General features: G+C 36.3%; 111 protein-coding genes and 1 pseudogene (2 of these 112 only partly in view). 67 read left to right on the forward strand and 45 right to left on the reverse strand.

Annotation, left to right across the window (positions count from 1 at the left end):
* Both AC3WV0_RS02920 and AC3WV0_RS02925 read right to left on the reverse strand, forming a co-directional pair.
* Positions 1–279, reverse strand: the start of a protein-coding gene (locus AC3WV0_RS02920) for an enoyl-ACP reductase FabI (protein ID WP_488843842.1). 537 nt of this gene lie to the left of the window's left edge; 279 of the gene's 816 nt are visible here — the first part of the coding sequence; its start codon is at positions 277–279; its stop codon lies off the left edge, out of view.
* Between the two features lie 118 nt (positions 280–397).
* The gene (locus tag AC3WV0_RS02925) at positions 398–697 is read right to left on the reverse strand and encodes a hypothetical protein (RefSeq protein WP_488843844.1); all 300 of its coding nucleotides are present in this window, start codon (positions 695–697) and stop codon (positions 398–400) included.
* A 181-nt stretch (positions 698–878) separates the two neighbouring features.
* Between AC3WV0_RS02925 and AC3WV0_RS02930 the strand changes: the two genes are divergently transcribed.
* A complete protein-coding gene (locus AC3WV0_RS02930) occupies positions 879–2,072 on the forward strand; it encodes a hypothetical protein (RefSeq protein ID WP_488843845.1) in 1,194 nt (397 codons plus the stop codon).
* A 99-nt stretch (positions 2,073–2,171) separates the two neighbouring features.
* Here AC3WV0_RS02930 and AC3WV0_RS02935 read toward each other — a convergent pair whose 3' ends face one another.
* Complete coding sequence (locus tag AC3WV0_RS02935; protein WP_488843847.1) at positions 2,172–3,026, reverse strand: nucleoside phosphorylase; 855 nt, start codon at positions 3,024–3,026, stop codon at positions 2,172–2,174.
* Between the two features lie 394 nt (positions 3,027–3,420).
* Here AC3WV0_RS02935 and AC3WV0_RS02940 point away from each other — a divergent pair, with 394 nt between their 5' ends.
* The 3 genes from AC3WV0_RS02940 (at position 3,421) to AC3WV0_RS02950 (ending at position 9,148) form a co-directional block, all read left to right on the forward strand.
* Complete coding sequence (locus AC3WV0_RS02940; protein ID WP_488843849.1) at positions 3,421–5,256, forward strand: cytochrome-c peroxidase; 1,836 nt, start codon at positions 3,421–3,423, stop codon at positions 5,254–5,256.
* Between the two features lie 788 nt (positions 5,257–6,044).
* Positions 6,045–8,189, forward strand: coding sequence for a PhoX family protein (locus AC3WV0_RS02945; RefSeq protein WP_488843850.1), 2,145 nt, complete (start codon positions 6,045–6,047; stop codon positions 8,187–8,189).
* A 59-nt stretch (positions 8,190–8,248) separates the two neighbouring features.
* Positions 8,249–9,148 carry a leucine-rich repeat domain-containing protein gene (locus AC3WV0_RS02950; protein ID WP_488843852.1) on the forward strand — a complete coding sequence of 300 codons (900 nt, stop codon included), beginning with the start codon at positions 8,249–8,251 and terminating at the stop codon, positions 9,146–9,148.
* A gap of 352 nt (positions 9,149–9,500) precedes the next feature.
* Here AC3WV0_RS02950 and AC3WV0_RS02955 read toward each other — a convergent pair whose 3' ends face one another.
* Complete coding sequence (locus AC3WV0_RS02955) at positions 9,501–9,824, reverse strand: translation initiation factor (protein WP_488843854.1); 324 nt, start codon at positions 9,822–9,824, stop codon at positions 9,501–9,503.
* A gap of 138 nt (positions 9,825–9,962) precedes the next feature.
* On the opposite strand from AC3WV0_RS02955, the gene gpmI reads away from it, so the two are divergent.
* The 5 genes from gpmI (at position 9,963) to AC3WV0_RS02980 (ending at position 14,829) form a co-directional block, all read left to right on the forward strand.
* Positions 9,963–11,504, forward strand: a complete 1,542-nt coding sequence (gpmI, locus tag AC3WV0_RS02960) for a 2,3-bisphosphoglycerate-independent phosphoglycerate mutase (protein ID WP_488843855.1) — start codon at positions 9,963–9,965, stop codon at positions 11,502–11,504.
* A gap of 141 nt (positions 11,505–11,645) precedes the next feature.
* Positions 11,646–12,626, forward strand: coding sequence for an acyl-ACP desaturase (locus AC3WV0_RS02965; protein ID WP_488843857.1), 981 nt, complete (start codon positions 11,646–11,648; stop codon positions 12,624–12,626).
* A 92-nt stretch (positions 12,627–12,718) separates the two neighbouring features.
* The gene (locus AC3WV0_RS02970; protein WP_488843859.1) at positions 12,719–13,147 is read left to right on the forward strand and encodes a BT0820 family HAD-type phosphatase; all 429 of its coding nucleotides are present in this window, start codon (positions 12,719–12,721) and stop codon (positions 13,145–13,147) included.
* Positions 13,148–13,252: 105 nt separating this feature from the next.
* Positions 13,253–14,062, forward strand: coding sequence for a type I methionyl aminopeptidase (gene map / locus AC3WV0_RS02975; protein ID WP_312901037.1), 810 nt, complete (start codon positions 13,253–13,255; stop codon positions 14,060–14,062).
* Entirely contained in the window at positions 14,062–14,829 is a 768-nt protein-coding gene (locus AC3WV0_RS02980; protein WP_488843861.1) for a class I SAM-dependent methyltransferase, read from the forward strand. The genes map and AC3WV0_RS02980 overlap by 1 nt, the downstream gene beginning before the upstream one ends.
* Before the next feature lie 27 nt (positions 14,830–14,856).
* On the opposite strand, the gene AC3WV0_RS02985 is transcribed toward AC3WV0_RS02980, so the two are convergent.
* The 3 genes from AC3WV0_RS02985 to AC3WV0_RS02995 form a co-directional block, all read right to left on the reverse strand.
* Positions 14,857–15,561 (reverse strand): T9SS type A sorting domain-containing protein, encoded by a 705-nt coding sequence (locus tag AC3WV0_RS02985; RefSeq protein ID WP_488843863.1) that lies wholly within the window; start codon positions 15,559–15,561, stop codon positions 14,857–14,859.
* 49 nt (positions 15,562–15,610) lie between these two features.
* Entirely contained in the window at positions 15,611–15,940 is a 330-nt protein-coding gene (locus AC3WV0_RS02990) for a DMT family transporter (RefSeq protein ID WP_488843865.1), read from the reverse strand.
* A gap of 73 nt (positions 15,941–16,013) precedes the next feature.
* Complete coding sequence (locus AC3WV0_RS02995; RefSeq protein WP_488843867.1) at positions 16,014–16,610, reverse strand: Crp/Fnr family transcriptional regulator; 597 nt, start codon at positions 16,608–16,610, stop codon at positions 16,014–16,016.
* A 202-nt stretch (positions 16,611–16,812) separates the two neighbouring features.
* Between AC3WV0_RS02995 and AC3WV0_RS03000 the strand changes: the two genes are divergently transcribed.
* The 7 genes from AC3WV0_RS03000 to AC3WV0_RS03030 all read left to right on the forward strand — a co-directional run bounded on the left by AC3WV0_RS03000 (position 16,813) and on the right by AC3WV0_RS03030 (position 24,787).
* Complete coding sequence (locus AC3WV0_RS03000; RefSeq protein WP_488843869.1) at positions 16,813–17,013, forward strand: hypothetical protein; 201 nt, start codon at positions 16,813–16,815, stop codon at positions 17,011–17,013.
* A 485-nt stretch (positions 17,014–17,498) separates the two neighbouring features.
* On the forward strand, positions 17,499–18,974 hold the full coding sequence (locus AC3WV0_RS03005; RefSeq protein WP_488843871.1) for a hybrid sensor histidine kinase/response regulator: 1,476 nt from the start codon (positions 17,499–17,501) through the stop codon (positions 18,972–18,974).
* 6 nt (positions 18,975–18,980) lie between these two features.
* Entirely contained in the window at positions 18,981–22,595 is a 3,615-nt protein-coding gene (locus AC3WV0_RS03010) for a response regulator (protein WP_488843873.1), read from the forward strand.
* A 15-nt stretch (positions 22,596–22,610) separates the two neighbouring features.
* Positions 22,611–22,976: a response regulator gene (locus tag AC3WV0_RS03015; protein WP_488843875.1), complete on the forward strand. Its 366-nt coding sequence runs from the start codon at positions 22,611–22,613 to the stop codon at positions 22,974–22,976.
* Complete coding sequence (locus AC3WV0_RS03020) at positions 22,977–23,807, forward strand: CheR family methyltransferase (RefSeq protein ID WP_488843877.1); 831 nt, start codon at positions 22,977–22,979, stop codon at positions 23,805–23,807. It abuts the gene before it with no gap.
* The gene (locus AC3WV0_RS03025) at positions 23,807–24,385 is read left to right on the forward strand and encodes a chemotaxis protein CheB (RefSeq protein WP_488843879.1); all 579 of its coding nucleotides are present in this window, start codon (positions 23,807–23,809) and stop codon (positions 24,383–24,385) included. Before AC3WV0_RS03020 ends, AC3WV0_RS03025 begins: the two co-directional genes overlap by 1 nt.
* A gap of 39 nt (positions 24,386–24,424) precedes the next feature.
* Positions 24,425–24,787 carry a response regulator gene (locus AC3WV0_RS03030; protein ID WP_042721135.1) on the forward strand — a complete coding sequence of 121 codons (363 nt, stop codon included), beginning with the start codon at positions 24,425–24,427 and terminating at the stop codon, positions 24,785–24,787.
* A 68-nt stretch (positions 24,788–24,855) separates the two neighbouring features.
* Here the strand turns inward: AC3WV0_RS03030 and AC3WV0_RS03035 are convergent, their stop codons facing one another.
* Positions 24,856–25,155 carry a hypothetical protein gene (locus AC3WV0_RS03035; RefSeq protein ID WP_488843880.1) on the reverse strand — a complete coding sequence of 100 codons (300 nt, stop codon included), beginning with the start codon at positions 25,153–25,155 and terminating at the stop codon, positions 24,856–24,858.
* Positions 25,156–25,318: 163 nt separating this feature from the next.
* The gene (locus AC3WV0_RS03040; protein WP_488843882.1) at positions 25,319–27,499 is read right to left on the reverse strand and encodes an outer membrane beta-barrel protein; all 2,181 of its coding nucleotides are present in this window, start codon (positions 27,497–27,499) and stop codon (positions 25,319–25,321) included.
* A 175-nt stretch (positions 27,500–27,674) separates the two neighbouring features.
* Between AC3WV0_RS03040 and AC3WV0_RS03045 the strand changes: the two genes are divergently transcribed.
* Positions 27,675–28,841, forward strand: coding sequence for a cytochrome-c peroxidase (locus tag AC3WV0_RS03045; protein WP_488843884.1), 1,167 nt, complete (start codon positions 27,675–27,677; stop codon positions 28,839–28,841).
* A gap of 307 nt (positions 28,842–29,148) precedes the next feature.
* Positions 29,149–29,610 (forward strand): Lrp/AsnC family transcriptional regulator, encoded by a 462-nt coding sequence (locus tag AC3WV0_RS03050; RefSeq protein WP_488843885.1) that lies wholly within the window; start codon positions 29,149–29,151, stop codon positions 29,608–29,610.
* 105 nt (positions 29,611–29,715) lie between these two features.
* Here AC3WV0_RS03050 and AC3WV0_RS03055 read toward each other — a convergent pair whose 3' ends face one another.
* Together AC3WV0_RS03055 and AC3WV0_RS03060 are read right to left on the reverse strand one after the other, a co-directional pair.
* Positions 29,716–30,309, reverse strand: coding sequence for a Crp/Fnr family transcriptional regulator (locus AC3WV0_RS03055; protein WP_488843887.1), 594 nt, complete (start codon positions 30,307–30,309; stop codon positions 29,716–29,718).
* A 194-nt stretch (positions 30,310–30,503) separates the two neighbouring features.
* Positions 30,504–31,085 (reverse strand): YciE/YciF ferroxidase family protein, encoded by a 582-nt coding sequence (locus tag AC3WV0_RS03060; RefSeq protein WP_488843889.1) that lies wholly within the window; start codon positions 31,083–31,085, stop codon positions 30,504–30,506.
* Between the two features lie 171 nt (positions 31,086–31,256).
* Here AC3WV0_RS03060 and AC3WV0_RS03065 point away from each other — a divergent pair, with 171 nt between their 5' ends.
* Positions 31,257–32,024: a succinate dehydrogenase/fumarate reductase iron-sulfur subunit gene (locus tag AC3WV0_RS03065; RefSeq protein WP_488843891.1), complete on the forward strand. Its 768-nt coding sequence runs from the start codon at positions 31,257–31,259 to the stop codon at positions 32,022–32,024.
* A 17-nt stretch (positions 32,025–32,041) separates the two neighbouring features.
* Here the strand turns inward: AC3WV0_RS03065 and AC3WV0_RS03070 are convergent, their stop codons facing one another.
* The 5 genes from AC3WV0_RS03070 to AC3WV0_RS03090 all read right to left on the reverse strand — a co-directional run bounded on the left by AC3WV0_RS03070 (position 32,042) and on the right by AC3WV0_RS03090 (position 34,499).
* A complete protein-coding gene (locus AC3WV0_RS03070; RefSeq protein WP_488843893.1) occupies positions 32,042–32,419 on the reverse strand; it encodes a hypothetical protein in 378 nt (125 codons plus the stop codon).
* Between the two features lie 14 nt (positions 32,420–32,433).
* A complete protein-coding gene (locus tag AC3WV0_RS03075; protein WP_488843895.1) occupies positions 32,434–32,661 on the reverse strand; it encodes a helix-turn-helix domain-containing protein in 228 nt (75 codons plus the stop codon).
* Positions 32,616–33,029, reverse strand: a complete 414-nt coding sequence (locus tag AC3WV0_RS03080) for a Crp/Fnr family transcriptional regulator (RefSeq protein WP_488843897.1) — start codon at positions 33,027–33,029, stop codon at positions 32,616–32,618. Before AC3WV0_RS03080 ends, AC3WV0_RS03075 begins: the two co-directional genes overlap by 46 nt.
* A gap of 468 nt (positions 33,030–33,497) precedes the next feature.
* Positions 33,498–33,710 carry a hypothetical protein gene (locus AC3WV0_RS03085; protein WP_488843899.1) on the reverse strand — a complete coding sequence of 71 codons (213 nt, stop codon included), beginning with the start codon at positions 33,708–33,710 and terminating at the stop codon, positions 33,498–33,500.
* A gap of 183 nt (positions 33,711–33,893) precedes the next feature.
* Positions 33,894–34,499, reverse strand: a complete 606-nt coding sequence (locus tag AC3WV0_RS03090) for a hypothetical protein (RefSeq protein ID WP_488843900.1) — start codon at positions 34,497–34,499, stop codon at positions 33,894–33,896.
* Between the two features lie 167 nt (positions 34,500–34,666).
* Here AC3WV0_RS03090 and AC3WV0_RS03095 point away from each other — a divergent pair, with 167 nt between their 5' ends.
* Positions 34,667–36,145, forward strand: coding sequence for an alpha-amylase (locus tag AC3WV0_RS03095; RefSeq protein WP_488843902.1), 1,479 nt, complete (start codon positions 34,667–34,669; stop codon positions 36,143–36,145).
* 497 nt (positions 36,146–36,642) lie between these two features.
* Positions 36,643–37,443, forward strand: coding sequence for an HAD family hydrolase (locus AC3WV0_RS03100; RefSeq protein ID WP_488843904.1), 801 nt, complete (start codon positions 36,643–36,645; stop codon positions 37,441–37,443).
* Positions 37,444–37,508: 65 nt separating this feature from the next.
* Here the strand turns inward: AC3WV0_RS03100 and AC3WV0_RS03105 are convergent, their stop codons facing one another.
* Positions 37,509–37,928 (reverse strand): hypothetical protein, encoded by a 420-nt coding sequence (locus tag AC3WV0_RS03105; protein WP_488843906.1) that lies wholly within the window; start codon positions 37,926–37,928, stop codon positions 37,509–37,511.
* Between the two features lie 357 nt (positions 37,929–38,285).
* On the opposite strand from AC3WV0_RS03105, the gene AC3WV0_RS03110 reads away from it, so the two are divergent.
* Positions 38,286–39,869, forward strand: a complete 1,584-nt coding sequence (locus AC3WV0_RS03110; protein ID WP_488843908.1) for a Na+/H+ antiporter — start codon at positions 38,286–38,288, stop codon at positions 39,867–39,869.
* On the opposite strand, the gene AC3WV0_RS03115 is transcribed toward AC3WV0_RS03110, so the two are convergent.
* Positions 39,855–40,184: a hypothetical protein gene (locus AC3WV0_RS03115; protein WP_066440652.1), complete on the reverse strand. Its 330-nt coding sequence runs from the start codon at positions 40,182–40,184 to the stop codon at positions 39,855–39,857. The two genes, AC3WV0_RS03110 and AC3WV0_RS03115, sit on opposite strands and share 15 nt — an antisense overlap.
* A gap of 392 nt (positions 40,185–40,576) precedes the next feature.
* Complete coding sequence (locus AC3WV0_RS03120) at positions 40,577–41,224, reverse strand: DUF1349 domain-containing protein (RefSeq protein WP_488843910.1); 648 nt, start codon at positions 41,222–41,224, stop codon at positions 40,577–40,579.
* Between the two features lie 95 nt (positions 41,225–41,319).
* Here AC3WV0_RS03120 and AC3WV0_RS03125 point away from each other — a divergent pair, with 95 nt between their 5' ends.
* The 8 genes from AC3WV0_RS03125 (at position 41,320) to AC3WV0_RS03160 (ending at position 49,289) form a co-directional block, all read left to right on the forward strand.
* Complete coding sequence (locus AC3WV0_RS03125; protein ID WP_488843912.1) at positions 41,320–42,084, forward strand: response regulator transcription factor; 765 nt, start codon at positions 41,320–41,322, stop codon at positions 42,082–42,084.
* Between the two features lie 208 nt (positions 42,085–42,292).
* Entirely contained in the window at positions 42,293–43,549 is a 1,257-nt protein-coding gene (locus tag AC3WV0_RS03130; protein ID WP_488843914.1) for an aminotransferase class I/II-fold pyridoxal phosphate-dependent enzyme, read from the forward strand.
* Between the two features lie 6 nt (positions 43,550–43,555).
* The gene (locus AC3WV0_RS03135) at positions 43,556–44,185 is read left to right on the forward strand and encodes a TetR/AcrR family transcriptional regulator (RefSeq protein ID WP_488843915.1); all 630 of its coding nucleotides are present in this window, start codon (positions 43,556–43,558) and stop codon (positions 44,183–44,185) included.
* A gap of 99 nt (positions 44,186–44,284) precedes the next feature.
* Positions 44,285–45,370, forward strand: a complete 1,086-nt coding sequence (gene dnaX, locus AC3WV0_RS03140; RefSeq protein ID WP_488843917.1) for a DNA polymerase III subunit gamma/tau — start codon at positions 44,285–44,287, stop codon at positions 45,368–45,370.
* A 278-nt stretch (positions 45,371–45,648) separates the two neighbouring features.
* Entirely contained in the window at positions 45,649–45,990 is a 342-nt protein-coding gene (locus AC3WV0_RS03145) for a hypothetical protein (protein WP_488843919.1), read from the forward strand.
* 420 nt (positions 45,991–46,410) lie between these two features.
* Complete coding sequence (locus tag AC3WV0_RS03150; RefSeq protein ID WP_488843921.1) at positions 46,411–47,490, forward strand: chorismate mutase; 1,080 nt, start codon at positions 46,411–46,413, stop codon at positions 47,488–47,490.
* Positions 47,491–47,611: 121 nt separating this feature from the next.
* Entirely contained in the window at positions 47,612–48,538 is a 927-nt protein-coding gene (rsgA, locus tag AC3WV0_RS03155) for a ribosome small subunit-dependent GTPase A (protein WP_488843923.1), read from the forward strand.
* A 334-nt stretch (positions 48,539–48,872) separates the two neighbouring features.
* Entirely contained in the window at positions 48,873–49,289 is a 417-nt protein-coding gene (locus tag AC3WV0_RS03160; RefSeq protein ID WP_034687444.1) for a nucleoside-diphosphate kinase, read from the forward strand.
* Between the two features lie 306 nt (positions 49,290–49,595).
* Here AC3WV0_RS03160 and rpe read toward each other — a convergent pair whose 3' ends face one another.
* Together rpe and chrP are read right to left on the reverse strand one after the other, a co-directional pair.
* Entirely contained in the window at positions 49,596–50,246 is a 651-nt protein-coding gene (gene rpe, locus AC3WV0_RS03165) for a ribulose-phosphate 3-epimerase (protein WP_488843925.1), read from the reverse strand.
* 315 nt (positions 50,247–50,561) lie between these two features.
* Positions 50,562–51,635: a chryseobasin maturation metalloprotease ChrP gene (chrP, locus tag AC3WV0_RS03170; RefSeq protein ID WP_488843927.1), complete on the reverse strand. Its 1,074-nt coding sequence runs from the start codon at positions 51,633–51,635 to the stop codon at positions 50,562–50,564.
* Between the two features lie 51 nt (positions 51,636–51,686).
* On the opposite strand from chrP, the gene AC3WV0_RS03175 reads away from it, so the two are divergent.
* Complete coding sequence (locus AC3WV0_RS03175; RefSeq protein ID WP_488843929.1) at positions 51,687–52,391, forward strand: DUF4294 domain-containing protein; 705 nt, start codon at positions 51,687–51,689, stop codon at positions 52,389–52,391.
* 35 nt (positions 52,392–52,426) lie between these two features.
* On the opposite strand, the gene AC3WV0_RS03180 is transcribed toward AC3WV0_RS03175, so the two are convergent.
* Entirely contained in the window at positions 52,427–52,843 is a 417-nt protein-coding gene (locus AC3WV0_RS03180; RefSeq protein ID WP_488843931.1) for an NUDIX domain-containing protein, read from the reverse strand.
* Positions 52,844–53,186: 343 nt separating this feature from the next.
* On the opposite strand from AC3WV0_RS03180, the gene AC3WV0_RS03185 reads away from it, so the two are divergent.
* The 5 genes from AC3WV0_RS03185 to AC3WV0_RS03205 all read left to right on the forward strand — a co-directional run bounded on the left by AC3WV0_RS03185 (position 53,187) and on the right by AC3WV0_RS03205 (position 56,542).
* Positions 53,187–54,185, forward strand: coding sequence for a LacI family DNA-binding transcriptional regulator (locus AC3WV0_RS03185; RefSeq protein WP_488843933.1), 999 nt, complete (start codon positions 53,187–53,189; stop codon positions 54,183–54,185).
* Positions 54,186–54,203: 18 nt separating this feature from the next.
* The gene (locus AC3WV0_RS03190) at positions 54,204–55,115 is read left to right on the forward strand and encodes a carbohydrate kinase family protein (protein ID WP_488843935.1); all 912 of its coding nucleotides are present in this window, start codon (positions 54,204–54,206) and stop codon (positions 55,113–55,115) included.
* Between the two features lie 86 nt (positions 55,116–55,201).
* Positions 55,202–55,336: a bacteriocin-like protein gene (locus AC3WV0_RS03195; RefSeq protein ID WP_488843937.1), complete on the forward strand. Its 135-nt coding sequence runs from the start codon at positions 55,202–55,204 to the stop codon at positions 55,334–55,336.
* Positions 55,337–55,714: 378 nt separating this feature from the next.
* Positions 55,715–56,227 carry a DUF421 domain-containing protein gene (locus tag AC3WV0_RS03200; protein ID WP_488843939.1) on the forward strand — a complete coding sequence of 171 codons (513 nt, stop codon included), beginning with the start codon at positions 55,715–55,717 and terminating at the stop codon, positions 56,225–56,227.
* A 123-nt stretch (positions 56,228–56,350) separates the two neighbouring features.
* Positions 56,351–56,542 (forward strand): hypothetical protein, encoded by a 192-nt coding sequence (locus AC3WV0_RS03205; protein WP_488843941.1) that lies wholly within the window; start codon positions 56,351–56,353, stop codon positions 56,540–56,542.
* A 510-nt stretch (positions 56,543–57,052) separates the two neighbouring features.
* On the opposite strand, the gene AC3WV0_RS03210 is transcribed toward AC3WV0_RS03205, so the two are convergent.
* Positions 57,053–57,367, reverse strand: a complete 315-nt coding sequence (locus AC3WV0_RS03210) for a DUF4286 family protein (protein ID WP_488843943.1) — start codon at positions 57,365–57,367, stop codon at positions 57,053–57,055.
* 148 nt (positions 57,368–57,515) lie between these two features.
* Between AC3WV0_RS03210 and gyrA the strand changes: the two genes are divergently transcribed.
* Entirely contained in the window at positions 57,516–60,092 is a 2,577-nt protein-coding gene (gene gyrA / locus AC3WV0_RS03215; RefSeq protein ID WP_488843945.1) for a DNA gyrase subunit A, read from the forward strand.
* Between the two features lie 27 nt (positions 60,093–60,119).
* Complete coding sequence (locus AC3WV0_RS03220; RefSeq protein ID WP_488843946.1) at positions 60,120–61,154, forward strand: tetratricopeptide repeat protein; 1,035 nt, start codon at positions 60,120–60,122, stop codon at positions 61,152–61,154.
* Between the two features lie 67 nt (positions 61,155–61,221).
* On the opposite strand, the gene pncA is transcribed toward AC3WV0_RS03220, so the two are convergent.
* Positions 61,222–61,827, reverse strand: a complete 606-nt coding sequence (gene pncA, locus AC3WV0_RS03225) for a bifunctional nicotinamidase/pyrazinamidase (RefSeq protein ID WP_488843947.1) — start codon at positions 61,825–61,827, stop codon at positions 61,222–61,224.
* Positions 61,828–61,938: 111 nt separating this feature from the next.
* Between pncA and AC3WV0_RS03230 the strand changes: the two genes are divergently transcribed.
* The 16 genes from AC3WV0_RS03230 to AC3WV0_RS03305 all read left to right on the forward strand — a co-directional run bounded on the left by AC3WV0_RS03230 (position 61,939) and on the right by AC3WV0_RS03305 (position 75,355).
* Complete coding sequence (locus AC3WV0_RS03230) at positions 61,939–62,475, forward strand: YfiT family bacillithiol transferase (protein ID WP_488843949.1); 537 nt, start codon at positions 61,939–61,941, stop codon at positions 62,473–62,475.
* A complete protein-coding gene (locus AC3WV0_RS03235; protein ID WP_488843951.1) occupies positions 62,472–62,930 on the forward strand; it encodes a DUF1569 domain-containing protein in 459 nt (152 codons plus the stop codon). Before AC3WV0_RS03230 ends, AC3WV0_RS03235 begins: the two co-directional genes overlap by 4 nt.
* Positions 62,927–63,304 (forward strand): bacillithiol system redox-active protein YtxJ, encoded by a 378-nt coding sequence (gene ytxJ / locus AC3WV0_RS03240; protein WP_488843953.1) that lies wholly within the window; start codon positions 62,927–62,929, stop codon positions 63,302–63,304. The genes AC3WV0_RS03235 and ytxJ overlap by 4 nt, the downstream gene beginning before the upstream one ends.
* Entirely contained in the window at positions 63,304–63,900 is a 597-nt protein-coding gene (locus tag AC3WV0_RS03245; protein WP_089999207.1) for a Crp/Fnr family transcriptional regulator, read from the forward strand. Before ytxJ ends, AC3WV0_RS03245 begins: the two co-directional genes overlap by 1 nt.
* 451 nt (positions 63,901–64,351) lie before the next feature.
* Positions 64,352–64,948, forward strand: a complete 597-nt coding sequence (locus tag AC3WV0_RS03250; RefSeq protein WP_488843955.1) for a Crp/Fnr family transcriptional regulator — start codon at positions 64,352–64,354, stop codon at positions 64,946–64,948.
* Positions 64,949–65,005: 57 nt separating this feature from the next.
* Positions 65,006–65,620 carry a Crp/Fnr family transcriptional regulator gene (locus AC3WV0_RS03255; protein WP_488843957.1) on the forward strand — a complete coding sequence of 205 codons (615 nt, stop codon included), beginning with the start codon at positions 65,006–65,008 and terminating at the stop codon, positions 65,618–65,620.
* A gap of 218 nt (positions 65,621–65,838) precedes the next feature.
* Complete coding sequence (locus AC3WV0_RS03260) at positions 65,839–66,681, forward strand: hypothetical protein (protein WP_488843959.1); 843 nt, start codon at positions 65,839–65,841, stop codon at positions 66,679–66,681.
* A 79-nt stretch (positions 66,682–66,760) separates the two neighbouring features.
* Positions 66,761–67,387 (forward strand): ferritin-like domain-containing protein, encoded by a 627-nt coding sequence (locus AC3WV0_RS03265; protein WP_488843961.1) that lies wholly within the window; start codon positions 66,761–66,763, stop codon positions 67,385–67,387.
* Positions 67,388–67,510: 123 nt separating this feature from the next.
* The gene (locus AC3WV0_RS03270) at positions 67,511–69,652 is read left to right on the forward strand and encodes a catalase (RefSeq protein ID WP_488843963.1); all 2,142 of its coding nucleotides are present in this window, start codon (positions 67,511–67,513) and stop codon (positions 69,650–69,652) included.
* A 35-nt stretch (positions 69,653–69,687) separates the two neighbouring features.
* Complete coding sequence (locus AC3WV0_RS03275; RefSeq protein WP_488843964.1) at positions 69,688–70,866, forward strand: zinc-dependent alcohol dehydrogenase; 1,179 nt, start codon at positions 69,688–69,690, stop codon at positions 70,864–70,866.
* A gap of 34 nt (positions 70,867–70,900) precedes the next feature.
* The gene (locus tag AC3WV0_RS03280; RefSeq protein ID WP_488843966.1) at positions 70,901–71,401 is read left to right on the forward strand and encodes a CinA family protein; all 501 of its coding nucleotides are present in this window, start codon (positions 70,901–70,903) and stop codon (positions 71,399–71,401) included.
* A 1-nt stretch (position 71,402) separates the two neighbouring features.
* A complete protein-coding gene (locus AC3WV0_RS03285) occupies positions 71,403–72,203 on the forward strand; it encodes an SDR family NAD(P)-dependent oxidoreductase (RefSeq protein WP_488843968.1) in 801 nt (266 codons plus the stop codon).
* 6 nt (positions 72,204–72,209) lie between these two features.
* Positions 72,210–72,962, forward strand: a complete 753-nt coding sequence (locus tag AC3WV0_RS03290) for an SDR family oxidoreductase (protein WP_488843970.1) — start codon at positions 72,210–72,212, stop codon at positions 72,960–72,962.
* A gap of 27 nt (positions 72,963–72,989) precedes the next feature.
* Positions 72,990–73,142, forward strand: coding sequence for a hypothetical protein (locus AC3WV0_RS03295; RefSeq protein ID WP_488843972.1), 153 nt, complete (start codon positions 72,990–72,992; stop codon positions 73,140–73,142).
* Positions 73,143–73,163: 21 nt separating this feature from the next.
* Entirely contained in the window at positions 73,164–74,687 is a 1,524-nt protein-coding gene (locus AC3WV0_RS03300) for an FAD-dependent oxidoreductase (protein WP_488843974.1), read from the forward strand.
* An 11-nt stretch (positions 74,688–74,698) separates the two neighbouring features.
* Positions 74,699–75,355, forward strand: a complete 657-nt coding sequence (locus tag AC3WV0_RS03305) for a DUF6766 family protein (RefSeq protein ID WP_488843976.1) — start codon at positions 74,699–74,701, stop codon at positions 75,353–75,355.
* A 625-nt stretch (positions 75,356–75,980) separates the two neighbouring features.
* Here the strand turns inward: AC3WV0_RS03305 and AC3WV0_RS03310 are convergent.
* On the reverse strand, positions 75,981–76,490 hold the full coding sequence (locus tag AC3WV0_RS03310) for a pyridoxamine 5'-phosphate oxidase family protein (RefSeq protein ID WP_089999288.1): 510 nt from the start codon (positions 76,488–76,490) through the stop codon (positions 75,981–75,983).
* 624 nt (positions 76,491–77,114) lie between these two features.
* Here AC3WV0_RS03310 and kdsA point away from each other — a divergent pair.
* The 3 genes from kdsA (at position 77,115) to AC3WV0_RS03325 (ending at position 80,860) form a co-directional block, all read left to right on the forward strand.
* On the forward strand, positions 77,115–77,924 hold the full coding sequence (kdsA, locus tag AC3WV0_RS03315; protein ID WP_488843978.1) for a 3-deoxy-8-phosphooctulonate synthase: 810 nt from the start codon (positions 77,115–77,117) through the stop codon (positions 77,922–77,924).
* 115 nt (positions 77,925–78,039) lie between these two features.
* The gene (locus AC3WV0_RS03320; RefSeq protein WP_488843979.1) at positions 78,040–80,259 is read left to right on the forward strand and encodes a TonB-dependent receptor plug domain-containing protein; all 2,220 of its coding nucleotides are present in this window, start codon (positions 78,040–78,042) and stop codon (positions 80,257–80,259) included.
* A gap of 127 nt (positions 80,260–80,386) precedes the next feature.
* Positions 80,387–80,860: a DUF3347 domain-containing protein gene (locus AC3WV0_RS03325; protein ID WP_488843981.1), complete on the forward strand. Its 474-nt coding sequence runs from the start codon at positions 80,387–80,389 to the stop codon at positions 80,858–80,860.
* A 163-nt stretch (positions 80,861–81,023) separates the two neighbouring features.
* Here AC3WV0_RS03325 and AC3WV0_RS03330 read toward each other — a convergent pair whose 3' ends face one another.
* Complete coding sequence (locus tag AC3WV0_RS03330) at positions 81,024–81,890, reverse strand: sigma-70 family RNA polymerase sigma factor (RefSeq protein WP_002979276.1); 867 nt, start codon at positions 81,888–81,890, stop codon at positions 81,024–81,026.
* Between the two features lie 559 nt (positions 81,891–82,449).
* Positions 82,450–83,241: a S1/P1 nuclease gene (locus tag AC3WV0_RS03335; RefSeq protein ID WP_488843983.1), complete on the reverse strand. Its 792-nt coding sequence runs from the start codon at positions 83,239–83,241 to the stop codon at positions 82,450–82,452.
* A gap of 573 nt (positions 83,242–83,814) precedes the next feature.
* Between AC3WV0_RS03335 and AC3WV0_RS03340 the strand changes: the two genes are divergently transcribed.
* The 4 genes from AC3WV0_RS03340 to AC3WV0_RS03355 all read left to right on the forward strand — a co-directional run bounded on the left by AC3WV0_RS03340 (position 83,815) and on the right by AC3WV0_RS03355 (position 88,568).
* Complete coding sequence (locus tag AC3WV0_RS03340; RefSeq protein WP_488843985.1) at positions 83,815–84,756, forward strand: type VI secretion system baseplate subunit TssG; 942 nt, start codon at positions 83,815–83,817, stop codon at positions 84,754–84,756.
* 56 nt (positions 84,757–84,812) lie between these two features.
* Entirely contained in the window at positions 84,813–85,727 is a 915-nt protein-coding gene (locus AC3WV0_RS03345) for a TssN family type VI secretion system protein (protein ID WP_089999225.1), read from the forward strand.
* An 11-nt stretch (positions 85,728–85,738) separates the two neighbouring features.
* Positions 85,739–86,878, forward strand: a complete 1,140-nt coding sequence (locus AC3WV0_RS03350; RefSeq protein ID WP_488843989.1) for a hypothetical protein — start codon at positions 85,739–85,741, stop codon at positions 86,876–86,878.
* A 511-nt stretch (positions 86,879–87,389) separates the two neighbouring features.
* Positions 87,390–88,568, forward strand: coding sequence for an aminotransferase class V-fold PLP-dependent enzyme (locus tag AC3WV0_RS03355; protein WP_488843991.1), 1,179 nt, complete (start codon positions 87,390–87,392; stop codon positions 88,566–88,568).
* Between the two features lie 990 nt (positions 88,569–89,558).
* On the opposite strand, the gene uvrA is transcribed toward AC3WV0_RS03355, so the two are convergent.
* Positions 89,559–92,351 carry an excinuclease ABC subunit UvrA gene (gene uvrA, locus AC3WV0_RS03360; protein ID WP_488843993.1) on the reverse strand — a complete coding sequence of 931 codons (2,793 nt, stop codon included), beginning with the start codon at positions 92,349–92,351 and terminating at the stop codon, positions 89,559–89,561.
* Positions 92,352–92,671: 320 nt separating this feature from the next.
* Here uvrA and AC3WV0_RS03365 point away from each other — a divergent pair, with 320 nt between their 5' ends.
* Positions 92,672–94,483, forward strand: a complete 1,812-nt coding sequence (locus AC3WV0_RS03365; RefSeq protein WP_488843995.1) for a TonB-dependent receptor plug domain-containing protein — start codon at positions 92,672–92,674, stop codon at positions 94,481–94,483.
* A 73-nt stretch (positions 94,484–94,556) separates the two neighbouring features.
* Positions 94,557–95,279 (forward strand): DUF2490 domain-containing protein, encoded by a 723-nt coding sequence (locus AC3WV0_RS03370; protein WP_488843997.1) that lies wholly within the window; start codon positions 94,557–94,559, stop codon positions 95,277–95,279.
* Here the strand turns inward: AC3WV0_RS03370 and AC3WV0_RS03375 are convergent.
* The 11 genes and pseudogenes from AC3WV0_RS03375 to AC3WV0_RS03425 all read right to left on the reverse strand — a co-directional run bounded on the left by AC3WV0_RS03375 (position 95,276) and on the right by AC3WV0_RS03425 (position 106,033).
* Positions 95,276–95,722: a phosphohydrolase gene (locus AC3WV0_RS03375; RefSeq protein ID WP_488843999.1), complete on the reverse strand. Its 447-nt coding sequence runs from the start codon at positions 95,720–95,722 to the stop codon at positions 95,276–95,278. The genes AC3WV0_RS03370 and AC3WV0_RS03375 overlap by 4 nt on opposite strands.
* A 110-nt stretch (positions 95,723–95,832) precedes the next feature.
* Positions 95,833–96,117 (reverse strand): hypothetical protein, encoded by a 285-nt coding sequence (locus tag AC3WV0_RS03380; protein ID WP_488844001.1) that lies wholly within the window; start codon positions 96,115–96,117, stop codon positions 95,833–95,835.
* Between the two features lie 181 nt (positions 96,118–96,298).
* Positions 96,299–98,077 (reverse strand): acyl-CoA dehydrogenase FadE, encoded by a 1,779-nt coding sequence (locus AC3WV0_RS03385; RefSeq protein ID WP_488844003.1) that lies wholly within the window; start codon positions 98,075–98,077, stop codon positions 96,299–96,301.
* Positions 98,078–98,196: 119 nt separating this feature from the next.
* Positions 98,197–98,565 carry a four helix bundle protein gene (locus tag AC3WV0_RS03390; RefSeq protein ID WP_488844698.1) on the reverse strand — a complete coding sequence of 123 codons (369 nt, stop codon included), beginning with the start codon at positions 98,563–98,565 and terminating at the stop codon, positions 98,197–98,199.
* A 57-nt stretch (positions 98,566–98,622) separates the two neighbouring features.
* The gene (locus AC3WV0_RS03395; RefSeq protein WP_488844005.1) at positions 98,623–99,801 is read right to left on the reverse strand and encodes a thiolase family protein; all 1,179 of its coding nucleotides are present in this window, start codon (positions 99,799–99,801) and stop codon (positions 98,623–98,625) included.
* Positions 99,802–99,900: 99 nt separating this feature from the next.
* Positions 99,901–100,364 (reverse strand): annotated as a pseudogene (gene tnpA / locus AC3WV0_RS03400) (IS200/IS605 family transposase).
* Positions 100,365–100,448: 84 nt separating this feature from the next.
* On the reverse strand, positions 100,449–102,845 hold the full coding sequence (locus AC3WV0_RS03405; RefSeq protein WP_488844007.1) for a 3-hydroxyacyl-CoA dehydrogenase/enoyl-CoA hydratase family protein: 2,397 nt from the start codon (positions 102,843–102,845) through the stop codon (positions 100,449–100,451).
* 22 nt (positions 102,846–102,867) lie between these two features.
* On the reverse strand, positions 102,868–103,317 hold the full coding sequence (locus AC3WV0_RS03410; protein WP_089999290.1) for a MarR family winged helix-turn-helix transcriptional regulator: 450 nt from the start codon (positions 103,315–103,317) through the stop codon (positions 102,868–102,870).
* Between the two features lie 164 nt (positions 103,318–103,481).
* A complete protein-coding gene (locus tag AC3WV0_RS03415) occupies positions 103,482–104,402 on the reverse strand; it encodes an ABC transporter ATP-binding protein (RefSeq protein WP_488844009.1) in 921 nt (306 codons plus the stop codon).
* A 91-nt stretch (positions 104,403–104,493) separates the two neighbouring features.
* A complete protein-coding gene (locus AC3WV0_RS03420) occupies positions 104,494–105,465 on the reverse strand; it encodes an iron chelate uptake ABC transporter family permease subunit (RefSeq protein ID WP_488844011.1) in 972 nt (323 codons plus the stop codon).
* A gap of 13 nt (positions 105,466–105,478) precedes the next feature.
* Entirely contained in the window at positions 105,479–106,033 is a 555-nt protein-coding gene (locus tag AC3WV0_RS03425) for a TlpA family protein disulfide reductase (RefSeq protein ID WP_488844012.1), read from the reverse strand.
* 28 nt (positions 106,034–106,061) lie between these two features.
* Between AC3WV0_RS03425 and AC3WV0_RS03430 the strand changes: the two genes are divergently transcribed.
* Positions 106,062–107,186: a flavin reductase family protein gene (locus tag AC3WV0_RS03430; protein WP_488844014.1), complete on the forward strand. Its 1,125-nt coding sequence runs from the start codon at positions 106,062–106,064 to the stop codon at positions 107,184–107,186.
* On the forward strand, positions 107,183–107,800 hold the full coding sequence (locus AC3WV0_RS03435; protein WP_488844016.1) for a SanA/YdcF family protein: 618 nt from the start codon (positions 107,183–107,185) through the stop codon (positions 107,798–107,800). The genes AC3WV0_RS03430 and AC3WV0_RS03435 overlap by 4 nt, the downstream gene beginning before the upstream one ends.
* Here AC3WV0_RS03435 and tamL read toward each other — a convergent pair.
* Complete coding sequence (gene tamL / locus AC3WV0_RS03440; protein ID WP_488844018.1) at positions 107,797–110,394, reverse strand: translocation and assembly module lipoprotein TamL; 2,598 nt, start codon at positions 110,392–110,394, stop codon at positions 107,797–107,799. The two genes, AC3WV0_RS03435 and tamL, sit on opposite strands and share 4 nt — an antisense overlap.
* Between tamL and AC3WV0_RS03445 the strand changes: the two genes are divergently transcribed.
* On the forward strand, positions 110,380–111,111 hold the full coding sequence (locus AC3WV0_RS03445) for a TrmH family RNA methyltransferase (protein WP_488844020.1): 732 nt from the start codon (positions 110,380–110,382) through the stop codon (positions 111,109–111,111). The genes tamL and AC3WV0_RS03445 overlap by 15 nt on opposite strands.
* Positions 111,112–111,177: 66 nt before the next feature.
* On the opposite strand, the gene AC3WV0_RS03450 is transcribed toward AC3WV0_RS03445, so the two are convergent.
* From AC3WV0_RS03450 to porQ, 5 genes are all read right to left on the reverse strand, one after another.
* Positions 111,178–111,675 carry a phosphoribosyl-ATP pyrophosphatase gene (locus AC3WV0_RS03450; protein ID WP_488844022.1) on the reverse strand — a complete coding sequence of 166 codons (498 nt, stop codon included), beginning with the start codon at positions 111,673–111,675 and terminating at the stop codon, positions 111,178–111,180.
* Positions 111,676–111,678: 3 nt separating this feature from the next.
* Positions 111,679–111,987 (reverse strand): phage holin family protein, encoded by a 309-nt coding sequence (locus AC3WV0_RS03455; RefSeq protein ID WP_488844024.1) that lies wholly within the window; start codon positions 111,985–111,987, stop codon positions 111,679–111,681.
* Between the two features lie 79 nt (positions 111,988–112,066).
* The gene (locus AC3WV0_RS03460; RefSeq protein ID WP_488844025.1) at positions 112,067–112,414 is read right to left on the reverse strand and encodes a YtxH domain-containing protein; all 348 of its coding nucleotides are present in this window, start codon (positions 112,412–112,414) and stop codon (positions 112,067–112,069) included.
* Between the two features lie 95 nt (positions 112,415–112,509).
* Positions 112,510–113,184 (reverse strand): (d)CMP kinase, encoded by a 675-nt coding sequence (gene cmk, locus AC3WV0_RS03465; protein WP_488844027.1) that lies wholly within the window; start codon positions 113,182–113,184, stop codon positions 112,510–112,512.
* A 165-nt stretch (positions 113,185–113,349) separates the two neighbouring features.
* Positions 113,350–114,342 (reverse strand): type IX secretion system protein PorQ, encoded by a 993-nt coding sequence (gene porQ / locus AC3WV0_RS03470; RefSeq protein WP_488844029.1) that lies wholly within the window; start codon positions 114,340–114,342, stop codon positions 113,350–113,352.
* 469 nt (positions 114,343–114,811) lie between these two features.
* Between porQ and pyrH the strand changes: the two genes are divergently transcribed.
* Positions 114,812–115,343: the 5' portion of a UMP kinase gene (gene pyrH / locus AC3WV0_RS03475; RefSeq protein ID WP_089855827.1), read on the forward strand. 176 nt of this gene lie beyond the right edge of the window; the window shows 532 of its 708 coding nt (coding positions 1–532); it begins with the start codon at positions 114,812–114,814; its stop codon lies beyond the right edge, outside the window.

Consider the following 115,343-nt stretch of genomic DNA (forward strand, 5'->3'; position numbering starts at 1 on the left):
AGAATGAAGAATGAAATCGATTTTACCAAATTTTGCAACAGCAGCATCAAAAAGCTTTTCAAGATCTTCTAAAGAAGTTGCATCTGCACCGATTACTTCAGAACCCGTTTTTTCTGCTAATCCGTTTAGTTCTCCCATTCGTAAAGCAATAGGAGCATTAGACAGGATAAATTCAGCGCCTTCTTCGTGACATCTTTCTGCCACTTTCCAAGCGATCGATTGTTCATTAAGGGCTCCAAATATAATTCCCTTTTTGCCTTTAAGTAAACCGTATGACATATTTTTTAATGTTTATTAATGTACAAATGTAGCAATATTTGTGTTTAGTACATAATAAAAAACGGAGCCTTCTTTAAAAAGACCCCGTTTTTCTTGAAAATATTTATATGACTGAAATTTAATTTGTTTTTTTATTCCATTCTGCCTTCACATCTTCTGCCGCATCTTTGGTTTTTTCCCATGCATCATTCGCCTTATCTTTTACATTTTCCCATGCGTCTGATACATTATTTTTTGCTCTGTCCAGCCAGTCTTCATGTCTTGCCTCTTCATCATTAGCTCTTTTTTCGTTGATATAATCTTTTGCTCTGTCCGCAAGTTCTTCAACTTTCCACTTCGTATTATCGGCTGCGTTTTTTAAAGAGTTTTCAGTATGATCTACTGCATTTTCTGCTTTGTTGTATTCTGAATTATTCATAATAAAAATATTTTAGTGATGATAATAATTTAACAATAACTATTCCTAAAATCATGGTACACTGTTAAATTTTTCATAAAAAAATAATCTGTTTTTATCTAATTTTTTTAGTACAGTTAATTTTTATGTGTCAGCAATTCTTATATTTGTGAATCAAACCAAAAATTAAACACGAAAAAAGATGAAAAAACAAACCAAACTTTTGATACTATTAACCGGTACAATGTTTTTATTATTAAATTTAACTAAGGCTCAGGTTGGAATAGGTACTGCAAATCCGGCATCTTCTGCAATGCTGGATATTACTTCAGTAAACAAAGGTCTTCTTATACCGAGAGTAGCACTGACTTCTACAACAGATGTTACCACAATTCCATCACCTGCCAATGGTTTATTAATATGGAATAATGGGCTGGGCGGTGTTTCTGCAACAGGATTTTATTTCTGGAACAACTCCCAATGGAATCAAATGGCTACAGTTACTACGGCACCTCCCAGTTCTGGAAGCTGGAGTACTTCAGGAAATAATGCAGGAACTTATAGTGGGGCAAATACCAATTTATCACTCGGAACATCTACTAATGATGATCTTATTTTTAAAGTAAACACAGCGATTGCCGGAAGACTGGGAGCTAATAATTCCATAGGTTTCGGAAGCCCGTCAAATGCATCGCAAAACGCTGTTGCTATCGGTAATTATTCTAATGCAGTTTATCAGGCAACTGCTATAGGATATACGGCGAAAGCAGATAATAACGAAGCTACAGCTATTGGCAACAATACAACTGCTGGCGGCTACCAGTCTCTTGCGATAGGGCATGGAGCACAGACAACTTCCAATGGCGAAACTGCTGTTGGTTTTCAGTCTAAAACTTCAGGGCAGAATTCTACCGCTTTAGGTTCAGGGGCAACAGCTCAGGGCCAGAACTCTACCGCAATAGGTTATAATGCATCAACCTCTCAATACAATGCAATTGTTATAGGAGATAACAATGCTAATGTTGGTATTGGTACCAGCACACCCAACACTACTGCAAAGCTGGATGTTAATGGACAGTATAAGCTGGGAAATTTAGGAACGGTACAAAAAAATCAGATCAGTTTTGAAGTCTGGCCAGGCGTTTCAATCAACAATCTTCCGGCAGGCAAAACAACAACTTTGAATATTACCATTCCAACAGGATTTATTCCTTCCACGACAAAAGCTACAATTAATGTTACACCTGCGAATGACTTTGCAGGAAATTCTACCTTTTCAATATCAAATCCGAGATTAACGTCAACTTCCAATATCACTATTAATCTGACAAATATAGCCGGTAACGCAGAGAGTTTAAATTCCGCACATTTTTATGTAACAATTAATGAATTTTAGGAGGATTTGTCGATATAATTGTTTTTGTTTTTTTGTTAATGGGAAAAGGATTTCAAATTTGAAATCCTTTTCGTTATTATTTTCTATTAAATATAAAATCTACTTAATGATTCTCTCTAAAACCCATTCAATTAACTTTTTCTCTGAAGTATGATGATCGGCAGAGAATTCTCCGCGTCTTCTGTTAGCAATCACATTGTTTACGGTGATGGCTTTATGACCTAAAAGTTTTGAAAAAGCATAAATAGCGGAAGTTTCCATTTCAAAATTGGTAATACCAAGATCATTTAAGGTCTCCAGGAACTGATCATCTAAAGATTTTAAACGCAATTGTCTTCCCTGTGGAGCATAAAATCCCGGGAAGGTTGCCGTATTTCCGTGATATCTGGCATCTTTATACAGGTTTCCCAGTTCTTCAGACCATTCTGAGAAATAAAGCATCGGCTTAATTGTAGAATATGGAAACTTTTCCAGAAAGTTTTTTGAAAACTCATTTTCAAATTTATAGTCCTGATAAAAATTCATCAATCCATCCAGTCCCACCACATTTTGCGTGACCAGCATATTATCTACCTGAACATCCGGATTTACACTTCCGCATGTCCCCATTCTGAACAGTTGCAGGCTGGAATGTTCGGTTTTAAATTCTTTATGTTTAAGATCGATATTCACCAGAGCATCAAGCTCGTTCATGACAATATCAATATTCTCCGTACCGATTCCGGTAGACATTACCGTGATTCTTTCACCACGTAATTTTCCTGTATGCGTGTAAAATTCTCTTTTGTTTTTACGGATTTCAACCGTGTCAAAATATTTTGAAACCTTCGCAACGCGGTCCGGATCTCCTACAAGAATGATCTTTTCAGCAATATCTTCAGGTAAAAGATTAAGATGATAAACACTTCCGTCATCGTTCAGAACAAGTTCTGAAGCAGCAAGTTTATTAAGCATATTATGTTTTTATTTGAATTAAAAATCTGAATTAAATCTTCCCCAAATCTCCTCCTTCATTAAAAAGATAGTATAGAAACGGATCATTTAATCATGAATGTGATTTTGGGTTTTAAAATTAATAAAAATTCTCATAAGAGCCTGTTTTAAAAGGGCCTAATTTTTACCTATATTTTAACATTAAGAAATTTAGTTTTAAAGGATTTACTTAATGCATCTTAATAAAAATCAATGTATTTGATTTCTTAACTTTTATATTTTGAGTTTGCTTAAATTTTTAATGTTAAAAATATACGTAGAATATTAAGTAGAACGTAAACATTATTTAATTCAAATTTAAAATTGTGGTAATCTCATAATGCTTTCCTATCCATAGTTTTGCGCAAAAAATGAAATGAAGTTTTATCCGTTGGCTGTTATTATTATGTTGCTGGGCATTGCCGCAATGTCTTTTAATCCTGTGCAGAAGGGCGTTGAAATCGAAAATTCCACAATCACAAAAGGCTTAACGGATTTTAAAACAAAACTTGATCATTTAAAATCAGATGCTTACCGCTTTTCTGAAAATAAAATATCCCTTGAAGATCTCCGCAAAACATTAAAAGAGACAAGAAACGCTTTCAAGGAAATAGAATTCTACGTTGCCTACCATTATCCCGAATTCACCAAAACACATCTCAATGCAGCTCCCTTATTTCATATTGAAGCGGCGGGTACAACTTCCTACACACTTCCTCCGGAAGGTCTCCAGGTTTTGGATGAACTGATATTTTCCGACGAAGCAGAAGAGAATAAAGAAGAAATTAAAACAATCACTGATTTTCTGTTTAACAGCTATGCAAGCTTTTATTTAAGTTCAGTAAAAAATGGATTAAGCAAGGGAAACAATAAGACTTTGCCTTTAAGAATCGAACTGATCCGGATATACAGTTTAGGTGTCACCGGTTTTGATACGCCCGGTTCCCTTAATATTTCCGAAGAGGCCCGCCACGCTTTTTCAGGGATAAAAAAATACATTAATGATGATTCCTATTTTAAAAATTATAATACTGAAAAGGCCGATCAGTTATTGAGTTCAGGAATACAATATCTTTCAGTTCATACCGATTTTGAAACATTCGACCGGATAGAATTTTACAAAAAATATATCCAGCCTTTGTACAAAGAACTCGGAAGCTGGGATGGAAGAAGCGATGATCTCAAAGAATTTTCCGGTTGGAATGCAGGAAGCACAGAATTTTTCAGCAGTGATTTCCTCGATCCCTACTTTTATACGTTGCTGAAAAAAGAAGAAGACAGTGAAGCCCTAAGAAAACTGGGAAAACAGATTTTCTATGATCAGGCTATCAGTGACAATGGAAAAATGAGCTGTGCCACGTGCCATCTTCCCGAAAATGCGTTCACAGATCTGAAGGCAAAATCCCAAAGCAATGTCGATGGAAAAACCGTATTGAGAAATTCGCCTACATTATATAACGCTGTTTTTGCCAAAAGATTCTTTTATGACCTGAGAGCTTTTTATCTCGAACAACAGGCGGAGCATGTGATCTACAATAAAGATGAATTCAATACCAGCTACGAAAATATCATTAAAAAATTAAAGTCTAAACCGGAATACAAGAAAGCCTTTACAACCGCTTTCGGAAAAAGTGACATCAGCCGCGAGCATTTTTCTAAAGCGCTAAGTTCATATGTTGCTTCATTATATTCTTACGAAAGTGATTTCGATAAATTCATGAGAAATGAAAAGGAAATCTCTTCCGATGCCCAAAAAGGATTTAATCTGTTTATGGGAAAAGCCAACTGCGCTACGTGCCACTTTGCAACGAACTTCTCTGGATTGGTTCCGCCATTCTTTAATGAAAATGAATCTGAAGTGCTGGGCGTAACCGCAAAACCTATTAATCAAAAGCCTATTGAGCTCGATGCCGACAAAGGAAGAATAAACAGTCCGGTAAGAAAAGAAAACTCATGGATATATGAAAACTCTTTCAAGACGGTTACCGTAAGAAATATTGCTCTCACAAAACCATATTTCCACAATGGAGCTTTCAATACGCTGGAAGAAGTATTGGATTTCTACAACGAGGGCGGGGGAGAAGGCCTGGGTTTAAAAATGAAAAACCAGACCCTCGATTCCGAAAAGCTGAATCTCTCAAAGACTGAAATTAAGCAAATCATCGCATTTCTAAATTCACTTACCGATATTAGTAAAACGAAGGTTAATTAATGATACATACCTAAGATTACATAGTAGTGTATCCAGTTATTTTCGTCACTTCGAGTAGATTTTGAAAAAATCGTATCGAGAAGTTGGACTGCCTATCGGTAGCACCCATAAGTTCTCGATACATTTTTCTCCGCTTCACTCCAAAAAACACTCGAACAGACGGACGCACATTCATCTCCATTTTAGCTAGATATAAAGAACATTTACCTATTGCAAACCGATTTTAATCATATGTAAAACGCCATTTACTTGCTGCAAAGCCATATTCACCTTGAATAATCACCATTAATCTATTGCAAATCGATTTTAATCATATGCAAAACGGTATTAACCTACTGCAAACAGCTATTTACCTTGCGTAATTGACATTAACCTACTGCAAAACGTCATTTACCTGGTGCAAATCAACTTTAACCATGTGAAGTAAGCTTTTATTCATGAAAAACATCAATCATCCAGGTGAAGTAGACAATAATCCACATGAAGTAAGTAATAATCCTAGTGAAGTATGGTTCAGCCATATTCTAAAACAATTTCATTCAACCTCAATATCATCCACCCATGAAAATCTCAGATTTTCATTCTCATGTGTTCTTTATTTTCAATGCTATCAAAAAAACTAATATGGCTTATGCGTTTTAAAAAAAGATCAGTTAACACACGCTTAACTCCATTAACATTAAATTTTCCATTAATTAATATTGGTACAGGTTTATTTAAACTCCTATTAATAGGCAGTTCACAGTAAAAAAATAGTTTTGCTACGTCTTAATAAATCGAAATTTAAAATGAAAAGAAAACTACTAACAGTTGCAGCCCTTGCAATGGTCACAGGTTCATTACTGAATGCGCAGACTTTTATCTTCAACAAGAATTCCTCATGGAGATATAACGACACCAATACCGCACTGGCTTCACAATGGAAAAATGCCAACTATGATGTATCCGGATGGTCGCAGGGTAACGGACCGCTGGGGTATGGCGATCCTGTAACAACCACTATGGCTGACGGGCTTATCACAGCTTATTTTGCTAAAGATTTTACCGTAAATCTTGATGACCTGTCATCAGATATGGAATTGGGAGTAATGAGAGACGATGGTATTATCGTTTATCTTAACGGTGAAGAGGTAGTAAGAGACAATATGCCTTCAGGAGCTGTCGATTTCACTACCTGGTCAAGTACGACCATCAGCGGTTCTGCAGAAAATGTATATAATGTTTTTACAATTCCTAAGTCTAAATTTGTAAACGGAAACAACAGAATCTCTATAGAGCTTCACAACAGAGGCGCCGAAAGCTCGGATCTGAGAATTGATGCCTATCTTAAGACCACAGCTACAGTGAATCCTGTTTCCTGCAATGCCGCTCATATCAGCTGCTTCACGTCTATCGTGCCGACTGCTCAAACCGGAAAACTGATTATCCCTGCTGAACATAAATATCAGTTGATCCTTAAAGAAGGGGACAGCTATACCGAAGGAGGAGGATTGGTAGGTGGATTAAATGACTTCACAGCATATGTTGCGAAAAACGCAAGCAGTACCAACGGTTATCTTTCCGTAAACCATGAAACAAATCCCGGTGGTGTTACGATGGCGGAAATCAACTATAACCCGACTACCAAGCTTTGGCAGCTGACAAGATCCAGAGCGGTAAGCTTCTCTGCGCCGAGCCTTGTACAGACCATCAGAAACTGTTCGGGAGGAATTACCCCTTGGGGAACCATTATTACAGCAGAAGAGCAGACTACTTCTAATGACGTGAATGCAGACGGAATGAAAGACTACGGCTGGCTGGTAGAAATCGATCCGGTAACGGCTCAGGTAATTTCGCAAAATACGGATGGATCTAAAGGAAAACTTTGGCAGATGGGGATCATGAATCACGAAAACGTGGTGATCAACAATGCCGGAACCACTGCCTATTACGGTGAAGACGGTGGAACGCATATGGTATATAAATATGTAATGGATACGCCGAACAATCTTTCTTCAGGAAACCTTTACGTATTAAAACTGGATCAGGGATTAAGTGGAGGAGATCCTGTAGCAACAACCGCAACATGGATTCAGGTTCCTAACAAGACAAAAGCAGATCAGAACAACACACCATCATTGGCACAATCTCTTGGAGGAACTTCTTTCAACGGAATTGAAGATGTAGAAATCAGTCCGATTGATGGTAAAATCTATTTTACTGCTAAAGGATTGAATAAAGTATACAGATTGAAGGACGACGGAATGACAGCTTCCCAGGTGGAAACTTTCGTAGGAGGCCTTACAACAAACTATTCTTTTAACACTGCCGAGGGAACAAAAACCGAAGCCTGGGGAGACGGAAACGACAACCTTACTTTTGATGAGCTTGGAAATCTTTGGGTGCTCCAGGATGGTGGCAAAAACTACATCTGGGTAGTTGCCCCGGATCATACGCAGGCCAATCCTAAAGTGAGATTATTTGCTTCCATGCCGGCAGGTTCGGAACCGACAGGTCTTACCTTTACACCGGATCATAAATTTGGATTCTTCTCTGTTCAGCACCCGAATTCTACGATTTCCACAGATGTTGATGCTACAGGAAACACCATTGATTACAGAGGAAAATCTGCAACCGTAGTCATCGCTCTGAAGAACAATTTAGGAACAGCCGGAACATTGGGAACAATCGATACCCATGCTGAGAATACAGTAACTGTAGCGCCAAATCCTACCTCGGGAATCGTGAAAATTAATTCTCCGAAAGGATTAAAGAATATTGCAGTAACGGCTTACAGCATTGAAGGGAAGATCGTTTTCACCCAGAAATATTCAGGGTTGAACAAAATGTTAGACCTGGATTTTACAAAACAGCTTGAAGCTTCAAGAGTATTGATTTTAAATATTGAGGCAGAAGGAGGATTCCAGCAGACAGTAAAACTGTTGAAAAAATAAATTATTAATATTTATACAGCTGCCGGTGATATTATATTGCCGGTAGCTTTTTCTATTCTATGAGAAAGTTATTTTTTTCTATTTTGCTACTTATCCTTTCACTGGTAAAAGCTCAGATTGATCCAGTGAAATATCCTACTTATACCAATATTGATGAAGCGCTGAAAAGCGGGAAAACCATATACAGCATGAGTTTCCGTGGGAAAACGATGTTTAATCTTCCTTCCGAGATTCAAAAGCTGGATTCCATTTTCTTCCTGAATTTAATGGAAAATAAGTTTGAGAAAATGGATGAATCAATTTTTAAACTGAAAGAATTATCGATATTAAATCTGAATGAAAACAGCATCAAATATATTCCCGATGAGATTGCAGAACTTCAGAAACTGGAAAGCTTTTCCATTAATTTAAACAACCTGACAAGCATCAATCCTAATCTTGCAAAACTTCAGAAATTAAAAGTCATTCATCTTGATGCGAACAATCTGAATGTTTTTCCGGAGGCTTTATTAAAAATTCCGAGTCTTGAAGAAATTAATTTACAGGGAAACCAGATCAGTTTTATTGCGAAAGATCTTGATGAAATCAGAAATTTAAGATCCTTAAACCTTGCGGCCAATCAGCTCAACGATTTGGGCGAGCTGGAATTTCCGAAGCAGTTAAAATACCTGGAATTACAGCAGAATTCCATCAGAAAACTTCCTGACGGTTTATTCAGGTCAAAAAATCTTGAGTTTTTAAATGTCAGTCAGAACAATATCCAGGAAATTTCTCCCAAAATAAAAGGATTAAAGAACGTTGTTAGCATGAATCTGGCAAACAATAATCTGAAAGATCTCCCCAATGAATTTTCAAAGCTGAAAAATCTTAAAACATTGATATTAACCGGAAATCCGATGGAAAAAGCAACCATTGAAAGATTGAAAAAAATAATGCCGGAGACGCAGATATATTTTTAAATATGAGCTGTGAAATTGTGATGTATTTTTAACGCGGTGTACGCAAAGAATTTATTATAAAGATTAATCCTTAATCCGTTCGCAAGGGCATTTCATTCAGCAAATGATAGTGAGAAAGAAAGCTTTGTTAAAGTAGGAGAGGTAAGATTTCAAAATTGGTTTTAAAGCAATGTTTGCAAAGAAAACGAGTATAAGTTTTTTAATTTTTCGGTCTATTCATGAAATCTTTAACTATAAATTCCGCTATCATTTGCTGAACGAAGTGCCCTTGCGATCGAAAATATACGCAATCATTTCAATTCAAAGCTTTGCGATCCTTGCGTTTGAAACAAAAGGCTTTAGTAAAACAAACCTATCCACCAACTCTTTTGGTTTTATATCCCATTTCTTTAAGGATATTCATGATCTTATCACGATTATCCCCCTGAATAATGATCGTTCCATCCTTTTCAGAGCCACCGATTCCCAAGGTGGTTTTTATTTTTTTTGATATTTTCTTAAGATCTTCTTCACTTCCTTCCCAACCTTCAACGATGGTTACGGGTTTACCGTTCCTGCCTTTCTTCTCAAATTTGCAGATAAGCGGTTCTTTTTGTTTAAATGCTTCTTCAGGCATTTGAAAATCCTGCTCCTCATGATCAGGAAAAAGGTTTTTTAGTTGATCTCTTAAGTCCATATCGCAAAATTATAAATATTTATCTAAACTTTCTCTCTATAAAGTTCTGCGGAAATTGATTTTAAACAAATTTTAAGCCCTTCAATTCTTCAATTCATTTCAAAATAGATAAATTTGTAATACAAAAGTTTATACAAAATGTCAAAAAAAGCAATATTAGCAATCCTTGACGGATGGGGATTGGGAATGAATCCGGACGTTTCAGCCATTGACAAAGCAAACACTCCATTTATAGATAACTGTCTTAAAAATTTTCCGCATACTACGCTTGAAGCAAGTGGACTTGCCGTAGGATTGCCTGCCGGACAAATGGGAAATTCTGAAGTAGGACATATGAACCTCGGTGCAGGAAGAGTAGTCTACCAGAATCTTGTAAAGCTGAATATGGCTGTTGAAAATGGTTCATTGGGTCAACAGAAAGTCATTCAGGATGCATTTGAATATGCTAAAAGAGAAAACAAAAAACTTCACTTCATAGGGCTTGTTTCCGATGGTGGTGTGCATTCACACATCAATCACCTGAAAGGTCTTTTAACCGCTGCTCATGAATTCGGATTACACGAAAACGTTTTTGTTCATGCTTTCACTGATGGCCGTGACTGTGACCCGCATTCCGGAAAAGGATTTATTGAAGATCTTCAGCAGCATATGGAAAAAACAGTGGGTAAGCTGGCTTCCGTAGTGGGAAGATATTACGCCATGGACAGGGATAAGCGATGGGAGCGTGTGAAAATTGCTTATGATGCGATGGTAGAAGGCGTAGGAGCTCAGACGACCAATGCTTTACTGGAAATTCAGAAGTCGTATGACGAAAATATTACTGATGAATTCATGAAACCGATCATTATGATCGATTCTACAGCCATCGGAAATGTAGTTCCTATAGCTAAAATCACTGATCATGATGTGGTGATCTGCTTCAATTTCCGTACAGACAGAGGCCGTGAAATTACAGAGGTCCTCACACAACATGACCACCCGGAATATTTCATGAGAAAGCTGCCATTGTATTATGTGACGCTGACGAATTATGATAAAACCTTCCAGAATGTACATGTGGTTTTTGATGAAGAAGTTCTGCATGAAACCATGGGGGAAATTTTAGAAAGAAATCAAAAAACACAGATCAGAATTGCAGAAACAGAGAAATATCCTCACGTAACCTTCTTCTTTTCAGGAGGAAGAGAAGAACCCTTCAACGGGGAAAAAAGATTGCTTTGCCCAAGCCCTAAAGATGTTCCGACGTACGATCTTAAACCTGAAATGTCTGCCTACGATATTACCAATGCCATCGTTCCGGAACTTGAAAATGAAACAGCAGATTTTGTATGTTTAAATTTTGCCAACACTGATATGGTGGGTCATACAGGTGTTTTTGAAGCGGCTGTAAAAGCGGCAGAAACGGTAGATAAGTGCATTGAAAAAGTAGCGACTACTGCTTATGAGCATGGGTATGCCGTTTTCATTCTGGCTGACCACGGAAATTCTGATGTCATGATCAATCCCGATGGTACGCCGAATACCCAGCATTCCACGAATCTTGTTCCTTTTATTGTGATGGATAAAGACCATAGCTGGAATCTCAAGCCTGGCAAACTGGGCGATGTAGCACCAACCATCTTAAAGGTCATGGGAATTGAAATTCCTGAAATTATGACTGGAGATATATTAGTGAGCTAATAATAGAATATTAAATATTAATTGCCGTTATATTATTGTGACGGCAATTTTTTATGACTAATATCAGAAGAATTAACAGAATATTATGTCTTAAATAATAAATAAAACTCTAAATTTGCAAATTAAACCTAAATTTAAAAAATGTATCAAAAGCTTGTAAGGAAAGAAGTAATGGGAATCTTGGAAAAGGAAGTGGGCTCTTTTCTGGATAAATTTTTAACGCCGATCGAAAAGATCTGGCAGCCTTCCGACTATCTTCCAGATCCTTCAAGCAGTGAATTCAAATATGATCTGGAAGAGATCCAGACGTTTGCAAGGGAAATGCCTTACGATCTTTTCGTAACCCTTATCGGTGACTGTATTACGGAAGAAGCATTACCTTCTTACGAATCCTGGCTGATGGGCGTAGATGGCGTTGACCAGGAGCAGAGAGAAGTCGGCTGGGCACATTGGGTAAGAGCATGGACCGCTGAAGAAAACCGACACGGAGATCTTCTGAGCAAGTACCTTTATCTTTGCGGAAGAGTGAATATGAGAGAAGTTGAAGTGACGACTCAATATCTTATCAATGATGGTTTTGACTTAGGAACAAGTATGGATCCGTACAGAAATTTCGTGTATACAAGTTTTCAGGAAACGGCTACCAATATTTCCCACCGAAGAGTAGGAACTCTTGCAAAACAATCCGGTAACGGGAAACTGGCTAAGATGTGTGGCGTGATCGCAGCAGACGAGGCCAGACATGCGAAAGCCTACAAGCATTTTGTAGCCAAGATTCTCGAGATCGATCCTTCTGAAATGATCCTTGCCTTTGAAGATATGATGCGTAAGAAAATTGTAATGCCTGCTCACATGATGAGACAATCCGGGCAGAAAGCAGGAGAATTATGGGGACATTTTTCAGATGCTGCACAAAGATGCATGGTGTATACAGGACAGGATTATATCAATATTCTGAAAGATCTTTTGGATGAATGGAAAATCGAGCACGTAAAAGGTCTTAATGAAAAAGCGGAAAAAGCTCAGGAATATCTGATGAAACTTCCTTCAAGACTTCAGAAAATTACGGACAGGATTTCAACGCCTGACCTTCAGTTCCAGTTCAGTTGGGTAAAAAGTTAATTTAAATTTTAAATTATAAAAGTTAAGAGTGCCGAATTATTTCTGGCACTCTTTTTATTTGTATCTTTGCATTTTTAAAACAAATTCACAGAATGAATAATAAAAAAATTGCTGTTGACTTCGACGGGACTATTGTTGATGATGCTTATCCGGCGATTGGCAAACCAAAAATTTTTGCTTTTGAAACATTAAAAAAACTTCAGGCTGAAGGATACAGACTGATACTTTGGACATACCGTCATGGGAAAACACTGGACGAAGCTGTAGAGTTTTGCAAAAAGCACGGTGTTGAATTTTATGCCGTGAATTCCAGTTTTGAAGGTGAAATTTTTGATTCTGAAAATCAATCAAGAAAAATTGATGCTGATTGGTTTATTGATGACAGAAATCTGGGAGGCTTTCCGGGTTGGGGAGAAATCTATAATATTATTCAGGAAAGAATAGAATTCCGTGTGGAAGGAAGAGAGGTTTTGGCTTATTCAAAACTTAAAAAAGAAAAGAAAAAAGGATTATTCTGGTAGAATGTCCGATGTAATAATTTACCAATATAACAATCTGCCAATCAGAGTATACAGGACATTTTTACACTGATACACTGTTATATTGTTACATTTTATAATTAAAAAATGATTCAGTTAAAAACAATAGACGAATTACGTCTTATGAAGCAGAGCGCTCAGTTGGTTTCAAAAACATTAGGGATGTTGGCAAAAGAAATCAAACCGGGAATTACCACTTTGTATTTAGACAAACTGGCACATGATTTCATTAAAGATCATGGTGCAGAGCCTGCATTTTTGGGATATGGAGGATTTCCGTATTCATTGTGTATTTCACCAAATGAGCAGGTTGTTCATGGTTTTCCAAGTAAAGAGGAAATTAAAGAAGGAGATGTTTTATCCGTGGATTGCGGTGCTGTTTTAAATGGTTTTGTAGGGGACCACGCTTACACTTTTGAAATCGGTGAAGTAAAACCTGAAACCAAAAAGCTTCTGAAAGTAGCTAAAGAATCACTTTATAAAGGTATTGAGCAATGCATCAGAGGAAAAAGAATCGGCGATATTTCTCATGCGATCCAGGCTCATTGTGAAAAAGAAGGATATGGGGTAGTAAGAGAACTTGTAGGACATGGAGTGGGAAGACAAATGCATGAAGATCCGCAGGTTCCTAATTATGGAAGACAGGGAAGCGGAAAGGTGATTAAAGATGGCCTGACAATCGCTATTGAGCCGATGATTAATCTGGGTACCGAAAAGGTAAAATTTCATAACGATGGCTGGACGGTTACGACTCTTGATAATCAGCCTTCAGCACATTTTGAACATGATGTGGCAGTAATTAACGGAAAACCAGTATTGCTTTCGACCTTCCAGTATATTTATGATGCATTAGGTATTGAAAGTGACGAAGAGAAAGCTTTTCAATTGGATTTTTAATGAAAAAGGTTGCCAAACTTTTATTAAATAAAATTCCACGTCCTATGCTGATTAAAATAAGCATCTGGGCGCGACCTCTTATTTATCAGCTTTTTAAAGGTGACCGTTTTGTTGATCCTATCGACGGGAGATCATACAGGAAGTTTCTTCCTTATGGCTATGGAAAACAAAGGGAAAATGCTTTGTCGCCGGGTACTTTAAGCCTGGAAAGACACCGTCAGATGTGGCTGTATCTTCAAAATGAAACTGATTTTTTCATTAAAAATTACAAAGTTCTTCATATTGCTCCCGAGCAGGAATTTCTTCGCAAATTTAAGAGAATGCGAAACCTGAATTACATTTCTGCTGACTTATATTCTCCTATTGTTGATGTGAAAGCAGATATTCTGGATCTTCCTTTCGAAGACGAAAGTTTTGATATTATTTTCTGTAATCATGTTTTGGAACATATTGAAGATGATGCAAAAGCCATGAGTGAGCTGTACCGCGTATTACGGCCCGGAGGATGGGGAATCTTGCAGGTTCCCATGAAAAATTCTCTTGAAAAAACGTATGAGGATTTTACAATCAAAGATCCAAAGGAACGTCAGAAGCATTTCGGCCAATATGATCATGTACGCTGGTACGGGATGGATTACTTTGACAGATTGCAGAAAGCAGGTTTTGAAACAGATATCAACTTCTATTCACAACAGTTTTCTGATGACGAAATAATAAAATATGGCCTGAGAAAAAATGAAATTCTGCCTTTGGTTTATAAAAAATAAAAATGTCTCCGATTATGGAGACGTTTTTTATTCTTTAATAAATTTCTGAGGTTTTTTTCCTTGCACAATCAAAAAATATTGACCTTTAACAATGCTACCTATATCAATACTAGTTTCCTTTCCAGATGTTTTTCCTTCAAAAATCACATGCCCTGTGACATCTACGATTTGAAAAGAAAGTCCTTTTTCTAAATTTTTTATCATAAGTTTTTCCTTAACAGGATTTTGTGAAATCAAAAAAGGATCTTTTCCGGGAACTTCTTTGTTTTCTAAGAAAAAGCTGTTGTAATAAATTTTATCACCGTTTACACTGTCTGTAATAATGAGCGTTTTACCAGAACCATTTACAATAACCTGATAGTTAAATACATGACCAATAGGTTTTCCATAAAAGTCACAATTCTTCTGGTCATAGACCTGTACGGCGGCCATATTATTTCCCCAATAATCTAACAGTGTACATCCTCCTGAACTTGTTTTTGAAAATGAGTCTGCTGTCGTAGAAAATGTAATAGGTACAGCGCTTGAGTTAACATATTTAGAATTAAAAACGTAATTATCACTTACAAACATGAATTCAGACGGCTGAAGTGATTGATCCATAACTGGAGTCGCAATTGTTTGCGATCCTATTAAAATCTGTGAAATATACCAATTGGTATTCAATAATTGGGAGGTATTTTGTGCAGATATTAAAACGCCCGCCAGTAGAAATAGTAAAGCTTTTTTCATAGTTATTAATTATTCACGAAGATATTAAAATTATTTGTTCAAATTCAACTTAATGTGAAGAAACTGCTTTCAACCCGATAACGGAGCCAATCAGTGTTATAATAAAAAATATTCTCCAAAAGCTCACCGGATCTTTAAAAAAGAAAATTCCCATCAAAGCAGTTCCTACAGCACCAATTCCCGTCCAGACCGCATACGCAGTACCGATGGGCAATGTCTGTGTCGCTTTAATAAGCAAAAGCATACTGATTGTAAGGGAAATCAGAAAGCCACCAAACCAAAGATACATGGTCGTTCCGGATGTTTCTTTTACTTTTCCTAAACATGATGCAAAGGCTACTTCAAACAGTCCGGCAATAATTAAGATAATCCAATTCATATTTTTAATTTTCTGATGCAAAGTTCAGAATTTAAAAAACAATTCAGTCAATACAGAATAAAGAAATATTAAATCAAATATAAATTTTCCGGTTGATAATTTTCAGAAAATCTTCTTTTTCAAGTTTTTTAATGGTACGGATCACTGTTTCTACCCGTAAAGCTGTTATGGATGCGATCTGCTGTCTTGTAAGCGGCACCTCAAAAGAAAATTTGGAGCCGTCATCGCTGAAACTTTTCTGATAGTTAAGAGCACCTTTTATGCGGACATCGGGGCGTAGGGAAGCATTGTTTTCAAGCATGATATACTTCTGATAAAGACGTTCTGACAAAAATTTATTGATATCCCTCGAAATCTGCGGATTTTCATCAAGAAGCCTTACAAAATCTGCTTTTGGCAATTTCAGCACAGTTGTTTCCTCAAATGCAATGGCATTCACCGGATATTTTTCATCTATGAACAGTAAAAGCTCACATACACTTAAACCTTTGCTTAAAATAGCAAGAATAAGCTCTTTGCCTTCAATATCATAATGATTTAGCTTTATCCTGCCTTTTATAATCTGATAATAATATTTTGGAGTACTATTTTCTTCAAATATGACATGTGAAGGCTTAAAATCTTCTGTTTCCGCTCCGTAAGAGAGTAAAAGTTCTTCTTCAATTAACATAAAAATATATGGATTTTGTTATACAGCAGGTAAAACACATACTGTATTTAAAACAATCACATGATTAAATGATCATTATGATTTAGATCATAAAGATAGGTAATAAAACCTTATGTTTAGAAAATTACATCATTACTTGTGATCCTTGTCATAAAGTCAGCATGGATTATTTAATAAGTTTGAAGTAATCAAAATTTTAAATATGAAAAAGATCGTTCTTTCAGTGGGTATTTTATATCTGCTTTCAGGTTGTACAAAGTCCGAAACACAGTATACCGACCAGAATAACAAAAGAGAAAGTGTAAACAATCCGGAATCCGACACCATTAACACGTTGGAACAACGATCGGATACTTTGCAGGTACAGGATAGTATTAAAGAAGTGCCAATGGATAACGAATAATTTATTCTACACCTTAAGAAATTAAATAAGATTGCTGTCGATAAAAGATCTTAGACTCCACATTCTGATAGAAGTTAATAAATCAGAATTAATATTAAACACCAATTACCAATGAAAACAAGTAGTTTAAAGTATTTTATAGATATAAAACAATAAACCTCTGAAAATACAGAGGTTTAAAAATTGAAAGTATATATTTAAGTGAAAAAGTGTTGTCAATCATTATTCAAACACTGTGCCGTGAATAATAATCTTAAGAGAAAAATATGTGGTGTTTTTTTAATTTTTGTTAATGTTATTTCTAAAATATTGATTTAGTGGAATAAATATTGCTGCGTGTTTAGAAATTTTTTTTAACCTTAAAATATATTCATATTAATATGGTATGTGTATTTATAATCGTGAAAACATTAGTGTTTTTCGGAATATTGTGAGTATTTTTGAAGTTAAAATAAATATAATTAATTATTGATTTTTAAATTTCTATGATCTTAATTGTTGATGATAATCAGAGCAACCTTTATTCCCTGAAAAAACTGCTGGAATCAAAAGATTTTCAGGTAGATACAGCCGATTCTGGTGAGGAAGCATTGGGAAAAGCATTGAAAAATGATTATGCTTTAATTATTTTAGATGTACAAATGCCTGATATGGACGGCTTTGAGGTTGCAGAAACACTCGCAGGTTACAGCAAAACAAAAGAAGTACCCATTATATTTTTATCTGCTGTAAATACGGAAAAGAGATTTATTACCCGTGGGTACGCTTCGGGAGGAAAAGATTATGTGACTAAGCCCGTAGATCCTGAAATTCTTTTACTTAAGGTGAAAACGTTTTATAACCTTCAGGAACAGAATCTTGCGATGAAGAAAACACAGCAGAGCCTGGAGCTTGAAGTGAAAGGAAGGAGAGAGTCTCAGGTGACTATGAAATCTCAAATCGATCATTTTCATCTGATGCTGGAATCCCTGCCTCAAATTGCTTTTACCCTTACCGAAAATGGTACCGTAGATTTTGTGAATTGCAAATGGTATCAATACTCCAAATCTGCAAAAGAATTCCCGGAAACTCATCCCGATGACTTTAATATCAGAGAAGAATTTGAACGGTGCAGAAAGAAAGGGACTGCCCTGGAATTGGAAATCAGAATCAAGAACATTGAGTCAGGAAATTACCGATATCATCTTCTTCGTGTAACACCTGTCTATGACGGAGATATTATCAAAAACTGGGTAGGAACTTTTACTGATATTAATGATCAGAAAAAAGTTGAAAAGGAAAAGGATGAATTCCTGAGTATTGCCAGCCATGAATTAAAAACACCTTTAACGAGTATCAAGGCGTACGTCCAGCTTCTAGAAAGAAAACTGAAGCTGGATAAAGAAAGTGCCGAAGCAGGTTTTGTTACCAAAGTTCAGGATCAGATCGAAAAACTCAATACACTGATTACCGATTTGCTTGATGTTTCCAAGATCGAAAACGGCAAATTAAAGATCAATAAAAAACCTACCAATCTGGAAAATGTTATCAGCAATGCCATCGATACCATTCTTCAGACCCATGATGAAAACCGTGTTAAAATAAAAAGAGACGGCATCAGGCCCGATATTCTTATTCCACTTGATGAGATCCGTATAGAACAGGTTCTAATCAATTTTTTAACAAACGCTATCAAATATTCTCCTAAAAACAACCAGGTTATTGTAACCACTTTTGTTGACGAGGAAGAGCAGGAAGTAAAAGTAAATGTCACTGATTTCGGGATTGGAATTCCTGACTTCAAACAGGAAGCTGTTTTCCGCAAATTTTACCGCGTAGAAGAATCTTCGCTGCAATTCCAGGGCATGGGAATAGGTTTATTCATATGTTCAGAAATCATCAAACAGCACCATGGAAATATTGGTGTCTCCAGTAAGGTAGATGAAGGATCTACGTTTTATTTCACATTACCATTAAATTAATTTTCAATGCCGAAAAAAATCATAAGAAATCTTCAGGTTGGAGTAGGACTCTCTTTAGTTATCCTTATTGCAAGCTCAATTGCATCGTATGTAAGTATACAAAAACAGATGGAAAACCGCGAAAGCCTTTCAAAAAGCAGAAGAGCCATTACCGCAGTAAAAGATGTCCTGATCTCTTTACTGGACGCCGAAACGGGTAACAGAGGGTATCAGCTGACCGGCAGAGAAAATTTTCTGGATCCGTTTAATCGAAGCCTGATCGAGTTTCCTAAAGCTATTGAAAGTGCTAAAAATTTAGATATAACTGATAAAAGCCAGCTCAGTCGTCTTCATCATCTTGAAAGAAATGTTAATACCAATATTTCAAATCTGAAACACTTTGTAGACAACAGGAAAAAAGGAATTGCAATGACTCAGGAACAGGTTCTTTCGAGTAAAGTCTATATGGACAGATGCCGGAAGATTGTTCAGGAATTTGTACAGTATGAAGAAGTTCAGCTTGCATCGAAAAATAAAGATCTGAACAAATCCTCCAATACTACTGTCTTATTCATTATATTTTCTGCCATTGCCGCGATTGTTGTCACAACATTCTTTTATCTTAAATTAAGAGCAGACCTTATCAGGAGAGATAAATTGGAAAAAGCGCTTCAGGCTAAAGATATGGAGATCAGCAGACGTGTAAGCGCTATCCAACAGATTGCCAACAGAGTAGCCAACGGAGATTACAGTCAACGGGCTATCGATAATTCTCAGGATGATCTGGGAGATTTGGCAGAATCATTAAATCACATGACAGAATCCCTGAAAATATCTTTTGATAAAATAAATGCCAGCGACTGGCGCCAGAAAGGATTAGCCTTGCTTAATGAATCATTGATGGGCAATAAATCTGTGCAGGAAGTTTCTGATAATGCACTTCACCAGATCATTGAATATGGAAGATGTATCAACGGTTCACTTTATCTGTATGATGAAGGTTTGCTGAAATTAAAGGCTGCTTTCGGTCTTGAAAATAATATGAAAAGGATATTTGAACCGGGAGAAGGAATGGTTGGTCAGACGTTTATCAGTGAGAAAACACAGGTTTATAACAATCTTCACGAAGATGATTTTGTTGTGACGTTTGCAAGCAGCACCATAAAGATTTATGGAATATTATTGCTTCCTGTTTTTGCTGACGGTAACATCATAGGCGTACTTGAATTAGGATCTACGCATAATTTTGATGAAAGCAGAATAGATTATTTTATAGAATGTACCAGAAACATAGGCGTTGCATTAAGTGCAGCCAAAGGTCGTGAAAAAGAACAGCAGCTTCTGGAAGAGACCCAGGCGCAATCTGAAGAATTGCAGGTACAGCATTCTGAGCTTGAAAACCTGAATACAGAACTTGAGGCACAGACTCAGAAATTGCAGGCCTCCGAAGAGGAGCTTAAAGTACAGCAGGAAGAACTGATGCAGGCCAATGCAGAACTGGAAGAACGCTCAAGATTACTGGAAGAAAAGAATCACCTGATCGCCGAACGGAATAATGAGATCCAGAAAAAAGTTGAAGAACTTGCTTTAAGTACAAAATATAAATCGGAATTCCTGGCAAATATGTCTCATGAATTGCGTACACCACTGAATTCAATTCTTCTGCTGTCTCGTCTGATGGCTGAAAATCCTGAAGAAAACCTGAACGAAGATCAGATAGAATCAGCAAAAGTTATTCAGAGTTCGGGAAGCAGTTTGCTGACGTTGATTGATGAGATCCTGGATCTTGCTAAGATTGAATCCGGTAAGATGACACTCGAATATCAGGAAGTGCCAATCGGCGATATTGTGAAAGATCTGAAAAGCTTGTTTAATCCTATCTTCCAGGAAAAAAGGCTTCAGTTTAATGTACAAATTGATAATGATCTGGATAAAACGATTGAGACCGACCGCTTACGTGTTGATCAGGTTTTAAGAAATTTATTGTCAAACGCCTTAAAATTTACAACAGAAGGAAGTATCAATTTAGATATTAAGAAAGATCCTAAAAAGAAAGATTTTATTATTTTCTCGGTGAAAGATACAGGAATTGGTATTGCCGAAGACAAGCAGAAAATTATTTTTGAAGCATTCCAGCAGGCAGACGGCTCCACCAGAAGAAAATTCGGAGGTACAGGTCTTGGCCTGTCGATCAGCAGGGAAATTGCACGTCTTTTGGGTGGTGAGCTTACATTAGAAAGTAAGGTTAATGAAGGAAGTGAGTTCAGCCTGATTATTCCGGTGAGGGCAATTGCAGAATCTGAAATTGAGCATATAGAAACAGATCAGGATCTTGTGGAGATCATCCGCGAAGATGTCGTGGAAATAAAGAACATCCTTGATGACGGAGAAGAAGAATATTATAATAATATTACGCTGGAAATCCCTGAAAATGTAGCAGACGACAGAGAAAACATCAAGGATGGCGATAAAGTAATTCTAATCATTGAAGATGACACCAATTTTGCCAAAGCATTGCTGAAATATGCCCGCATGCAAAATTATAAAGCAGTAGTGGTCGTAAGAGGAGATCATGGTCTTTCAGCAGCACTGAAATACCGTCCGCACGCGATTTTGCTGGATGTTCAGCTTCCTGTAAAAGACGGATGGCAGGTAATGGATGATCTTAAATCAAATCCTGAAACCAAGCACATCCCGGTACATATGATGTCTGTATTGCATGTGAAGAAGGAAAGTCTTATGAAAGGCGCTATTGATTTCATCAACAAACCCGTAGCACTCGATCAGATGACTGAAGTGTTCAGAAAAATTGAAGAAGTACTCAGCAAATCTCCGCAAAAAGTTTTAATTGTTGAAGAGAATGCAAAGCATGCCAGCGCATTGTCTTATTTCCTTGGTAATTTCAACATATCATTATCGGTAGAGAATAACGTGGAAGATAGTGTGAAAGCTCTTACGGCCGATCATGTAGATTGTGTAATTCTGGATATTGGATCCTTGAAAGGAGATCAATATCAAATCATTGAATCAATCAAGAGCTATGATGGCCTGGAAAATCTTCCGATCATCATATTTACGGAACGGAATTTGTCTAAGTCAGAAGAATTAAAAATAAAGCAGTATGCTGATTCCATCGTAGTAAAGACGGCACATTCTTACCAAAGAATTCTGGATGAAGTAGGATTGTTCTTACATCTTGTCGAGGAAAAAAATAACTCTATTGAAACCGTAAGAAGTAAAACACTGGGATCTTTAACGGAAGTATTGAGTGGCAAGAAAATACTCATTACTGATGATGATGTACGCAATATATTCTCTCTGACAAAAGCGCTGGAGAAATATAAAGTGGAAGTGGTGGTTGCCATGGACGGAAAACACGCCTTGCAGCAGATAAAAGAACATCCTGATGTAGATGTTATCTTAATGGATATGATGATGCCGGAAATGGACGGCTACGAAACGATAAAGCAGATCAGGAAAATGCCAATGTTTACGAGATTACCGATTATTGCCATCACCGCAAAATCGATGATCGGAGAACGTGAGAAGTGCATTACTGCAGGGGCTTCAGATTACATTTCGAAGCCTGTGGATATAGATCAGTTATTGTCCTTGCTAAGAGTTTGGTTATATGAAATTTAAACAGCTAACATTCTGATGAATAAAAAAGTTTTAATAGTGGACGACGATCCGCGAAATATATTTGCCCTCAAGCTGACCCTTAAATCAAAGGGATATCAGATTGAAAGCTGTACAATGGCACAGGAAGCTATTGATATTCTGAATAAAGATAATGATTTCAGTGCTGTGCTTATGGACATGATGATGCCCGAAATGGACGGCTATGAAGCCATAAGAATAATAAGAGAGACACCTTCCATCAGCGAAGTGCCTGTGATTGCCGTGACGGCACAGGCGATGCCGGAAGACAGACAGAAATGCCTGGATGCAGGGGCGAATGATTATATATCAAAGCCCATCGATGTGGATCAGTTAATTAAAGCACTACATAAATTACCATAAATGCTGGAGCCTAGTATCATAAAAGATGAGGAGGTAGAATACTTGATTAAAGATGTTTATGATATGTATGGCTACGATTTTTCCGAGTACAGCAGGGCGTCGTTCAAACGCAGGGTAAACCGTATATGCCTTATCGACCGTTTTACCAGCTTTGCTGAGCTTCGGTATACCATTCTCAATGATCCGGAATATCTGAAACGTTTTATCGAGGAAATTACGGTAAACGTGACGGAAATGTTCCGTGATCCGTTATTTTTTAAAGCTATAAGAGAAAAAATTCTGCCTCAGTTGGGAACTTATCCTTTAATAAGAATATGGGTAGCGGGCTGTTCTACAGGGGAAGAGGCATATTCTATAGCGATTCTGTTGAAAGAAGCCAATCTTTACCATAAATCGCTGATATACGGTACAGATCTCAATCCTTCGGTACTGGAAACGGCAAGATCAGGAGTATTTCCGCTACAGCAAATGAAATTATATTCCGAAAATTATATTGCGTCAGGAGGGAAAAAAGATTTTTCGGATTATTATACTGCAAACTATGACAGTGTAAAGTTCGATAAAAGCTTACAGGAAAAATTAATTTTATCAACCCATAATCTGGTTTCAGACAGCTCTTTTAACAGCTTTCAACTAATTATCTGCAGAAATGTTCTGATCTATTTTGATCGGGGCCTGCAGGAAAGAGTTTTCCGATTGTTTGATAATAGTTTAGAAAATTTAGGTTTTTTAGCATTAGGAGCGAAAGAAACACTAAGATTTTCTAAATTAGATGAAAATTATCATCAGGTCGACGATCAGCGAATATGGAAAAAATTGGATCATAATTAATGATATTGAATAGAGAAAATATAAAAACAGAATTAATAATCATCGGAGGTTCTGCAGGAAGTCTTCAGGTCATTCTTGAAATGATCAAAAAACTTGACGATAAAATAGCCGTGCCCGTTTTATTGGTATTGCATCGTAAAGCGCATTCTAACAATATTCTTCAGGCACTGCTTCAGCAGCTTACCCCTTTGGAAGTTATAGAAATAGATGACAAAACAGAGATTGAATCCAACAAAATATACATTACCCCCGCAGATTATCACCTGCTTTTTGAAGATAAGAAAACAATGTCGCTGGACAGTTCCGAAAAAATGAATTATTCACGTCCGTCAATTGATGTCACTTTCAAATCGGCAGCTGAGATCTTCCAGGAAAATCTTATCGGAGTCCTCTTATCAGGGGCTAATGCTGACGGGGTAGAAGGACTTTCATATATTAAAAAAAACGGAGGAAAAGTATGGATCCAGGATCCTAAGACTGCTGAAGTAGATTATATGCCAAGACATGCCGTTGAAGAAGTAGCATATGATATGATCATTAAGCCCAAAGATCTGCCAACATATATCAATCAATTATAGAAAATAAAAAGAGTAAATCCCTAACAATTACGTAAGAATATGAACAAAAAGAAAATCCTGATTTTTGATGACGACACCACTATCCTTGAAGTGATCAGCATCATTTTTGAAGAAAATGGTTATCAGGTGGAAATTTCAGAAACCTCACATGATATTTTGGAGAGAGTGGCTCAATATAAGCCTGACGTTATTCTTATGGATAACTGGATTCCAAAAATCGGTGGGGTGGAAGCAACAAAACTCCTGAAAAATCATGAGGAATTTAAGCACATTCCGGTCATTTATGTAACGGCTAACAACGATATTGTAGCGTTGGCAAAGCAGGCACAGGCCGATGATTATGTTGCCAAGCCATTCAACCTTGAAGACCTCGAGAATAAGGTAGCCAATTTTTTACAGTAAAAACGATGGAAAAAGATCTACCAACTTAATCAGCAATACAAATCCCGGTAATTTTTTACCGGGATAAATTATGTTATTTGGATATGTTGTGAATCTGAATTCTGTAATGATTTCAATTTTGATTTAATGAAATCCCAACTGCATTTTTCGTTGTTTATTTCGGTTATTAATGAAGTTAAAAAGAGCTTTAGTCCTGGCCTCGACAATATTTTCTGTGTAAAAGTAGGTGCTATAATCGGTTTCTTCGAGACGATATTTTCTGTGAATGTATATTCTTTTTCCAAATCTATATCAACATTGAACTGAGATTTTATACTCTTCGTTAAATATTTTCTGATCATCTTTCTTATTTCGGCGCTTGTTGTCATCGTTTGGTATTTTTATTAATCAATATAAAATATCTGTGCCACAAATGATCTGATATGAAATATTTAGCATATTTTATTATATTTAAATCTTTACTTAAACACAAAAACGGACAATAAAGCTGTAAGCTGTATCGTCCGCTTGTTAAATGAGGAATGTTATATCTTATTTTCCGCCACCGCCGTTTTTCTCAACATCGGTTTTGGTATTCTCTTTTACTTTCTGGTTTCCGAAACGTTTTACAAACGATATGGAAGCCCCGTACCAGTCCCATTTTGAGGAACTTCTTACAAATCCTTGTTGATTATATGTTGTTGCATCATAATTTGGTCTCTGGAAAATATTCATTAGCTGAAGGCTGACTTCCATTTGCGTTTTAGGGAATATTTTAGTCACCGAAATATTGTGAAATACATTAGCTTTATTAGTGGTAGAATTTCCGTTATTCTGATTGGATATTTCCATCCATGCGCTTACATTAATATTCTTGTTGAAGAGATTGGTATAGGAAAGATTGGTGGAAGCACTAAGGTAGCTAATGTAAGGATCTCCTTTAATATCGTTTTTCGTATTAAAATCACTGTTGTCAATATAATACCAGCCAAGTCCCAGATTTACTGTAAATTTATTCTTAAAGAACGTCTGGTTCGTATTGGCATAAAGATAATATTTGTGAACTTTTCCATTGAAATTGGAAGGCTGGGTGATATTAATTGTTTGCGCTTTCCCATTAACAACAATATCCTCTTTAAGATAATCCGTCCAGTAATCCTGATCCGTATACATGTATCTCGCAGAAATAAAATATTTCTTTAAAATCCCGAGTTTCATGTAAAGCCTGTCACTTGGGTTAGGATCCAAATCAATATTTCCCCGGCTGTAAATGCCGTTGGTATTTGGCGTCATAAAAGGATTGAACTCTGCATACCACGGTCTCCAGATATTACGGTTGTATGTTAAGCTTAAATCATATTTATCAGAGAATGTATATTTCAGCAAAATATTAGGGAGGAAGGTTCCGTAAGAATCTTTTCTTGAAGCTCCCGCAATATCCTGGCGCATTTTGTAATCAATATATTCGTAACGAAGCCCGATTCTCGTTTCAAGCTTTTTGAAAAATGTTCTGCTGTAGTTGGCGTACACTGATGTAATATTATCTTCATAATGGAAAACATCATGATCACTTAGTCCGCTCAGCATATTTCCATATAAATTATTCGGCACAACGTTATTGTTAAAATTTATTTTTGCTCCGACTTCGAAATTTGCGCCTGATTTTCCTAAAGGCTGTGTGTAGTCGATCTTTGCATAATAATTTCGATTTTCTGTGTCTGTGAAAACCCCAAGATTCTCAATACCGTCGCTACCAACCGGTGCAGGAACAGTATTTCTTACAAAATAACTATCTTCTTCCTGCCCGTAATAATTGGTCCCAAGATTTACATCCAGAATTCTATTTTTTTCTTTATCATACCATTTATAAAAAATATTGGTCCCCAGGTTACGGTTAAGCCCTGTTGAATTCTGGTTCTGATCGAAAGAACTTTTGAAAACATTATTAAGATAATCACTTCCGCTGGCTTCGGAGTTGGAAGTTGAATTACTCTGGTAATATTCAAGGATGACACCCACGGTATTTTTGTTGTCGATCTCAAATTCTGATGTGGAAGATAAGGACGGACTTTTGCTTCTTCCAATCACATAGCTGTCGATCTGGTTTGTAGAATTGTCTGCATACCAAGAATAAAAACTTGAATCTTTCTGAACATACGTATTGTCACTGTAGCTGCCGATAAGCGTTTGAGTAAAATTCTTTTTGTGATAATTTAGATTAAAATTGGTGTATTGTGAATTTTTTGTATTCTGTCGGTTGTTGAGCGTTACACTTCCTTTCAGTCCTTCATCATCACGCTTTTTCAGGACAATATTAATGACGGTTCCCGTTGCCTCATACCGTGAAGAAGGGCTGGTGATCACCTCAATTTTCATGAGATTGTCGGCTGGAATTGTCTTTAGATATTCTTTTAATTCCTTACCTGTGAAAACAGATTTTCTGTCGTTGATATAAACGGTTACCGATTCTCCTTCCGCTTTTATCGCATCATTGTTGTCAATACTTACAAGAGGCGTCATTCTTAAAACATCCCATGTCGTATTTCCTGCCAGGATCGAACTGTTGGCAACATTAAATACAGTACGGTCTACTTTAGATTCTACAGTGGGTTTTCTTACGGTTAGCGTTACTCTTTCAATTTCCTTCTCTTTGGATTTTATGGTATCTTTTTCTGTTTGTGCAAATGTCAGAATTCCTGCCAGTAAGGCAATGGGTGTCAAAATGGTTTTCATTTAAAACTAGGTTTTACATATAAGACACCTCGAAGTGTATTATTGTTACATCACTAGAACTAATTCTACACATTTTTTCTTTATCCCTGATTTATAGCCTGCTTATTTATTTTTAAAAGCTCCATTTAGTATCAAATTTAAAAAATATTATATTTTTGCTAAAATTATAATGGCTATGAAGAATGCACTAAGCTGGGTTCTTGTTTTGTTTCTTCTTGTTTCAGTTTTAAATAACTGTCTGAACAATTCGGTAAAGAGAGATATGAAGCAGAAACTTGCGATGATGGAAAACCTCAGGAAATTATATTCTTCAGGCGATTCTTCAAAATGGCCGAAACCTGTCCTGGATCCGGAATCTGTTTCATCATATGCTGAAATTGGTCATTTACCGGAAATTACTTTTCCCTCTGATAATCCGTATTCTGCAGATAAAGAAGTATTAGGAAAAACTCTTTTTTTTGATCCCCGGCTTTCAAAATCAAATCAGATTGCCTGTGCATCATGCCATGACCCTGAATTAGGCTGGTGTGACAGCAGAACTTTTTCTTTTGGTCACGACCGGCAATTAGGAAATCGCAACGCAATGAGTATTTTCAATGTTGCCTATGCCAAAGCTTTATTCTGGGACGGCCGCGCTACTTCACTGGAAGAGCAGTCAAGAATGCCCATTGAAGACCACAGGGAAATGGGAGAGCATATGGATATAGCAACCGGCAAAATTGCCAGGATAAAAGGCTATGAACCCTTATTTGAAAAAGCGTTTGGTGATAAAGCCGTTACAAAAGACCGTATTTCAAAAGCTATTGCGACTTTCGAAAGAAAAGTCAGAAGCTCAGCAAGCAAATTTGATCAGTTTATTGACGGAAAAGCAGAAATCTACACCGATGATGAACTGATGGGATTGCATCTTTTCAGAACCAAAGCCCAATGTATCAATTGCCATAATTCCGGATACTTCTCCAATAATAAATTTGAAAATATAGGAACGGCTTTGTTGGGCGAAAAAGCAGAGGATCTCGGGCGATATCTCACTACAAATGATCCCGATGATGCCGGAAGGTTCCGTGTTCCGTCATTGAGAGAAGTTTCCCGAACCGGGCCTTATTTTCATAATGGCTCAATGACTACGTTAGAAGAAGTGATTCAGTTTTACAGTAAAGGAAATCCTGAACATTCTCAGAATCGCTCAACAGTCTATGAAGGTAAAACATTAAGATCAGAAAAATCAGGGATGGTAAGAATGCTGGATCTATCTGACCAGGAAGTTTCACAGCTGGAAGCTTTTTTAAGGACATTATCGTCTAAGACAGAAAAAGTTTCTATTCCGGAATTACCTCAGTAACAAAAAGCAGCTGTACAAATATTGTAAAACTGCTCCCCCTAAGATTAATATACTAATGTAATTTTAATTTTTTGAAAAAGAGAGCACTCCAAAAATAGGAGCGTCTCTCATATAAAATATTCCCTTTTACTTTTTATTATTATCAAAAACCAATTGTAACAGCTTTTGTCTTTAGTAAAAATAGAGATAAAGAATAATATATTGAATTATTATTAAAAATTAAGTTAAATATGCTTTTTATAATTATTTATATGGAATAAAATTCTCTATATTTGTTGAAATATCAACATTTAAAGAATATTATTCTATGGACAACCTTGATGATAAAGATTTGCAGCTTCTGAGACTTCTTCAAAAAGACGCAAAATTGACTGTTAAAGAACTCGCGAAAGAAGTAAACCTCTCGCCGTCACCTGTTTTTGAAAGGGTAAAAAGACTGGAGCAGGAAGGGTATATAAAAAAATATGCTGCATTACTTGATGCTGAAAAACTTAATCTTGGATTAACGGTGTATTGTCAGCTTAAGCTAAAAAGCAATGACAGCTATCTCGCTATAGAATTTGAACGTGAAATTCTCGAAATTGAAGAAGTAGCAGAATGCTACAGCATTTCCGGTGATTTTGATTTTTTACTGAAAGTATACGTACGTGATATGAAACAGTATCAGAATTTTGTCTTTAATATTCTCGGTGCCGTACCGTCTATAGGAAGTACACACAGTACTTTTGTAATGGCTCAGGTAAAAAATACGTACGGACTGACTGTTTAAATAATAAGCTTTTCCCTGTAAGATTATAATGAGACTTCATGCTGATGATGAAATCTCATTAGTTACATTAATTATAAAAAAGTAAAATTCTGTTCCTATAATAGATTAATAGTAAATTTTTCTGTTTTCTATTTTTACAAGATTGCTGTCCTGCATTTTCTTTATTGTTCTGATGACGGTTTCTACCCGTAGCCCGGTAAGATTAGCAAGCTGCTGTCGCGTTAGTGGCACCTGATAAGAATATTTATGATCATTATTATGACCCTTTAAACAATCCATGACTGTTTTAATTTTAAAAATAGGATCGGAAGAGGAAATATTGAAAAGCATAATGTATTTATTATGCAGAATATCTGCCAGACACTGAAACATTCTAAGGGATACTTCAGGGTTATGCTTCAAAAGATTGATGAAATCACCTTTAGGAAGCTTCAGGATTTTACAGGATGCTTTTGCAGTTGCATTGGTAGGATAATATTTATCATCAAATAAAAAAGATTCCCCGAAACTTTGCCCGTCTGATAAAATATTCTGTGTAAATTCCTTTCCGTCTTCGTGATAGTTGTTAAGCTCTACGATACCGGTGATAATCTGAAAATAGAATTTCGGCATCGTGCCTTCATAAAAGATGGTATCATTCATTTCATAGGTTTCATAAAAACCGCCGTATGCCAGTAATAAATCTTCACTAATTATCATATATTAAATATTATGGTTCAACAATGAATATTTTAGTTGAATTTCGTTTAGATAAAATCAAATAATAAACCATAAAACATTATTTCTGTCAAAAAAAATACCACATTAATGCAGTTTTTATAGAATTTCAAATAAAATTATTAAAAAAAAAGAGGCCTTTATAGACCTCTCTCAAAATTATTTTAAAGTTACTCTTACATTGCCTTGCTGTTAAGGTTCGTATCAGCAACTTTTGTCAGCAACTCATCACATTTCTTTTCTTCATTTAATGTTTCCAGAAGATATTTAAAACAATCTTCTTCTTTCAATACTTTTGCGAAAGCAGCAAGCGTTCCGTATGTTGCAATTTCGTAGTGTTCTACTTTTTGTGCGGCTGCGATAATACCGGCGTCTCTTACTGTTCCGGGTTCAGTTTCTTCAATGATGCTTTTTCCTTCGTCCAAAAGTCCCTGCATGGCATCACATTTTTTTGCCTGAGCTTTTTTGCCTAATGCTTTGAAGCATTCCTCAAGTCTCTCTACGTGAGTTTCTGTCTCAGCCAGGTGATTTTCAATGGCTGTTTTCAGTTTTTCATCAGTAGCATTTTTCATCATGGTTGGCAATGCTTTTACCAATGCCTTTTCTGCCCAATAAATATCTTTTAATGAATCTTCAAACAGATCTTTCAGTTCTTTTGCAGCACCTTTTTTAGCAGGAGTCTTTGAAGTTGATTTTGATGAAGTTTTAGAAGTTGTTGATTTTGCCGCCGTTTTTTTAGCTGGTGTTTTAGTTTCCATAATAAATTGTATTTAGTGATTATTGATTGGTGATGAATCTGCAACTATAAGACCATCTTTTACCAAAATAACTACATGTGGTACCTAAAAGTATGTATCATATGAGGTCGCTCATAAATCTGAACCTGTTTTTTAATGTACATTTAAAAATTACCAAATCTAAAATAGTTTATGAGTGCAAAGAAAACCTTAAATCTTACCCTAAAAATCTGGAGACAGAAAAACAGAAAAAGCAAAGGACAATTTGAAATATATAAAATTTCTGATGTATCCACAGACTCGTCTTTTCTGGAAATGCTGGATATTCTTAATGAACAGCTCATCAATGAAAACAAAGAGCCCATAGCTTTTGATCATGATTGCCGCGAGGGAATTTGCGGAATGTGCTCTTTATATATCAACGGAAGAGCACACGGGCATGATACCGGAATCACAACCTGCCAGCTTCACATGAGAATGTTTACAGATGGCGAAACAATTGTTGTAGAACCCTGGAGGAGTATTGCTTTTCCTGTGATTAAAGATCTTATTACCGATCGTAGCGCTTTTGACAGGATCATGGCTGCGGGAGGATTTATTTCCGTAAATACCTCAGGAAGTACGTTGGATGCCAATGCTATTGCCGTTCCTAAAGAAAATGCAGATAAAGCAATGGATGCTGCAGCCTGTATCAGCTGTGGCGCATGTGTTGCCTGCTGTCCCAATGGTGCTGCAATGCTTTTTGTTGGTGCCAAGGTTTCGCATTTTGCGTTGCTTCCCCAGGGAAGGGTAGAAGCAAAGCGCAGGGTTTTGAATATGGTGAAAGCCATGGATGAGGAAGGCTTCGGCAATTGTTCTGTAATCGGGGCCTGCGAAGTGGAGTGTCCCAAAAATATTTCACTCGACAATATCGCCAGGATGAACAGGGAATATATGAATGCATGGATCACTACAAAATGATCCATGCATTGGTTATTTTACTTTGAATTGATTTTAATGTAGCGCATCCAGTATCCAAAAAAGATCATCTGGATGATTGCATCTACAAGGTATACCCATTTGATAACTTTTCTGAAATAATAATATCCTTCTGCAGCCGCTAATCCAAGACAGCATATCATTATTGAAATAACAATAATAAAGTTTCTTTTATGATTTACCGTCAGGTATAATAGCAGAAAACAATAAGGCAACAACAGTAAACTCACCGTTTTTACCAGCCACACATCTGTCTTTTCACCGGTAACATCCATGAAACTCTGAATATGAAGAAGTGGCCATACCGCAGTGATGGTATAATATATTGTCTGAATGAGAGGAACAATTCTGAAATTCCGCATATCAATCAAAAGCATAGAGATCTGAAATGTTAAAAGAAAATCTTCCGGTTTTTTATTCTCACGATTTTATTTTTTTCCATTGCCTTTATCGTTCTAATGGCGGTTTCTACGCATATTCCCGTGAGATTTGCAAGCTGCTGTCTGGTAAGCGGTATTTTAAATGAGAACGGTTCCTGCTTTTCCTGACCGCTTTTCAGATAGCTCATTACACCTATGAGCCTGTCACAAGGATTTTGTGAAGAATTTTTCTGAAGCATAATATTCTGATAATAAAGTAATCAGACATCGAAAGGCAAATTTCCAGATAAAGCTTAGGATACGTTTCCAGGAGGCTGAAGAAATTTTCTTTACATATCTTCAGCACTTTACAATGGGTAAGTGCTGTTGCGTCCATAGGATACTTTTTGTTAAGGAAAAGAAGAGCTTCACCAAAACTTTGCCCTTTCGACATGATACTCTGGATAAACTCCTTTCCATCTTCCGTAAAATTGTTCAGTTTTACCTGTCCATCCGCGATCTGGTAATAATACAGTGGAGTGTTTCCTTCATTAAAGATAAACTCTCCCGGACTGTATTCTTTCATCTCCGCGCCGGCAGAGATAAGGTAATTTTCATTAATAGCCATAATAAAATGTTTTAGTGTGTGAGATTATCTTTTATCTTTTTATCATATTTATTGTACGCTGTAGCTTGTTATTTTGTAATAAATAGCCCATCCCGCAAACAAGATCACGATGATCCATATCCAGAAAGGAATTGTCTGTGGTTTTCGCTTCCGGTAATGAGAAAACTTTCCAGCTGGTATGTTCCACATCCGGGACAACATATTTAATACCTGCATAAAGGCCGATTGTTGTACCGATGATCAGCCAGAAAACCACTGTACCAGGAAAAGCAGAATAAGCTTTGTAAGTTTAGGAGAGACATAATTTATAAAAGATGAAGTTCTTCTTTAGTTGGAAAAATCCTTAACCCCTCTACGGAATAAAAATTTAAAATAACAGTAATGACTACAAAAAATCCTTAATTACAGATATCACAAAATGCTAGTTTCATTAATGAAACCTGTGTTAATAAAGATATTCCGTAAAAATTATTTGCTGTTTTTGATGGAATCTACATCATATACCGTACTGTCCATAGGTAAAGTATCATCTCCCGAATCGGAATTGATTCCGGCGGCTCCGGAAACCATACTGTCGCCCGTATTCAGACTATCGATATGAGTCGGCTGGGTTTGAGGTTCCTTTTTGCAGCTTACGACAATAATGCTTGCAAACAAGGTTAGTAAAAGGAAATTTTTCATAATATTAAATTTGTGGTGTGTTATTCAAAGGTAGACCATCATACTCAGCTTTTTTATGACTGGTATCATAAGGTTTCATCTATATCTGGAATATTTTATCATTACAAAAAACTCCTCAATGATGAGGAGTCAAGAAAGTAAAAATGGAGTGAAAAACAATTAATATACTTAAAGCTATACTATTTAATTAAAATCAAGAAGTCCGTCTGTCAGCAGCTTCCACTGGATTTTAGAAAATCCCATCATTCCTCCCACAGCAATCATAAAGTTTCTTATCTTATCCAGAAATCCCGCATCGAAATTTGGTTTTTCATTTCTTCCATAAACGCCTGTCTTTACCGAATATCCTTCTTTAGCGATCATAATGTTGGAAGTAGCAGACGCCCTGTAAAAGTGAGCGACACGTCCTTTTGGTTGGTTAGGATCTTTTGATGGCCGGCAGGTGATAAGATATGATTCGTAATTATCGATCTGCCTGTGAGCAATATTGGTAATTTCTACCCAGTCGTATCCTCCTGCTTCTTTTGTACCCGGGCCAGGAATGCCGATTCTTATGAAATCTCCCCTTTGAGGAGTTCTGTTAACCGGCTGCCCGGATTCACTAAAATGTTTAAATTCAGATGATGCTTTCCCGCAATATTCTTTCCATTCATTAATTGAGAAAAAACGTTTTTTCAGGATCTCAAATTTGGCATCTATTTCAGTAGCTTTAAATTGTTTTTTGCTTTCAGTATCATGGAATCCGCCGCTTTTCTGTGCAGGAACTCCCGGAATCTGTTTAGGTTTCATATAAGATTTATCTTGTAGGTGTTAAACAAAGGTAGCAATGTGTATCATAAAGTTATTATGAGCAGAATCACAATAAGCATATTTCACAATTGAGTGTAATCATATATTTTGTTAACTTTATTCTCGAAATTCGTTTAGATCAATAAATAACGTAACTTTTATCAACTATGAACGGAGTCATTATTCAATATTTCCACTGGTATTATAACGGTAAGCTTTGGAATGAATTTGCAGAAAATGTGGGCTATTTAAAAGACCTTGGAATAACAGCAGCGTGGCTTCCGCCGGCTACAAAATGTAGTCTGGGACTAGAGGGAAGAGGATATGATGTGTATGATCTATATGATCTGGGCGAATTTAATCAAAAGGGAGACATCGCAACCCGCTACGGCACAAAGGAAGAATATATTAATGCCATTGATAAAGCCCATCAACAGGGAATTGCGGTATATGCTGATATCGTACTCAATCACAGAATGGGTGGTGATGAAGCAGAAAAAATAACAGTTCATAAAGTGGATGAAGAAGATCGAAACAAAGTTGTTTCCGATGCATTTGAAGTTATGGCTCAGACAAAGTTTACTTTTCCTGCACGAAAGGGTAAATATTCAGACTTCATTTGGAATTATCATTGTTTCAGCGGTATTGACTTTGTTCAGAAAGATGGTGAAGAACTAAATGGAATTTTTAAAATTCATAATGAATACGGTACGGAATGGACAGACGCCGTAAGTCATCAGTTCGGAAATTATGACTACCTGATGGGTGCGGATGTGGAATACCGTAATCCACATGTAATCCAGGAAATGAAAAACTGGATAAAATGGTACCTTGAAACGACCAAAGCAGATGGCCTCAGGCTTGACGCTTTGAAGCATCTTTCTTCTGATTTTCTGAAAGAATGGATTACTTATATAAAAACAGAAGTGAATCCTGAATGTTTTGTTTTGGGCGAATTCTGGAAAGATGATGCGGAAAAAATTGCTTATTTTTCTGATAAAATGGATGATCTGATATCCTGTTTCGATGCACCTTTACATTATAATTTTTTTAAAGCGTCTGAAGAAGGCAGTAATTATAATTTGTCTCAAATTTTAAACGGGAGCTTTTTAAGCCAAAAGCCTGTGTTTTCAGTTTCATTTGTTGAAAACCACGACACCCAAAAGCTACAGGCGCTGGAATCTGCTGTTAAGCACTGGTTCAAGCCTATTGCTTATGCCATTATCTTACTTTCGGAAGATGCATATCCCTGTATATTTTATCCGGATCTTTTCGGCGCAGAATATACCGATAACATAGACGGTAAAGAAATTAAAATTACCATGCCCAGAATTGAACTTTTACCTAAACTTCTTGAAGCAAGACAACGTTTTGCTGTAGGGGAGCAGATCAGATATTTTGATCATCCCAACTGTATTGCATGGGTAAGAAAAGGCAATAATGACAGCTTTGGATGCATCACAATAATTTCAAACGGCGAGGAAGGTTTTAAAGAGGTTGATTTGGGTAAAGGAAATGCAAATGCAATATTTAAAGATTTTCTTAATCAAAGAGAAGAAAAAATAAAAACCGATGAAGAAGGAAAAGCCATCTTCAGGGTAAATTCCTGTTCGGTAAGTGTTTGGGTTAAAACTGATTCGCTATAAGTCTAAATTTAATGATGTTTAAAACAAAAAGCCTGAAGCTCAATTGAAGCTTTCAGGCTTTTCTTCATTTGTAAATGTGGGTTTCATACAGTTTAATTCGGTAATTTCATATAAATGAGATGAAATCATTATACTGCACAAATCTTCCATGCTAACCATGTATAATGCGATATTATCAATATGGCTGCTAACCGCAAAAGTTGCAAAAGACGAGCTCAACTTTTAATTAAAGTTGATAATAACAAATGAAAAAAGATTACAATAGCTTAAAAATATCTTCGATTTTTATTCATTTGAAAACTTTAAATATACTAATCATTTCATTGTAATTATCTTTTGCAACTTTTGACTACGTCGAACCTTTGGTTGCGTTTAATTCTGAAATTAGTTTAAAAAAGTTTAATATCAATAATCAATACTTGAATATGAATAGATAAATTACATTAAAAATTATTAGTATATATTTGTGATGAATTTAAACACTGAAAAATATTTTTATGAATGATATCAGGATGATTGTAACGGATATGGACGGAACTTTTCTCAATTCAGAACATGAGGTAAGTCCGGATTTTCCGAAGATCTATGAAGAACTTAGAAAAAGGGATATTTTATTTGTTCCTGCCAGTGGAAGGCAGATGCTCGGAATTACCAAATACTTTGGAAGTCTTGAGAACGAAATGGCATTTATCGCAGAAAACGGAGGCTACGTCATCTACAAAAACGAAGAACTTTTTGCAGATAAGATGGATCAGCAATACATCGCTGAAATTATTACTGCCATTCGCAATATTACAGGAGCAACAGCGGTTTTGTCAGGAAAGAAGAAAGCTTATGTAGAAACGGGCAACGCTGACTTTATCAATTATATATCACAATTTTATACTGATAATGAAGTTGTGGAAGATCTTACGGCAGAAAATAATGACAGCATTTTTAAAATTGCTGTTTATCATCCGGATGGTTCCGAATTAAACGTTTATCCTTTTCTGAGAGAGTTTGAAAAATACAACCTGGAAATTGTCGTTTCAGGTAAGTATTGGCTGGATATCATGAATAAAAATATCAATAAAGGAAATGCATTGGAAAAACTTCAGCAAGCCCTGAATATTTCTCCACAGCAAACCATGGCTTTCGGCGATTATATGAATGATATTGAAATGCTCAAAAATTCCAAGTATTCTTACGCCATGAAAAATGCGCATCCTTCTGTAAAAAAGGCAGCAAATTTTGAAGCCTGCTCAAATGATAATTTTGGAGTTTTAAAGATTATTAAAGATTATTTAAATACAAATTGATCAAAAAAAAGATGCTGTTTCAATTTCTGAAGCAGCATCTTTCTGATTTGGAAAATATATTATAATTAAGATTCGGTGCCTACTAATCCGTAGCTCATAGTTGCCGGTTCTTTGCCAAAAAGGCAAGAGAAAATATTCTGAAATTCGTGAATGTATTTACATCTGATAGAATTTCCATAAATTTTCAATCCGTGTACGATTTTCTTTGAGCTAAGATCAATATCATATTTTATAAATGCTTCCGGTCTTTCATATCTGATGCGCTGATCAGAGCTGTAAGTTCTTAAAAAACCGAATTTTTCCAGCCATTCTTCTGTAATCTGGATCGGCTTTATAGAATTTGCCGGAACAGAGAAGCTATGAATGTCATTTTCAATTTTCACAAAATAATCTTTTTCATTAGTATCCTGAAATATTTCAGTGATGTTATAAATCTGATTTTTGTATTCTACTAAATTTTTGATTTTTAAATCTGCAACGTTCATGATATTTTGTGTGTTTGAGTTATTATCCAAATTGGGTGATATGTTGTGACTTAATATTTACAAATACTATGCCTTATGTTTTGAATACTATTTAAACGCCTGATACTTTTTAATTTTTTTTACTGCTGTAAACCTTATAACCCCTTTAAAACAGGCTATCAGCAATATTTAAACAAGAATATAAAAGTTAAAAATGTGGTATTTGTGTGGTATGTTAAATTTTTAATCTTTTTATTATTTATCAATTTAAAGTGACTTATTGTATTGTGATTTATAAAATATAACCCTATTTAATCTATCAGGGTATAAATTTTTCCAGAAAATCGTTTAAATTTATTACTTAAATTAATTTACTGAATGATAGAAGATTTTCCTTTTTATCTCACGCTGATCATTATTATCATGCTCCTGATCATGCTGGCAAATAAAATTAAAGTGGCTTATCCTGTTTTGCTTGTTGTTGCCGGTTTGGTCATCAGCTTTATTCCGAATATTCCCGCAGTAAAAATACATCCCGAACTGATATTCATTATATTTCTCCCACCGTTACTTTATGAAGCGGCGTGGAAGATCTCGTGGAAAGAACTCTGGAAATGGAGGAGGATAATAGGCAGTTTTGCCTTTATTGTCGTATTTCTTACAGCAACAACGGTAGCTTTTGTGGCCAATCATTTCATTCCCGGATTTTCGCTCGCCCTCGGATTTTTGCTTGGAGGAATTGTTTCTCCTCCGGATGCGGTAAGCGCAGGAGCCATTCTCAAGTTTGTGAAAGTGCCCAAAAGAATGTCTTCCATCCTTGAAGGAGAAAGCCTTTTGAATGATGCGTCATCACTTATTATTTTCCGTTTTGCTTTGATTGCTGTTGCTACAGGACAATTTATCTGGCATGAAGCTGCTCTGAGTTTTTCATGGATGCTGATTGGCGGAATTGGTATAGGACTGCTGATAGGATGGCTGTTTATGAAAGGACAGAAAATATTACCTACCGATGCCAATATGGATACTATTCTTACGATTGTCGCTCCTTATTTAATGTATATCGCGGCTGAAGAAGTTCACAGTTCAGGAGTTTTGGCAGTAGTAAGTGGTGGTTTATTGCTGTCTAATCATCGCCATAGTTTTCTCAGTACTTCCTCAAGACTTAGGGGCATTAACGTCTGGGAAAGTTTGGCATTTGCATTAAACGGCCTTGTTTTCATTTTGATTGGTCTTGATCTTCCTGAAATAATTTCCGGGCTGGAAGGTGTAAGTATTTCATCAGCCATTGGCTATGGGCTTTTAATTGCAGCAGTTCTTGTATTGGTAAGATTATTATCGGCGTATGGTGCGGTAGTGGTTACTCTTATTGCGAGAAATTTTATAACAGTAGCAGATTCCAGGAATCCGGGTGTGAAAGTCCCTGCTGTTTTAGGCTGGACAGGCATGAGGGGTGTTGTTTCCTTAGCTGCCGCTCTTTCAATTCCTGTAAAGTTATACCCTGGAGGTCCAGATTTTCCTCAGCGAAATCTCATTCTTTTCATCACATTTATTGTTATCCTTACAACGCTGGTTGTTCAGGGACTTACTTTGCCATATATTATTAAAAGGGTAAATCTTCCTGAGTATGACGATCATTTACCGGATGATGAAGCAGAAGATCTGATCCGTCGCGAACTGGCAAAGCTTACCGTTCAGCATTTAAAAGAAAATCACAGTGATTTGCTGGGTAAAAGTGTGTTTCTGCAACAGATTCACGAAAAATGGAAAGGTAAAATTGATGAAGATTCAGATATAAAACTTTCCTCCGAGACTAAAGATGCATATCTAAAGCTTCTGGATGCCCAAAGAGCATGGCTCATTGAGCAAAATCATGATGAGAAGCAATATTTCGATGAAGATCTTATTCGAAAGCATCTCCTGAAAATTGATCTGGAGGAAGAAAGAATTTTATTGGTTCATTAAGAAAACAAGAACTTTCTGAAGATATTCATCTTCTTTAAGCACCTTATTATAAGACTGCCTCGCATAAACAGGTGAAAGCTCGTAATTATCAGGCTTTGAATTGATATCCTCATTTTCAATATAATTGAGGTGACGAGTATAATCTTTAATAAGTTTGTTAATTGTTTTTCTCTTCATTTTGCACAAGGTATTGTTCTTTATTTTTTGTAAAGAATTAAGAATGAAAGATTTATCACCGTGGAAATTCACAACATTTTTTACAAAAGAAAGATTGTGATTATCCTGCATTACAGAATGTTCATCTTCAAAAATCATGATCGTTAAAGGTATTAATAATTTAAAAATGGTTCAAAGCACTTAATGATTGTAAAAAATCAATTGACGGGAATGGAAAATGACTTCCTCAATACCTTGATAAGGCTGTCTTTCGGGGTTATAAAGTGAGTTGACATCATATTAGATTTAATGGTTGGTGTGTAAAACTGATAAAATATTCTTGATTTTATATTTAATTTTTTTTATTCAAATATCTAACCAAATATTAATTTTATTTTAAAAATATTAAATAATTGTAATAAAACTGCCGTAAAATGAAATTATTTATTTAAAAATGCGATTTTGTGGTATCCTGGAATCGTCTGATAAAAAAAACCTCTCTGATCAGGAGAGGCTAATAAAATTGACTAAGTATTGAAGTTTAATTCAACCTATTTGTTGCTTTTCAGCCATTTCAGTCGTCGTTCATCCGGTAAATGTTTTACGCTAAAATTTTCGAAAGTAGCATTAAACCCGTCACCATCCGGACAGGCAGCCATAAGGCCTACCATAACAGGAGAATTATCCTGTAGATGGGCATTACGCATCATGGTATAGTTTTTATCGTCAAAAGAATAGAATATTTCCACGGCATCAAGTCTTCGTACCGCTTTTATCCAGATATCGGATGGCGTTTTATCTAATGTTATCACACTCCAGTCACTGGTTGTATGGGTGACAACTGTACTTAGATTGTATTTTCCGTCTACAAATTCAATTCCTGCTTTGATATAATTTTCCTTATCAATCCTCAGCATAAGGCCCATCTGGTCGAATCTTGCCTTGTAATTTCCTTTTATTTTTACCTTAGCTTCAAACTCTCCACCATATGTTGAGTATAGAAATGGAGCATCATCTACTGTAAATCCATAATGTGAAATCCTCCAGTAGTCGCTTTGAGGCGTCACAAACATATTTAAGGCATTATTCCTGATTTCCCATCTTGAAGGCTCATTAAACCATACCATTTTTTCTAATGTCTGTGCAGCGATTTTATTGACCATACACAATACAAAAAAACTTAAAAATATTTTCTTCATTTTAAATCCTGCGATTACTCTACGTATAATTATTATTAATTTAGCAAAAATATTATTTAAAGGTATTCGGTTCAATACTGAAAAATAACCATTTTATGAAAATTGTAAAGACACTTAACAAAGCTTTGCTGCAAAATCAACAAGAAGAGGGTAAACGATGCCTGATGGATGTTGAAATATATAAAACTATCGCTGAAGCCTATACGAAAACTGAAAACTCTATCGCAGTACTGAGTGATATGCAGTTTAATAAAAGCTATGTTTTTAGTTCAGGTATAGCATCAGAGCTTGGATTAAATTTCACTCATTATCCAACGGTTATCAATTCTATTTGGGAAGAAGAAATTCTCAAAAAAATCCACCCGGATGATAAGCTGAAAAAATATGTTCATGAGCTTCGATTTTTTAAGCTTTTAGAATCCGTTCATTCTGAAAAGCGTTCTGAATTTAGCGTTATTTCCAGAATGAAAATAAAAGATAAAAATGAAATCTATAAGTTTATAAGGCATAGAATGTTTTATTTTTTCTCTTCACATAATAAGAAACTCAGGTTTGCGCTTTGCCTATACGACATTGATCTGGACCAGTCTAAGGTGGCGCCTGCCAGATTTTTAATTATAAATTCTGTTAAAGGTGAAATAGTAGTAGAAGATAAACTCAATTATAACAATATTCTTTCCACGCGGGAAATGGAAGTGCTCAAATATGTCGGTGAAGGATATACAAGTAAAGAAATTGCAGATCAGTTGTCAATAAGCATCAATACTGTAAACAGGCACCGTCAGAATATTCTTGAAAAATTGCAGGTAAAAAATTCCGTAAGCGCGTTTAATGAAAATAAGCAAATTCTGGATTTTTAAGATATTGATGACTAACTGATTATAAGTTGCATAAAGTTAAATTGCTTTTGCTTTTTTCATTTTGTTTAGTTGGAATTATTATGAATGTGTGATATATTTATGATTTTTTAATAAAAAATAATTCAAGCATTGTATTTTTTTTAATGAAAAATTGATTTTATTTTAAATAAATCCTATATTTGTTATAATAACAACAAACATTTAAAGGATGAATATTAATTTTTCAACGGCAACATTTAAAGATTTTGAAAATATCCCGGGAATGGATATGATGGAACGAGCGGATATTTATTACGATTTTCTGGAATATATGAAAAGAAACGGCCACAGATACAGATTGCGGAACAATACAGGTTGCAGCTCGGTCATGAATGTCGGCACAGAAAATGTAACAAAAGAATTCATAAGTTTTGTTACAAGCGATTATTTAGGATTCACTCAGCACCCAAAAGTAAAGCAGGCGGCTATAGAAGGAATAGAAAAATACGGAACAGGAACGGCGGCAACACCGCTGATCGGAGGTTATTATTCTTATCATAATGATTTAGAAGACAAAATATCTTCGTTTTTCGGAAGAACACAGGATGAAGCAGTGATATTCACGACAGGATATACGGCAAACAGCGCAACATTACAGATTTTGCTCCAAAAGGAAGATATCGCAATTGTTGACATGGCAGTGCATGCAAGTGTTTATGAAGGATGTATACTGACCAACAGAAAAACATTTCCTCATAATAATCTCGAAGCGCTGGAGCAGATTTTAAAACTTTCTAAAAATCAATTTCGTACGAAATTGGTAGTGATTGATGGGGTTTATTCTCAGGATGGAGACACTGCACCTGTTGAAGAAATTTATAAATTAGTAAAAAAATACGGAGCCTATCTTATGATTGACGACGTGCATGGGGTGGGGATTTTAGGCAAAACAGGGAGAGGAACTATTGAAAATACAGGATTGCTGGATAAAATTGATATAATCACAGGAACATTCAGCAAGACCTTTGGTAATCTTGGAGGATATGTGATTGCAAATAAAACGTTGGCAAACTTTATAAGATTCCAGTCTCGACAGCAAATATTTTCGGCAACCACACCTCCTTCCACAGCGACAGGGATTATAAAAGCAATAGAATTAATAGATGAAGAACCACATTGGCGTAAAAAACTCTGGGAGAATATCAATTATTTCAAACAAGGACTGGATGATTTAGGACTGGATACCGGAACAACATGCTCAGCAGTTATTCCGGTGAAATTAGGTGATCCCCATATTACGGGAGATGTCGGAAAAATGTTATTGGATCGTGGTATCTATACAAACCCCATAATCTATCCGGCTGTTGCCAGAAAAGATGCGCGTATAAGGATGAGTATGACGGCAACACATGAGCGTGAACATCTTGACAAAACCCTCAATGCATTTGAGGATATCAATAAAAAGTTGCATATTGCAAAAAAATAATTACAAATGGCTAGAAAAGTTGTACAAGGCCCTATTAGGGATAAAGAAAAGACGAAACAAAAGCTGCTTGGAGCAGTTGGAAAAATTTTAAGAACAAAAGGCTATGCCGGACTGAAAGTGAGTAAGATAGCTGCTGTAGCAGGCTTTGACAAAAAACTTATTTATGAGTATTTCGGAAGTACTGATAAACTGATTGATGAATATATCAGAACTCAGGATTATTGGAGCAAAATGAATCAGGATAATATCGAAGTAGACATTTCTGATGGCGGAAAAGAACTTTCCAAAATGGCAATTCTTAATCAATATGAGCAGATCAAGAAGAACAAAGAACTTCAGAAGATTATTCTTTGGGGACTTTCAGAAAGTAAGCCACTCCTGAAAAAGATAGCAGATGAAAGAGAAGAAATGGATGAATTGCTGTTTAAAAACATTGTAGATCCGCATTTTAAAGAAAAATCAACAAGATATCGTGCTATAGCAGCCCTTCTGGTATCAGGAGCCTATTACCTGAACCTTTACACTGCTCATAACGCAAGCACGTTCTGTGGTATTGATCTGAAATCTGATGAAGGTAGAAATGAGATCGAAAAAGCGATTAGTGAGATCATTGATTTTGCGTATTCTGAAAGATAAATGATGAGAAAAAATTTTCCTATTGACCAATGATAAGTTTTGTGGATAACTTGAAATTGAAAATTTTCAAATTACAACTATATTTCTTACTTTTGGCCAATGGAAAATTTTATCGTATCTGCACGAAAGTATCGTCCACAACAATTTGACACTGTTGTCGGGCAATCTCATATTACGGATACTTTAGAACATGCGATCGGAGAAAATCAGCTCGCTCAGGCTTTGTTATTTTGCGGGCCAAGAGGAGTAGGTAAAACTACATGTGCAAGGATCCTTGCCAGAAAAATCAATGAAAAAGACGGATCTGTTTCAGAAGACGGCTTTGCCTATAATATCTATGAGCTCGATGCAGCATCAAACAATTCAGTAGATGATATCCGCGAACTGATCGATCAGGTACGTTTTGCTCCTCAGGTTGGTAAATACAAAGTGTACATCATTGATGAGGTACACATGCTATCTTCCGCAGCCTTTAATGCTTTCCTTAAAACACTGGAAGAACCGCCCGCGCATGCCATTTTTATCCTGGCAACAACCGAAAAGCATAAGATTATTCCTACTATCTTATCACGTTGTCAGATTTATGATTTTAAAAGAATCACAATCGAAGATATCCAGGGACACTTAAGAAACATCGCTCAGAAAGAGAACATCCAGTACGAAGACGACGCTCTTTATCTGATTGCTCAAAAAGCTGATGGTGCCTTAAGAGATGCCTTGTCTATTTTCGACAGACTTTCCACTTTTTCACAGAAAAATATTACATTGGCGAAAGCTGCTGAAGTATTGAATATTCTGGATTATGATCAATATCTGAAAATTGTAGATCTTGCCAAAGAAAATAAGATCCCGGAAGTGCTTGCAGCATTCAACGAAATCGTTAAGAAAGGTTTTGATCCTCATATTTTTATAGCAGGACTTGGAAGCCACTTCAGAGACCTTATGATGGCCCAGAATACGTCTACAATTGATCTTATTGAAGTTGGAGAACAAACAAAATCTAAATTTGTACAGCAGGCCCAAAACTGGAATGCTCAACAGCTCATCGATGCTATTGAAATCTGTAATCATGCAGATATTAATTATAAAAATTCTAAAAATCCAAGACTTACCGTAGAAATTGCATTAATGCAGTTAGCTTCCATAACAGCTAATTCCGATATTTCTAAAAAAAAAAGTTTATAATATTAGCTCCGTTTCTCAATGAGAAGCAGGAAATAAAACTTCCTGAAAAAGCTATTGAAAAAAAAATAGAGGTAAAAATCAGCCAATCACAAACAGAAGAACTGAACAAACCTCAGGCAACGGAAATAAAAAAGACAACGAAGCCATTAACCAGGCAGGTAATTTCTTCCGGATTCAGCATTAATGCTTTTTTAAATAAGGATGAAAAATCCGAAGAAGAGGAAACTGTCGTTATAAAAACAGAAAGTCTTCCGCAAAACCATTTTACGGATACAGATTTGCAGGCAGAATGGAATTTATTACTGAAGCAGCTGCAAAAGAAAGACACCTTTGTTTTTAATGCCATTAAATCATTTAAGCTTGTAAAAACAGGTGAAAACCAGATCACGGTAATGTTCCCTTCAGATTCTGCAAAAGTGGAATTTGACAAAGTAAGCCGGGAGTTTTTTAATCATTTCAAAACCAAAGTTCATAATTTCTCCATCGAAATAGTTTATCAGCGTGACGTTGAAAACCTGAAGATCGAAGTCATGACCAAAAGAAAAATCTTTGAAAAATTTGTTCAGAAAAATCCTTTGCTGAAGGATCTGGATGACCTTATGAGATTTGATCTTACATAGATGACTTATACTTTCGTTAAATTTCAGCCTACCATATTTAAATAAATTTTATATATTTGCTAAATATTTGCACAGAAAATCTTTTTTCAACAATAGCGAATTAAAAGGAAAAGCCCATAAATAAACGATCAATAGTGGAAAATCTGGTAAAACCATTTATATCTGTTTCTGCGCCCGCTGAATATTTTAGCGGTTATTTTAGCTTTTCTTCAACTTATTTTGGAAGTTCAGAAAGAAATTATCGATTTTATTGGTATTGCTAACTGAATTTCTTTCCAAAAAATAACAGGACCAATGGCTTCCATTTCCTGATTCCTTTAATAAAAATTTTAACGGCATTTTTTAGAAAGAATTATAAAGTAAATTTATAATGCTACTGCTATGTATATAAACAAATAAGAATAAAATAATTAAGAATAAATGAATCTAAAAGAATTACAGAACGACTGGATCAATGCTTTTTCGCAACCGATGATGATCGCGGGGCCATGCAGTGCGGAGAGCGAATCCCAGATGCTGGAAACAGCCCGAAGAATTAAAGAAACCAATGCAGATGTTCCGATATTCCGTGCTGGAATCTGGAAGCCACGTACCAAGCCGAACGGATTTGAAGGGGTAGGAGTGATTGGGCTAAACTGGCTAAAGAAAGTAAAAGAAGAATACGGATTTAAAACGGCTACGGAAGTTGCCAATGCCCACCATGTCTTTGCAGCACTGGAAGCAGATGTTGATATTCTTTGGATCGGCGCCCGTTCTACTGTGAATCCATTCACTGTTCAGGAAATCGCTATGGCACTGAGAGGTACAGAAAAAACCATTTTGGTAAAGAATCCTGTCAATCCAGATCTTGCTTTATGGATCGGTGCTTTGGAAAGACTTTTAGGTCAGGGGATAAGAAATCTGGGTGTTATTCACAGAGGATTTTCAACGTATCAGAAAACAAAATACAGAAATAATCCAAACTGGCAGATTGCCCTGGATTTTAAGAGCCAGTTTCCCAATATCCCGATGCTTATCGATCCGTCTCACATATGTGGAAATAGAACAGGCTTGGCAGATATTACTCAGGAAGCCCTGAATGTAGGTTACCAGGGAGCTATTATTGAAACGCATGCAAATCCTGATGAGGCATGGAGTGACGCTGCACAACAGATCACACCGGAAATTCTCGCAGATCTTATTGGTAATCTGAAAATGAGAAATACAAATCTTGCTGGCTTTGAAGATGATATGGGAAGACACAGAACATTAATCTCCGATATTGATTTTCAGCTCATTGAATTACTTTCACAAAGAATGAAAATTTCAGAGAAAATCGGAAGACTTAAAAAAGAAAATGATATTGCCATATTTCAACCGGAACGCTGGAAAGTAATTACTGAATATGCGACTCAAAAAGCTGTAGAAACAGGAATGTCTAAAGAATTTATCGAAAAGGTTTTTAAAGCGATTCACGAAGAATCTATTGAAGTTCAGAATAATATTATGATCAACAGATAACAGCGCTTTTATATAAATTTTCAAGGGCTTGGAACTTAGAAATTAACTTTACATTTCGCTGTAAATTGCTTAAATTCTAAATTCTAAGCCCTAATTCGTTATATTTGCATCAAGTTACGATATGAAAGGAAAAGTTATTAAATCTACGGGAAGTTGGTATCAGGTTTTGGAAACGGAAACCGGCAAAATCTTTGAAGCCAGAATTCGCGGTAAATTTAAACTGATAAAAACAAGGCTTACCAATCCGCTTGCTGTAGGTGATTTTGTGGAATTTCAGCTTGAACAGGATGATATTGCCTGGATTACAAAAATTGAACCCCGTAGAAATTATCTGATCAGAAAATCTGTAAACCTTTCCAAAGAAGCTCACATAATCGCTTCTAATATTGATCTTGCCTGTTTCATTTTTACTTTAAAGCATCCGGAAACCTCTCTCGGTTTTTTAGACAGATTTCTGGCGTGTTGTGAAGCTTACAATATTACACCACTTATTTTATTCAATAAAATTGATGTTCTTCACGAAGAAGAAATAGAGATTGTAAAGGATATTGAGTTTCTCTATAGCGAAATAGGATATGAATCCCTCGAAATTTCTTCCTATTCCAAATTAAACCTCGACCAGCTACAGGAATTGCTAAAAGACAAAACTTCTGTTTTTTTCGGACATTCCGGTTGTGGCAAATCTACATTGGTGAATGCATTGCAGCCCGGATTGAATTTAAAAACATCAGAAATTTCCGATACTCATCTTAAAGGAAAGCATACAACAACTTTTGCTCAAATGCATTTCTGGGATTTTGGAGGTAATGTAATTGATACGCCAGGAGTAAGGGAATTCGCCATGATCGATATAGAAAAAGAAGAAGTACAGCATTACTTCCCTGAAATCTTCAAAAAAAGAGAAGAATGCAAATTTCACAATTGCCTTCACATCAATGAACCAAAATGTGCCGTAGTTGCCGGCCTTGAAACAGGCGAAATTCAGCATTCGAGATATTCAACTTATATTAAGTTGATGGAGGAAGCTGAAGAATCCGTTCAAAAATAATTCAACATTTAGTTAAAAATAATTTATTTCAACCTTCATTGATTTAAAATGAAGCAATAACGTATTGATTTTAATAGTATTAGAATTCTTCTTTCATTTCTATGATAAGAAATCCCTGAAACATGCATCAATAAAAAACCCAGCCGAAGCTGGGTAAAAACTAATAACCATGAAAACTCAAATTAAACATGAGAATCGAAATATAAGAAACAATTACTGTGCCAAAGTTTTATTTACCATTTCTTAACAAATGTTATTTTTATGTTAAAATTTGTTTAAAATATAAGTAACAGATTTTTTTTGTATTTTTGCGCCATTAAAAAAATATACATATATGTCTAACATTACATTCACCATGATTAAGCCAGATGCTGTTGCAGACGGACATATCGGTGCTATATTAGGAAAAATCGCAGAAGGAGGTTTTAAAATTAAAGCATTAAAATTAACGCAGCTTACTGTTGCTGATGCCAAAAAATTCTACGAAGTTCACGCTGAAAGACCATTCTATGGAGAACTGGTTGAATTTATGAGCTCAGGACCAATCGTCGCAGCGGTTCTTGAAAAGGATAATGCTGTTGAAGATTTCAGAACTTTGATTGGTGCTACAAATCCTGCTGAAGCTGCAGAAGGTACAATCAGAAAAATGTTTGCAAGAAGCATCGGAGAAAATGCGGTTCACGGTTCTGATTCTGATGAGAACGCTCTTATTGAAGCTCAATTTCATTTTTCAGGAAGAGAAATTTTCTAAGAAAAATTCACTCAACAATATATGTCCATATGTCCGGAGAAAATATTTCTCCGGATTTTTTTTGTCCATAAATAAGTAACTGTAAATCATGTTGAAACATCGATCAATACTTTAAAATTACGTATTTATACGTAATGATAAATTCAGTATTTATACGGATATCTGGTATGGTATTTTTTTGCAATTTTACAGTGTTAAAACAACAGGGAAAATTAAAACTAATAACCGTAAGGACTTAATTTCAGTGAAGAAGAAGAAAGGCAGCTTATATAGCTGCCTTTTTGTCATAAAATTTTCTTTATGGGATTAAATCTTAAGAAGCTCTATTGTCCTCTCAGGATTTTCTGCCGAAAAGACAGCATTTCCAGCGACCAATACATCTGCTCCGGCTTCGAAAAGTTTAGCTGCATTATCAATATTTACCCCTCCATCAATTTCGATAAGAGCAGTAGAATTATTACTTAAAATAAGATCTTTGGTTTCTGCAATTTTCTTGTAAGTATTCTCAATGAATTTTTGTCCGCCAAAACCTGGGTTTACACTCATAAGCAATACAAGATCAACATCTGCAATAATGTCTTCCAGCATCAGTACAGGAGTGGAAGGATTCAGAACAACGCCAGCCTTGGCTCCCAAACTCTGAATATGATGAATGGTTCGGTGAAGATGGGTGCAGGCTTCGTAATGTACAGAAACAAGATCAGCGCCCTGATTGATGAATTCTTCAACATATTTTTCAGGTTCCACAATCATGAGATGCACATCAACAAATTTTTTAGCATGCTGCTGAACTGTCTTCATCACAGGAAAACCAAATGAGATGTTGGGAACGAATCTTCCGTCCATTACATCCACATGAAACCAGTCGGCTTGTGAATTATTTATCATCTCTATATCTCTCTGCAGGTTTCCGAAATCTGCAGCCAACAGGGAAGGAGCAATAAGCTTTGTTTTCATTTTTACTTTTATACTTTTCTATTATATTATTGAATCAAACAATACACAAAAACACTTCCTAAAATAATTGTTTCAATGACTGTTAATTTAATATTACTGAATTTGAGCACCAGTAATCGGTCAACGATGAATAATACCAAAGGTACGACGCTGCACACGAGTAAAGTTTCAAGAATCATTTTATAAGCCGAGCCTATTTTCGGTGGATCAAACCATTTATATACGATCAAAAAAAGAACATAACTAAAATATAATGCCGTCAAAACGGATACAAATGTTGGCTTACTGACAAGATGATTCAAGAAATTGCTCATTTTAATGATACTTAAGTTTCATTTCCGGTTGAATTTTAAGAAGAGTTTCATAAATCAGCTTAATCACATTTCCTACATCTTCTTTAGAAACCATTTCCACCGTTGTGTGCATGTATCGTAACGGCAATGAAATCAATGCGCTTGGGACCCCACCGTTAGAGTGTGCAAAAGCATCCGTATCAGTACCGGTCATTCTGCTTGCAGCAGCTCTTTGGAAAGGAATTTTTTCAGTTTTTGCTGTCTCGATGATCAATTCTCTGATGGTATGATGAACGCTTGGTGCAAAAAACACAACCGGTCCGTCACCACATTTCTGATCACCTTCTTTTTTCTTTTCGATCATCGGAGTTGAAGTATCGTGGGTAACATCTGTTACAATTGCAATATTTGGTTTTATCGTATCTGCAATCATATCAGCACCATACAATCCCACTTCTTCCTGAACAGAATTGGTAATGTACAAACCAAAAGGAAGTATTTTTTTATTTTCCTTTAAAAGACGCGCTACTTCAGCAATCATGAAGCCTCCGATTCTGTTGTCTAAAGCCCTGCAGACAAAATACCTGTTATTCATTTCAAAAAATTCATCAGGATAAGTAATCATGCATCCGACATAGATTCCCATTTCCTCTACTTCTTTTTTTGAAGTTGCACCACAGTCGATAAAAATATTTTCAATTTTAGGAGTAGGCTCGTTCTGATTGCTTCTTGTATGAATAGCAGGCCATCCAAAAACACCTTTTACAATTCCTTTTTCCCCATGAATGTGAACTACTTTAGATGGAGCTATCGTCTGATCTGAACCGCCGTTTCTGATTACATAAATCAATCCGTCATCGGTAATATAATTCACATACCATGAAATTTCGTCTGCATGAGCCTCGATCACCACTTTAAATTCAGCTTCAGGATTGATGATTCCATAGCATGTACCATAATGATCGACCTCAATTTTGTCAACATAAGGTTTTATATAATCCATCCAGATTTTCTGGCCTTCATGCTCATAACCGGTAGGCGAAGAAGTATTTAAATATTTTTCTAAAAATTTCAAAGATTTCTTATCAAATTTCATAAAAAGGAATGATTTTTGCGTTTAAATTTCTCTATAATAGGTGTAAAAATAATGAAATTTAGCAAGATTATTTGTCTTTATCTTTTGTTTTTTGGGGTGAGTGTTTTTGGTCAGAAAGATTCTGTTATTGCAAAGCCATTAAGCCAATACCCTCAGGAACTTTTAAAGGTAGACGAATTCGGAAATAAATATTTTTATGATGAACGGCAGAAAGCGAAGATCTATGAAATAAATGGCGAGACGGTGGTTGTAATGGATGAATTGATTTTGCTCAATAAACCGAAATTCAATAATCAGCTTGACAGAAACTATTACTATTTTTTAAATAAAAAATTATACAGGGTTTACCCATTATTTGTAACCGCTCTGCAGCAGTACAGGGACATTCAGGGAGAAATGAATAACCTTGACAGTAAAGCCAAAAGAAAATACATAAAAGATCGCCAGAACATCCTTGCGGACCAATATGAAAAGCAGCTTCGGGATCTCACCACAACAGAAGGACAGATTTTTACGAAGCTGATGAACAGAGCTACCGGAAAAAATGTGTATGAAATTATTAAGGAGTTAAGAGGCGGCTGGAGTGCATTCTGGTGGAATCTTAAAGGTAAAATGGCAGATATCGATCTCAAAGACAAATATGATCCGCACAACAAAACTACCGATCAATACCTTGAGTCACTGCTTCAGTCAAACTGGAACTCAGGCTATCTGCAGCCTTATCCGGGAGCAAATAATTTCAAAGTTTACAAATAATAATCAGCATAATTAAAATTCCTGTAAGTATTTTCTTACAGGAATTTTTCTTTCAATTTATCAAATACAATTTTATCAACAGGCAGAACAAAAGGATTGTCAACTGTTTCAATATCAATCCATTCCGTTTTTTCTATGCAAGGATCAAGAATCAGAAAATCTTCTTCATTGATGATATCTACGAGATAATAAATCGTCAGCAGCTGTTCATTTTCTCTGAAACGCGACACCAGAAAATTTTCCTGAGTATAAAAATGTTCAACCACATTTATCTTTACATTTAACTCTTCATCAAATTCACGGTGAAGGCATTCTATTACTCCTTCACCAAATTCCAACCCGCCACCAGGAAATTTCATTAAAGGTTCACCTGCATATTCCTCAAATAAAGCCAAGACTTTTTTATCCTTAACCGCACAGGCATAAACCCTAATATTTATCTTGTCAATCATATATAATAATTTGTAAAGCTAAAGTAAGCAATTATGAGTAGAAGTACAATACATCAAAAAAATAACACAATTCTGGACATAATTTTGAATTAAAAATAATTTTAACTAAATTAAGATGAATAAACGTTTAACCAAAATTGCGGTAAAGCTTCTTGATTCCAATCATTTTACATTAACAAGCCGGAATGTACAAAAATTAAACAATTAATAATCAAATATTTAAGCATTGAGAATTAATTATTTAAAAAGCTGCGAAGCTACAATTATTTTTCAAATGTCCAAAAAATAATGCTATTGTTTTTTAGTGCTTTTATGAGATATTTTTGCGGTAAAGTCAACCATAATGAAAAGAGCTTCTATAAAAGATATTGCAAGACTGGCGGAGGTATCTGTCGCAACTGTTTCCTATGTTCTCAACCAGAAGGAGGGCAGCCGGATAAGTGAAGCTACAAGGAAAAGAATTCTGGAAGTCGCACAAAACATCAATTATACACCCAATAAAATTGCCAAAAGCCTTAAAATGCGCAAAAGCAAATTGATAGGCCTAATTGTGGCGGATATTTCCAACGATTTTTATTCTAATATTGCCCGCAGCATCGAAGACGAAGCTATGAAGCTTGGGTACACTCTTCTGATCGGAAGTTGCGACGAAAATCCGGAAAAATTCAAAAGACTGACGGAATTGTTCTCCGAGCAGCAGGTAGACGGGATGATCATTGCTCCTGTGGTTGATTCAGATGAAGCCATCAACAAGCTGATCAGAGAAGAATATCCTATTGTAACGATTGACAGGTATCTTAAAAATATAGATCTTCCCGGGGTAATGATCAATAATGCTGAAGTTTCTGAAAAGATCTGTGACTATCTACTCAGGAAAAACTTTAAAGAACTTATTTATGTAGGATATGATACGGAATTACCCCATTTGCTAGACAGACAGAATGGTTTTGAAAAAAGAATTGAAAAATCTGATGTTAAAGTAAAGAGAATTTTAACGAGCATTCATCATATTACGGAAGAAGTAAACCATCAGCTGAAAGCCAACCTGGATCTTTCAAAAAAAACGGCCATTTATTTTTCAAGTAATAAATTGGGAATTGCCGGGCTGAGATATCTTATCGACAATGAAATAAAGGTTCCGCAAGATGTGTCACTGGTTGCTTTTGATGAGACAGAAGCTTATTATCTTTTTCCTACTGAAGTAAGTTTTGTACAACAGCCGCTGGCCGAGATGGCAAGAGAGTCTGTTAAACTTCTTGATAACCAAATTAACAATTATAATCCGAAAGGAGAAAGGATGATTTTGCAGGCAAAATTTATGGAACGTAGCTCTGTAGAATAATAATATTTAAATGACAATATGAAAGATAAAAATGCTTATATCGTATGTTTTGGGGAGGTTCTTTGGGATATTTTTCCTGAAGGTTCAAGAGCAGGAGGGGCGCCCTTTAATGTAGCTTATCACGTTCATAAGGCAGGGATTGATGTAAAAGTACTCAGCAGAACAGGAAATGATGAGCTGGGCGGTGAGCTAAAACAGAAAATAAAAAACTGGGGAATTTCAACAGATTTTATACAAAACGACAATATACACCCGACCAGTACTGTAATCGCTAAAATTGATGAACAAAACGAAGCAACATATGAAATTATTGATAATGTTGCATGGGATCATATTGAATATCTTCCGGAACACAATGATTTGATTTCTAATGCTGAAGCATTTGTATACGGAAGTCTTTCTTCAAGAAATGAAAAGACAAAAAACACACTGCTCCGGCTTCTGGAAAAAGCTCAACTCAAAATTTTTGATGTTAACTTCAGGCCTCCTTTTATTGATACAGAGCATATTGAAACACTTTTACATAAAGCAGACATTGTAAAAATCAATAAATCCGAACTACAACAAATTTTGGATTTTACCGGCGAAAAATATACGACTGATGAAGAGGCTGTACAATATATTCAAAAACGTTTTCAGATTAATGAAGTTGTTTTAACCAAAGGGAGTGAAGGAGCAAAATATTTTGTAGGCGAAAAAATGTATTTTTTAGATGCAGTACCAGTAAAAGTTGCTGATACTGTAGGAAGTGGAGATTCGTTTCTGTCGGGCTTTATATCAAAAAGAATTTACAATGAAAGTCCTGAGAAAACTCTTCAACAGGCTGTTTCATTAGGAGCTTTTATTACTTCAAAATCAGGTGCGTGTCCTGAATATGGGTATTCCGATTTTCAGGAATTTAAAAAGAGCAAAAATGCTTCTACCACATAAATGAAAATCATGGAAAATTCTCCGAACAAATTGTAATATTCATGAATAAACTTCGTTTTAAATTTAATCAACAAAATTAAAGCGATATGAAAAATTTAAAGAAACTGACAAAAACAGAACTTAAGTCGATGTACGGTGGACAACCAAAAAAGTATTGTGTTTACTGCGAAAGATTAAATAAAACAGTTTGCAGTGAAATTCCGATCGCACAATGTCCTTAACAACTTATGAAACCGCTTTTACGAGGCGGTTTTTATTTTTTATTTAAAAAACTTTTAAACTAATTTCAGAATAACCGCAAACCAAAGGTTCGACGTAGTCAAAAGTCTCAAAAGGTAATCACAACGCAATGATTAGTATATTCAAAGTTCTCAAAAGAATAAAAATCGAAGATTTTTTAACTACTGTGACCTTTTTTATTGTATTCATCAACTTTAAATAAAAGCTAAGCTCATCTTTTGTGACTGTTGTGGTTATATAAAAGTTTAAACTTTAATTATAATTTTTTATTGTTTAATAATTCATTCTGTTAAAACTTAGAGGCAGAACCTGATGCTATACAACAAAAATTAATACATTTGATGGTATAATTGAAATTTGTGAATCCTATTTTAGACGTCGTTGTACGATCACTTTGCGTTTATCTTTTTATGGTAGTCGCGATTCGCCTTTTTGGTAAAAACCAGCTTTCGCAGCTGAATGCCGGAGATGTTGTTCTGCTTTTGCTTATTTCCAACGCTGTTCAGAATGCAATGGTTGGAGAAAACACTTCTCTTCAAGGAGGGCTTGTTGCAGCACTTGTACTTTTTATTGCCAATTTTATTGTTAAAAGATTAATGTTTTCAAACAAAAAATTCAGCAGTTTTCTTGAAGATGATCCTGTGATTTTAGTGAAGGATGGTAAAGTAGATCAGGATGCCTTAGATAAAGTAAAAATCAACAAAGATGAGCTGGAAGAAGCGATCCGTGAGCATGGTGTTGACAGTATAGATAAAGTGAAACTTTCCATCCTTGAAGTTGACGGAAATATAAGCGTAGTATCCGAAGACGAACAAAATAAGCAAACACATTATTCCAGAATTAAAAGAAAATACAAACGCAAATACCATTAATTTTCAAAGTTAATATTTGTATAAAGTCAGTATTAAAGCATATTTCAAAAGATTTAAATAACTTAATTCACTTTTTTGGCATCAACATTGTTTCATATATCCGGAAATTTGAAAAGTGAAAAAATGAAAAGTTTGATTAAAATTGTTGGGGTTGCAACAGTTATGGTGTTGATGACTTCATGCATTGTTCATGAGCATCATGGAAGAAGGGGAATGCCTCCGGGACAGGCAAAGAAAGTATATATCTATGAAAAAAGAGGCCACGGACCAGGACATGGTCACCACAAACGACGTGGGCATGGACGTCACAGGTAAAATTTAAAATAAAGAGCATCGAATTTTCGGTGCTTTTGTTTTTTAAATAACATTGGCATCCAGCTTGATAAATATATTGTAATCACAAATAAAAATTTATGAAAAACTTATCTAAAATGTTACTGGCACTGGCTATGTTTGCCGTGCTGTCTTCTTGTCTGCACAGGCCTCCGGCTCCTCCAAAACCGCCTGCACCTCCGCACAGAAGGTAAAAAATTAAACCCGAAATTTCCCGGGTTTTTTATTTTGAGATAAATATATATAAACGTAACTTTTAAAGCCTATTATAATGTATTTTCAACATTAAGGAATTAAGTCCCTTTAGCTTAAAACATAATAAAAATCAATTTATTGATTCATTAACTTGAATAAAACCTAACTCACTAAAATTGACTACGTCGAATCTAAAGATTTCTTAATGTTGAATTAAAAAATAAACAAAGTTCATTTAATTTAGAAAATTAAGAAAAAACTGTCAAAAAATTTATTTAATAAAATTTAAACAGACTCTTAAAGTCTTGACTTTCTTGGATTTAAAAAGGTATTAAAGATCATTACTTCCTGTCCAAATTTATTTTCTACACGTTCAACAATACTCTGAAGTTCACTTTTCACAAAATCTTCTCTAAGATCATCATTATCAAAAACCAGCAGCAGATTATAATTTTTTCCTTCTTCAATATAGTCGCTGCCCACTTCCGAAAGAATATATTTATTGACATCCATTAAGTTTTCAGCCATTAAAATCAATGTTTCATCGATATAATTTTCCCATTCTTCCAGATTGCTTTTCGTACAGTGGAAAGTTATGCTTAATACGCTCATATTTTATGATTTTTTTAATAATTTGAGTAAAATTCTAGGGCAAAAATCGGCAAATTTTTCGTAAATTAGCCCGTTAATAAAAATTCAAAAAAAATAATTTTCAGACATACAGCTAAGGGTCTGACTGTCATTATAATAAAATTTGTTTATGCAAAAAGAAGGAGAAAGACTGATTCCCATCAATATTGTTGATGAAATGAAGTCGTCTTATATCGATTATTCGATGTCTGTTATCGTTTCAAGGGCGTTACCTGACGTGAGAGACGGCTTGAAACCCGTTCATAGAAGAGTACTTTACGGTATGTATGGATTAGGGGTTTTTTCTAATAGAAAATATTTAAAATCTGCTAGAATTGTTGGAGACGTTTTAGGTAAATACCACCCTCACGGAGATTCTTCTGTATACGATGCAATGGTGAGAATGGCTCAGGACTGGAGCCTTCGTTATCCTCAGGTAGACGGGCAGGGTAACTTCGGTTCAATGGACGGTGATCCGCCGGCGGCTATGCGTTATACCGAAGCACGATTGAAAAAGATTTCTGATGAAGTGCTTTCAGACCTAGACAAAGAAACGGTAGATTTTCAGAATAACTTTGACGATAGCTTACAGGAGCCTACTGTTTTACCTTCTAAAATTCCTAATCTTCTGGTAAACGGAACTTCCGGTATTGCCGTAGGGATGGCCACAAACATGGCCCCGCACAACTTATCCGAATCGGTAGATGCCATCTGTGCATATATTGATAATAAAGAAATTACCATTGATGAACTAATGCAGCACATCATCGCCCCGGATTTTCCTACAGGTGGAATTATCTACGGATATGACGGTGTAAGAGATGCATTTCATACCGGTAGAGGAAGGGTAGTGCTTCGTGCTAAAGTTGCCTTTGAAGAAATAGGAAATAGAAATGCCATTATTGTCAATGAAGTTCCTTATCAGGTAAACAAAGCCGAGATGATTGCCAGAACCGCAGAATTGGTGAAGGAAGAAAAAATCCCGGGAATTTACGAAATCAGAGATGAGTCAGACAGAAGAGGGCTTCGTATTGTTTATGAATTGAAAAATGACGCGATTCCGAATGTTGTTCTAAACTTATTATATAAATATACAGCGCTTCAGACCTCTTTCAGTGTTAATAATATTGCTTTGGTACATGGAAGACCAGAACAATTAAATCTGAAAGACATTATCCACCATTTTGTGGAGCACAGACATGAAGTGATCGTAAGAAGAACTCAATTTGAGCTTAGAAAAGCAAAAGAAAGAGCTCATATTTTGGAAGGTTTCATGAAAGTGATCGGAACTCAGGATTCCCTGGACAGAGCAATTTCTATCATTCGTCACTCTGCCAATCCGCAGGCTGCAAAAGAAGGATTAATTGAAGCTTTTGAACTTTCTGAAATTCAGGCTCAGGCAATTCTTGATCTTCGTCTTGCGCGTCTTACAGGAATGGAACTTGATAAGATCCGTGACGAATATGATGCGATTATGAAAGAAATTGCTGATCTTGAAGATATCCTGGCTAATGAACCAAGAAGATTCCAGATCATTAAAGATGAATTAATTGAAGTTAAAGAGAAATATGGCGACGAAAGAAGAACCGAAATCGATTATTCAGGAGGTGAAATGTCTATTGAAGATATCATCCCGAACGAATCTGTAGTACTTACTATTTCACATGCCGGATATATCAAAAGAACTTCACTTTCAGAATATAAAATTCAAAGCAGGGGCGGTGTAGGAAATAAAGCAGCAACAACAAGGGATTCAGATTTCCTTGAGTACATTGTTTCTGCTACCAACCACCAGTATATGCTGTTCTTTACTGAAAAAGGAAGATGTTACTGGCTAAGGGTATTCGAAATTCCTGAAGGCTCTAAAACAGCAAAAGGAAGAGCGGTACAGAACTTAATTAACATCGAACCCGATGATAAAATTAAAGCTTACATCAGAACCAATAACCTTAAAGATTCTGAATATGTGAATCAAATGAGTGTAGTAATGGTAACCAAAAACGGTACAATCAAGAAAACCTCATTGGAAGCTTATTCAAGACCAAGGGTAAATGGGGTAAATGCGATTGAAATCAGGGATAATGACCAGTTGTTAGGAGCATATTTAACGAACGGCACATCACAGATCATGATTGCTACTAAAAATGGTAAATGTATCCGTTTCCCTGAAGAAAAAGTAAGAGAAGTAGGAAGAGGTTCCATTGGTGTTCGCGGTATTGCCATGGATGATAATGATGAAGTAATCGGTATGATTGTAGTAAATGATGTAGAAAAAGAAACCGTTCTTGTAGTATCTGAAAAAGGATACGGAAAGAGAACAGCCGTTGAAGACTACAGAATTACCAACAGAGGAGGAAAAGGAGTAATCACTTTAAACATTACTGAAAAAACAGGAAATCTGATTGCCATCCAAAACGTAACAGATGAAGACGGATTAATGATCATCAACAAATCCGGTGTTGCCATCAGAATGGGAATGGATGAAATGAGAGTAATGGGTAGAAATACACAAGGTGTAAAACTCATCAATCTTAAGAAAAACGATGAAATTGCTGCCATTGCCAAAGTTGAAATGGACAAAGAAGTAGAAGATTCTGAAGAAATTGAAGAAATAGAAGGAACTGTAGCTGATAACCAAGAAAACGATACAGAAACTCCGCAGACAGACCACGCTGAGGGAAATGAGAATTCTGATTCGGAAGAATAATTGTATAACTAATATAAAATAGTGATTATGAAAAAGCTAATTTTAGGTATGGCTATCGTAGCATCAGCTTTGGTTTTCGGACAAAAAGGCGATGTAAACGCTCAGCTACAAGAAGCCAACAAAGTAGCAATGGATGCGTACAACGCGAAAAACTATGCTGCAGCAGCCCCTAAGTTTATGGAAGTTTATAACTTACTAAAAACGAGCGGACAGGATAATAAAGTATATATGTATTATGCAGGTTTAAATTATGCATTGGCAAACGATATTCCTCAGGCAACAAAAATATATACAGACCTTATCAATTCAGGATACACTGGCGTTGAAACAACTTATACTGCAAAAGAGAACAAAACAGGACAGGTTATAAGCTACGACAAAAATACCTGGGAACTTTTAAAGAAAACTTCTTCAAAAGATTACTCTGATTTCAAAACAGAGCAGTCTCCAAGCGTAGAAGCTGATCTTTACGAAACATTATCAACTCTTTTGTTGAATGCAAAGAAAAATGACGAAGCTTTGGCGATTATTGAAAAAGGACTTGCAAAATTCCCTAACAATGCTAAACTAAAGGAATATCAGGGAAGTGCATTATATGCTTCCGGAAATACGGATAAATTTATGCAAAACCTGAAGGAGCAGTTAGCAAAAAATCCTAATGATGCGACCAACTGGTACAATCTTGGGGTTCTTCAGTCTAAAAATCCGGAAACAGCAAATGAAGCGGTCACTTCTTTCCAAAAAGCTATTGAGCTGAAACCTGATTTTGCGAATGCTTACCAGAATTTAGTTTACACGGTAATTGGTGATGATGAAAAAGCTGTCAGTGAAATTAATGCATTAAGAAAGACAAAGCCGGACGAAGCAACCAAACTTATTGAAGCAAGAAAAGAAAGATTCAATAAATCTATACCATACGGAGAAAAATGGCTGCAGGCAATGCCAAATGATATTACCGCTGTTCAGGTAATGAAAGACGTCTATAATACGACAAAAAATACGGCTAAATACAATGAAATGAAAGCTAAAGAAGCTGAACTTCAGGCAAAGCAGCCAAAATAAATCAATAAAAAACCGGAACATTTAAGTTTCGGTTTTTTTATGCTTAAAATCCTGATAAAATTTAATCCTAACCAAGAACGGTTACTCCTTTCTGAATAATTTCATAAATGGCGTCTCTGCCATTATCCGGCTTTACATTTACAGCTTTTGTTCCATTGAAATGAAGGCAGGTGATATATCCGCTGTTTACCGCATCAATACAGGTAAATTTCACACAATAATCCATTGCAAGACCTACAATTTCCAATAACTGAATATCGTGGTATTTCAGAAAATCATCCAATCCGGTTTTCATAAAATGATTATTGTCCTGGAAACCACTGTAGCTGTCAATTTCAACATTTTTCCCTTTCTGAATGATATGAGTTACTTTATCTCTGTTCAGATCTTTGTGAAACTCAGCACCGAAAGTTCCTTGAATACAGTGATCCGGCCACATAAACTGTGGGACACCATTTAAAATGATACTTTCACCGACTTTTCTGCCATTATTGCTGGCAAAACTTTTATGATTAGCAGGATGCCAGTCCTGAGTCAAAACAATCTGATCGTATTCGTTTTCATCCATTAATGCATTGATGTATGGGATTACCTCATTTGCACCCGGAACAGCCAATGCTCCGCCTTCACAAAAATCATTCTGTACATCTACGATTATTAACGCTTTTTTCATATTTAATATTCTCGAATTTTTGATAAATTTACAAAAACTAATATTCAAAAAATTGACCAGATAACATTTATCGGACAAATAGACATTTATGAAAATCTTTTAAAAATAAAAATGAACACTATAGAACAAAAAAAGTATCCGATAGGCAGGTTTGAGGAGCCTGAAAATATCTGTGATATTAAATTGGACGAATATATAAAAGTCATCAAAGATTTTCCCGGAAGACTGAAAAATCTAATTGAAGATTTCTCAGATGATCAGCTTGACACTCAATACAGAGAAGGCGGCTGGACAGTACGCCAGCTCGTAAATCATATTGCAGACAGCCATATCAACAGCTTTACCCGTTTTAAATTGGCTTTAACGGAAGACAATCCTACAATAAAACCTTATGACGAAGCAAAATGGGCGGAACTTCAGGACAGCCAGAATATGCCTGTAAAACCTGCAATGAGGATGATCAAAGGAACTCATCAACGATGGACAGTATTATTGAAAAGCATGACGAATAAACAGTTTGAAAGAACATTCCATCATCCCGAGCACAATAAGAACTACGATCTCAGACATTGTCTTGCCATTTATGTCTGGCATTGCAATCATCATTTTGCTCATATAGAAAATCTTAAGAAAGAAAAAGGCTGGTGAAAAAAAGTCTTCACAATCCGGTTTTTTTTGAAGAGGTTATAAACAGAATTCACAATTTACGGCAACATTCAAAACCAAGATGGGGAAAAATGGATGTCTGTCAGATGATGAGACATTGTAATCACGTTCTTCAGGTGCCTCTCAGAAAGATTGAGCTTCCTGAAATTAATCGTCTCTTTGCAGTAATCGGAATTATAACCAAATGGGAGATTCAGGTTTTTAATAACGGAATTCCCCGAAACATGCCGACTTTTCAAAAACTTATTATTAATTTTGAGTGTGATTTTGAAGAAGAAAAGGAAAGCCTTTTAAGAACACTTGAAGAGTATCGGGTCTGCTTTAAAAATGAAAACCTCCCGGATCATCATGTTCTTTTTGGTAAAATGAAAAGTAAAGACTGGGGATTTCTGGAATACAAACATCTTCATCATCATCTAAAACAATTTGGCGTATGAGTTTTTTTGACAAAATATTCGGAGGAAAAGAAGAAGATTCTGAAAAAAGTCCGATCTGGAAATATATAGAATCTGAGGAAGATCTGAAAAAAGCAATTGAAAGTTCCTTCACTCAGAAAATTGGAATTTTTAAGCATTCCACAAGCTGCTTTATCAGCAAGACGGTATTAAGGAATTTTGAAAAAGAAATCCAAAGCCTGCCTCACAAGCCTGAATTATATTTTCTGGATTTGCTTGCTTACCGAGCAATTTCAAATAAAATTGCTGAAGATCTGGAAACACGACATGAAAGCCCGCAGTTTTTGGTTATTGAAAACGGAAAGGTAATCAATAATGCATCTCACCAACATATTTCGGCAGACCAAATCGTATAATGAAGAATATCAATAATTATTTATCCAAAGTTCTGGATGTTCCGGTTGATAAAGTAAACATGTGCAGCCTGCATTATGAAGTAAAGAAAATTCAGAAAAATCAGTTTCTTTTGCAGTACGGCGAAATTTGCAGGTACATTTATTTTGTTGAAAAAGGACTTCTTAAGATGTATTCTATCGACAAAAACGGAAAGGAGCATATCATTCAGTTTGCTCCGGAAAGCTGGCTTATTTCGGATCGAAGCAGCCTTTATTTTAACGAAAAATCCATTTACTATATAGAAGCCGTGGAAGATTCTGAAGTTCTGCTTCTGCATCCTGATTTTATTAATAAGCTGATCGGTGAGTTTCCAAACAGTCTTGAAAAAAGTGATATTCTTTTGCAGAAACATATTAAAAGCCTGCAGGACAGGATCAATTCTTTACTAGGAGAAACTGCGGAGGAACGCTACATGAAATTCATCAAAATGTATCCTGATCTCTTGTTAAGGGTTCCACAATGGATGATTGCATCCTATCTTGGAATTACTCCGGAAAGCCTTAGCCGTGTGAGAAAGGAGCTTGCGAGGAAAAATTTCGTTCCCGACAGTAAATAGGGAGAAATCTGAACGGCTTTTTTAAGTATGACTGTGATCATATATTAGTAGCATAATATTATCTATCTTTGGTGAACACACCACTAAATATAATATTATGAAATTTCCGTATTCCAACCTAAACAGACATCAGCAATTTTCTATACGCTGTTGATGCTCCATATAAAAAATTCAAACCTTGCTGACTGAAAAGCAGCAAATCAAAAAAATATAATTCTGATAAATTTTTTAACCCGTTTATCTTTGAGAAACGGGATATTTTTTTTATAAAAGTTCTGCATCTATTAGCACAATAATTTTTCTTACTTATTGATTTATAGTCACTATACATCAATTACAGTCTGGTTATTAATCTTAAAAAGGTGCGAAATTTGCATATAAATGATAGGCTGCCAATTCTATTTTCTACTAGGAGTGCTTAAAAAATAAAAACATCTAAAAAACAACTGATATGGTTATTAAAGAAGAAGTTCTGCATTCTGTAGGAGCAATTACCAGACATTATCAACCCTCTGAAATTATCTTCAGTGAGGGAGACGTTCCAAAATTCTATTACCAGATTGTTAACGGAGAAGCAAAGCTTAATAATTACAGTGACGATGGAAAAGAGATCATACAGACACTGTTAGAAGATGGACAAAGCATAGGCGAATCTTTACTTTTCATCGACAAGCTTTATCCTGTAAATGCCGTTGCTATTACAAAATGTACCGTTTTAAGACTTCCTAAAACCATTTTTCTTGATCTTATGAAGCTTTATCCCGAAATATCTTTTAACATGAATAAAATCCTTTCTCAGAGGCTTTATTTTAAATTAATAATGGCACAAAACTTGTCCTCTCAGAATCCGACTGCCAAGCTTAAAGCATTGATGGATTATTTGAAAAGCTTTCAGAAAGAACAGTCTCCATATTCATTTATGATTCCGCTGACCAGGCAACAGATGGCAAGTCTTACAGGTCTCCGTGTGGAAACGGCGATCAGAACTATAAAAGTTATGGAGAAAGAAAAAATAGTAAGAATTAAAGATCGTAAAATCTTATATTGAGCTTGGGCTTCAATACTGATTTTTTACGATCTTTTTAACTCTAAAATAACTGTAAAAATGAAAACGATCAGCTGTATGAATATCGATCCCGAAATTCTTTACAAATTCGGAGCCGAGAAGAAATCTTATAAGCAAGATGAAATCATATACAGAGAAGGCGATCATGCAGCCTATTATTACCAGATTATAAAAGGTAAAATCAAGCTGAACAGCTATAATGAGGAAGGAAAAGAATTTATCCATAACATCATAGGTGAAAATCAAAGCTTCGGCGATTCATTGCTTTTTATCGAAAAATTTTATGTAATGAATGCCATATGCCTTACCGCAACTGAACTGATAAGGCTTCCCAAAAATAATTTTCTTGAGCTCTTACAAAACAATCCCCAAATTTCTCTTGAAATGAATGCCTGTCTCTCCCAGAGGTTATACTTTAAGGCCATCATGCTTCAGAATATGTCTTCCCAAAATCCTGTTATCCGCCTGGAAGGCTTACTCAATTATTTAAAAAGTTATCATAACGGTGACTGTGAACAGTGCTTTCCTGTAGAACTTACACGTCAGCAGATTGCCAATCTTACAGGACTGAGAGTTGAAACCGTAATAAGGACTCTCAAAAAAATGGAAAGAGAAGGCAAACTTAAAATAAAAGACCGGAAAATTTTATATTAATGCCTTCCAACATGATTTGGGTCATAAACTGGTGATATATTCTAACGTAAATTTGAGTTAATTAATTCATCCATATTTCTTAAAACCTCCTCAAGAGGTACATGTTAAGCTCTTTTAGCTTTTATGTTCAATGCAAATTAACCAAAAAACCATTGCTGTCTAATACTAGTCACGGCCGGCAATACCATCACTATAATATTAATATAAAAAATTCAGTTATGAACACTAGAAATTCAAGAAATCGTAGTTCCAGAGGAAACTCAGATTCATCAAGCAATCTTGAAGAAATTTATCAATTAGGTTATGACCACGGTTATAACGATGCGTCACAGGACGAAGAATATGATGACGACTTCTCAGAGTATGAAGATTACTTTGATGAAGACTATGACGATGAAGAGGAAGACTATGACGACTATGATGATGAAGATTATGACGATTACGACGACGATGATTATGATGATGACGATGAAGACTACGATGACGACGAAGATGATAATAGAGGAAGAGGCAGAGGAAGATCAAGTAACGGAAACCAGCAGAGAGACAGCCAGGGAAGATTTACTTCCGGAGGTGGCAGAGGAAGTTCCCGTGGAGGATCAGGATCCGGACGTGGTTCAGGTTCAAACTCCGGCTCAGGAAGAGGAAGAAACTCAGGAGGATCCGGGGGATCAAGATCTGGCGGAAGAGGCAGGTCATCGAGAGGATCATCCAATTCAAACAGTGACAACTATGATCACAGACATGATAATCCGGGAAGACCGAGAGGAAGCAGAAACGGAGGTGGAAGATCTTCAGGATCAGGTTCTGGCTCAAATTCAAATTCAGGAAGATCAGGATCAGGTAGCAGCAGAGGCGGCTCCAGATCAGGAAATAACGGCGGTTCAGGTCGAGGTTCCAATTCTGGTTCTGGTTCAGGAACATCAAGAAGAGGCTTTGCATCAATGAGCAAGTCTGAACGTACGAGAATTGCTCGTATGGGCGGACAGGCATCCCATGGAGGCGGAAGATCTTCAGGTTCCGGCAGATCCGGATTTGGAGGCAGACGTAATAATTCATAATTCTTTTTCCACGATTACCTCTTTATTGTTTTAAGTAAAGGGGTAATCTTTTATAAAAAACCAAACACCACTTCACATTATGGCAACGAAAACATTAGATAATAAAGACAACAGTACAACAGGTACAGGTACCTCATCTACATCTGCAACCGGCACATCAAAAAAAACAGCATCGGTTGATAATGCTACAGTAGACAAAAACGAGATGAACAATTCCCCTTTGCATAAATTTTTTGTTTCTGCTCTTAAAGATATTTACTATGCAGAAAACGCAATCATTGAAGCATTAGGAAAAATGCAGGAAGCTGCTACTACAGAAGAGCTGAAAGAAGCATTTGAAGACCATCAGCTTCAGACTCAGAAACATGTGAGCAGACTTGAAAAAGTTTTCAAGCTCATCAATGAAACTCCTGAGAAAAAAGAATGTAAAGCTATTAAAGGAATCATCGAAGAAGGTGAAGAAATCATAAAGTCTACAGAAGAAGGTTCTATGACACGTGATGCCGCTTTGATTATAGCTGCACAAAAGGTTGAGCATTATGAAATTGCAACCTACGGCGGACTGGCGCAATTGGCCATCACCATGGGACACGATAAAGCAGCCGATCTTCTCGAAAAAACATTACAGGAGGAAGAAGATACAGATTATGATCTGACAGAAATCGCTGAAACCTACATCAATTTTGATGCAGAACAGGAAGATTAATTTTAAAATATAAAGCCATGTAGAGCTTCTATGTGGCTTTTAATATAATCACTGTACATTACTCATTAAAAGCATCCCAACTGCTTTTAAAGCAAAATCAAATACCACAAAATAATAAGAATTATGAAAAGCAATGAACCAACAAATGAAAAACTGAACCAGCTGGAATCTCACATGACTTCAAATGAGAATGAAAAACTAACAACCAATCAGGGACTGAAAATCAACAACAATCAGGATTCACTGAAAGCAGGAGACAGAGGTCCTACCTTGCTTGAAGATTTTATTCTCAGAGAAAAAATTACACATTTTGATCACGAAAGAATTCCTGAAAGGGTAGTACACGCCCGTGGCTCCGGCGCACATGGTGTATTTAAATTAACTAAAAGTCTTGCAGAATATACAAGAGCAAATTTTTTGTCGGAAGTAGGTAAAGAAACACCTGTTTTTGTAAGATTTTCAACTGTTGCCGGAAACAGAGGAAGTACAGATCTCGCAAGAGACGTCCGCGGATTTGCCGTAAAATTCTATACAGACGAAGGTAATTATGACTTGGTGGCCAACAATATTCCTGTATTTTTCATTCAGGATGCCATTAAATTCCCTGATCTTGTTCACGCTGTAAAACCTGAACCTCACAACGAAATACCGCAGGCACAGTCTGCTCACGATACATTTTGGGACTTTATATCTCTGATGCCTGAAAGCATGCATATGATCATGTGGCTGATGAGCGACAGGGCAATCCCAAGAAGCTTTTCAAGAATGGAAGGATTCGGGGTACATTCCTTTAAATTAATTAACGATGAAGGAAAAGCTCATTTTGTTAAATTCCATTTCAAACCAAAATTGGGTGTACATTCGGTTGCCTGGGATGAAGCACAGAGAATTTCAGGAGTAGATCCTGATTTTCATAAAAGAGATCTTTGGGAATCCATTGAAAACGGAATGTTCCCGGAATGGGATTTCGGCGTGCAGCTGATTCCTGAAGAAGATGAATTTAAATATGATTTTGATCTTCTCGACCCAACAAAAATTGTTCCTGAAGAAGTTGTACCGGTGCAGCTTATCGGAACTTTAACATTAAATAAAAACCCGGAAAACTTTTTCGCAGAAACAGAGCAGATCGCTTTCCATCCCGGACATATTGTTCCCGGAATCGATTTCACAAATGACCCGTTACTGCAGGGAAGACTATTTTCCTATACTGATACGCAACTAATAAGACTTGGAGGTCCGAATTTCCATGAAATCCCGATCAACCGATCTGTAAAAACCGTTCACAACAACCAGAGAGACGGATACATGAGACAACAGATTGCCAAAGGAAAAGTAAGTTACGAACCGAATTCTATCGGTGGAGGATGTCCTTTCCAGGCAATGATGAAAGAAGGAGGTTTTGTATCCCAGGAATCAAGAGTTTCGGGAGCCAAAGTAAGAGAACGAAGCAAGAGTTTTGTCGATCATTATTCTCAGGCCAAATTGTTCTACAACAGCCAGTCTGCTCCGGAAAAAATGCATCTTCAGAATGCATTGATTTTTGAACTTTCTAAAGTTACGATACCCGAGATCAGAGAAAGAATGGTAAGCCAGCTGGCCTTTGTAGATAAAGATCTCGCCTCGAAAGTTGCAGGAAAATTAGGCGTTGAAGTGAAAGAGCTCAATTTCCCAAATCAAAGCATTCCGGCGGATGTAGATCCGTCAACACTACAAAGTGAAGAAAGAGAACCTGACATTAAAATCTCGGAAGCGCTAAGCATGCAGAATACTGTTAAAGATACTATTATGGGCAGAAAAATAGGTTTCATTATGGCAAATGGCGCAGATGCAGGATCTGTTAACGATTTAAAAACCAAACTGGAAGCAGAAAATGCAGTTGTGGAAATCATCGGAACAAGTATGGCTCCGGTAAAGACTGATGACGGATCTTTACTGACTCCGAAACATTCTTTAACGAGCAATGCCAGTGTTTCTTTTGATGCACTTTATATCGCGGCAGGAGAAAACTCAACGAAAGAACTTCTCACTCCGGAAAATAAACCTCATGCATTAAATTTTGTCAACGAAGCGTACAAACACTGTAAGGCTATTTACTTCGGAGAAGGAACAGAGCCACTTTATATGAACAGTAACGTAAGCATGAAAAGTCACATTGATCCGGCTATCGTTATTGCCGAAGATGAAGATCCTTCCGGTAAGTTCATTAAGGCTATTGCCAATCACAGAGTCTGGGATCTTGAACTGGAACGAAATACCCAGAATTAAATAACACCTTCACACCAACCGCTAAATATTAAATTATGAAAGCAGCAGTTATCCACGGGCCCGGCCTTATCAAATGTGATACTGTCGACGATCCGATCATCAAAGAATCAAAAGACATTATTCTGAAAGTCACGTCAACAGCTATCTGCGGAAGCGACCTGCATATGTATTCAGGAGGAATTCCCCAGGTAAGGCCTATGGTGATGGGACATGAATTCATGGGAATTGTTGAGGAAGTGGGACAGCATATCACCAACCTCAAAGTAGGAGACAGGGTAGTTGTTCCGTTCCCGATTTCCTGTGGAAGCTGCTATTTCTGTCAGCACGACCTTCCGACAGCCTGCGAACACAGTAATCCCGAACATTACGGCCCGGAAGGCGGAATTCTTGCCGATAAAGGAGGAGCACTTTTTGGCTATTCAGATCTTTACGGAGGTTATGACGGCGGCCAGGCACAGTATGTCAGAGTTCCCTACGCACATTTCGGTCCGCGGAAAGTTCCGGATAATCTTACCGATGAGCAGGTTCTTTTCCTTACCGATATTTTCCCTACCGGATACACAGGAGTAATGTGGGGTGAATTAAAAGGAGGCGAAACAGTTGCCATTTTCGGTGCCGGGCCTGTAGGTTCTATGTCGGCAAAATCAGCTATCCTGCATAAAGCAAAAAAAGTAATTGTCGTAGATACTCAGCAATACCGGCTTGATCAGATTAAAAATCTCACCGGCTGCGATACCATTTTATGGGAAGATGGTCAGGATGTTATTGACCGGATAAGGGATATGACAGACGGCAGAGGAGCAGACCTTTGTATCGATGCTGTAGGCTTTGAACCGGACAGAAACCTTCTAGACCGTGCGAAAGCTGTGATCAATTTTGAGAAAGGTTCCATTAAAGTTCTGGAAGCCTGTATGAGCGCTGTAAGAAGAGGCGGAATTGTTTCTGTCCTTGGAGTTTATCCTGTAAACTATGATAATTTCAAACTTGGACAGATTTTTGATAAAGGAATTACTATAAAGGCCGGACAGTGCAATGTTCACGCAATCATTGATGAATTGCTGGATCATGTACAGAGCGGCAGGGTACAGCTGAATGACATTATTACCCATCGTCTCTCTCTTGAAGATGTTTCTAAAGGTTATGAAATCTTCGATAAGAAACAGGACGGATGTGTAAAGGTTGTTCTTGATCCGTGGAAGGCTTCAGGCCTCTAAAAAAAATACACACAAACACATAAATATCAGAATTATGGAATTTCAAAAAAATCTTCTGGAATACATCAGCCAGTCTCTAATGACTACAGATGAAACCATTTCAGTAGCAGAAAGCGTTACATCAGGCTGTTTACAGCTAGCATTTTCGCAGATGCCGAATGCCTCAATGTTCTACAAAGGCGGACTTACAGCCTATACATTGCAGGAAAAAGTAAAATTACTGAATGTTGATGCACACGAAGCAGAAGAATGCGACTGTGTGTCAGAAAATATTGCGGAAACAATGGCCCTGAACGTGGCAAAGCTTTTCGAATCCGACTGGTCAATCGCTACAACCGGTTATTGTACACCAATACGCAATTCTTCATATAAAATTTTTGCATTCTTTTCATTCTCTTACAAAGGGGAAATCGTTTTGACGAAAAAACTGGAACTGCATCCTAAAACGCAGGCATTAAATGCCCAGCTTTATTACACGGAATTTATTCTGGGATGCTTTAAAAGTGAAATTAATCAATTATTAATTTTAAAGTAAGATGATGAATAAAAAAAATGAATATGCGCTGATTACGGGAGCAACCAGCGGTATCGGTTATGAGCTTGCAAAACAGTTTGCAAAGAATGGATATGATCTTGTTATGGTGGCCCGGAATCATGACGAACTGAAAATAAAGGCAGACGAATTCAAGATTTACGGAATTAATGTAATTACCATTGCCAAGAATCTCTTTATTGAGGAAGACGCTTACGCTTTATATTCTGAACTGAAACTCAACGGAATCAGTCCTTCCATCCTTGTAAATGATGCAGGACAGGGCGTATACGGAAAGTTTCAGGATACGGATATTCACAGAGAAGTTGATATTGTTAATTTAAATATTGTTTCTGTCATTATCCTGACAAAAATGTTTTTAAAAGACCGTTTACCCAAAGGATCAGGGAAAATCCTGAATCTTGCTTCTATTGCAAGTAAAGCACCCGGCCCTTGGCATTCGGTGTATCACGGGACAAAAGCATTTATCTTATCCTGGTCTGAAGCGATACGTGAAGAGCTTAAAGATACCGGAATTACCGTAACGGCACTTCTCCCGGGACCTACCGACACCGATTTCTTTAACAAAGCCGACATGAACGAAAGCAAAATCCTGGAGGATAAAGACAACCTTTCTTCACCCGAAGAAGTGGCGATTGACGGATACAATGCTTTAATGAATGGAGATGATAAAGTGGTTTCAGGATTAAAAAATAAACTGACCGTAGCCATGTCGAATATCGCAACAGACAGTATGGCTGCACACAGAATGGCAGAAATGCAAAAACCGGTAAATGAAAAATAGATTTTTATGGGGAATTTGAAATTAGAAAATAAGACTGTACTGATCACAGGAGCAGACAGCGGAATCGGCAAAGCGGTCGCCGTACTTTTTGCAAAAGAAGGTGCAAATATTGCAATCATTTATTATTCCGATGATAAGGATGCGGAAAAAACAAAATCAGAAATTGAAAGCCTGGGAAGAAAAGTCTCCATATTTCAGGGAGATGTTAATGACTATCAGTTCTGCGAAGAAACAACAAAGAAAGTTGTATCTGAATTCGGCGGTATTGACATATTGGTGAATAATGCCGGCGTACAGTTCCCTGCTGATAATATCCTTGATCTGGAAGAAGAAAATATCAGGACAACCTTCAATTCTAATATTATTGGGATGATTCTCCTTACGAAAATCGTTTTCCCTTACCTGAAAGAAGGAAGCTCTATAATAAATACAACATCGGCAACTGCCTATCAGGGACATCCCGAGCTGCTGGATTATTCGGCAACAAAAGGGGCAATTGTTACTTTCACCCGGTCATTGGCATTACAGGCAAAGCCTAAAGGAATTCGCGTAAATGCAGTAGCACCCGGCCCTGTAGCAACACCATTGACGAAAGAGACTTTTGGTGAGGAAGAAGATGATCCGAACAAGCCACCTTTTGAAAGAAATGCAACTCCGGAAGAAGTAGCAACCAGCTTCCTATTCCTTGCGAGTGATGATGCAGCCCAGATTACCGGGCAGGTTCTTCATCCCAACGGCGGAATTGTCGTGAACGGATAAATAAAAAAAAAACAATAAACAATGATTATGAAAACAGCCACTTTGGTTTTGGGGATTTTAAGCCTTTTCGTATTCTCATCCTGCAGATGCGGCGTTGAGGAAGACGAACCCAAAAATAAGTACGACAGCAGCCAGAACAAAACCGGAACAACGGAAAGTGATACGCTGCAGATCAAGTAAGTTTAACTAAAATTCTAAGTCATGTACAGAGACGGCGCAAGAAAAAGTATATGGCAGGAAGAAATCAGGAAATTTTCCTCGGAAGCCGACCTCCACCAGCTATATGATGTAGCAATAGTTGGTGGTGGGATCACCGGCGTTTCTACTGCCCTAAAACTACAACAGGCAGGTAAAAGATGCATCCTTCTGGAAGCTGCCAATATCGGTTTCGGAACAACCGGCGGAACAACCGCACACCTTAATGATTTTTTCGATACCACCTTTAAAGAAGCAATTGATGATTTTGGTCTAGATAACGCAAAACTCCTTGCAAATGCAGGTCGGGAAGCCATCGGTATCATAGAAAACAATATTCAACAATTCGGTATTGATTGTGATTTCGAAAGAAAAACAGGCTATCTTTTTGCCTTGGATGAAAAACAGCAGAAGCAGCTGAAAGATATTGTAGAAGGAGCCTCTGAAGTAGGTCACGAGATGACGTATGTGGAAGAAATTCCATTTCCGATTCCGTTCAAGGAGGCGGTGCGTATTCCGGATCAGGCTCAGTTTCATCCTGTAAAATATATTAAAGGTTTATGTGAAGCTTTTATTGGCCTTGGTGGTGTTATCATAGAAGATTGCCGTAGTGAAAGCCATGATGAACATGAAAACCATGTCATCCTGAAAACGTCAGGAGGAGAAATTAAAGCTAAAAATGTTGTTTATGCTACCCATATCCCTCCCGGTTTGAGCATTCTGCATATCACCAACGCACCTTACAGAAGCTATGCTCTGGCGTTCAGTCTGAAAGACGGAAAATATCCGGAAGGCCTGGGATATGATCTCATCGATCCTTATCATTATTACAGGGTCCAGGAAATTGACGGACAGAAACTTTTGATTGCCGGCGGTGAAGACCATAAAACCGGTCATGAAGAAGATACAGGAGAATGCTTCTCAAGGCTTGAAAATTATGTCAGAAAATATTTTGATGTAGAAACAGTTTATTACAGCTGGTCAAGTCAATATTACGAACCTGCAGACGGATTTCCGTATATCGGTAAGCTTCCCGGAAGTGACGGTAAAATATTTACGGCAACAGGTTTCAGAGGAAACGGAATGATATTCGGAACCATCTCTTCGCAGATTTTATCTGATCTGATCATTACAGGAAGCAGTAAATATGAAGATACCTTCAGCCCGTCACGAATCAAGCCGATTGCGGGCTTTGCCGATTTTGTGAAAGAAAATGCAGTCGTAGCCTACGATTTTATCAAAGACAAACTTTTTGCTGAAAAAATCAATTCACTTACGGAAGTGAAAGAAGGAGAAGCAAAAGTGGTAAAATATGAAGGCGAATCCTACGCTTTATATAAAGAATCCAACGGGAAAATACATCTCGTAAAAAGCACCTGTCCGCATGCAAAGTGTGAAGTACGGTGGAACAGTGCAGAGCTCAGCTGGGACTGCCCGTGCCACGGATCACGTTTTAATGTTAATGGGAAACTTCTTACCGGGCCTACCGTCAGAGATCTTCCGCGTGTGGATACCGATTCTGCAATTTAATTTTAAAAATTATGTCTAAAAAAGGGTATTTATATCGAAACAGTTTAAGTATTGTTCTGATTATTTTCATGATTTCCTGTCTTGCGGCACAGTTTTTTACAGGCTGGAAAACCGACAATAAAGAACTTATGGAAAATGGAAGTCCGGCATTAAGTCTTGGACAATACATTCACAGCGGGCATTTTATTCAGGCAACATTTGAAAACTGGGAAAGTGAATTTCTGCAGATGATGCTATATGTGTTATTAACGGTTTCGCTTCGTCAGAAAGGTTCCAGTGAATCAAAATCATTGGAAGAGGAAGAAGATGTCGACAAAGAACCGATTCCTCATCCTGATGCACCCTGGCCCGTAAAAAAAGGGGGAATATGGCTTACCATTTATAAACATTCTTTATCAATAGCTTTTGCGATCCTGTTCATCCTCAGTTTTTCCCTTCATTTCTACGGAAGTCTGAAGGATTATAATGAAGAGCAGATCTCAAAAGAAAAACCCACGATCAGTGCATCACAGTATATCACAGAATCCCGTTTCTGGTTTGAGTCTTTTCAGAACTGGCAAAGCGAATTTCTCGCCGTTGCATCTCTGGTAATTCTTTCCATCTGGCTTCGGGAAAAAGGCTCTCCGGAATCTAAACCTGTAGATATGCCTCACCATGAGACACCTTAGTACCATTTGAGTTTATACCATAAAAGAGGCTGTCCAAACTTTTCTGGCAGTCTCTTTTGAGTTTTATTTTAATAATAATTTTACAGCATAAAGAGTGAAGTATATTTTTAATTTGCTCGGGAGGAGCAAGATCTGTGTAGAACTTTATCAGTGGCTTGTAATACCGGAACTCCGTAGGAGTTCTATCTTATAATAGCACACCTACGGCGTGCTTGCGATTATCCTATTGCTTTTTCTGCTACACAGATATTGCTCCTACGGAGCATGAAGATTACTTTGTTCATTTCTGGCAGAAAAAAAGAGGCTGTCCAAAAAAGTTGGACAGCCTCTTTTGAGTTTTATTTTAATAATAATTTTACAGCATAAAGAGTGAAGTATATTTTTAATTTCCTCGGGAGGAGCAAGATCTGTGTAGAACTTTACCGGTTGCTTGTAATACCGGAACTCCATAGGAGTTCTATCTAATAATAGCACACCTATGGCGTGCTTGCAATTATCCCATTTACATTTTATGCTACACAGATATTGCTCCTCGGAGCAGGAAGATTACTTTGTTCATTTACGGTAGAAAAAAAGAGACTGTCCAAACTTTCGGACAGTCTACCAAATTTTTATCTGAAGATCTTTAAATTTTAGCTTTACCTTCTACACCGTCAGAATTGTCGGTCGTATTTCCGGTAACGGCTGCTGTGACAAAATTTACAAGACTTACCAGTTTGCCCACTTTTGTATCCCAATAATAAGATTCTCTTGGTTCCACACGGATGATGGAAACATTTGGATCATCTTTTCCGTCCTCAAACCATGCTTTCGCCATTGGTGACCATTTATCTTCAATGGTTGAGCGGTCTTTATAGATTGTAGCATCCCCGAATACCGAAAGATACTGATAGTCTCCATTGTTCATAAAAAACAGCTGGACTCTTTTATCATCTTTAATTTCAAAATTTTTGTTGCTTGTATCGCTGCTGATGAACCAAAGATTCCCTTCATCGTCGGTTTCCTGTAGGGTCATCGGTCTTGAATTGATAGGAAGTGTTTCCAGTTCCGTACAGAACATACAGATTTTTGCACTTTCCGATAAATCCTTAATTTTTTTTACAGCGTCATGATGTGTAAGATTTTCTGTTGACATAATTTTATATTTTAGTGATTTGATAAATAAAAAGTACTGATTACTATTCAAAAATCCGACCATAATGAACGGTGTGCTCAAAATTTACATACGATAAGTAGGCATTTATAAATATTCTTTTTCAATTAAAAATTGAATACTAAGAGCCTATTTAAATTTTACTAAATAAATTTTTATAGTTTCTCCCTTAATTTTTCTAAACTAAATAAACTTTGTTTATTCTTCAATTTAACATTAAGAATTTTAGCGAGTTAGACTTATTCAAGTTAAGGAATCAATAAATTAATTTTATTAAGTTTTAAAGCTAAAAGGACTTAATTCCTTAATGTTAAAAATACATTATAAATTTAAACAGGCCCTTCGCTTGAAGCATTAATTCATTGATAAATAATTTTACCATATGAGGATGCGGAAGTATTATAAAAAACCTGCGCAGGTTTTACCTAAAAGGTGCTTAGGTTTTGATCAAAAGCTGCCTAGGTTTTAGTCAAAAGGTGCGCAACTTTTTTACCTGAAGTTTCAGGATCGATTTTTAACTATGAACAGTACTTCAGCATTTACCATAAATAATTTCTGATTCTGAAACTTTCTCAGTATTTTTACTGAACTTTAATTAATTATAAAATGATCCAGTATTTAGATAATATTCATCACAAAGATTCCAAAAACTTTTTTCTGATTGCAGGACCTTGTATCATCGAAGGTGAAGATATGGCACTTAAAATCGCCGAAAAGGTAGTTGAACTGACTAATAAATACAATATTCCTTATATCTTTAAAGGAAGTTTTAAGAAAGCCAACCGAAGCAGGGTAGATTCGTTTACCACGATCGGTGAGGAAAAATCTCTTGAAATCCTTAAAAAAGTAGGAGAGACCTTCAATATTCCTACCACAACGGATATCCATGAGAATGAGCATGCAGCCCTTGCTGCACAATATGTGGATGTATTGCAGATTCCTGCATTTCTCGTTCGTCAGACCGATCTTCTGGTAGCTGCTGCAGAAACTGGAAAATGTGTGACTTTAAAGAAAGGACAATTTCTTTCTCCGGAATCCATGAAGTTTGCCGTTCAGAAAATTACTGATTCCAATAATGAGAAAGTTGCCATCATCGAAAGAGGAAATTCATTCGGATATACCGATTTAATCGTAGATTACAGGGGTATTCCAACCATGAGAAATTATGCTCCGGTGATTCTTGATGTGACCCATTCTTTACAGCAGCCCAATCAGAGCTCAGGCGTTACAGGAGGCCGCCCGGATCTTATCGAAACCGTTGCTAAAGCCGGAATCGCCGTAGGAGCAGACGGAATTTTCATAGAAACACACCCTACTCCGGAAACCGCTTTATCCGATGGCGCTAATATGCTGAGACTTGATCTCCTGGAAGATCTGTTGCAAAAATTAACCAGAGTAAGAGAGGCAATCCTTTAATTTATTCTTTTATTCTTATTAAACGTTTTGCAGTTATCTTAACAAATGTTAATAAAGTTTAAATAAGTTAAAATAAAATTTATATATTCACGTTTGAAATTCTAAAACATTTCTTTTGAAAAAACTAGTTTTACCATTGAGCCTTATGGTTCCTGCATTAGTATTCTCCCAGGTAAGAAAAAAGAAGGATACAATGAAAACCGCCACTATTGAAGAAGTGGTATTTCAGAAAAAAGTGACAGGAAGAACCAATGATCTTACCACTGTGAAAATTTCAGCTAAAGATGCTCAGAATGTAGCGAGCATTTCCGGAGGTATTGAAGGAATTATTAAAACCTTACCTTCCGTTAACTCCAATACGGAGCTTTCTTCACAGTATATGGTTCGTGGCGGAAACTATGACGAAAACCTGATTTACATTAATGATATTGAAATCTACAGACCTTTCCTGATCAGGAATTCCCAGCAGGAAGGTTTGAGCATCATTAATCCGGATATGGTTTCCACCGTGAATTTCTCTGCCGGAGGTTTTGAACCGAGATACGGCGATAAAATGTCTTCAGCATTAAATATCTACTATCGGGAACCTGAAAAATTCGAGCTTTCGGGAGAAGGCAGCTTGATTGGCGGAAGACTTACCACCGGATTTGCAGCAGGCAAAGATAAAGATGACAATAGAAAACTTACTGCTTTATTTTCCGGGAGATACAGAAACACAAACCTTGTTCTCAACACGTTAAAAGAGGATACAGATTTTAATCCAAAATATATGGATTTTCAGACGTATCTCAACTATCATTTTAGCCCGAAATTAACGTTGTCATTTATAGGATATTATTCAAATAATGACTACGAAATGATTCCGAAAACAAGAGAAGTTGATTTCGGAAGTCTTTTGCAGCCGCTTAAACTGAATGTAGGATACATCGGGCGCGAAGACGATAAGTATAAGAATATGATGGGAACAGCATCAATGAACTTTAAACCGTCGGATAAATGGCGTTTTACCCTTGATGCTTTTGCTTATCAGAATCGTGAACGAGAGTATTATACTATAAATTCCAGGTATTCTTTAGAAACTTTTGATCCGGTAACCGGTGCTCCCGTTACTTCATATGATTCAGGAGGCCAGATAGAACATGCAAGAAACGATTTATATGTAAAAACTTACGGAGCACAGTTTAGGACACGTTTTTCACCAAACATCAATACCGATATTGAACTTGGATTTAAATATGAAAAAGAAAATTTAAAGGATCTTACCAATGAATGGAAACTGGTGGATTCCGCAGGATACAGTCTTCCCCATGAGGAATTTATAGTTCCACGGGACGCTGAAGATCTTAGGCTGATGTACAACATTGCAGGCAAAAACCATATACAGCCGACACGATTTTCTGCTTATGCTCAATATTCTCAGAAGTTTTTCTGGGGCAGCAGTAAAGTTTTCGTAAATGCCGGAGCGAGAGTTGCCCACTGGAGCTTTAATAATGAAACTATTTTTTCACCAAGGGCTCAGTTTGCCATCAAGCCGGATTGGGATACAGATATGTTGTTCAGACTTTCGGGAGGAGTTTATTATCAGGCACCTTTTTATAAAGAAATAAAAGATCTTGATGGAAATTTCAATTCCTCTATAAAATCTCAGCGATCCATTCAGGCTATCTTGGCCAATGACTACGAATTTTATATGTATGACCGTCCTTTTAAGCTGACGACAGAACTTTATTATAAGAAGATGAATGACCTTATTCCGTATTATATGGATAATGTCAGAATCCGCTATACTGGTAAAAACAATGCTTCCGGATATGCATATGGAATTGACACAAGACTCTTCGGGGAATTTGTTCCGGGTATAGATTCCTGGCTGTCGGCGAGTTATGCAAGAGTATACGAAAACATTGATGATAAAGGGAATATCCCTAGACCGACCGATCAGCGGTTCAGATTCGCGATGTTCTATCAGGATTATATGCCGGCATTTCCGCAAATGCGTGTCAACCTTACCTTAACCTATGCGATGGGGCTTCCGACAGGTGCACCGGTGCTTACAGATCCTTATCAATATCAGAAAACATTACCTTCGTACAAAAGGGTAGACCTTGGATTGTCATATGCATTTATAGATCCTAAGGAAAGGAAAGGAGGATATGGATTCTGGGGTAATTTTGATGAGCTGACTTTAGGCGTACAGGTTTTTAATGCATTTAACATCAGAAATACGGTAGCCAACCAGTGGATTACTGATGCAAATACGAATTTTATGTATCCTGTTCCGGTACGTCTTACAGGACGATTCTTTAATGTAAAGCTTGAATTTAAAATTAAATAAATAATAAAAGAACTTCTGGATATTCAGAGGTTCTTTTTGATTCTGTAACAACCTTCCAAAATTTTATAACAACAATATCACATATATTTTTAAATTTGTGTGTTAAAATAATTTTATATCCGTTTAAATGAAAAAGTATATTATTACGGCAGTAATTTCTGTATTCTCAATAATTTCGATATCAGCACAAACTAAAAAAGATGCTCAGGTTTCAGAATTGTATCACCATTATATTGCTATCAAATCTGCTCTGGCTTCTGATGATGCTGTTAAAACGTCAAAAGCGGCTTCAGAATTTGTCGAAACATCTTCTAAAATCAACAGTAAAATTGTTCCTGAAAAGGAATTAAATATTCTTCGAAAAGATGCTAAGACTATTGCAGACAATAAGAATATCTCGTCACAAAGGCAGACTTTTCATCAACTTTCTGACCACATGATCGTACTTGCAAAAGAGTTTAAGCTATCACAAAATCCAGTTTACATTCAATATTGCCCGATGGCCGACGGAAGCTGGCTGAGTGATGAATCAAAGATTATTAATCCTTATTATGGAAAATCGATGCTGTCTTGCGGAAGTGTAAAGTCTACGATTAAATAAACTGTATAAGTTATAGATTATTTGCTACTTACATATTTTAAAACAATAAATAACTTTAATAAATATACAAAAAGAAATTCAGTTTTGGGTTTCTTTTTTTATTTCTAAAAATAAAAAACGGAGCCTGAAAAATCAAGCTCCGCTATTATTTTTAACTTAAAAATTATTTACCTAAATAAGATTTCAAAATCTTACTTCTGGTATTGTGTTTCAATCTCTTGATCGCTTTTTCTTTGATCTGACGTACTCTCTCTCTCGTAAGATCGAAAGTTTCACCGATTTCTTCCAAGGTCATTGGATGTTTCCCGTTTAAACCGAAATACAATCTTACAAGATCCGCTTCTCTTGGAGTCAGCGTATTCAATGCTCTTTCGATTTCGATTTGAAGAGATTCCAGCATCAGATCTTTATCCGGGCTTGGAGATTCTCCTGAACGTAATACATCATAAAGATTGGAATCTTCACCTTCTACCAAAGGTGCATCCATAGACAAATGTCTTCCGGAGTTTTTCATTGATTCCTTGATATCTTCCTCGCTCATGTCAAGAACTTCAGCCAATTCTTCCGGAGAAGGTGGTCTTTCGTTTTCCTGTTCAAGGTGAGCGTAAGCTTTATTGATCTTGTTGATCGATCCGATCTTGTTCAATGGTAATCTTACAATTCTCGACTGTTCAGCCAAAGCCTGTAAAATCGACTGACGGATCCACCAAACTGCGTAAGAGATAAATTTGAAACCTCTAGTTTCATCGTACCTTTTTGCCGCTTTCATAAGTCCCAAATTACCTTCATTAATCAAATCCGGTAAAGAAAGACCCTGATTTTGGTACTGTTTGGATACCGATACTACGAAACGAAGGTTGGCTTTTATTAATTTTTCCAGCGCTGCTCGGTCGCCCGCACGGATCCTTTGTGCCAATTCTACTTCTTCGTCCGCAGTGATTAGTTCCACTTTACCAATTTCCTGCAAATACTTGTCTAATGAAGCAGTTTCCCTGTTGGTTACCTGCTTAGTGATTTTTAATTGTCTCATTTATTATTTCCTCAAAAAAGAGTTTCTATATATTATACGTATGAGATATCAAAAAGGTTACAATCTTTTCAATAATTTTTTATTTAATTAAATCGGATCTGAAAAATTAGTTGTAAATTATCGCTCTTACAATATAAATAGCAGGTTTTATTTTATAAGGAGTTATTAATTGAAAAGCAATATTTTTTTTATTTGAAGCTTTTTCCCGCTTTCCGTTGCAATCTTTTTTTTCAAAAAAGGATTTCCACTTCAATCGGGGCTAGGATAGAGGTTAAAAAATATTACAACTAGACATCATAAAGAATTCATCATTCAATTGCGTAGCATATTCGCTTTATAAAACCACCCCGACAAAAATTCTTGCAGAATTTTCGCCACCCCTCCAGAGGAGGGATTTTAATACCGCTGAAAATCAACTCATTTAATTCCAATCGGAGTCACTATTGATTATTGTCAATTCACTAATACTTTTCAACAAAAAAGCGAAACCGAAGTTCCGCCTATATATTATAACAAATAGTAAAAGTAAATTGACTATTCACAATTCACCATTCATTCTTTAAAAAAGATCATTCAACCATTTTGCAAGTCTTAAACCGCCATACAAAAGCTGTCTTTCCATCGTATCGTTGAATTTGTACTGATAATCGTAAGACAATTTAGAATCCATCGGTGTCTGTGCATAGATCTTGTTGGCAATTTTGTGGGAATCATACAACCAGTCTTCCAGTGTTCCTTTCTGGATTTGCTTTACTTCATCATCAGATTTAATGTCCAACAGTTTTGCATATTCTGTATAACTGTATTTTTGAGAATCCACCAGTTTCCCGTCCCATACAGAATGTAAATTTGTTTTTTCTCCGAAATACGTGACGTTAATTTTATTCCCTCCTAAATCTTCAGCTCTTCCTACATGCAAAGGCTGGGCAAGATCTCCCATGATGTGGATAAGAAAAATCAAAGCAATTTTTCTGTCTTTTTCAGAAGTTTTTTCGTCTTTAAGCTGACTGGAAAGAACATTCACCTGAGTATACAAGCTTGGTCCTGCCTGAGCTTTAAGCTTCTCTTCAAAAACTTTGAAATCTGTCTGAGGGTCAATATTTACATAATGCCATGAAGAAGCCTGTTTCCATACGCCGGTAGTATCAGATTTAATAAAATCCGGCCAGTTGGCCCAGTACGCAAGACGTTCTTTCCCCATGATTTTTCTAACCTCTCTTCTCGCTTTTCCGGAAAGATGGTTCTCCGCAATTTCTGCAATAATTCTGTGCCCTGTCAATCCCCATGCATATGAATAAAGGGAAGATGCGATGAACGCCATAACCAGGATTTTTGAATACATACTTTTCATTGTAATAACATTTTCAGGCTGCAAAGATACGGTTAATTTTAAGGTTCAGATTAAGGTTGAAAGAAGGATTGAGGAAATTTAATCAAATCTTAATTTCAGTGGAGAAGGGAAAGGTTGAGGCCGAGGCTAAGGTTTAGTCAGGTTTTAACGCTGATTTATTCATTTAATAATTCTTTATTTATAGTGTAAAGTTCTAATTCAACTTTACATATTATTTTTAGAAATAAAAGCAAATAAAATGCCTACGAAGCTTGAAACACAGCTTTGTCAATTAACTTGTTGATACTTCTTTGCTCACTTAAAAGATTAAGTCTTCAAATAAAATCTTTGCGTCAAAAAATGAATGATGATTTTGTAACATTTAACCAAATTTAAACAAACTCTCAACCTCAACCTCAACCTCAACCTTAATCTTAGTCTCAGCCTTAATCTTAGCCTTAGCCTCAACCTTGTTTTCTTTTTTCTTCTTTTAATCACAATTATTTACTATTTTTAGAATAAAATTAATTGTAAAATATTTTTTCAAGAATTTGAGAAATATTATTTTTACAGGCCAAAATCACAGCAAACACTATGTATGAGAATAATATTGTAGAAATGCATTACAATAAACTGCAGACAGACTTCAAAGCGGAAGCTGTAGCAGTGAATCTCTTGAAATATCACAGAGCAGTAAGCAATATTTTTATCGAACGGATCGGCATTAACGACCGTGCTTATCTTAAGGATATTAAGGGCATCACAAGTGACTACCTCGGGTTCGATGAAGAGGTTTTCACTATAGAAACATATAGGGAAGGTATTTACGATTATCTTCCGGAAGGACTTTTCCATCCGCCTTCACTGGGTGCAACCAGGAAAAATGTAGAAAATGTTGTCCGGGAAATCCGTAAGCAGAAAAGAGTAGAAGAAGACGCCCGAAAATTCTTCAAGCCTTTTGAGCTGGAAATATTTTTTACCGAAATAAGTGCTCTTCTTAAAGAATTCGATTTTGAAATTGCCAGCGATACCGATGCTCTGCTGGATACAGTAAGCGAACTGTGGCCCCTGATTAAAATGATGGATCAGCAGAATGCTTATATTTTCATTTATATTTTGCCCTTTTTTCATCAGATACGGGGTGATAAAGCCTGGTTCGAAAGATGCATGACGGCCTTCCTTCAAATTCCTGTGCAGGTCACTTTCGCACCGAATATCATCGCAGGTATTGAAGAGGAAAATGATTCTATGCTGTTGGGTAATTCACAATTGGGAGTCACTTATATTCCCAGCGGAAATCACATGGACGGGCAACGAAATTGGGTGGTCAACATTGGGCCGATTCCTTATGCGGAAATGAAAAAATATATAAATGGAAGTCCGTTCCGGAAAGTACTTCAGGCAATGTATGATTATTTCCTGCCGGTAAGTGTTGATATTGAAGAAAATTTCATCACTGAAAAAAAAGAATATTCTTTCGCTTTGGAAGATGATGAAAGAAATGCAAACAGGCTTGGATACTCAACATTCCTCTGAAAATTTTTAACTATATTTACTTCACCAATTAAAAATATTAATTCGAAAAAAGACACATGGAAATTTCTTCAGTAAAGGGAATCTTTTTAAGGTATATTCTGATGCCTTTGTTTGCGGTTATAATGATGGTAATTCTGGGGATTATCAGAAGAAATAAGCCTGCCATAAAGATCAAAACCATTATCATCTATGTTTTGTTGTGCAGTTTGTGTCTGGCCATTCCGGGGATTTTCGGCTTTGCGGGAAATCTTTTTAATCCGTATTGGTACCTTATTGCGCAAATCATTTATCTTATTTTGGGCATCATCCATGTAAACCTCTCAGACAGATATTTTAAAAAGCATTTTAATTCTCTTACAAAAAGTATCCTGTTTGAATCTATATTATCTATAACGTGCATCGGCTTTGGAGGATATCTGTTTTACCTTATCTTCAACTGGATGAGTAAAGGAACCGGATATCCTATAATGGCGGCCACAAGTATTTTAACTTTTCTCGTTCCGTTGGTATTCCATTACTGCTATGTACAATTGATCAGCATTCCTGTAGATATTTATAAGACCTGGAGATATTCGCCGGATCAGAAGCTTCCTGATTTTGAAGGCGCAGATTTCGACAGACTGATGGTACTTAATGTTGAACTCAGCAAAAATCTCGAAGACGCCAACAGATTCAGAATCAAAGCGAAGACATTGCCAACAGGCGTGACTTTCGGTGACTGGTTTTACAGGGTTGTGGATGACTATAATCACAAAAACCCGAATTCCGTAATTCATTTGTCTGATCAGGAAAGCGAGCCTTATTACTGGATTTTTTACACTAAAAAATCATTCTTCAGCTTTAGGAAGTATATTGATTTTGACCAGGATATTACAGAAAACAGAATCGCAGAAAATGATGTTGTTATCTGCAAAAGAGTAATACAGCACGAAGAAGAAGGACTACGAAGAACACAAACACACCCATTTTAAAAATATTAAATATGATACAGCCTATTAAGCATTTTGCCATCAATTGGGTTGACGGGATGAAAGTTTCCCAGAGACATCTTAACGATCAGGATAACTTTTTGATTGATAATATAAGAGACTCCAATTCATTAGGCATTACCACATACAATTACGGATTATTGCCAATATCGAATGAATTTACTGACCGTACGATATTTGATGTTCATAATACGGCAACCAACGATGTACAGCTCGTTATCAAGCATTGCAGTGCTGTTACCCTTGCGGGCTACAGAATTGAGCTAAATGACAGAAGAGTCAGCGTCAAATCACTTGCAAAGCTGATGAATGATGAGCAGGCAGACGGAGATTACTATATTTTAATTTCCGTAAATCCTTTTGATAAAGTGCCATTCGGAGATATTGATCCAGAAGAAATTCCGCCGCGTCATCCGAATACGCAGCCCAATCATCATATTGAACTTCTTCCCGTAACCTCTCTGAACAGCAGCTATTCCGGAGGAAATTACCTGATCATCGGGAAAGTAGACTTAAAAGGAAACATCGCACAGGTAGATTCTAATTTTATTCCACCGTGTACTTCCATCCAAAGCCATCCGGCGCTACTTGATTATTATAATAATTTTGCGAGATCTATCGGTAATCTTCAGCAATATGCTTTCAAAATTGTTCAGAAAGCTTCGCATAAAAATCAGAATACCGCATTGGCACAGAACGTAAAGTTTTTGTGCAATACCATGATCAATACCTTTGGAGATATGTATTTCCAGTTCAGAAATATTACTCCTTATCAGCCGCCGGTATTTTTGATTGAATCTTTTGCAAAACTGGCGCTACGTCTTTATAATGCGACCCAGATTCTCATTCCTGCAGAGCTTGAGGAAATGCTTAATTACAGCCTTGAATGGAGTGAGATTGCTCCACATACGTTACTTAATCAACTGTCTATCGTGGCAGAAACAAATTATGATCACCACAACTGTGGAGAGCCTTTATTGTACATCCAACAAATGCTGAGAAGCCTTGAAACGATTTTCTCTAAGCTGAGCGAACTGGATTATATCGGACAGCGAAAAGAAAATATCATTGTCAACGAACAGGAAGTTTCGAATAACAACAACCCGAAAAGAGGCTGGAGTGTTTTAGATTAATTTAAAAACTTTAAAAATACTGATCCCGAAATTTTTATTCGGGATTTTTTGTATAAAGTTTGTTTAAAATTTATATTTAACCGCAAAAGATGCAAAAGATTATTCTTAACATTAAGGAATTTAGTTTATTAAGTAAAAAAATAAGGAATCAATTAATTAATTTAAATAACTGAGTTCTGGATAAAACGCAAAGCTAAACAAAAGTATTAATCATAAGGTTTTAAAAATTTAAGATATACAAAGGCGTGAAACTTATCAAAGTAATACAAAATTCTTGTATTACTTTGATAAACGAAGTGGCATTGTTTAACTTAAAAAGCATTTCAAAAACTAAACATTTCTTTGTTTCTCTTTGCGATAAAATAATTTTATTTTGAAAATCAATTATTTAAAATATCTTTTATCCCAAACTGAGGTTAAATTAAGTTAATTAAGAAATTAAACCTTTAATTCTTAATGTTAAAATATATTTATAATTTAAACATATTCTAAGATTAAAATTACTTTTAAAATGAATACAGATAAAATACGACAAGACATCAGAGGACTTTCAGACGATAAAATTTTTCTTAATAATGCAGGATCATCGTTAATGCCATCCGTAGTTGTTGATTCTATGATCAATTATTTACAGCAGGAAGAGCAACTGGGAGGTTATGAAGTTGCGGATCGGAACGCAAGGCACCTGGAAGAATTTTATGATGAAACTTCAACATTAGTCAATGCTAAATCTTCCAATATTGCTTTTGCCACAAGCGCAACAGAAGCGTATACGATGGCATTGTCAAGTATTGTATTTAAAGAAGGGGATGTTATTATTACGACGGCCGATGATTATATTTCCAATCAGATCACCTTTATTTCCCTGCAGAAGAAAATGAACATCAAAGTCATCAGAATGAAAAATCTGCCGGATTATGAGCTTGATCTCGACGATTTGGAAATATTAATTAAAAAATACAATCCCAAACTTGTTGCCGTGACTCATATTCCTACCAATTCAGGTTTAATTCAGAATGTGGAAGGGGTAGGTAAAATCTGCAGGAAGTATGATATTCTCTATCTCGTTGATGCTTGTCAGTCGGTCGGTCAAATGGTTGTTGATGTACAAAAAATTGGCTGTGATTTTCTTACGGCAACAGGAAGGAAATTCATGAGAGGCCCAAGGGGAACAGGATTTCTGTATGTTTCGAATAAAGTGCTTGAACAAAACTATGCACCTCTGCTTCTAGATATGAGGGGAGCAAAATGGTCAGCATTTGACGATTATGAGCTTTTTGATTCTGCCAAAAGATTCGAGCACTGGGAACTTTCCTATGCCTCTTTGCTCGGATTTACCGAAGCTTTAAAATATGCCAACACCATCGGCATGAATCATATTGAAGAATACAATAAAAAACTGTCACAAACGCTCCGCAGTAATCTTCAAGACAGTGGATTCCACGTCTGGGATTTGGGTAATCATTTAAGCAGCATTATAACGTTCTCCGGTCCAGGAGGAGATCTTGAGAACATTCAGAAAGTTTTGAAAGAGAATAATATATTCTTTTCGGTAACCTATAAAAATTCAGCATTAATTGATTTTACCAGGAAAAACATCAATGGAATTGTACGACTGTCACCGCATTATTTCAATACACGAGAGGAAATTGAAACAGTATCAGAGCTACTAAAGCAAAGTCTGCTTTAGGATGCATAAATAAGCCGTTTTTAAGATACAACCTTGATACATATAATATCAGTTCAACTTAAAATTTATTTCACTGTTTAATTTTCATAAAGTCAGAAAATCATAATCTTTCTTTAATACTTATACTTAAAAGAAGATCAAGAACTGATGAAAAATAATTTTTTAGCAGTGATTTTGTTACAATGCGAAACAAATATAATTCTTTAATATAAATAAGACATTAATAATATTTATAACACATTGTATTTTAATAATATATATATTCATTTTTAAACTTTAAAAATGGATAGCTCTAAAATTTATCAGGATAAACTGAACAAATTATCAGGATGAATTGGGAAAATTACCAGCATAATTTTCCAGATTTATCCTGATCATTTTTTTCAACGATTGGTATGAATTAAAAACGGAGATCGCAAGCTTCCTAAAATTAATCAGAGAAAAAGAATTAATTTTTCGAAATTGCAGCTTAAGAATTTTAAAGATTTACAAACTGTTTAATTTTTTTCTATTAATTAGAGAGCGTCAGTTTGAGTATGTTTTTCGAAATGAAATGGAGAAAACCGTATTGAGAACCTGTAATGAAAACCTCCATTCTCGATACGAAATTCTTTCAGAATTTTACTCGAATTGACGAAAGTTACGCCTACAAAAGCTATATTATCTACTAATAAAAAAGAAGCTGTCCTAAAAGTTGGATAGTCTCTATTTTAAAACTTTGCTATTTTTAAATTATCATCTACAGCAAATGGCGTGAAGTCATGTTTTTAATTTGCTCCAGGAGGAGCAGTATCTGTGAGACCTTCGTCAGTTTGTTGTAATATGAACTCCGGAGGAGTTCTATCTTATTATAGTACACCTCCGGCGTGCTTGTATGTTCTATCGTTTTTTTTCTGCTACACAGATACTGCTCCTACGGAGCAAAATTTCCTTATCCATTTTTAATGCTAAAAAAGGCTGCCCCAACTTTTAGGACAACCTTTTTTAAATTTATTGTTCCAGCTTTTCTTTGATATACTTGGCTGTGTAAGATTTTTTATCATTTGCCAGCTCTTCCGGTGTTCCGGTGAATACTACTTCACCACCATGTTTTCCCGCTTCAGGACCAATATCGATAATGTAATCTGCACATTTGATGATATCCGGCTGATGCTCGATCACAATGACAGAATGTCCAAGATCAATTAATGCCTGCAAAGATTTCAGTAATTTTTTGATATCATGGAAGTGCAAACCTGTCGAAGGTTCATCAAAAATAAACAGTGTCTTATCAGTAGTAACCCCTTTTACCAGGAATGAGGCCAGCTTTACACGCTGCGCTTCACCTCCGGAAAGAGTAGAAGAGCTCTGTCCCAGCTGCAAGTATCCGAGTCCTACTTCCTGTAGCGGTTTCAGCTTAGTTACAATTTTATCTTCGTGATTATCTTTAAAAAAATCAAGGGCATCGTCTACCGTCATGTGCAGAATATCGGAGATGTTCTTTTCGTCATATTTGACTTCAAGAATTTCGTTCTTAAAACGGGTTCCTTTACAGACTTCACACTGAAGCTCAATATCAGCCATAAACTGCATCGATACATTGATGACTCCTTCGCCTTTACATTCATCACATCTTCCGCCATCTACGTTGAAGGAGAAATGTTTAGGCTTATATCCCATCATTTTCGCCACTTTCTGCTTGGCAAATAAATCCCTGATGTCATCGTATGCTTTCAGATACGTAACAGGATTTGAACGTGAAGATTTTCCTATAGGGTTCTGATCGATCAGTTCAATATGCTTAATCAGTTTTTTTGGAAACTCAACCGAATCGTAATCTCCTTTCTTTCCGCCCATACCCAGCTGAATCTGGATGTCATTGGTAAGAATTTCTTTCATTAAAGTCGACTTTCCACTACCGGAAACTCCGGAAATAACAACAAGATTTTCCAACGGAACATCTACATCTACATTTTTGAGATTGTTTTGTCGGGCACCTCTGATGTTAATCCATTCTTTTGCTTTCCTTCGGTCTTTGGGAATTTCTATCTCCAGTCTTCCGGTAAGGTATTTGGATGTTAAAGTATCAGCATTTTTGAGCTCTTTATAATCTCCTGCAAATACAAGTTCGCCACCAAGATAACCTGCTTCAGGGCCGATATCAATAATATAATCTGCGGCTTTCATTACATCTTCATCATGCTCCACAACAATTACCGTATTACCTAAGTCACGAAGATTTTTCAAAACTCCGATAAGATTTTCCGTATCTCTGGAATGCAGTCCGATCGAAGGCTCATCCAGAATATAAATGGAACCCACGAGCGAACTTCCCAAACTTGTAGCAAGATTGATTCTCTGGCTTTCTCCTCCCGAAAGGGTATTGGAGGTACGGTTAAGCGTTAAATATCCCAATCCGACTTTTAATAAAAATTCAATACGGGTAGTGATTTCATAAAGCAATCTTTTGGCTACTTCCTGATCGTGTTCCGATAATTTTAAACTGTTAATCAAAGGGAACAGCTCATCCAAAGGAAGCTCAATCATCGACTGGATATTATGTCCGTCGACCTTTACCCAGCTTGTTTCTTCACGCAGCCTTAATCCTTCGCAGGTAGGGCAGAGGGTCTTTCCACGGTATCTGGAAAGCATCACCCGGTACTGTATTTTGTAAAGATTTTCTTCCAGCATTCTGAAGAAGTTATCGATGGATGGGAATGTGCTTTTGCCGTCACCTTTCCAAAGGTATTTTTTCTGTTCCTTGGTCAGCTGATGATAAGGTTTATGAATCGGAAAATCTTTAGCTTTTTTGATGAAATCTTTTTTCCATTCACTCATGCTTTCTCCTCTCCATGAAGCTACCGCATCTTCGAAAATAGATAAAGCTTTATTGGGAATTACCAGATCTTCATCAATACCGATCACTTTACCGTATCCTTCACAGGTCGGACAGGCACCATAAGGGTTATTAAAACTGAAAAAGTGAACATTCGGTTCCAGAAATTCTATGCCGTCAAGCTCAAATTTATTGGAGAATTCTTTTATTTCCCCAGTATCTGTATTTTTCAGATAACAGTATCCGCGACCTTCATAAAATGCCATCTGTATAGAATCTGCAAGACGCTGCAGGAAGCTTTCATCTTCCTCGTAGGAAAAACGGTCGATTACGAGATTGATTTCCATTCCTTTTTCGGGAGTGAACCCGAAGCTTTCCAGATCTTCAATTCCTGCTACATTACCGTTGATCTCGAGTCTTGTAAATCCGGCAAGCTTGAGAATATTAAGATTTTCTGCAAAGTTTTCTGCATCATATTCGTAAGGAGCCGTGAGTAAAAACGATGAATCTTTTTTTGAATCTTTAATAAAGTCTACCACATCAGAAACCGAATCTTTCTTTACTTCTTCACCCGAAACCGGAGAAAATGTTTTCCCGATCCTTGCAAAAAGAAGCTTCAGATAATCGTAGATTTCCGTTGACGTCCCCACTGTTGACCTCGGGTTTGAGGAAATTACTTTCTGCTGAATAGCAATGGAAGGGGCGAGCCCTTTAATATCATCAACCTTAGGCTTTTCGAGCTTGCCTAAAAACTGACGTGCATAAGAGCTAAGGCTCTCTACATATCTTCTTTGTCCTTCCGCATAAATCGTATCAAAAGCCAATGAAGATTTTCCGCTTCCGGAAACTCCCGTAATGACGATCAGCTTATTTTTAGGGATGAGAACATCGATGTGTTTCAGATTGTTAAGGTGTGCGTTCTTAACGAAAATCTGTTTTTTTATATCTATATCTGTTGTATTAGCCATAGTAAAATTAAGACTAACAAAATTACGAAATTCTGACGGATTTTTTATTTAATTAAGGCTAAATTACGGTGTGTTGCTGTCATTGCATTTTCATGTATTGTTTTAATACCATAGAATTATTTAAATTTGCACAGATAATTGCAACAGAATGAGAAAGTTTTTCAGAGATCTGATTGCACATTTGATGAGAAAGCGCTAACAACGATATTTCCCACATGCAGTTTTACCCAACTGCATTTTTTATGACATTTATCATTGTAGGTGTTAGAGAACTCCACTACTTTTGGGATCTGTAAAAATAACCGGTATAATTTTAAGGTATGATCAAAAAAGCAGGAAGTATTTTTTTTCTCGGAACATTGTTTTTCGTACACGCACAGGAAAAATCAACTGATATAGAAACTATTGAAATTCAGGGGAAACTTTTTTCCACGCCGTATAAAAGCGCGAATCAAAACATTACTGTTATCACGAAAGAGGAAATTCTTAATTCTCCTGCACAAAGTATCGACGAAGTGTTACAGCAGGTAGCAGGAATGGACATCCGAAGGAGAGGAGCTAACGGCGTACAAAGTGATATCGGATTCCGGGGAAGTTCTTTTGAGCAGGTTCTTTTGCTCCTGAATGGGATCAGGATGAATGATTCACAAACCGGTCACAACACGATGAATCTGCCTGTCGACCTTGATGATGTAGAAAGAATTGAAGTAATCAAAGGTCCTGCAGCAAGACGTTTCGGACAAAATGCCTATGCTGGTGTTATCAATGTTATTACAAAAACAGATCCGGGAAAAAGAGTGAGAGTAAAGGCTGAAGCCGGAGATTACGAAACGTATGGTTTAGGCCTGAACGCTCAGCTGGGAAATGAAAAGTTCTCAAATTCTTTACAGGCCAATTCTTCCGGCTCACAGGGATATATGTACAATACCGATTATGAAATCAGAAATATTTTTTATCAAAGTAAGCTTAACATTAAAGATGGAAATATAAGACTTCAGGCGGGCTTTTCTGAAAAGAAATTCGGAGCCAATGGCTTTTATTCCTCAAAAGATGCAACAGAACAATATGAAGAAACACAAGCTTCCATCGTAAGCCTGGCTCATCAGCAAACCTTTGGAAAATTAAAATTAAACTCAAATGTATATTGGAGAAGAGGGCAGGATATGTATCTCTATAATAGGGAAAAACCTGAAGTCTACCGTAATATGCACATCGGTAATAATGTGGGCGGAGAAGTGAACTCCAGCTATCAATGGGGATTGGGAACTACAGGAATTGGCGTAGAGCTAAGAAAGGAATTTCTTGCAAGCAATAACCTTGGAGAGAGAAACCGGTTTGTTTCCCAGGTTTTCTTTGAACATCATTTTTCACTGCTGAACAACAAACTAAACATCAGTCCGGGAATTTCATGGGCAAATTATTCTAATGAAGGAAACTTTTTTTATCCCGGTTTAGACGTTGGCTATAGCTTTGACCAGAACAATAAAATTTATGGAAACATTGCAAAAGTTCACAGAATTCCATCTTTCACAGATCTGTATTATGTAAGCAAAACCGAGCAAGGTAATCAGAATTTATTGCCTGAAAATGCGGTTTATGCTGAAATAGGATACCAGTTTCAGACAAAAAATATACTGGCAAAGCTGAGCGGATTCCTGAGAGATTCTGATAATGCCATCGACTGGACCAAAATAAGCAACGATGACCCGGTATGGTATGCTCAGAATATCGGAGAAACCACGATTAAAGGGATTGAAGCAGAGGTAAATCATCGCATCAACAACTGGCTGAAATACACGGTCAGCTATACTTATTTGGATAATAAATTAAATAAACCCGGCAATTTTTTAGCAAGATATGCTCTGGATAATTTAAAACACCAGTTCATTACAAAACTCGAAACAAGATTTTTGAAAAACTTTACTAATGAAGTTATTTATCGTTATAATGAAAGATTGAATAACGGCAGTTACAATCTTTTGGATGATAAATTAAGTTTTGTTAAAACAGACTTTTCGATATATATTCTTATTAATAATTTAACAAATACTTCATATACAGAAACATTTGGTGTTGCAATGCCTCAAAGATGGTTCCATATTGGGTTATCTTATAATATCAATATTAAATAATTGTTAATTGTTGATGAATTAAAGTTAATATTAACAAATTGTTAATTCATTTACATTTGCAAAAATTTTTTGAATGAAACTGTCAGTAGGTTTAGGTCTGAGTTTATTTTTAAGTACAACATTTTTCAAAGCACAAGAACACATTTCCAGCTTTAATGCACTGACGATAACTTACAAATTTCATCCGAAGTTTTTTCTATATGCAGAAGGCCAATCGAGAGGAATTGAAGAATATACGTATCCTGATTATTATGAAATAAAAGGTGGATTGGGATATAATCTTACCAAAAACCACAAGCCTTTTGTTGGGTTGGGAAGATATGCAACGTACAAAGAGCATGCGATCAATAAAGAAGAATTCAGGATCTGGCTACAGGATGTCATTGATTTTAAAAAGGGAATTGTAAAATTTGAAAACAGACTCCGTGCGGAAAAATCGTGGTTTTATGAGCCTCAAACGGATAAAAGCTCGCAGAGAATGCGTTACCGTTACCGTCTGAATATTTCTGTTCCTTTAAATGCAAAAAAAATAGGTCCCAAAACTCTTTTTGCCAATGCCTATGATGAAATATTCATTGTATCTCCTATAAAGCCTGCTTTTGCGAGAAACAGGGTATATGGCGGCTTAGGATATCAGATCGATGAACACTTCGGTGTCTTAGGGGGGTATCTCTGGCAAAGAGAATTTGAAGCAAAAGGCAATAAAAACTTTCATTTTGTATACCTTGCTTTAAATATCAATATTGATGATACAAATCCTCCTGCCAAAACCTACCATTTCCCGGGTGCGGATTAATATTTCTCAATCAGATAGCGATACGCTTTAAGGTATTTGTTAAATCTCTTGATATCTTTGGGAGTCAACTCTCTGTTTACACGGCGAAGATCCATGTTGTCACGCAGGTCATTAAGCTTTACAGCAACTGCTAATGGAGAGCGCTCTGTTCTTCTTACAAAATCATCATAATCTTCTTCAGGATCAAATTTTGTAAGACAGCTGATGGCAAAAATAATATATTCCGGGAAACCTTCACTTCGAAGATAATCAAGGCTGAATTCCTGCGGATGGTCTTCAACAACATCATGCAATACCCCTACAATCTTTTCATCCAGGGTTTTTCCGTATTCCATTACACGAATAACGTGGGCAATGTACGGTGCATGATATTTGTCTGTCTGTCCTTTGTGTGCCTTATCGGCTATTTTTATCGCTCTGTTGAGCAGTTCTTCTTTTGTCATCGTAAATAAGTAGAATACAAAAATAAAAAATGCCCCAAGATTTGAGACATTTTTTAAATAATAATTTTGTTAAATACGAATTCTTAAGACATTAAAAATAAAACAGGCAATTATTTATCATCTTCCTTCTTTTCTGGAATCATTGCATTAAGCATTTTATAATCGGTGGAATCTTTTCTGTTGTCCTTAAGGCTGGAATATAACGATTCATCAGGTTTTGCAGAAGGCATTTTATATATTTCCTTTTGAAAATCTTTAGACTTAAGATTCTGATCAGGCAAAGTAAATGTTTTTACCTTTGCCGTATCCATTTTAGGCAAGACCGTTTTTTTGTCTTTTTGCTGTGCTGAAACCGCAGTCGAAATAAATATAACTGAAACTAATACTATTCTCATAATAAAATTTACATTAAATGATAGCCATTGTGATAACAAGACAATTCAGGATTCAATTATATTACATCACTTACTACATTTTAGTTTTTTATTAAATTGAAGAATGAAATTTTAATTAAAATACAAAAATAAAAGCGCCTCAAAAATGAGACGCTTTGAAATCAAATTTATATATAAAAGACTAATAAGCTCCTTTTTCGATGTAATGTGCAGCAATTTTTTCAGTTAATGCCACTACATTCGGATGATTTGTATATTTAGTGAATCTTCTTAATCCGGAAAGCATCATTCTCTGCTCGTCGCCTTCTGCGAAAGAAACGATTCCTTCTTTTGCAGCGGTGATAATCTTTTCAACCGCCTTATAAAGGTTTAGCTGAGCCATTGCCGCTTCAACAGAATCAGGAGAAAAATGTTTTTCAGCTCTTAAAACCGCAGATTCTGCCATGTAGATTTGGTTCAGGATTTCAGAAGCATTCAATAATAAATGTTGCTGTTTCTCGATATCCATCATATATTTTTGAAGCGCGGCACCGGAAACCATTAAGAAAACTTTCTTAAGATTAGCTATAATAGCTTTTTCTTCACTCATGAAAGCCGAATAGTCAGGAACATCAAATGATGGAATTCCCATCAGCTCTTTGCTGATTGCCATGGCAGGAGACAATAAGTCTAATTCACCTTTCATTGCTCTTTTAATCAGCATCCCTACCGAAAGTAATCTGTTGATTTCATTGGTTCCTTCATAAATTCTTGAAATTCTTGAATCTCTCCATGCTGCTTCCATTGGCGTATCTTCAGAGAATCCCATTCCGCCGTACACCTGAATTCCTTCATCTGCCGTATGCTGAGCAAGATCGGAAACAAAAACTTTCAGGATTGAGCATTCAACGGCAAACTCTTCCACCCCTTTAAGTTCTGCAGCCTGATGATCCATTCCTCCGGCAACCAATTCTTCAATTTTATCTTCAATATTTTTTGCAGCCCTGTAAGAACCTGATTCGCTAACGAAAACTCCGGTTGCCATTTCAGCAATCTTCTTTCTGATCGCTCCAAATGTTGAGATAGAAACGCCAAATTGTTTTCTTTCGTTTGAATATTGAATTGAATGATTTAAAATTCTTCTTTGTGCATCAAGACAAGCAGCCGCTAATTTAATACGGCCAACGTTTAGTGCATTGAGCGCAATTTTAAAACCATTATTTCTTTCCCCTAAAAGATTCTCAACAGGAATTTTCATATCATTAAAGAAAACCTGTCGGGTAGAAGAGGCACGAATACCGAGCTTATGTTCTTCCTCACCGAAAGTCAGACTTTCAGGATTTTCAAGTTCAGAACGATTGATTACAAATCCTGTAATATTTTTATCATCATCAATTTTTGCGAACAAAGTAAAAGTATCGGCGAATCCAGCATTGGAAATCCACATTTTTTGTCCGTTAATGATATAATGTTTTCCGTCCTCAGAGAGTTTTGCTCTTGTTTTCCCTGAGTTGGCATCAGAACCAGCATCCGGTTCTGTCAAACAGTATGCTCCGAATTTTGTTCCTGCTGCTAAATCCGGAAGGTATTTCTGCTTTTGAGCTTCTGTTCCGTAAAGGACAATTGGCAATGTTCCAATTCCGGTATGTGCACCATAAGCCGTTGCCAATGAACCTGTAACTCCTGAAATGTAATCGCAGGCCAACATAGTTGTTACGAATCCCATCCCAAGACCACCGTAATTTTCAGGAACAGAAATTCCCAAAAGTCCCATTTCGCCAAGCTTACGCATTACTTCTTCCGTAAATGCATAATCTTTTTTCTCGAAACGCTCTTTTTGCGGTACGACTTCTCTGTCTATAAATTCTTTCGCAGAATCGCGAAGCATTTTTTGTTCTTCATTCAGTTCTTCAAGACTGAAAATTTCATTGGCAGGAATTTCCTTAATGAGGAATTCACCTCCTTTTACTATATTTCCCATTTAATACTTGATTTTTTTATTTATTTTAGACTTTAGATAATAGACCGATAGAGTATAGACTTTTCGTCCTTGTATAGAACCACATTTTGATCATCTATTTTCTATCTGTCTATCATCTTTTAAATTCTGTTTAATGTATTCTGAAAGACCATTGTCGCTCTTTGAAATTCTTCAATCATCCTTTCAAAGATCTGACATTTATCATCAGACAAATATTTTCTATGATTTGCTAACAGTACTTGTGTTTGCAGTTCAAATGATGAACCTAAAGAAATATCTAAAAAATGACTAAAAGACTTATCTGTTCTGCTTGACCCTTCTGCTATATTGGAAGGAATAGAAATCGAACATCGATCGATCTGGCTCTTCAAACCATATTTTTCATAATCAGGAAAAGTATCAGTAAGATCAAATGCTAATTTTGATATTTCCATACTCATTTGCCAGATTTTAAGTTTCTTAAAATTGTGTCTTTTAAAATCATTCATCATTTTTATGTTTAAAGTCTATTATCTATTTGTCTATTGTCTTATATCTATTTTCTTTTAAAGTAATTCAAAAATACTCGCTGCTCCCTGTCCTGTTCCTACGCACATGGAAACCATTCCATATTTGTTTCCGCGCTTTCTCATTTCGTCAAGAAGCTGGACAGTCAATTTTGTTCCGGTACATCCCAGTGGGTGACCAAGAGCAATGGCTCCTCCGTTGACATTCAAAATATCAGGATTTAAGTCTAATTCTTTTTTGATAGCAACAGACTGGGAAGCAAATGCTTCATTTAATTCGATCAATTCAATATCTTTCAACTCCATCCCCGCCTGTTTCAATGCTTTTGGAATGGCATAAATTGGCCCCATTCCCATAATTCTTGGCTCAAGACCTGCTGCTGCATAAGCTACTAATCTTGCTTCGGGCTGTAAACCTAATTCTTTTACCATTTCTTCACTCATTACCATGACAAAAGCCGCACCGTCGCTCATTTGAGAAGAGTTTCCGGCAGTTACACTTCCTCCGTTGGCGAAAACAGGTCTTAATTTAGCCAAACCTTCCAATGAAGTATCTGCTCTTGGGCCTTCATCGACGGAGAAATCAAATTTCTTTGTCTGCATTTTCTGGTTTTCATCCAAAAAATTATATTCCACAGGAATCGGAACAATCTGACTCGCAAATCTCCCTTCCTTATTCGCTTTCAATGCTTTCATATGAGATTCAAAAGCAAACTGATCCTGTTCTTCTCTGCTAATTTTATATTGCTTGGCCACTTCTTCTGCCGTGTAGCCCATTCCCCAATAATAATCAGGGTTTGTTTTGGCGATATCTGTTTCCGGCACCGGCTTGTAACCTCCCATCGGAATGTAAGACATTGATTCTGTACCTCCGGCAATAATGCAATCTGCCATTCCGGCCTGAATTTTTGCAGAAGCAATAGCAATCGCCTCACTTCCTGAGGCACAATATCTGTTTACCGTAACTCCCGGAACTTTGTCTGTATTTAAACCCATCAGGGAAATCAGACGTGCCACGTTTAAGCCTTGCTCAGCTTCAGGCATTGCATTTCCCACGATAAGGTCGTCAATTCTGTTTTTATCTAATTGCGGAAGCTCAGCCATCAATTTTTCAATTACGGTTGCCGCCATTACATCGGGTCTTGTAAATCGTAAACTTCCTTTTGGAGCTTTTCCAACGGCAGTTCTGAAACCCTTTACGATATATGCTGTTTTCATATTTTTTGTTTAATTAATTTTTTAAAAGTTTGCCTCGTAGAGGTAAACTGTTCATAGCTTTTTGTTTTGCAAATCGTGGAGCTCCGTAGGAGCGACCTGTTAATCACTGATCCATTCAAATAAATATTTCGGATCATATTGAATTTCAAACTTTTGCAATAAATCCAAATATTCTTCTTTAAAAGTTTTCTTTTTATGATGCTGTTCCTGATTTAAAATATACTTTACAACAGAATCTATACTGCTTTTAGAATAAGAGAATGCACCATATCCTTCCTGCCAATTAAACTTTCCTTGCATCCATCCTTTTTCATTAATAAATTTTGATGACCCAGCTTTTATATCTCTAACAAAATCCGAAATTAAAACTGTTGGACTAATGCTTACGAGAATATGCACATGATCCGGCATTGCAAAAACCGCAAATAATTTTTGGCTTCTGTTGGTAACAATACCCGTAATGAACTTATGCAATTCTTCTCTGTTTTCTTTTGAAATCAGATTTTGTTTTCTTTAACAGCGAAAACAATTTGAATATAAATTTGTGTAAATGTATTTGCCATAAAAACTAACAGGTCGCCTCTACGAGGCTCATCAATTTCATAAATTATTCTGCTATTAACAGTTCGCTCCTACGGAGCTCTCCATTAGTTTCTCAAAGGTTTTCCATTTTGTAACATGTACTGAATTCTTTCCAGTGTTTTTCTTTCTCCGCAAAGCGATAGGAAGGTTTCTCTTTCAAGATTCAATAAATACTGTTCGGTAACGACTGTTGGTTCAGAAAGATTTCCTCCGACCATGACGTTGGCTAATTTGTCAGCAATTTTCTTGTCGTGTTCAGAGATATAATTTCCGGTAAGCATCTGGTCGGTTCCGACATAGAACATTCCCAGTGCATCTTTCCCCAACACTTTTACTTTCTGCTCGATTGGCTGCGTATAACCATGTTCTGCAAGACTTTTTGTCAGCATCTTTGCGGTCTTGATCTGAGTTCTCTTGTCAACGGCAACAATATCTTTACCATGTTCAAGAATTCCCATATCATAAGCTTCATAAGCCGAAGTTGCCACTTTACCCATAGCGATATTCATGAAAGCATCACGAAGCCTGTTATTTTTCACGTCGTCATTATGGAATTCTCTTGATGTTCTCAGCGTCAGTTCTTTCGTTCCTCCACCACCAGGGATTACACCAACTCCTGTTTCTACGAGTCCGATGTACGTTTCTGCGGCTGCAACCACTCTGTCGGCGTGCATTGTCATTTCACAGCCTCCTCCAAGCGTCATTCCATGAGGAGCTACCACCACCGGAATAGAAGAATAACGAACCCTCATCATGGATTTCTGGAAATAAGCGATAGCCATATTCAGATCATCCCAATCCTGTTCGATCGCCATCATTAAAATCATGGCTAAATTGGCTCCTACAGAGAAATTGGTTCCCTGATTTCCGATCACTAAACCGTCATATTCCTTTTCAGCTAAATCAATTGCCCTGTTTAATCCATCCAACACTTCGCCTCCTAAAGAATTCATTTTAGAACGGATTTCAAAATTGATGATTCCGTCACCTAAATCTTCAATGGCAGCACCGGAATTACTCCAAAGCGTTTTATTTTTTCTGATATTATCTAGTATGATGAATGAATCCTGTCCCGGAATTTTGCTGTACTCTTGAGAATCTTTATCAACATAAATACTTTGTCCTTCTTCATTAACTTTATAGAAAGATTCTACATTTTTCACCCAGTCTGAAACTTCATAACCTGCTTCTTTAGCCAATTCAATACCTTTTTGTATTCCGACTGCGTCCCAGATTTCAAACGGCCCGTTTTCCCAACCGAAACCGGCTTTCATGGCGTCATCAATTTTGTACACTTCATCAGAAATTTCAGGAACTTTATGCGAAACGTAAGCAAACAATGCTCCCAATGATTTTCTGTAAAGCTCTCCGGCTTTGTCTTTTCCGCCAATTAATACTTTAAATCGATCAATCGGCTTGTCGATATTTTTAGTTAATTCCAAAGTTGGAAATGAAGATTTCTCCTGAAGTTCGTATTCTAAAGTATCAAGATTTAGTCCGTGAATTTCAGATTTTCCTTCCGCATTTTTTACTTTTTTATAAAAGCCTTGTTCAGTTTTAGAACCCAGCCATTTATTATCAACCATTTTCTGGATGTAATCCGGGAGTGCAAAAACATCATTGAAATCATTTGTTGCTTCAGCACCGCTTTGACGAACACCATTGGCAACCATGACCAATGTATCCAGACCAACAACATCCGCAGTTCTGAATGTCGCAGATTTTGGACGGCCAATGACCGGCCCCGTTAATTTATCCACTTCAGAAACGGTTAATCCTAACTTCTGAACATTATGAAGTAAATCCATCATGGAGAATACCCCGATCCTGTTTGCGATAAATGCCGGTGTATCTTTGGCTAAAACGGTTGTTTTCCCTAAGAATTTTGCTCCGTAGTTCATGTAAAAATCAATCACTTCCGGAAGCGTATCGTGAGTAGGTATAATTTCTAAAAGAGGTAAATATCTCACAGGATTAAAAAAGTGTGTTCCTGCAAAATATTGTTTAAAATCGTCACTTCTTCCCACTGTTAAAAGATGAATGGGAATTCCGGATGTATTAGAAGAAACCAGCGTTCCGGGCTTCCTGAACTGTTCTATTTTTTCATAAACGGACTTTTTGATGTCTAATCTTTCAACGACAACTTCAATAATCCAGTCTGTATCTTTTATTTTCGGTAAATCGTCATCGAAATTTCCGATTTTTATTCTGTCTGCAAATTTCGGAGAATAGAGTAGAGCCGGACTTGCTTTTTTCAGTTTTTCAAAGTTTTCTGCAGCAATTCTGTTTCGTACTGCTTTATCATCTTTGGTCAAACCTTTTTTCTCTTCTGCTTCAGTCAGTTCGAAAGGAACAATATCCAGCAGCGAAACCTGAACGCCAATATTGGCAAAGTGCGCCGCGATACCGCTTCCCATAATTCCTGAACCAAGAACCGTAACATGTTTGATTCTTCTTTTCATTTGATTTTATTGATTTGTTATATTATTTTCTGTTGTTTAAATCTGTAGCGATTTTCATAATTTCATTCATCACTTCTTTAAAAGTCTCTAACTTTTCAGGAGCTATTTTTTCCATGATTTTTTTGTTGAAATTCACAACCACTTCTTTGGACATATTTCTTGAGTGCAATCCTTTATCAGTAAGTTTTATGATAACTTCGCGTTTATCGGTTGTTGTTTTTTCTTTGTAGATATATCCGTTATCTTCAAGCAGCTTGATAATTCTTGTCAAAGAGGTAGGTTCGATAGCCATTTTAGGACCTAAGTTTGTACTTCGGGTTCCTTCTTTAGGATCTATTTTAAGGAGGGTAAGCGCCTGAACAGCTGTAGAATCATGTTCCTGAGCCATTTCCGTATACATCTTGGAAACAGCCAGCCAGGTTTGCTTCAAAATTAAGTCAACGTTTTCTATTTTCTCTTTCTTGTTATCCATCATTTTCAATATCGAGGTTTATCCAAATTTAGCAAATATTATGCATGCATAATATTTATTTACGTTAAAATTTGTTAATTTCCTGAAAATAAAATGATTAATTGATATGACAAGCATAATACTATGCATGCATAATATATTAAAACAATAAAGAAAGTAGAATATTAGTATATTTTTTTTAACAGATTAATTATTTCTTCAAAAGATTCACATTGGTATTTATGTTTAAAATCTGAAATAATCCAATAGTCATTAAACTCAAAAGTAAGGGAAGAGAGATCTTTGGGGAAGTTTTTCTGCAATAAGGAAAAAAGCATTTCCCTGTAAACGTACGGCGCTGCAATTTTCGGAGGAACAAAATTTTCATTGATCTTAAAAAGAGTCGCATTTGTAAGTTCTTTGTGTTGTAATAAGACATCTTCCACAATTCCGTTATATAACTGGTGGTCTTTAACATACCATATTTTATCTGCAAACTCTTTGGCAAGTCTCCAGTCGTGTGAAGAAAAAAGAATCAGCTTATGATGTTCTTTGGCTAATTTTCTTAAAACCTTCAGAATGGTGATCTTATTCTTCTCATCTAAATGGGTTGTCGGCTCATCCAAAATAATCACCGGAGAATTTTGAGTTATGGCCCTTCCGATAAAAGCTTTCTGAAGATTTCCATCTGAGAGATTTTTAAGAGGCGTATTTTTATATTGAGTTAATCCCAATTCTTCAATAATAGATGTAACTTCCTCACGGTCTTCTTTTTTTAGGGTAAAATAAAAAGGATAGTATATATATTTTCCTAACGAAATCAGATCTTCAACAGTATAATTTTGCGGAATTACTGATTTTGAAAATACAACAGCAATATTTTCTGCCATTTCTTTAACTGAAAAATCTCTGATATTTTTGCCATGAATGAAAATCTCACCTTTCAGAAGCGGAATCTGATGCAGGATTGATTTAATTAAAGTTGTTTTACCTACGCCGTTATTACCAATTAAAAGGCAAACTTCACCTAAATTCAGATTTGCATCTGCATTTGAGATCAAGGTTTTGTTGTAACCAATATTAGCTTGTTTTATTTGTAGGTGCATTTTCTTTTATTTTCCAGCAGACTCACTGTTTTATTATAGATTTATTTTCTTATTTGATTTATGTTAAAAGATCATTTGACTCATTCACCATCTACACTTTATTCTGCCTTAAAAGCATCACCAGAATTACCGGAATTCCAAAAATAGAGCTTATCACATTGATAGGAATCTGTGTTTTCTCGGCTATGATCGAAAATATAAGCATAACACACATCCCCAACAGCATATTCAAAATCCATTGTTGCCAAAGTTTTGAAGGATTATAGATTAGCCTGCAAAAATGAGGTATTATAATCCCAATAAATAACACAGGCCCCATAAATGCCGTAACAGATGCGGATAAAAGGGAAGAGGATACAATAATCAGAATTTTCAGCTGATTCAAATTAACTCCTAGACTTTGTGCATAGGATACACCCAAAGAATTTCCGATCAAAGGTTTTATACTTTTAAAACAAGCGAATAGACCGATCAATACCAATACAAAAAGTATATAAATCTGGTTCCGGCTTACCAGATTATTGGCACCGAAAGACCATAAGATATAGTTTTTCAGACTTTGATTTTCTGCATAAAACTGAAGCAAAGAGACAACAGCACCGGCCAAAGCCGAAACCAAAAATCCAAAGATCACCAGATAAGATTTATCCTGAAAACGGTTTGATATCGAGAGTAACAGAAACATCAGAAGCAAGCCTCCTGTAATTGAAGATAAACTTAAAAATGTATTCTGAAGAAAATCAGGAAGTGAAATACCGTAGGAAAAAAAGATATAAAAAGCCACCGAAAGGCTTGCCACGGAAGTAATACCTAAAATATCCGGTCCGGCAAGCGGATTTTGGAAATATTCCTGCATCAGAAATCCGGAAGTCGGAATAGAGATCCCAGCCAGTAGCATCACCAGAATACGATTAACACGAATTTCAGCGATAAGACTTTGCGAAGTTTCCGTAAAAAAATCCTGAAATTTTAAACTTAAAAATCCTGTATTCAGATTAATAACTGCTGCTAATAGAATAGCAAGAAATAAAACCAAACACAGGATCCTAAATTTATCTGACATAAAGTCTGACGTTTTATTTTAAAAGAGAATTGATTTTTTCATTGAGCTGCTCTTCGCTCATCATCCCTAAAGTCTCGTCAGTTTTATCACCTTTTCTCATATAAGTAAACGGAATTGCACTACCATCCCATTTTTTAAAATTGGCAGCGAAAAAATCTCCCTGTAAAGACTGTCCATCCAGCAATACTGTATTGCTTCGGATTCCCTGTTCATCAACAAATTGAGGAACTTTTGTATTCCAGTCTTCTTTATTATCAACACTCACAAAGGTAATTTTAACAGGCTTTCCGTTGAGTTCCTGAATTTTATTTTTAAAGTGAGGGATTTCCTTTACACAAGGGCCGCACCATGTTGCAAAGAAATTGGTAATATATAGCGTATCGTTCTTTTTCCCTAAAAGTTCAGAAGCCTGCTGTGGACTAAACATTGCTAATGCTGCCTTAGGCTCAGAATTTTCCGTAGTAGCAACAGAATCTGTCTCCGGCTGGCTGTCTTCCGTTTTTGTGCTTTCTTTCTTACAGCTTACAAGAGATACCAGGAAAAGCGTTGATAAGATTATCTTTTTCATTATTTTTTATTTATTTTTGAATTGAAGTATGAAACAACAAATCTATAAAGGGAAACTTACACAGTTTCATTGGCTAAAAATAACGAAAAAGGAAGAACTGACCAAAAATATTTTCGCTCTGGAATTTGAAATTCCTGCGCACCTGAAGGAGAATTTTAAGTTTGATGCAGGTCAGTTTGTGAGTATACAATTTCAGTCTCATGGTGAGGACGTAATCAAAGACTATTCGATGACTTCGGCTCCTTATGAAGAAAAGATCGCTTTAGGAATAAAAATGAACTCGCCTGAAGGAGATGCTTCAGAATTATTCAGAAATTATAGTGTTGGCGATAAATTATTAGTCAGCGAGCCCAGCGGAAGGTTTACTCTTATTTCAAAACCGAGTGAATTCAGAACGATCGTTGGCTTCGCTGCAGGGATAGGAATTACGCCAATTTTAAGCCATTTTAAAAATATCCTTCACAATGAGCCAAGAACAAGACTTTTCCTGTTTTTCAGCAATAAAACCGGTGAAGATCTCATCTATCGTGAGCAGTTTGACAATCTTGCCAGGAACTGTGGCGAAAGGCTTCAGATCTTTTACTTTTTTACACAGGAAAAAACATCAAACAGTTTTTTTCAAGGTAGACTTGATGATAAAAAACTACATCTTATTATTAATCAGATTCTTCACTTAGACGATACCGATGAAGAATCGACCATTTGGGATGCGGTGGATGAAGTCCTGATCTGCGGAAAAGGAGATATGATCAAAACGCTTGCAAATGCATGCTATCATCACGGAATTCCGAAGAAAAATATTCATTTTGAACTTTTTGAGGAATATAATGACGATATTTATCCTGTGGAAAAAGAATTTCCGCTGATTGAAAATATTGATATTGAATTTAAAATGCTCGGAAAGCAATATTTTACGGAATTACCGGATAATAAAGAGAAGATTTTACAGCAACTGTTAATTCAAAAGTTTGCCGTTCCTTATTCATGTAAATCAGGCATATGCGGAAGCTGTGAATGTATTCTTGAAGAAGGAGAAGTTGATTTGCTGGAGAATGAATATTTAACGGAAAAAGAAGAAGAAAAAGGACATATCCTGGCCTGCATGTCTATTGCAAAAAGCAGGAAAATAAAGCTTAACTTTGATCTTAGTTGAGAATAATAAAAAACATATTTAACCTGATCTCTATATCAACGGAAATTCTGATTCTGCTGATATGTCTCGCCAATGCCTGGGTTTTTGCGTTAACGGATGGAAGAACATACAACAAAATATCCAAAATTCCACCTAGGGAAGTGGCATTGGTATTAGGGACTTCACCAAAGATGCGATCCGGATCATCAAATCCGTATTTTACAAAGAGGATGGATGCCGCCGCATTACTTTATCATCATGGAAAAATCAAAAAAATTCTTGTAAGCGGGGAAAAAAGCAAAGGATACGATGAGCCTGCTGCCATGAAAAATTACCTCATTTACCAGGAAGGAGTACCGGAAGAGATTATCATGGAGGACCCAAAAGGATTCAATACTTACCGGAGTATTCTCAGATGCAAGGATGTGTATAGAAAAGACAATGTCATCATTGTATCTCAAGGTTTTCATAATCTCCGGGCTTTATTGTTTGCCAGAAATAACAATATGAATGCGCTGGGATTTGACGCCCAAGACGTTACCAAGCCTGAAAGCTACTACAGAAACCAGTTCAGGGAAATATTGGCCCGAACAGTTGCTGTAGTATATTTTGCTTTGGGAATTTCACCTGATTAGAAAGGATATCCGAATGCGATATTTAAAGTAGGCTTGAATGGCTGGAAGTATTTCAGTCTCCATCGGTCACCTTCAGGTTTATTTGGATCATATATTTTATAAGCAAGATCAAGTCTCAGGGTGATATAGGCGATATTTACCCTTAATCCGAATCCGCTGCCGACACCGACCTGCTTTAGGAATTTATTAAATTTAAACTCATCGCCGGAACCGTCACTCGTGCTTTTCAACGCCCAGATATTACCGATATCTGTGAAAAGCGCTCCTTCATAAGTATCATTAAAAGGAACTCTGAATTCAACATTGGTGGTGAGTTTCATGTTTTCTGTCATGTACGTACGAACTCTTTCATCAATCTGTGAATCTGCCGGACCTAACCCTCCAAAAGGAACCCATGCCCTGATATCATTCGCTCCACCATTAAAATACGATCTGATGACTGGCATGCTGGAAGAGTTGCCGTACGGAATACCCAACCCTACGAATTGGCGGAGAACAAGTGTATTATTATTAAATTTAAAGTATTTTCTTATATCGAAATCAAATTTCACAAACTGAGCATACGGGACTCCGAATATCGTTCTTTCCGGGCTCGTCAAAACCCCACCATCATTTCTTTTCTGATTGAATATGCTGAATATATTTCCCGCAAGCTCTACTTTACCATTAAAATAAAATGAGTTGGGATACTCCTTTTTCCCGATTTCATTATAAACGAAATTATAAATAAAGGAAGAAATTAAAACATCCTGGGTCTGGCGGTCTTTGTTAATCAACGAACCTACAAACGCAATGTATCGGTCGGCACCCTGCTGATTAAGCCCGGCAGTATATTCGAGATCTCGCGTGATAAGCCTTGAAACTTCATCTATTGTAAGCTTTCCGGCACTAAAATCCTGAGCTACAGAAGGTTTAAAGGCAAAATAATCATCAAAAATTTCACTTCTGATCGCTTCATCATTTACGAAATAATCATAGTAGGCGTCTTTATTTTTTGTTAAACTCAGCTGGGTATTGAATAAGGTAAGCCTGTGAGAAACTTTATCATTTACCGTTGCCAAATAATTTAAACCCGTATTAAAGTTTACCCTTCCCAAACCGATATTGTTCTGAACCGAAGCTCCCAATACGATTGATGAAGTAGGGCTGTACCTTTTTGGAAGTAATTTGTAATAATCGAATGGCAACAGCAATCTCGGGAAGTTCAGCGATGCCTGGGCCGAAATTTCGTAGGCCAGAACACGGCTGCTGATATCTTTAGTACTTCTTATTGATCCAAATGTTCCTGAAAGACTCGTCGAAAGGTTTTCCGCACCACCAAAAACGTTCCTGGTAGTAAGATCTGCCGAAGGCGAAACACCAAGGTTAAGCAATTGTGAATAATTAACATCCGTTCCTAATTTAAGTTCATATTTAGGAAGAGGTTTAAGTACATACATTACGTCTATAATACTGTCATTGGGAGCCGTTCCTCCGCCGTGTCTTAAAGAATCCCGTGATTTAAGAATACTGAAATTGTTCATAGCCAACAGGTTTCTTCTCGTAAGATCAAACTTTTTCTGATCATAGACCTGTTTGTTTCCAATGGTAATAGCACGCCACAAAGCCCTGGAATCATATTGATTATTAACCTTATGAAACCGAATTCCTCTTAAACTGTCTTTTGCCGTATTTTTCGGGTAATCCGACATTTCATCTACAATGGCTACATCAATATTTCCTATGGTTGCCACCTTATAAGGCCGGTCGAGGGAATCTTTATGAATTTCAAGGGTTAAAGGTACTTGTTTTCTACTTTTAATTGAATCTGCAACAAAATAGATTTCATCCCCAAGATTATTGAATCTGTAATACCCGTAATCTTTCATCAGGTCGTTGATTCTTGTAACTTCCTTTTCAAGAACCGTCTGATCTAATATTTGACCTTGCTTAATAAGGCTTTCTCTTATTTTCTGCTGGTAAATATTTTTTACGGTAGGATCGGTGATATTATAGTAATATTCTTTAATATAAGTAGGATCTCTGTGGGTAATAAAATACGTAACTGCCGCTTTTTTTGCAGCAGAGTCCAGATCATGTTTAAATTTAACTTCAGCATCCCAATATCCACGGTAGGTGAGTCTTTTTTCTATTGATTCAGCACTTTTTTCAGTTTTCGTCTGATCAAGAATCACCGGCGCCGAACCCCAGTTGTGATACAACCTGTCAAAGAACAGGCTTTTTCCTACACTGCTCTTCATATTATATTTAATGAAAAGAGAATCTCTTAATTTCTGATTTCTCAATTCATTAGGATAGGTCATATATTCATTCAGAAGAGTGTCATATTTAGGATTTGCAGCATTATACAGCCATAAGCTGAGCGGCATAAAAAGAAACTGTCTTTTATTGGGTTTTTGCTGTACATAGTTTTTTAGTTCACTGTCGAAAGGAGCTTTTTTATCTTCGAACTCAAAATTATTGCTTACGAGCAGATATTCCCCATCAGGAACCTTTTTAGTGGTACTACAAGCATAAAGGAGACCTACAAATGTTGCAAATGATATAATTTTATAATATTTTTGAGGAGAATTCTTATAATGCTTACAGCTCATACAATAAAAATTTTACAATCTTTGGATAAAAAGAAGTTCAGGCAAAAATACAATTTGTTTTTGGTTGAAGGTAATAAAACGATCAATGAACTTTTTAATTCTAACTTTAAAATTAAAGAAATATTTTCTACCGATCCGCAAAAATTGGACCGTGCGAACGTTCCTGTAACACATATTTCTGAAAATGAGTTAAAAAAAATAAGTTTCCTGCAACATCCGAAAGATTCTGTGGCTGTCTGCTATCTCAATGAAGAGAAAAAATTATCCGACCAGAATTTACAGCTTGTTCTTGATGGTATTCAGGATCCCGGAAATATGGGGACAATTATACGTCTTGCAGACTGGTTCGGGATTGAACAGATTATCTGCAGCAAAGATACCGTGGATTTTTACAATCCTAAAGTAATTATGTCCAGTATGGGATCGTTTACGAGGGTCAATATTGTTTATGAAGATCTGACAAATTATCTTTTAAATACAAAAAACATTAATATAGGAACAGATATGGAAGGGGAGAATATTTATTCGTTTGAAAGACCTGAAAGAATGAATCTTATCCTGGGAAATGAAGGCAATGGAATGCGCCCTGAAACTGAAAAACTTTTGCAGAAAAGTGTTATGATCCCCAGATTCGGAAAATCTCAGTCAACAGAAAGTCTCAATGTTTCTATAGCTGCCGGTATTATTTTAGGACAATTGTTCGGAGTGAGAGAGTAATAGGGTTTGAGAGTGGGAGAGTCTTAGAGTATAGAATGATTAAATAAAACACTCCCACTCTCGAACTCAGATAAGCTGTTCCATGCTTGAAACACTTTGGTTTTTCTGGTAATTCTCAAGTTTTTTTCGGATAAATCTAAGCGCAATCGGTGCAAGATAGATCAATGCGACACCTGCCACTTTTCTTTTCCAGTTTGAGCTTTTAAGACTTTTCCGCGCATAATTTCCTACAATGGCAGTTACCCCAAGCTTGATTAAGGTATCTACGGCATCTCCTTTAAAAGCAGAGCTGGCAATGCCCATTGCTGTATTCTTGTTGATAAGTGCATCTTTTATTTCAGAAGTGATCTGTTTGGCAATAACGTCTTTTCTCAATACGACTTTTTCATCACCGTCTTCATCTACTTTTTCCTGCAGATACTGATCTGTCAAACCATTGGTGAATGCACTCAAACTTTCTTTTGTATTTTTGAACGTAAGAAGATCTTCAAGCCCTTCGATTTCCTGTTTCAAGAGTTTTTTCTTTCTTCTTAATTCTTCTAAGCTTTCATACTTTCTGCCCATAGTTTAATGATTTAAAAATTTAATAACCTGATCTGCCACATAATTTACGAGTCTCTTCTTAAATATCATAAGAACCATCATTATTACAAAGTAAAATGCGGCTACAATAAGAAATCCGTATGAACTGTTTCCCAGTGCTTTCCCAATGAGAAATGCGATCCCAAAGTTGAACAGGATAATGAAAAAACCAAAGGCAACCAACATTAAAATAAGATAGGTAATAACTCCGGCTGAAAGCGAAGATTTTTCCGTCGCCTCAATTTTCAGCAGGTCAATTCTTTTCGATGCGTATTCTTTAATAGTTTCAATCATTGTTTTTCTTTAAAGTTACAAAAAAAGGAACTTTCGTTTATAAAGTTCCTTTCATAATTTACCTAAAAAAATAAATTATTTATTGTTTTAGATCATTCAGTTCAGATTCTACATTTTTTACTACATCTGCAGTTTTTGAAACAATCTGATCTTTGTATTTATCGTATCCGTCTTTCACAGTGTGAGCTACGTTATTCGCTGTCTCTTTAAAAGTAGAAGAAATACTGCTGTATTGATCTTTCACCTTTTCTGAAACTTCTCCGTACTTATTTTTAGCCTGATCTTTCAGATCATTTGCTTTATCTTTAATTTTTTTTCTGGTTTCTTTACCTTCTTCCGGAGCATAAAGCATTCCTAAAATTACACCCGCTGCAGCACCTGCAAGAAGCCCTGCCAAAATACCCGCTGTATTGTTTTTCTTAGACATTTTTCGTTTTTTTTAATAGTTAATAATACTAGTTTTACTTGCTTAGTATTTGTACAATTAATATACCAAAGGAGGCATTGGTCTATTAAAAATTGTTAAAAATTTTTGATATATAAAAGAATACTATCAATTGTTTCTTCCTTGGAAAGATCTGTATTATCGATGACAATAGCATCATCTGCCTGTCTCAACGGTGCTATTTCCCGCTCGCTATCAATCTTATCCCGTATAATAAGGTTTTCTTTTACCTGGTCTTCGTGGGCTTCAATACCGAGAGAAAGGAGTTCCTTGTATCGTCTTTTAGTTCTTTCTTCAATGCTCGCTGTCAGGAAAAACTTATAGTCCGCATTTGGCAGAACTACTGTCCCTATGTCACGTCCGTCCATGATGATACCCCCTTTTTCTGCCAGTGAACGTTGAGACTGCAGAAGAAAATCCCTTACTTCTTTCTGTTTTGCGACAAAGCTTACATTTTCTGACACTTCATTTGTCCTTATTGCCTTGGAAATATCAATATGATTCAGAAAAAGAATCAATTCTCCATTATCATTTTTAAATTCAAGCTCGATCTGACCGAATGAGGAAAACAATTCTTCAAGATTAATTGACCCATTTTCATTAATACAATTCTGAAGTGCAAACCAGGTAACACCCCTGTAAAGCGCACCTGTATCAAGGTGGATAAGCCCGAGCTTTTCGGCAATGATTTTAGATATTGAACTTTTTCCGGTAGACGAGTACCCATCGATTGCTATTACAGGTTTTTTCATACCGCAAATTTCCAGATTTTTTCTTAAAAATCAAGAAAACTTGGCAGATTTTATTGTCACACCACTTTATCATTTATAGAATATGCTTTATAATCAGTAAGTAAACAAAAATCCCCGAATATTATTCAGGGATTCATTATTATTATTTAAGGTAAACAGAACAATCTATTCTCCTGCATGGCTTACAAGATCTATTGAAACACCAATCTGGTTGACATTTGAAGAGTTATGATAGCGTACATGCGCGTAATCGATACGGAATCGTGATAATTTAATACCAAAACCTGCAGAAAGACCTGAGAAATTCCGTTGATCTGCTACGGCAAGTTCATTTCCTCGTTTCACATTATACCCAAGCCTGATGTTAAATCCTTTTTCCGGGAACAATTCGGCGCCCAGGGAGAAATGGTCTGCGATTTTTCGTCCTACATTGACTTCCTGGCCATTGACATTATATTGAGAAGAAATATTGAATTCCTGAAGGTCGTGCGCTGTAATGGTAATCGCTAACGGAATTGCCTTTAAAATTCTTGTATATCCTAAATCTACTCTGAAAGGAAGATTTTCACGGGTTCCGTTAAAAGATTTAAACTGATAACCAAAATTTCTGAATACCAGAGAAGCAGTTTCTTTGTTCTTTTTGTTGTGATAAGTAATTCCCGCATTTCCTGAAATGGCGGAAGAAGTATAATTGTCGATTTTGGACGTGATAAAATTCAATCCGCCACCGATGGTCCAATCTTCCTCAAACTGATAGGCATATCCTGCGCCGATAGCGACATCAGAAGCTTTGAAAGATCCGTTTTCAAAACCGCTTTCATCTGTTCTGGGAATGTCTCCATAGCTCATGTAGCGCGCATTAATCGTCGCCATATGCCCGTTTTCAAAATCTTTAGCATACGCTATTGTTCCATATTTGGAATCTGCAAGATATGCTGTTGCATTCACAGAAAGCTGATTATCAGAATCTCTGTTCAGCAAGGAAGGGTTTGCAATAGCAAAGGAAACATCATGATCTCTTACGGAAATAGCATCTCCACCCAATGCAGCCTGTCTTGCAGATACAGGAATATTGAGAAACGGATAAACGTTTGTTCCTGTTTGCGCATAAGAAACAACTCCTGACAGAAATAATGAAAAAATGACAATTTTCTTCAATTCAGTTTATTATTAATGCAAAAATAATCCTTTTTCGTACTTTTCAAAATATTTATCGTATTATTTATAGGTAAATATTCAACTTTTGTAAAATTACTTGTCTATCATAATAAAAGGTTCTGTTATTTCTCTGTTCTTGTCACACTGTTCGTGGATACTTCCGAAGATTGAATTAATGTAATCAACCCTCAGCCCCGATCGCAGCATTTGTTTGAGCTCATTTTTTCAGCATTCGACGCGGCGGCTCCGCCGCGTCGAATGCTGAAAAAATAGCGAGTGCGGAGAGCGGGAAATTGCTCCCTATAAAAATAAATATTCCTTTTCGATGTTATCAAATTGCTCCCATAAATCAGCTTATCACGCAAGATTTAAAAATTTAATCCAGAATTAAAAATCAACCTTATTAATGATTATATTTGCAAAGTCAAATTTCTGACAAACCAACAAATAAAGTTATTTAAAAATAAAGATGAAATATAAAAGAATCCTTCTGAAACTTAGCGGTGAGGCCTTAATGGGAAACAGACAATATGGTATTGATAATGACAGGCTTCAGGAATACGCAGCTGAGATCAAAAAAGTAGTAGACAAAGGCTGTGAGGTTGCCATTGTTATTGGAGGAGGAAATATTTTCCGTGGTGTGGCTGGAGCTGCAAAAGGAATGGACAGGGTGCAGGGTGATTATATGGGAATGCTTGCGACGGTAATCAACGGAATGGCACTTCAGGGTGCGTTGGAAGATGCCGGAATCAAAACAAGACTTCAATCTGCCATTGAAATGGACAAAGTAGCGGAACCTTTCATCAAAAGAAGAGCGGTAAGACATCTTGAAAAGGGTAGAGTAGTAATTTTCGGAGCGGGGACGGGAAATCCTTATTTCACAACGGATACTGCGGCAACTTTGAGAGCTATTGAAATTGGAGCAGATGTTATTTTAAAAGGAACAAGAGTAGACGGAATTTATGACAGCGATCCTGAAAAAAATGTAAACGCCGTAAAAT

The organism is Chryseobacterium sp. 27AL (assembly GCF_057815395.1).

Coding starts and splice junctions, on each gene's coding strand:
- AC3WV0_RS02925 (WP_488843844.1), bottom strand. CDS start 697: ATGAATAATTCAGAATACAACAAAGCAGAAAATGCAGTAGATCATACT.
- AC3WV0_RS02930 (WP_488843845.1), top strand. CDS start 879: ATGAAAAAACAAACCAAACTTTTGATACTATTAACCGGTACAATGTTT.
- AC3WV0_RS02935 (WP_488843847.1), bottom strand. CDS start 3,026: ATGCTTAATAAACTTGCTGCTTCAGAACTTGTTCTGAACGATGACGGA.
- AC3WV0_RS02940 (WP_488843849.1), top strand. CDS start 3,421: ATGAAGTTTTATCCGTTGGCTGTTATTATTATGTTGCTGGGCATTGCC.
- AC3WV0_RS02945 (WP_488843850.1), top strand. CDS start 6,045: ATGAAAAGAAAACTACTAACAGTTGCAGCCCTTGCAATGGTCACAGGT.
- AC3WV0_RS02950 (WP_488843852.1), top strand. CDS start 8,249: ATGAGAAAGTTATTTTTTTCTATTTTGCTACTTATCCTTTCACTGGTA.
- AC3WV0_RS02955 (WP_488843854.1), bottom strand. CDS start 9,824: ATGGACTTAAGAGATCAACTAAAAAACCTTTTTCCTGATCATGAGGAG.
- gpmI (WP_488843855.1), top strand. CDS start 9,963: ATGTCAAAAAAAGCAATATTAGCAATCCTTGACGGATGGGGATTGGGA.
- AC3WV0_RS02965 (WP_488843857.1), top strand. CDS start 11,646: ATGTATCAAAAGCTTGTAAGGAAAGAAGTAATGGGAATCTTGGAAAAG.
- AC3WV0_RS02970 (WP_488843859.1), top strand. CDS start 12,719: ATGAATAATAAAAAAATTGCTGTTGACTTCGACGGGACTATTGTTGAT.
- map (WP_312901037.1), top strand. CDS start 13,253: ATGATTCAGTTAAAAACAATAGACGAATTACGTCTTATGAAGCAGAGC.
- AC3WV0_RS02980 (WP_488843861.1), top strand. CDS start 14,062: ATGAAAAAGGTTGCCAAACTTTTATTAAATAAAATTCCACGTCCTATG.
- AC3WV0_RS02985 (WP_488843863.1), bottom strand. CDS start 15,561: ATGAAAAAAGCTTTACTATTTCTACTGGCGGGCGTTTTAATATCTGCA.
- AC3WV0_RS02990 (WP_488843865.1), bottom strand. CDS start 15,940: ATGAATTGGATTATCTTAATTATTGCCGGACTGTTTGAAGTAGCCTTT.
- AC3WV0_RS02995 (WP_488843867.1), bottom strand. CDS start 16,610: ATGTTAATTGAAGAAGAACTTTTACTCTCTTACGGAGCGGAAACAGAA.
- AC3WV0_RS03000 (WP_488843869.1), top strand. CDS start 16,813: ATGAAAAAGATCGTTCTTTCAGTGGGTATTTTATATCTGCTTTCAGGT.
- AC3WV0_RS03005 (WP_488843871.1), top strand. CDS start 17,499: ATGATCTTAATTGTTGATGATAATCAGAGCAACCTTTATTCCCTGAAA.
- AC3WV0_RS03010 (WP_488843873.1), top strand. CDS start 18,981: ATGCCGAAAAAAATCATAAGAAATCTTCAGGTTGGAGTAGGACTCTCT.
- AC3WV0_RS03015 (WP_488843875.1), top strand. CDS start 22,611: ATGAATAAAAAAGTTTTAATAGTGGACGACGATCCGCGAAATATATTT.
- AC3WV0_RS03020 (WP_488843877.1), top strand. CDS start 22,977: ATGCTGGAGCCTAGTATCATAAAAGATGAGGAGGTAGAATACTTGATT.
- AC3WV0_RS03025 (WP_488843879.1), top strand. CDS start 23,807: ATGATATTGAATAGAGAAAATATAAAAACAGAATTAATAATCATCGGA.
- AC3WV0_RS03030 (WP_042721135.1), top strand. CDS start 24,425: ATGAACAAAAAGAAAATCCTGATTTTTGATGACGACACCACTATCCTT.
- AC3WV0_RS03035 (WP_488843880.1), bottom strand. CDS start 25,155: ATGACAACAAGCGCCGAAATAAGAAAGATGATCAGAAAATATTTAACG.
- AC3WV0_RS03040 (WP_488843882.1), bottom strand. CDS start 27,499: ATGAAAACCATTTTGACACCCATTGCCTTACTGGCAGGAATTCTGACA.
- AC3WV0_RS03045 (WP_488843884.1), top strand. CDS start 27,675: ATGAAGAATGCACTAAGCTGGGTTCTTGTTTTGTTTCTTCTTGTTTCA.
- AC3WV0_RS03050 (WP_488843885.1), top strand. CDS start 29,149: ATGGACAACCTTGATGATAAAGATTTGCAGCTTCTGAGACTTCTTCAA.
- AC3WV0_RS03055 (WP_488843887.1), bottom strand. CDS start 30,309: ATGATAATTAGTGAAGATTTATTACTGGCATACGGCGGTTTTTATGAA.
- AC3WV0_RS03060 (WP_488843889.1), bottom strand. CDS start 31,085: ATGGAAACTAAAACACCAGCTAAAAAAACGGCGGCAAAATCAACAACT.
- AC3WV0_RS03065 (WP_488843891.1), top strand. CDS start 31,257: ATGAGTGCAAAGAAAACCTTAAATCTTACCCTAAAAATCTGGAGACAG.
- AC3WV0_RS03070 (WP_488843893.1), bottom strand. CDS start 32,419: ATGCTTTTGATTGATATGCGGAATTTCAGAATTGTTCCTCTCATTCAG.
- AC3WV0_RS03075 (WP_488843895.1), bottom strand. CDS start 32,661: ATGCTTCAGAAAAATTCTTCACAAAATCCTTGTGACAGGCTCATAGGT.
- AC3WV0_RS03080 (WP_488843897.1), bottom strand. CDS start 33,029: ATGGCTATTAATGAAAATTACCTTATCTCTGCCGGCGCGGAGATGAAA.
- AC3WV0_RS03085 (WP_488843899.1), bottom strand. CDS start 33,710: ATGAAAAATTTCCTTTTACTAACCTTGTTTGCAAGCATTATTGTCGTA.
- AC3WV0_RS03090 (WP_488843900.1), bottom strand. CDS start 34,499: ATGAAACCTAAACAGATTCCGGGAGTTCCTGCACAGAAAAGCGGCGGA.
- AC3WV0_RS03095 (WP_488843902.1), top strand. CDS start 34,667: ATGAACGGAGTCATTATTCAATATTTCCACTGGTATTATAACGGTAAG.
- AC3WV0_RS03100 (WP_488843904.1), top strand. CDS start 36,643: ATGAATGATATCAGGATGATTGTAACGGATATGGACGGAACTTTTCTC.
- AC3WV0_RS03105 (WP_488843906.1), bottom strand. CDS start 37,928: ATGAACGTTGCAGATTTAAAAATCAAAAATTTAGTAGAATACAAAAAT.
- AC3WV0_RS03110 (WP_488843908.1), top strand. CDS start 38,286: ATGATAGAAGATTTTCCTTTTTATCTCACGCTGATCATTATTATCATG.
- AC3WV0_RS03115 (WP_066440652.1), bottom strand. CDS start 40,184: ATGATTTTTGAAGATGAACATTCTGTAATGCAGGATAATCACAATCTT.
- AC3WV0_RS03120 (WP_488843910.1), bottom strand. CDS start 41,224: ATGAAGAAAATATTTTTAAGTTTTTTTGTATTGTGTATGGTCAATAAA.
- AC3WV0_RS03125 (WP_488843912.1), top strand. CDS start 41,320: ATGAAAATTGTAAAGACACTTAACAAAGCTTTGCTGCAAAATCAACAA.
- AC3WV0_RS03130 (WP_488843914.1), top strand. CDS start 42,293: ATGAATATTAATTTTTCAACGGCAACATTTAAAGATTTTGAAAATATC.
- AC3WV0_RS03135 (WP_488843915.1), top strand. CDS start 43,556: ATGGCTAGAAAAGTTGTACAAGGCCCTATTAGGGATAAAGAAAAGACG.
- dnaX (WP_488843917.1), top strand. CDS start 44,285: ATGGAAAATTTTATCGTATCTGCACGAAAGTATCGTCCACAACAATTT.
- AC3WV0_RS03150 (WP_488843921.1), top strand. CDS start 46,411: ATGAATCTAAAAGAATTACAGAACGACTGGATCAATGCTTTTTCGCAA.
- rsgA (WP_488843923.1), top strand. CDS start 47,612: ATGAAAGGAAAAGTTATTAAATCTACGGGAAGTTGGTATCAGGTTTTG.
- AC3WV0_RS03160 (WP_034687444.1), top strand. CDS start 48,873: ATGTCTAACATTACATTCACCATGATTAAGCCAGATGCTGTTGCAGAC.
- rpe (WP_488843925.1), bottom strand. CDS start 50,246: ATGAAAACAAAGCTTATTGCTCCTTCCCTGTTGGCTGCAGATTTCGGA.
- chrP (WP_488843927.1), bottom strand. CDS start 51,635: ATGAAATTTGATAAGAAATCTTTGAAATTTTTAGAAAAATATTTAAAT.
- AC3WV0_RS03175 (WP_488843929.1), top strand. CDS start 51,687: ATGAAATTTAGCAAGATTATTTGTCTTTATCTTTTGTTTTTTGGGGTG.
- AC3WV0_RS03180 (WP_488843931.1), bottom strand. CDS start 52,843: ATGATTGACAAGATAAATATTAGGGTTTATGCCTGTGCGGTTAAGGAT.
- AC3WV0_RS03185 (WP_488843933.1), top strand. CDS start 53,187: ATGAAAAGAGCTTCTATAAAAGATATTGCAAGACTGGCGGAGGTATCT.
- AC3WV0_RS03190 (WP_488843935.1), top strand. CDS start 54,204: ATGAAAGATAAAAATGCTTATATCGTATGTTTTGGGGAGGTTCTTTGG.
- AC3WV0_RS03195 (WP_488843937.1), top strand. CDS start 55,202: ATGAAAAATTTAAAGAAACTGACAAAAACAGAACTTAAGTCGATGTAC.
- AC3WV0_RS03205 (WP_488843941.1), top strand. CDS start 56,351: ATGAAAAGTTTGATTAAAATTGTTGGGGTTGCAACAGTTATGGTGTTG.
- AC3WV0_RS03210 (WP_488843943.1), bottom strand. CDS start 57,367: ATGAGCGTATTAAGCATAACTTTCCACTGTACGAAAAGCAATCTGGAA.
- gyrA (WP_488843945.1), top strand. CDS start 57,516: ATGCAAAAAGAAGGAGAAAGACTGATTCCCATCAATATTGTTGATGAA.
- AC3WV0_RS03220 (WP_488843946.1), top strand. CDS start 60,120: ATGAAAAAGCTAATTTTAGGTATGGCTATCGTAGCATCAGCTTTGGTT.
- pncA (WP_488843947.1), bottom strand. CDS start 61,827: ATGAAAAAAGCGTTAATAATCGTAGATGTACAGAATGATTTTTGTGAA.
- AC3WV0_RS03230 (WP_488843949.1), top strand. CDS start 61,939: ATGAACACTATAGAACAAAAAAAGTATCCGATAGGCAGGTTTGAGGAG.
- ytxJ (WP_488843953.1), top strand. CDS start 62,927: ATGAGTTTTTTTGACAAAATATTCGGAGGAAAAGAAGAAGATTCTGAA.
- AC3WV0_RS03245 (WP_089999207.1), top strand. CDS start 63,304: ATGAAGAATATCAATAATTATTTATCCAAAGTTCTGGATGTTCCGGTT.
- AC3WV0_RS03250 (WP_488843955.1), top strand. CDS start 64,352: ATGGTTATTAAAGAAGAAGTTCTGCATTCTGTAGGAGCAATTACCAGA.
- AC3WV0_RS03255 (WP_488843957.1), top strand. CDS start 65,006: ATGAAAACGATCAGCTGTATGAATATCGATCCCGAAATTCTTTACAAA.
- AC3WV0_RS03260 (WP_488843959.1), top strand. CDS start 65,839: ATGAACACTAGAAATTCAAGAAATCGTAGTTCCAGAGGAAACTCAGAT.
- AC3WV0_RS03265 (WP_488843961.1), top strand. CDS start 66,761: ATGGCAACGAAAACATTAGATAATAAAGACAACAGTACAACAGGTACA.
- AC3WV0_RS03270 (WP_488843963.1), top strand. CDS start 67,511: ATGAAAAGCAATGAACCAACAAATGAAAAACTGAACCAGCTGGAATCT.
- AC3WV0_RS03275 (WP_488843964.1), top strand. CDS start 69,688: ATGAAAGCAGCAGTTATCCACGGGCCCGGCCTTATCAAATGTGATACT.
- AC3WV0_RS03280 (WP_488843966.1), top strand. CDS start 70,901: ATGGAATTTCAAAAAAATCTTCTGGAATACATCAGCCAGTCTCTAATG.
- AC3WV0_RS03285 (WP_488843968.1), top strand. CDS start 71,403: ATGATGAATAAAAAAAATGAATATGCGCTGATTACGGGAGCAACCAGC.
- AC3WV0_RS03290 (WP_488843970.1), top strand. CDS start 72,210: ATGGGGAATTTGAAATTAGAAAATAAGACTGTACTGATCACAGGAGCA.
- AC3WV0_RS03295 (WP_488843972.1), top strand. CDS start 72,990: ATGAAAACAGCCACTTTGGTTTTGGGGATTTTAAGCCTTTTCGTATTC.
- AC3WV0_RS03300 (WP_488843974.1), top strand. CDS start 73,164: ATGTACAGAGACGGCGCAAGAAAAAGTATATGGCAGGAAGAAATCAGG.
- AC3WV0_RS03305 (WP_488843976.1), top strand. CDS start 74,699: ATGTCTAAAAAAGGGTATTTATATCGAAACAGTTTAAGTATTGTTCTG.
- AC3WV0_RS03310 (WP_089999288.1), bottom strand. CDS start 76,490: ATGTCAACAGAAAATCTTACACATCATGACGCTGTAAAAAAAATTAAG.
- kdsA (WP_488843978.1), top strand. CDS start 77,115: ATGATCCAGTATTTAGATAATATTCATCACAAAGATTCCAAAAACTTT.
- AC3WV0_RS03325 (WP_488843981.1), top strand. CDS start 80,387: ATGAAAAAGTATATTATTACGGCAGTAATTTCTGTATTCTCAATAATT.
- AC3WV0_RS03330 (WP_002979276.1), bottom strand. CDS start 81,890: ATGAGACAATTAAAAATCACTAAGCAGGTAACCAACAGGGAAACTGCT.
- AC3WV0_RS03335 (WP_488843983.1), bottom strand. CDS start 83,241: ATGAAAAGTATGTATTCAAAAATCCTGGTTATGGCGTTCATCGCATCT.
- AC3WV0_RS03340 (WP_488843985.1), top strand. CDS start 83,815: ATGTATGAGAATAATATTGTAGAAATGCATTACAATAAACTGCAGACA.
- AC3WV0_RS03345 (WP_089999225.1), top strand. CDS start 84,813: ATGGAAATTTCTTCAGTAAAGGGAATCTTTTTAAGGTATATTCTGATG.
- AC3WV0_RS03350 (WP_488843989.1), top strand. CDS start 85,739: ATGATACAGCCTATTAAGCATTTTGCCATCAATTGGGTTGACGGGATG.
- AC3WV0_RS03355 (WP_488843991.1), top strand. CDS start 87,390: ATGAATACAGATAAAATACGACAAGACATCAGAGGACTTTCAGACGAT.
- uvrA (WP_488843993.1), bottom strand. CDS start 92,351: ATGGCTAATACAACAGATATAGATATAAAAAAACAGATTTTCGTTAAG.
- AC3WV0_RS03365 (WP_488843995.1), top strand. CDS start 92,672: ATGATCAAAAAAGCAGGAAGTATTTTTTTTCTCGGAACATTGTTTTTC.
- AC3WV0_RS03370 (WP_488843997.1), top strand. CDS start 94,557: ATGAAACTGTCAGTAGGTTTAGGTCTGAGTTTATTTTTAAGTACAACA.
- AC3WV0_RS03375 (WP_488843999.1), bottom strand. CDS start 95,722: ATGACAAAAGAAGAACTGCTCAACAGAGCGATAAAAATAGCCGATAAG.
- AC3WV0_RS03380 (WP_488844001.1), bottom strand. CDS start 96,117: ATGAGAATAGTATTAGTTTCAGTTATATTTATTTCGACTGCGGTTTCA.
- AC3WV0_RS03385 (WP_488844003.1), bottom strand. CDS start 98,077: ATGGGAAATATAGTAAAAGGAGGTGAATTCCTCATTAAGGAAATTCCT.
- AC3WV0_RS03390 (WP_488844698.1), bottom strand. CDS start 98,565: ATGAATGATTTTAAAAGACACAATTTTAAGAAACTTAAAATCTGGCAA.
- AC3WV0_RS03395 (WP_488844005.1), bottom strand. CDS start 99,801: ATGAAAACAGCATATATCGTAAAGGGTTTCAGAACTGCCGTTGGAAAA.
- AC3WV0_RS03405 (WP_488844007.1), bottom strand. CDS start 102,845: ATGAAAAGAAGAATCAAACATGTTACGGTTCTTGGTTCAGGAATTATG.
- AC3WV0_RS03410 (WP_089999290.1), bottom strand. CDS start 103,317: ATGGATAACAAGAAAGAGAAAATAGAAAACGTTGACTTAATTTTGAAG.
- AC3WV0_RS03415 (WP_488844009.1), bottom strand. CDS start 104,402: ATGCACCTACAAATAAAACAAGCTAATATTGGTTACAACAAAACCTTG.
- AC3WV0_RS03420 (WP_488844011.1), bottom strand. CDS start 105,465: ATGTCAGATAAATTTAGGATCCTGTGTTTGGTTTTATTTCTTGCTATT.
- AC3WV0_RS03425 (WP_488844012.1), bottom strand. CDS start 106,033: ATGAAAAAGATAATCTTATCAACGCTTTTCCTGGTATCTCTTGTAAGC.
- AC3WV0_RS03430 (WP_488844014.1), top strand. CDS start 106,062: ATGAAACAACAAATCTATAAAGGGAAACTTACACAGTTTCATTGGCTA.
- AC3WV0_RS03445 (WP_488844020.1), top strand. CDS start 110,380: ATGCTTACAGCTCATACAATAAAAATTTTACAATCTTTGGATAAAAAG.
- tamL (WP_488844018.1), bottom strand. CDS start 110,394: ATGAGCTGTAAGCATTATAAGAATTCTCCTCAAAAATATTATAAAATT.
- AC3WV0_RS03450 (WP_488844022.1), bottom strand. CDS start 111,675: ATGGGCAGAAAGTATGAAAGCTTAGAAGAATTAAGAAGAAAGAAAAAA.
- AC3WV0_RS03455 (WP_488844024.1), bottom strand. CDS start 111,987: ATGATTGAAACTATTAAAGAATACGCATCGAAAAGAATTGACCTGCTG.
- AC3WV0_RS03460 (WP_488844025.1), bottom strand. CDS start 112,414: ATGTCTAAGAAAAACAATACAGCGGGTATTTTGGCAGGGCTTCTTGCA.
- cmk (WP_488844027.1), bottom strand. CDS start 113,184: ATGAAAAAACCTGTAATAGCAATCGATGGGTACTCGTCTACCGGAAAA.